General features: G+C 56.7%; 104 protein-coding genes, 4 tRNA genes and 2 pseudogenes (1 of these 110 running past the window's edge). 72 read left to right on the top strand and 38 right to left on the bottom strand.

The features are described from left to right. The 4 genes from orn to C3451_RS16250 all read left to right on the top strand — a co-directional run. Nucleotides 1–534, top strand: partial view of an oligoribonuclease gene (gene orn / locus C3451_RS16265; protein WP_003855965.1) — the 3' portion only. Its footprint begins 12 nt before the window's first position; the window shows 534 of its 546 coding nt (coding positions 13–546); its start codon lies off the left edge, out of view; the stop codon is at nt 532–534. Between the two features lie 196 nt (nt 535–730). Next, a tRNA-Gly gene (locus tag C3451_RS16260) sits at nt 731–806 on the top strand. Nucleotides 807–851: 45 nt separating this feature from the next. Beyond that, nucleotides 852–927 (top strand) — tRNA-Gly (locus C3451_RS16255). A 45-nt stretch (nt 928–972) separates the two neighbouring features. After that, nucleotides 973–1048 (top strand) — tRNA-Gly (locus C3451_RS16250). Between the two features lie 270 nt (nt 1049–1318). Here the strand turns inward: C3451_RS16250 and queG are convergent. Then, nucleotides 1319–2458, bottom strand: a complete 1140-nt coding sequence (queG, locus tag C3451_RS16245) for a tRNA epoxyqueuosine(34) reductase QueG (protein WP_015572463.1) — start codon at nt 2456–2458, stop codon at nt 1319–1321. Between queG and nnr the strand changes: the two genes are divergently transcribed. From nnr to rlmB, 14 genes are all read left to right on the top strand, one after another. Further along, nucleotides 2457–3980, top strand: coding sequence for a bifunctional ADP-dependent NAD(P)H-hydrate dehydratase/NAD(P)H-hydrate epimerase (gene nnr, locus C3451_RS16240; RefSeq protein ID WP_045621049.1), 1524 nt, complete (start codon nt 2457–2459; stop codon nt 3978–3980). The two genes, queG and nnr, sit on opposite strands and share 2 nt — an antisense overlap. Further along, nucleotides 3973–4434, top strand: a complete 462-nt coding sequence (gene tsaE / locus C3451_RS16235) for a tRNA (adenosine(37)-N6)-threonylcarbamoyltransferase complex ATPase subunit type 1 TsaE (protein WP_045621048.1) — start codon at nt 3973–3975, stop codon at nt 4432–4434. The genes nnr and tsaE overlap by 8 nt, the downstream gene beginning before the upstream one ends. Nucleotides 4435–4450: 16 nt before the next feature. Continuing rightward, on the top strand, nt 4451–5791 hold the full coding sequence (amiB, locus tag C3451_RS16230) for an N-acetylmuramoyl-L-alanine amidase AmiB (protein WP_045621047.1): 1341 nt from the start codon (nt 4451–4453) through the stop codon (nt 5789–5791). Between the two features lie 9 nt (nt 5792–5800). Further along, the gene (mutL, locus tag C3451_RS16225; RefSeq protein WP_045621046.1) at nt 5801–7645 is read left to right on the top strand and encodes a DNA mismatch repair endonuclease MutL; all 1845 of its coding nucleotides are present in this window, start codon (nt 5801–5803) and stop codon (nt 7643–7645) included. Continuing rightward, nucleotides 7638–8588 carry a tRNA (adenosine(37)-N6)-dimethylallyltransferase MiaA gene (gene miaA / locus C3451_RS16220; protein ID WP_023299133.1) on the top strand — a complete coding sequence of 317 codons (951 nt, stop codon included), beginning with the start codon at nt 7638–7640 and terminating at the stop codon, nt 8586–8588. The genes mutL and miaA overlap by 8 nt, the downstream gene beginning before the upstream one ends. An 85-nt stretch (nt 8589–8673) precedes the next feature. Further along, complete coding sequence (gene hfq, locus C3451_RS16215; RefSeq protein WP_006810391.1) at nt 8674–8985, top strand: RNA chaperone Hfq; 312 nt, start codon at nt 8674–8676, stop codon at nt 8983–8985. Between the two features lie 74 nt (nt 8986–9059). Further along, the gene (gene hflX, locus C3451_RS16210) at nt 9060–10340 is read left to right on the top strand and encodes a ribosome rescue GTPase HflX (protein ID WP_003855991.1); all 1281 of its coding nucleotides are present in this window, start codon (nt 9060–9062) and stop codon (nt 10338–10340) included. 56 nt (nt 10341–10396) lie between these two features. Further along, complete coding sequence (hflK, locus tag C3451_RS16205) at nt 10397–11656, top strand: FtsH protease activity modulator HflK (protein ID WP_022646820.1); 1260 nt, start codon at nt 10397–10399, stop codon at nt 11654–11656. A gap of 2 nt (nt 11657–11658) precedes the next feature. Then, nucleotides 11659–12663: a protease modulator HflC gene (gene hflC, locus C3451_RS16200; RefSeq protein WP_022646821.1), complete on the top strand. Its 1005-nt coding sequence runs from the start codon at nt 11659–11661 to the stop codon at nt 12661–12663. Between the two features lie 71 nt (nt 12664–12734). Next, entirely contained in the window at nt 12735–12932 is a 198-nt protein-coding gene (locus tag C3451_RS16195; protein WP_003855996.1) for a DUF2065 domain-containing protein, read from the top strand. Nucleotides 12933–13036: 104 nt separating this feature from the next. Next, nucleotides 13037–14335, top strand: a complete 1299-nt coding sequence (locus C3451_RS16190; RefSeq protein WP_032621775.1) for an adenylosuccinate synthase — start codon at nt 13037–13039, stop codon at nt 14333–14335. Nucleotides 14336–14527: 192 nt separating this feature from the next. Next, entirely contained in the window at nt 14528–14953 is a 426-nt protein-coding gene (gene nsrR / locus C3451_RS16185) for a nitric oxide-sensing transcriptional repressor NsrR (protein ID WP_003855998.1), read from the top strand. 38 nt (nt 14954–14991) lie between these two features. Continuing rightward, nucleotides 14992–17433: a ribonuclease R gene (gene rnr, locus C3451_RS16180; RefSeq protein ID WP_023299135.1), complete on the top strand. Its 2442-nt coding sequence runs from the start codon at nt 14992–14994 to the stop codon at nt 17431–17433. Between the two features lie 64 nt (nt 17434–17497). Beyond that, nucleotides 17498–18229 (top strand): 23S rRNA (guanosine(2251)-2'-O)-methyltransferase RlmB, encoded by a 732-nt coding sequence (rlmB, locus tag C3451_RS16175; protein WP_003856001.1) that lies wholly within the window; start codon nt 17498–17500, stop codon nt 18227–18229. A 91-nt stretch (nt 18230–18320) separates the two neighbouring features. On the opposite strand, the gene C3451_RS16170 is transcribed toward rlmB, so the two are convergent. Continuing rightward, a complete protein-coding gene (locus tag C3451_RS16170; RefSeq protein WP_015572471.1) occupies nt 18321–19595 on the bottom strand; it encodes an MFS transporter in 1275 nt (424 codons plus the stop codon). 195 nt (nt 19596–19790) lie between these two features. Here C3451_RS16170 and C3451_RS16165 point away from each other — a divergent pair, with 195 nt between their 5' ends. After that, nucleotides 19791–21413, top strand: coding sequence for an isovaleryl-CoA dehydrogenase (locus tag C3451_RS16165; protein WP_045621044.1), 1623 nt, complete (start codon nt 19791–19793; stop codon nt 21411–21413). Here the strand turns inward: C3451_RS16165 and C3451_RS16160 are convergent. The 3 genes from C3451_RS16160 to bsmA form a co-directional block, all read right to left on the bottom strand. Continuing rightward, complete coding sequence (locus C3451_RS16160) at nt 21410–23341, bottom strand: methyl-accepting chemotaxis protein (RefSeq protein ID WP_023299139.1); 1932 nt, start codon at nt 23339–23341, stop codon at nt 21410–21412. The genes C3451_RS16165 and C3451_RS16160 overlap by 4 nt on opposite strands. A gap of 170 nt (nt 23342–23511) precedes the next feature. Further along, nucleotides 23512–23787 carry a DUF1471 family protease activator YjfN gene (gene yjfN, locus C3451_RS16155; RefSeq protein ID WP_003856009.1) on the bottom strand — a complete coding sequence of 92 codons (276 nt, stop codon included), beginning with the start codon at nt 23785–23787 and terminating at the stop codon, nt 23512–23514. Nucleotides 23788–23935: 148 nt separating this feature from the next. Further along, nucleotides 23936–24265: a biofilm peroxide resistance protein BsmA gene (gene bsmA, locus C3451_RS16150; protein WP_003856011.1), complete on the bottom strand. Its 330-nt coding sequence runs from the start codon at nt 24263–24265 to the stop codon at nt 23936–23938. A gap of 137 nt (nt 24266–24402) precedes the next feature. Between bsmA and yjfP the strand changes: the two genes are divergently transcribed. Then, nucleotides 24403–25125 carry an esterase gene (yjfP, locus tag C3451_RS16145; protein WP_045621043.1) on the top strand — a complete coding sequence of 241 codons (723 nt, stop codon included), beginning with the start codon at nt 24403–24405 and terminating at the stop codon, nt 25123–25125. Here the strand turns inward: yjfP and ulaR are convergent. Further along, nucleotides 25122–25877: an HTH-type transcriptional regulator UlaR gene (gene ulaR, locus C3451_RS16140; RefSeq protein WP_003856014.1), complete on the bottom strand. Its 756-nt coding sequence runs from the start codon at nt 25875–25877 to the stop codon at nt 25122–25124. The two genes, yjfP and ulaR, sit on opposite strands and share 4 nt — an antisense overlap. A 109-nt stretch (nt 25878–25986) precedes the next feature. Then, nucleotides 25987–27051, bottom strand: coding sequence for an L-ascorbate 6-phosphate lactonase (gene ulaG, locus C3451_RS16135; RefSeq protein ID WP_023299142.1), 1065 nt, complete (start codon nt 27049–27051; stop codon nt 25987–25989). 359 nt (nt 27052–27410) lie between these two features. On the opposite strand from ulaG, the gene ulaA reads away from it, so the two are divergent. From ulaA to C3451_RS16105, 6 genes are read left to right on the top strand one after another with little or no spacing between them, the layout of a single operon-like run. Next, a complete protein-coding gene (ulaA, locus tag C3451_RS16130; protein ID WP_022646831.1) occupies nt 27411–28811 on the top strand; it encodes a PTS ascorbate transporter subunit IIC in 1401 nt (466 codons plus the stop codon). 12 nt (nt 28812–28823) lie between these two features. Next, nucleotides 28824–29129, top strand: coding sequence for a PTS ascorbate transporter subunit IIB (ulaB, locus tag C3451_RS16125; protein WP_003856022.1), 306 nt, complete (start codon nt 28824–28826; stop codon nt 29127–29129). Nucleotides 29130–29138: 9 nt separating this feature from the next. Next, nucleotides 29139–29606, top strand: a complete 468-nt coding sequence (ulaC, locus tag C3451_RS16120) for a PTS ascorbate transporter subunit IIA (RefSeq protein WP_003856024.1) — start codon at nt 29139–29141, stop codon at nt 29604–29606. A 12-nt stretch (nt 29607–29618) separates the two neighbouring features. Further along, on the top strand, nt 29619–30269 hold the full coding sequence (ulaD, locus tag C3451_RS16115; protein ID WP_045621041.1) for a 3-keto-L-gulonate-6-phosphate decarboxylase UlaD: 651 nt from the start codon (nt 29619–29621) through the stop codon (nt 30267–30269). A gap of 9 nt (nt 30270–30278) precedes the next feature. Then, nucleotides 30279–31139 carry an L-ribulose-5-phosphate 3-epimerase gene (locus C3451_RS16110; protein ID WP_022646833.1) on the top strand — a complete coding sequence of 287 codons (861 nt, stop codon included), beginning with the start codon at nt 30279–30281 and terminating at the stop codon, nt 31137–31139. Beyond that, nucleotides 31132–31818: an L-ribulose-5-phosphate 4-epimerase gene (locus C3451_RS16105; RefSeq protein WP_045621040.1), complete on the top strand. Its 687-nt coding sequence runs from the start codon at nt 31132–31134 to the stop codon at nt 31816–31818. Before C3451_RS16110 ends, C3451_RS16105 begins: the two co-directional genes overlap by 8 nt. Before the next feature lie 133 nt (nt 31819–31951). Here C3451_RS16105 and yjfY read toward each other — a convergent pair whose 3' ends face one another. Beyond that, complete coding sequence (yjfY, locus tag C3451_RS16100) at nt 31952–32227, bottom strand: DUF1471 family protein YjfY (RefSeq protein WP_023299144.1); 276 nt, start codon at nt 32225–32227, stop codon at nt 31952–31954. Between the two features lie 340 nt (nt 32228–32567). On the opposite strand from yjfY, the gene rpsF reads away from it, so the two are divergent. The 5 genes from rpsF (at nt 32568) to C3451_RS16075 (ending at nt 35089) form a co-directional block, all read left to right on the top strand. Then, nucleotides 32568–32963: a 30S ribosomal protein S6 gene (gene rpsF, locus C3451_RS16095; RefSeq protein WP_003856034.1), complete on the top strand. Its 396-nt coding sequence runs from the start codon at nt 32568–32570 to the stop codon at nt 32961–32963. 6 nt (nt 32964–32969) lie between these two features. Continuing rightward, the gene (gene priB, locus C3451_RS16090; RefSeq protein ID WP_022646836.1) at nt 32970–33284 is read left to right on the top strand and encodes a primosomal replication protein N; all 315 of its coding nucleotides are present in this window, start codon (nt 32970–32972) and stop codon (nt 33282–33284) included. Nucleotides 33285–33288: 4 nt separating this feature from the next. Next, on the top strand, nt 33289–33516 hold the full coding sequence (gene rpsR, locus C3451_RS16085) for a 30S ribosomal protein S18 (RefSeq protein ID WP_000135199.1): 228 nt from the start codon (nt 33289–33291) through the stop codon (nt 33514–33516). 41 nt (nt 33517–33557) lie between these two features. Next, nucleotides 33558–34007, top strand: coding sequence for a 50S ribosomal protein L9 (gene rplI / locus C3451_RS16080; RefSeq protein WP_006810372.1), 450 nt, complete (start codon nt 33558–33560; stop codon nt 34005–34007). Nucleotides 34008–34159: 152 nt separating this feature from the next. Further along, a complete protein-coding gene (locus C3451_RS16075; protein ID WP_022646837.1) occupies nt 34160–35089 on the top strand; it encodes a DMT family transporter in 930 nt (309 codons plus the stop codon). Nucleotides 35090–35135: 46 nt separating this feature from the next. On the opposite strand, the gene C3451_RS16070 is transcribed toward C3451_RS16075, so the two are convergent. Then, nucleotides 35136–35774: an OapA family protein gene (locus C3451_RS16070; RefSeq protein ID WP_015572481.1), complete on the bottom strand. Its 639-nt coding sequence runs from the start codon at nt 35772–35774 to the stop codon at nt 35136–35138. Nucleotides 35775–36005: 231 nt separating this feature from the next. On the opposite strand from C3451_RS16070, the gene fklB reads away from it, so the two are divergent. Both fklB and cycA read left to right on the top strand, forming a co-directional pair. Next, complete coding sequence (fklB, locus tag C3451_RS16065; RefSeq protein WP_022646839.1) at nt 36006–36626, top strand: FKBP-type peptidyl-prolyl cis-trans isomerase; 621 nt, start codon at nt 36006–36008, stop codon at nt 36624–36626. A gap of 314 nt (nt 36627–36940) precedes the next feature. Continuing rightward, entirely contained in the window at nt 36941–38350 is a 1410-nt protein-coding gene (gene cycA / locus C3451_RS16060; RefSeq protein WP_022646840.1) for a D-serine/D-alanine/glycine transporter, read from the top strand. An 86-nt stretch (nt 38351–38436) separates the two neighbouring features. Here the strand turns inward: cycA and ytfE are convergent, their stop codons facing one another. Continuing rightward, nucleotides 38437–39099, bottom strand: coding sequence for an iron-sulfur cluster repair protein YtfE (ytfE, locus tag C3451_RS16055; protein WP_022646841.1), 663 nt, complete (start codon nt 39097–39099; stop codon nt 38437–38439). A gap of 245 nt (nt 39100–39344) precedes the next feature. Here ytfE and C3451_RS16050 point away from each other — a divergent pair, with 245 nt between their 5' ends. Next, a complete protein-coding gene (locus C3451_RS16050) occupies nt 39345–40991 on the top strand; it encodes a methyl-accepting chemotaxis protein (RefSeq protein WP_023299149.1) in 1647 nt (548 codons plus the stop codon). Nucleotides 40992–41071: 80 nt separating this feature from the next. Here C3451_RS16050 and C3451_RS16045 read toward each other — a convergent pair whose 3' ends face one another. From C3451_RS16045 to C3451_RS16035, 3 genes are all read right to left on the bottom strand, one after another. Continuing rightward, nucleotides 41072–42037 carry a DMT family transporter gene (locus tag C3451_RS16045; RefSeq protein ID WP_023305304.1) on the bottom strand — a complete coding sequence of 322 codons (966 nt, stop codon included), beginning with the start codon at nt 42035–42037 and terminating at the stop codon, nt 41072–41074. A 75-nt stretch (nt 42038–42112) separates the two neighbouring features. After that, nucleotides 42113–42937: an AraC family transcriptional regulator gene (locus C3451_RS16040; RefSeq protein ID WP_045620975.1), complete on the bottom strand. Its 825-nt coding sequence runs from the start codon at nt 42935–42937 to the stop codon at nt 42113–42115. 81 nt (nt 42938–43018) lie between these two features. Further along, nucleotides 43019–43867: an SDR family oxidoreductase gene (locus tag C3451_RS16035; RefSeq protein ID WP_022646845.1), complete on the bottom strand. Its 849-nt coding sequence runs from the start codon at nt 43865–43867 to the stop codon at nt 43019–43021. 84 nt (nt 43868–43951) lie between these two features. Here C3451_RS16035 and C3451_RS16030 point away from each other — a divergent pair, with 84 nt between their 5' ends. Continuing rightward, on the top strand, nt 43952–44338 hold the full coding sequence (locus C3451_RS16030) for a helix-turn-helix domain-containing protein (protein WP_045620974.1): 387 nt from the start codon (nt 43952–43954) through the stop codon (nt 44336–44338). Between the two features lie 93 nt (nt 44339–44431). Here C3451_RS16030 and C3451_RS16025 read toward each other — a convergent pair whose 3' ends face one another. After that, a complete protein-coding gene (locus tag C3451_RS16025; protein ID WP_045620973.1) occupies nt 44432–46375 on the bottom strand; it encodes a bifunctional 2',3'-cyclic-nucleotide 2'-phosphodiesterase/3'-nucleotidase in 1944 nt (647 codons plus the stop codon). A 190-nt stretch (nt 46376–46565) separates the two neighbouring features. Here C3451_RS16025 and cysQ point away from each other — a divergent pair, with 190 nt between their 5' ends. After that, on the top strand, nt 46566–47306 hold the full coding sequence (gene cysQ, locus C3451_RS16020) for a 3'(2'),5'-bisphosphate nucleotidase CysQ (RefSeq protein WP_022646848.1): 741 nt from the start codon (nt 46566–46568) through the stop codon (nt 47304–47306). Here cysQ and C3451_RS16015 read toward each other — a convergent pair. Then, nucleotides 47300–47857 carry a YtfJ family protein gene (locus C3451_RS16015; protein ID WP_045620972.1) on the bottom strand — a complete coding sequence of 186 codons (558 nt, stop codon included), beginning with the start codon at nt 47855–47857 and terminating at the stop codon, nt 47300–47302. The two genes, cysQ and C3451_RS16015, sit on opposite strands and share 7 nt — an antisense overlap. A 324-nt stretch (nt 47858–48181) precedes the next feature. On the opposite strand from C3451_RS16015, the gene C3451_RS16010 reads away from it, so the two are divergent. Continuing rightward, nucleotides 48182–48388, top strand: coding sequence for a DUF1107 domain-containing protein (locus C3451_RS16010; protein ID WP_003856054.1), 207 nt, complete (start codon nt 48182–48184; stop codon nt 48386–48388). Nucleotides 48389–48464: 76 nt separating this feature from the next. On the opposite strand, the gene C3451_RS16005 is transcribed toward C3451_RS16010, so the two are convergent. Both C3451_RS16005 and msrA read right to left on the bottom strand, forming a co-directional pair. Beyond that, nucleotides 48465–49802: a hemolysin family protein gene (locus C3451_RS16005; protein WP_022646849.1), complete on the bottom strand. Its 1338-nt coding sequence runs from the start codon at nt 49800–49802 to the stop codon at nt 48465–48467. Between the two features lie 250 nt (nt 49803–50052). Further along, entirely contained in the window at nt 50053–50694 is a 642-nt protein-coding gene (msrA, locus tag C3451_RS16000; protein WP_003856057.1) for a peptide-methionine (S)-S-oxide reductase MsrA, read from the bottom strand. Between the two features lie 224 nt (nt 50695–50918). Here msrA and tamA point away from each other — a divergent pair, with 224 nt between their 5' ends. The 3 genes from tamA to C3451_RS15985 are packed head-to-tail and all read left to right on the top strand — an operon-like array spanning nt 50919 to nt 56772. Further along, nucleotides 50919–52652, top strand: coding sequence for an autotransporter assembly complex protein TamA (gene tamA / locus C3451_RS15995; RefSeq protein WP_022646850.1), 1734 nt, complete (start codon nt 50919–50921; stop codon nt 52650–52652). Next, on the top strand, nt 52649–56425 hold the full coding sequence (tamB, locus tag C3451_RS15990) for an autotransporter assembly complex protein TamB (protein ID WP_045620971.1): 3777 nt from the start codon (nt 52649–52651) through the stop codon (nt 56423–56425). The genes tamA and tamB overlap by 4 nt, the downstream gene beginning before the upstream one ends. Before the next feature lie 2 nt (nt 56426–56427). Further along, entirely contained in the window at nt 56428–56772 is a 345-nt protein-coding gene (locus C3451_RS15985; protein WP_022646852.1) for a gamma-glutamylcyclotransferase, read from the top strand. Between the two features lie 141 nt (nt 56773–56913). On the opposite strand, the gene ppa is transcribed toward C3451_RS15985, so the two are convergent. Next, entirely contained in the window at nt 56914–57444 is a 531-nt protein-coding gene (gene ppa, locus C3451_RS15980) for an inorganic diphosphatase (protein WP_006810347.1), read from the bottom strand. Nucleotides 57445–57752: 308 nt separating this feature from the next. Between ppa and ytfQ the strand changes: the two genes are divergently transcribed. From ytfQ to C3451_RS15955, 5 genes are all read left to right on the top strand, one after another. Further along, nucleotides 57753–58709: a galactofuranose ABC transporter substrate-binding protein YtfQ gene (gene ytfQ / locus C3451_RS15975; RefSeq protein ID WP_022646853.1), complete on the top strand. Its 957-nt coding sequence runs from the start codon at nt 57753–57755 to the stop codon at nt 58707–58709. Nucleotides 58710–58840: 131 nt separating this feature from the next. Further along, entirely contained in the window at nt 58841–60343 is a 1503-nt protein-coding gene (gene ytfR / locus C3451_RS15970; RefSeq protein ID WP_022646854.1) for a galactofuranose ABC transporter, ATP-binding protein YtfR, read from the top strand. Nucleotides 60344–60353: 10 nt separating this feature from the next. Further along, nucleotides 60354–61379, top strand: a complete 1026-nt coding sequence (gene ytfT, locus C3451_RS15965) for a galactofuranose ABC transporter, ATP-binding protein YtfT (RefSeq protein ID WP_161177600.1) — start codon at nt 60354–60356, stop codon at nt 61377–61379. Further along, nucleotides 61366–62367 (top strand): galactofuranose ABC transporter, permease protein YjfF, encoded by a 1002-nt coding sequence (gene yjfF / locus C3451_RS15960; RefSeq protein WP_124304345.1) that lies wholly within the window; start codon nt 61366–61368, stop codon nt 62365–62367. Before ytfT ends, yjfF begins: the two co-directional genes overlap by 14 nt. A 93-nt stretch (nt 62368–62460) precedes the next feature. Beyond that, complete coding sequence (locus C3451_RS15955; RefSeq protein WP_032676650.1) at nt 62461–64029, top strand: methyl-accepting chemotaxis protein; 1569 nt, start codon at nt 62461–62463, stop codon at nt 64027–64029. A gap of 39 nt (nt 64030–64068) precedes the next feature. On the opposite strand, the gene fbp is transcribed toward C3451_RS15955, so the two are convergent. Then, on the bottom strand, nt 64069–65067 hold the full coding sequence (gene fbp / locus C3451_RS15950) for a class 1 fructose-bisphosphatase (protein WP_022646858.1): 999 nt from the start codon (nt 65065–65067) through the stop codon (nt 64069–64071). Nucleotides 65068–65246: 179 nt separating this feature from the next. Here fbp and mpl point away from each other — a divergent pair, with 179 nt between their 5' ends. Continuing rightward, complete coding sequence (gene mpl / locus C3451_RS15945) at nt 65247–66620, top strand: UDP-N-acetylmuramate:L-alanyl-gamma-D-glutamyl-meso-diaminopimelate ligase (protein WP_022646859.1); 1374 nt, start codon at nt 65247–65249, stop codon at nt 66618–66620. A 105-nt stretch (nt 66621–66725) separates the two neighbouring features. On the opposite strand, the gene yjgA is transcribed toward mpl, so the two are convergent. Then, on the bottom strand, nt 66726–67277 hold the full coding sequence (gene yjgA, locus C3451_RS15940) for a ribosome biogenesis factor YjgA (protein WP_003856072.1): 552 nt from the start codon (nt 67275–67277) through the stop codon (nt 66726–66728). A 95-nt stretch (nt 67278–67372) separates the two neighbouring features. On the opposite strand from yjgA, the gene pmbA reads away from it, so the two are divergent. The 12 genes from pmbA to C3451_RS15880 all read left to right on the top strand — a co-directional run bounded on the left by pmbA (nt 67373) and on the right by C3451_RS15880 (nt 78133). Beyond that, the gene (gene pmbA / locus C3451_RS15935; RefSeq protein WP_023299182.1) at nt 67373–68725 is read left to right on the top strand and encodes a metalloprotease PmbA; all 1353 of its coding nucleotides are present in this window, start codon (nt 67373–67375) and stop codon (nt 68723–68725) included. 43 nt (nt 68726–68768) lie between these two features. Next, nucleotides 68769–69155, top strand: a complete 387-nt coding sequence (cybC, locus tag C3451_RS15930; RefSeq protein ID WP_022646861.1) for a cytochrome b562 — start codon at nt 68769–68771, stop codon at nt 69153–69155. Nucleotides 69156–69465: 310 nt separating this feature from the next. Further along, a complete protein-coding gene (locus tag C3451_RS15925) occupies nt 69466–69804 on the top strand; it encodes a PRD domain-containing protein (protein ID WP_026080657.1) in 339 nt (112 codons plus the stop codon). A gap of 10 nt (nt 69805–69814) precedes the next feature. Further along, nucleotides 69815–70177, top strand: coding sequence for an SFCGS family glycine-rich protein (locus tag C3451_RS15920; RefSeq protein WP_006810339.1), 363 nt, complete (start codon nt 69815–69817; stop codon nt 70175–70177). Between the two features lie 2 nt (nt 70178–70179). Further along, nucleotides 70180–70479: a DUF4312 family protein gene (locus C3451_RS15915; protein WP_006810338.1), complete on the top strand. Its 300-nt coding sequence runs from the start codon at nt 70180–70182 to the stop codon at nt 70477–70479. A 22-nt stretch (nt 70480–70501) separates the two neighbouring features. Next, nucleotides 70502–71278 (top strand): DUF4311 domain-containing protein, encoded by a 777-nt coding sequence (locus C3451_RS15910; RefSeq protein WP_006810337.1) that lies wholly within the window; start codon nt 70502–70504, stop codon nt 71276–71278. Between the two features lie 13 nt (nt 71279–71291). Beyond that, on the top strand, nt 71292–71933 hold the full coding sequence (locus C3451_RS15905) for a DUF4310 family protein (RefSeq protein ID WP_003856081.1): 642 nt from the start codon (nt 71292–71294) through the stop codon (nt 71931–71933). A 42-nt stretch (nt 71934–71975) separates the two neighbouring features. Beyond that, nucleotides 71976–73109, top strand: a complete 1134-nt coding sequence (locus C3451_RS15900; protein WP_032625226.1) for an amidohydrolase/deacetylase family metallohydrolase — start codon at nt 71976–71978, stop codon at nt 73107–73109. Next, the gene (locus C3451_RS15895; RefSeq protein WP_022646863.1) at nt 73093–74211 is read left to right on the top strand and encodes a DgaE family pyridoxal phosphate-dependent ammonia lyase; all 1119 of its coding nucleotides are present in this window, start codon (nt 73093–73095) and stop codon (nt 74209–74211) included. Before C3451_RS15900 ends, C3451_RS15895 begins: the two co-directional genes overlap by 17 nt. Next, nucleotides 74208–74948 (top strand): KDGP aldolase family protein, encoded by a 741-nt coding sequence (locus C3451_RS15890; RefSeq protein ID WP_045620970.1) that lies wholly within the window; start codon nt 74208–74210, stop codon nt 74946–74948. Before C3451_RS15895 ends, C3451_RS15890 begins: the two co-directional genes overlap by 4 nt. Nucleotides 74949–75066: 118 nt before the next feature. Then, entirely contained in the window at nt 75067–76203 is a 1137-nt protein-coding gene (locus C3451_RS15885) for a lactonase family protein (protein ID WP_032621403.1), read from the top strand. A gap of 19 nt (nt 76204–76222) precedes the next feature. After that, complete coding sequence (locus C3451_RS15880) at nt 76223–78133, top strand: PRD domain-containing protein (RefSeq protein ID WP_023299187.1); 1911 nt, start codon at nt 76223–76225, stop codon at nt 78131–78133. A 32-nt stretch (nt 78134–78165) separates the two neighbouring features. Here C3451_RS15880 and nrdG read toward each other — a convergent pair whose 3' ends face one another. The 5 genes from nrdG to treR form a co-directional block, all read right to left on the bottom strand. Next, nucleotides 78166–78630: an anaerobic ribonucleoside-triphosphate reductase-activating protein gene (nrdG, locus tag C3451_RS15875; RefSeq protein ID WP_022646867.1), complete on the bottom strand. Its 465-nt coding sequence runs from the start codon at nt 78628–78630 to the stop codon at nt 78166–78168. Nucleotides 78631–78735: 105 nt separating this feature from the next. Continuing rightward, a complete protein-coding gene (gene nrdD, locus C3451_RS15870; RefSeq protein WP_022646868.1) occupies nt 78736–80874 on the bottom strand; it encodes an anaerobic ribonucleoside-triphosphate reductase in 2139 nt (712 codons plus the stop codon). A gap of 373 nt (nt 80875–81247) precedes the next feature. Further along, nucleotides 81248–82891 carry an alpha,alpha-phosphotrehalase gene (gene treC, locus C3451_RS15865; RefSeq protein ID WP_045620969.1) on the bottom strand — a complete coding sequence of 548 codons (1644 nt, stop codon included), beginning with the start codon at nt 82889–82891 and terminating at the stop codon, nt 81248–81250. Between the two features lie 51 nt (nt 82892–82942). Next, nucleotides 82943–84361 carry a PTS trehalose transporter subunit IIBC gene (treB, locus tag C3451_RS15860; protein ID WP_022646875.1) on the bottom strand — a complete coding sequence of 473 codons (1419 nt, stop codon included), beginning with the start codon at nt 84359–84361 and terminating at the stop codon, nt 82943–82945. 127 nt (nt 84362–84488) lie between these two features. After that, on the bottom strand, nt 84489–85436 hold the full coding sequence (gene treR, locus C3451_RS15855; RefSeq protein ID WP_022646876.1) for a trehalose operon repressor TreR: 948 nt from the start codon (nt 85434–85436) through the stop codon (nt 84489–84491). A gap of 386 nt (nt 85437–85822) precedes the next feature. Here treR and mgtA point away from each other — a divergent pair, with 386 nt between their 5' ends. Together mgtA and C3451_RS15845 are read left to right on the top strand one after the other, a co-directional pair. Further along, nucleotides 85823–88531: a magnesium-translocating P-type ATPase gene (mgtA, locus tag C3451_RS15850; RefSeq protein ID WP_022646877.1), complete on the top strand. Its 2709-nt coding sequence runs from the start codon at nt 85823–85825 to the stop codon at nt 88529–88531. A 200-nt stretch (nt 88532–88731) separates the two neighbouring features. Continuing rightward, nucleotides 88732–91116, top strand: coding sequence for a family 20 glycosylhydrolase (locus C3451_RS15845; RefSeq protein WP_045620968.1), 2385 nt, complete (start codon nt 88732–88734; stop codon nt 91114–91116). 85 nt (nt 91117–91201) lie between these two features. Here the strand turns inward: C3451_RS15845 and gbpA are convergent, their stop codons facing one another. From gbpA to C3451_RS15820, 5 genes are all read right to left on the bottom strand, one after another. Beyond that, entirely contained in the window at nt 91202–92653 is a 1452-nt protein-coding gene (gbpA, locus tag C3451_RS15840; RefSeq protein WP_045620967.1) for an N-acetylglucosamine-binding protein GbpA, read from the bottom strand. A 136-nt stretch (nt 92654–92789) separates the two neighbouring features. Then, nucleotides 92790–93176 carry a 2-iminobutanoate/2-iminopropanoate deaminase gene (gene ridA, locus C3451_RS15835; protein ID WP_003863373.1) on the bottom strand — a complete coding sequence of 129 codons (387 nt, stop codon included), beginning with the start codon at nt 93174–93176 and terminating at the stop codon, nt 92790–92792. A 73-nt stretch (nt 93177–93249) separates the two neighbouring features. After that, nucleotides 93250–93711, bottom strand: coding sequence for an aspartate carbamoyltransferase regulatory subunit (pyrI, locus tag C3451_RS15830; protein WP_003863370.1), 462 nt, complete (start codon nt 93709–93711; stop codon nt 93250–93252). Between the two features lie 12 nt (nt 93712–93723). Next, the gene (gene pyrB, locus C3451_RS15825) at nt 93724–94656 is read right to left on the bottom strand and encodes an aspartate carbamoyltransferase (protein ID WP_003863368.1); all 933 of its coding nucleotides are present in this window, start codon (nt 94654–94656) and stop codon (nt 93724–93726) included. A 34-nt stretch (nt 94657–94690) separates the two neighbouring features. Then, nucleotides 94691–94795: a pyrBI operon leader peptide gene (locus C3451_RS15820; RefSeq protein ID WP_169806240.1), complete on the bottom strand. Its 105-nt coding sequence runs from the start codon at nt 94793–94795 to the stop codon at nt 94691–94693. On the opposite strand from C3451_RS15820, the pseudogene C3451_RS15815 reads away from it, so the two are divergent. Continuing rightward, nucleotides 94775–94892, top strand: a pseudogene (locus C3451_RS15815) (hypothetical protein). The gene C3451_RS15820 and the pseudogene C3451_RS15815 sit on opposite strands and share 21 nt — an antisense overlap. A 3-nt stretch (nt 94893–94895) precedes the next feature. On the opposite strand, the gene C3451_RS15810 reads toward C3451_RS15815, so the two are convergent. The 5 genes from C3451_RS15810 to arcA form a co-directional block, all read right to left on the bottom strand. Continuing rightward, on the bottom strand, nt 94896–95375 hold the full coding sequence (locus C3451_RS15810) for an ArgR family transcriptional regulator (protein WP_003863366.1): 480 nt from the start codon (nt 95373–95375) through the stop codon (nt 94896–94898). A gap of 80 nt (nt 95376–95455) precedes the next feature. Continuing rightward, nucleotides 95456–96859 (bottom strand): YfcC family protein, encoded by a 1404-nt coding sequence (locus C3451_RS15805; RefSeq protein WP_045620966.1) that lies wholly within the window; start codon nt 96857–96859, stop codon nt 95456–95458. 46 nt (nt 96860–96905) lie between these two features. Further along, nucleotides 96906–97910 carry an ornithine carbamoyltransferase gene (gene argF / locus C3451_RS15800; protein WP_038415176.1) on the bottom strand — a complete coding sequence of 335 codons (1005 nt, stop codon included), beginning with the start codon at nt 97908–97910 and terminating at the stop codon, nt 96906–96908. A 129-nt stretch (nt 97911–98039) separates the two neighbouring features. Further along, a complete protein-coding gene (gene arcC / locus C3451_RS15795) occupies nt 98040–98951 on the bottom strand; it encodes a carbamate kinase (protein WP_045620965.1) in 912 nt (303 codons plus the stop codon). A 10-nt stretch (nt 98952–98961) separates the two neighbouring features. Beyond that, nucleotides 98962–100182: an arginine deiminase gene (gene arcA / locus C3451_RS15790; RefSeq protein WP_045620964.1), complete on the bottom strand. Its 1221-nt coding sequence runs from the start codon at nt 100180–100182 to the stop codon at nt 98962–98964. A gap of 675 nt (nt 100183–100857) precedes the next feature. Between arcA and C3451_RS15785 the strand changes: the two genes are divergently transcribed. The 5 genes from C3451_RS15785 (at nt 100858) to C3451_RS15765 (ending at nt 107669) form a co-directional block, all read left to right on the top strand. Beyond that, on the top strand, nt 100858–101310 hold the full coding sequence (locus tag C3451_RS15785) for a YhcH/YjgK/YiaL family protein (protein ID WP_045620963.1): 453 nt from the start codon (nt 100858–100860) through the stop codon (nt 101308–101310). A gap of 237 nt (nt 101311–101547) precedes the next feature. Next, nucleotides 101548–102456, top strand: a complete 909-nt coding sequence (yagE, locus tag C3451_RS15780; protein WP_045620962.1) for a 2-keto-3-deoxygluconate aldolase — start codon at nt 101548–101550, stop codon at nt 102454–102456. A 14-nt stretch (nt 102457–102470) separates the two neighbouring features. Continuing rightward, nucleotides 102471–104438 carry a xylonate dehydratase YagF gene (gene yagF, locus C3451_RS15775; protein WP_045620961.1) on the top strand — a complete coding sequence of 656 codons (1968 nt, stop codon included), beginning with the start codon at nt 102471–102473 and terminating at the stop codon, nt 104436–104438. 226 nt (nt 104439–104664) lie between these two features. Further along, the gene (locus tag C3451_RS15770; RefSeq protein WP_045620960.1) at nt 104665–106047 is read left to right on the top strand and encodes an MFS transporter; all 1383 of its coding nucleotides are present in this window, start codon (nt 104665–104667) and stop codon (nt 106045–106047) included. Between the two features lie 11 nt (nt 106048–106058). Beyond that, complete coding sequence (locus C3451_RS15765; RefSeq protein WP_045620959.1) at nt 106059–107669, top strand: glycoside hydrolase family 43 protein; 1611 nt, start codon at nt 106059–106061, stop codon at nt 107667–107669. Here C3451_RS15765 and xynR read toward each other — a convergent pair. From xynR to C3451_RS24570, 3 genes are all read right to left on the bottom strand, one after another. Then, complete coding sequence (xynR, locus tag C3451_RS15760; protein ID WP_045620978.1) at nt 107654–108415, bottom strand: DNA-binding transcriptional repressor XynR; 762 nt, start codon at nt 108413–108415, stop codon at nt 107654–107656. The genes C3451_RS15765 and xynR overlap by 16 nt on opposite strands. Before the next feature lie 450 nt (nt 108416–108865). After that, entirely contained in the window at nt 108866–109870 is a 1005-nt protein-coding gene (gene argF / locus C3451_RS15755; RefSeq protein ID WP_032625248.1) for an ornithine carbamoyltransferase, read from the bottom strand. Beyond that, the gene (locus C3451_RS24570; RefSeq protein ID WP_213083700.1) at nt 109840–109935 is read right to left on the bottom strand and encodes a hypothetical protein; all 96 of its coding nucleotides are present in this window, start codon (nt 109933–109935) and stop codon (nt 109840–109842) included. The genes argF (C3451_RS15755) and C3451_RS24570 overlap by 31 nt, the downstream gene beginning before the upstream one ends. A 99-nt stretch (nt 109936–110034) precedes the next feature. Here C3451_RS24570 and rraB point away from each other — a divergent pair, with 99 nt between their 5' ends. The 6 genes and pseudogenes from rraB to C3451_RS24345 all read left to right on the top strand — a co-directional run bounded on the left by rraB (nt 110035) and on the right by C3451_RS24345 (nt 115219). After that, entirely contained in the window at nt 110035–110460 is a 426-nt protein-coding gene (rraB, locus tag C3451_RS15750) for a ribonuclease E inhibitor RraB (RefSeq protein WP_023299202.1), read from the top strand. 47 nt (nt 110461–110507) lie between these two features. Beyond that, nucleotides 110508–111266: a tRNA isopentenyl-2-thiomethyl-A-37 hydroxylase MiaE gene (gene miaE, locus C3451_RS15745; protein ID WP_124304344.1), complete on the top strand. Its 759-nt coding sequence runs from the start codon at nt 110508–110510 to the stop codon at nt 111264–111266. A 30-nt stretch (nt 111267–111296) separates the two neighbouring features. Continuing rightward, nucleotides 111297–112019 (top strand): annotated as a pseudogene (locus C3451_RS15740) (topoisomerase II). 105 nt (nt 112020–112124) lie between these two features. After that, nucleotides 112125–112209: transfer RNA gene (locus C3451_RS15735), tRNA-Leu, on the top strand. Nucleotides 112210–112431: 222 nt separating this feature from the next. After that, on the top strand, nt 112432–114108 hold the full coding sequence (locus C3451_RS15730) for an integrase arm-type DNA-binding domain-containing protein (RefSeq protein WP_074143872.1): 1677 nt from the start codon (nt 112432–112434) through the stop codon (nt 114106–114108). A 301-nt stretch (nt 114109–114409) separates the two neighbouring features. Continuing rightward, nucleotides 114410–115219 (top strand): hypothetical protein, encoded by an 810-nt coding sequence (locus C3451_RS24345; RefSeq protein WP_240034214.1) that lies wholly within the window; start codon nt 114410–114412, stop codon nt 115217–115219. Nucleotides 115220–115343 lie beyond the last annotated feature (124 nt).

Below are 115343 nucleotides of genomic sequence, written 5' to 3'. Positions count from 1 at the left end.
GAAAACAACCTGATTTGGATCGATCTGGAGATGACCGGCCTGGATCCCGAGCGCGATCGCATTATTGAGATCGCCACACTGGTCACCGATGCCAACCTCAATATTCTGGCGGAAGGCCCAACGATTGCCGTGCACCAGTCCGATGACCAGCTTGCGCTGATGGATGAGTGGAACGTGCGTACCCATACTGGCAGCGGGCTGGTGGAACGCGTGAAGGCCAGCACTCTGGGCGACCGCGAAGCGGAGCTGGCGACGCTTGAGTTTCTGAAGCAGTGGGTGCCGGCAGGAAAATCGCCTATCTGTGGCAACAGCATTGGGCAGGATCGTCGTTTCCTGTTTAAGTACATGCCGGAGCTGGAGTCCTACTTCCACTACCGCTATCTGGATGTGAGCACCTTAAAAGAGCTGGCCCGCCGCTGGAAACCGGAAATTCTCGACGGCTTCACAAAGCAGGGGACGCACCAGGCAATGGACGACATCCGTGAGTCTGTTGCGGAGCTGGCGTACTATCGCGAAAACTTTATTAAGCTTTAATTTTGCGATCCGGCGCCTTGCGTGGCCGGGTTTTTGTCGCTAAATTGTTCAGCTTGCCGATTAAATAAGCACTTGAACTGAATTTCAAAAAAATCGCTTTGAGGGGGGTTGCAGCTAAACGGATTTCTCGTATAATGCGCCTCCCGTAACGACAGAGAATTACACGTTACGACAGCAACAAAAGCAGTACAGATTTGCGGGAATAGCTCAGTTGGTAGAGCACGACCTTGCCAAGGTCGGGGTCGCGAGTTCGAGTCTCGTTTCCCGCTCCAAAATTTGAAAAGTATCGCAAGATACGCCAGCACCAGAACACCCAAGCGGGAATAGCTCAGTTGGTAGAGCACGACCTTGCCAAGGTCGGGGTCGCGAGTTCGAGTCTCGTTTCCCGCTCCAAAATTTGAAAGTATCGCAAGATACGCACAGCACCAGAATACCCAAGCGGGAATAGCTCAGTTGGTAGAGCACGACCTTGCCAAGGTCGGGGTCGCGAGTTCGAGTCTCGTTTCCCGCTCCAAATTCTTCTTCTTTCCTAAATTATCCACAGCGAAATGCTTCGTTGGGGACGTTTTCTATTGTATCTGAAACACTCTTGTAAACAGAGTTATCCACAGAAACTGTGATAAATCTCAGTTGTACAAAATGTTAGCAGGGTGAATAATATCTTAGTAATTAACTGTAATCTATGAAGAAAATTTGATTTCAAAATGTTATTGAGATCACTTGACCTGTTTGCTACACCTTATGGCGCCTGAATTCTTATTTTTATTCACAGCCTGTGAATATATCACACATCCCGTGGCAGCCCTTTTTCAATCACCCTGACCAGGCGCTGTTTCTTCGGTAACTGCACTTCAACCACGCCGGCATTTCGCTTCTCAATTTGCTGCGCAATCGCCCATTCTATGTGCTCATCAAGAAGTGGGTGCTCACCTCTGCGGCTTTCGAGCGCCTGAAGATTGGCTTCATCCCATGGGGCATTACCCAGCGCAACGGCCACATTACGCAGCCAGCGCAGGTGGCCGATACGACGTATGGCGGAACCTTCCGTCACCTTCAGGAACCAGGCTTCGCTCCAGGCGAACAGTTCGATCAGCTGCGGGGCATGTAACGCCTTGCGGGGACTGAAGTCTTCTTCGTCCGTCAACTGTGAATAGCGGTTCCACGGACAAATCAGCTGGCAGTCATCACAGCCGTAGATGCGGTTGCCAATAAGCGGACGAAATTCCTCTGGAATAGCACCTTCCAGCTCGATGGTGAGATAAGAGATACAGCGGCGCGCATCAACGGTATAGGGTTCAACGATAGCGCCCGTTGGGCAGATGGTCATACAGGCCACGCAGCGGCCACACCCTTCTTCCACCGGACCGTCTACCGGCAGGGGTAAATCAATCAACAATTCACCCAGGAAAAAGAATGAGCCCGCGTCGCGGCTTAAGATAAGTGAGTGCTTACCTGTCCAGCCAAGCCCGGCTTTTTCGGCGATCGGGCGCTCAAGAATAGGCGCAGAATCGACAAAGGGTCTAAAATTCAGCGAAACACAGTGCTGCTGAATGGTTTCCCCGAGCTTTTTTAGACGGTTGCGCAGAAGTTTATGGTAATCACGTCCCAGAGCGTATCGGCTGACGTAACCCAGCGAAGGATTTTTTAGCGTGCGCGCAAAGGCCGCGTTAGCGGGCAGATAGTTCATGCGTACGCTAATGACGCGCAGCGTACCCGGCAACAGCTCGTGGGGGCGGGCACGCATCATACCGTGACGCGCCATCCACTCCATCTCGCCGTGGTATTGTTTATCCAGCCATGCCTGTAGCTTAGGCTCGCTGGCAGAGAGGTCGGTATCGGTAATACCGACCTTCTGGAAGCCCAGTTCAGCACCCCACTGTTTTATTTTTTGCGCTAATTCATTGAGATCGAGGGGCTGTGACATGACGGACCATACTGTGAAGAAAAACCCCGCAAGTATACCACATTCCATCTGGCATGCGGATGACCTCCGTCGGGCCGAAAAAGAGGCCGCAGACAGCCTCGGCGTTACCCTTTATGAACTGATGCAGCGCGCGGGCGAGGCGGCGTTTAACGTGGCGCGCACGGCTTATCCGGATGCCTCGCACTACCTGATTCTGTGCGGGCACGGCAATAACGGTGGCGATGGCTATGTGGTGGCTCGTCTTGCGGTGGCGGCGGGGCTGCGCGTCACCCTGCTGGCGCTGGAGAGCGACAAGCCGCTACCGGAAGAGGCTGGCATGGCGAGAGAGGCCTGGCTGAATGCGGGGGGCATTATTCATGCGCCTGATATCGTCTGGCCCGAGGATGTCGACGTGATTGTTGATGGTCTGCTGGGGACGGGGCTGATGCGCGCGCCTCGCGATGACGTCGCCGCGCTGATTACCCACGCTAATGCGCACCCCGCCCCGGTGGTGGCGCTGGATATTCCCTCCGGCCTGATGGCGCAAACCGGCGCGACGCCGGGCGTGTCGATTGAGGCTGCGCACACCGTGACCTTTATCGCCCTGAAGCCGGGTTTGCTTACCGGTAAAGCGCGGGATGTCGTGGGGACGTTACATCACAACGCACTGGGGCTGGAAAACTGGCTGGCTGGACAGGATACCCACATCACCCGCTTTTATGCCTCCCTGCTTGCTCAGTGGCTGCCTCCGCGCCGCCCCACATCCCATAAGGGTGATCATGGCCGGCTGCTGATTATCGGTGGCGATCATGGCACGGCAGGTGCGATTCGCATGACAGGAGAGGCCGCGTTACGCAGCGGTGCCGGATTAGTACGCGTGCTGACCCGCAGCGAAAACATTCCGCCGATTATTACCGCGCGGCCGGAGCTGATGGTCCACGAGCTTGCCCCACAGGCGATTGAAGAGGGTCTTGAGTGGGCGGACGTGGTAGTCATTGGTCCGGGCCTGGGTCAGCAGGAGTGGGGTAAACAGGCCCTGCAAAAGGCCGAGAATTTTCGTAAGCCGATGCTCTGGGATGCCGACGCGCTTAACCTTCTGGCAATAAACCCGGATACGCGTCACAATCGCATTCTGACGCCACACCCCGGCGAAGCCGCACGGCTGCTTAACTGTAGCGTGGCAGAAATTGAAAGCGATCGCTTACTTTCAGCCCAACGTCTGGTAAAACGTTACGGAGGTGTTGTCGTTTTGAAAGGGGCGGGGACCGTTATTGCCAGCGATGATGCGATGGGCATCGTTGATGCCGGTAATGCAGGCATGGCGAGCGGCGGCATGGGTGATGTGCTCTCTGGCATCATTGGCGCATTGCTCGGACAGAAACTTCCCCTTTATGATGCAGCCTGTGCTGGCTGCGTGGCCCACGGTGCGGCGGCTGACAGGCTGGCTGCTCGTTACGGAACGCGCGGTATGCTGGCCACCGATCTTTTTTGCACGCTGCGGCGTGTTGTTAACCCGGATGTGATTGACGTAGAAAATGACTAATCGAGCGATTCCTTTACCTGATGAACAAGCCACTTTAGATCTCGGCAAGCGCGTGGCGCAGGCCTGTCAGGGGGCGACCGTCATTTATCTGTATGGTGATTTAGGCGCGGGTAAAACAACCTTCAGCCGTGGTTTTTTGCAGGCGTTAGGCCATAACGGGAACGTAAAAAGCCCGACTTATACGCTAGTAGAACCGTACACGCTTGAAAATATCATGGTGTACCACTTTGATTTATATCGTCTTGCGGATCCTGAGGAGCTGGAATTTATGGGGATCCGCGATTACTTTGCCAACGACGCCATTTGCCTGGTGGAGTGGCCGCAACAAGGTGCGGGTGTGCTGCCTGGCCCGGATGTCGAAATTCACTTGGATTATCAGGCACAAGGGCGTGAGGCGCGCATCAGTGCGGTTTCCTCATCAGGCTGTTCCTTACTGGCGCGTTTAGCCGGTTGAGCGTAGGGATAACGGGATGATTAATCGCGTTAAAGATTGGGTGCTGGCTGCCACGGTCCTGCTGTGCGCGCAGGCCGGGGCGGCCAGCCTCTCGGATATTCAGGTGTCGAATGGCGATAGCCAGGCCCGTATTACGTTCAGCTTTATGGGCGATCCTGAATATGCTTTCTCACAAATCGACAGCCGCAGCGTGGCGCTCGATATTAAACAGACCGGGGTGATCCAGGGGCTGCCGCTCCAGTTCAGCGGCAACAATCTGGTGAAAAGCATCCGTTCGGGGACGCCGAAGGATGCACAGTCTCTGCGTCTGGTGGTCGATCTCACCGAAAAGGGCAAGACGAAGGCGGTTAAGCAGCAAAACGGCGCCAATTATACGGTGGTCTTTACCATTAATGCTGATGTTCCGCCGCCGCCACCGCCTGCACCTGTTGTAGCAAAACGCGTGGAGGCGCCGGTTTATACCCCAAGGCCGTCTGAGCCAGCCCGTAATCCGTTTAAATCACAAAATGACCGACTTACCGCCGTGACCAGCAGCAACACGGTGACGCGTCCGGCGGTCAGCGCGCGGCGTACGCCGGTCAGTGGCGACAAAGTGATTATCGCCATCGACGCCGGACACGGCGGGCAAGATCCTGGCGCGATTGGCCCGGGCGGCACGCGGGAGAAAAACGTCACTATCGCCATTGCCCGTAAGCTGCGTGCGCTTCTGAATGACGATCCGATGTTCAAAGGGGTCATGACCCGCGACGGAGATTACTTTATTTCAGTGATGGGACGCTCGGATGTGGCGCGTAAGCAAAACGCCAACTTCCTGGTGTCGATTCACGCGGATGCTGCGCCGAACCGTAACGCCACCGGCGCGTCGGTATGGGTACTGTCGAACCGTCGTGCCAACAGTGAAATGGCGAACTGGCTTGAAGAGCACGAGAAGCAGTCTGAACTGTTAGGCGGGGCAGGCGATGTGCTGGCAAACAGCCAGGCCGATCCGTATCTCAGCCAGGCGGTGCTGGATTTACAGTTCGGTCATTCTCAGCGCGTCGGGTATGATGTCGCCACTAACGTACTCAACCAGCTGCAAAGCGTCGGATCGCTGCATAAGCGTCGTCCGGAACATGCGAGCCTCGGTGTCCTGCGTTCGCCGGATATTCCGTCGATTCTGGTAGAGACGGGTTTTATCAGTAATCACGGTGAAGAGCGTTTACTGGGAAGCGACAGCTATCAGCAGCAAATTGCTGAAGCGATTTATAACGGTCTGCGTAAATACTTTGACGCGCATCCGCTTCAGTCTGCGCCGCAGGGCGGGGCAGCCCAGACGGCAAGCGCCGCGCTGCCGGGTGAGATGACCGCGACTAATTAAGGAGAGTTCATGCCGATTCAGGTTCTACCGCCGCAGCTCGCGAACCAAATCGCCGCCGGTGAGGTGGTGGAACGCCCTGCATCGGTGGTGAAAGAGCTGGTGGAAAACAGCCTCGATGCAGGGGCGACCCGCATTGATATCGATATTGAACGCGGGGGCGCAAAGCTTATCCGCATTCGTGATAACGGCTGTGGCATCAAAAAGGACGAGCTGGCGCTGGCGCTGGCGCGTCATGCCACCAGTAAAATTGCGTCACTTGACGATCTGGAAGCGATTATCAGCCTGGGTTTTCGCGGCGAAGCGCTGGCCAGTATCAGCTCCGTTTCCCGCTTAACGTTGACCTCCCGCACGGCCGACCAGCAGGAAGCCTGGCAGGCCTACGCCGAAGGGCGCGATATGGACGTCACGGTTAAACCAGCGGCGCACCCGGTAGGCACCACGCTTGAAGTGCTGGATCTTTTCTATAACACGCCCGCCCGGCGCAAGTTTATGCGAACCGAGAAGACCGAATTCGGACATATCGACGAGATCATCCGCCGCATCGCGCTGGCACGCTTTGATGTCACTCTTAACCTCAGTCATAACGGTAAGGTGATGCGTCAGTACCGGGCAGTGGCGGAAGGCGGGCAAAAGGAGCGTCGGCTGGGCGCCATCTGCGGCACGCCGTTCCTGGAAAAAGCGCTGGCCATTGAGTGGCAGCATGGCGATTTGGCCCTGCGCGGCTGGGTTGCCGATCCGAACGCCAGTAGCGCCGCGTTTGCTGAGATTCAGTACTGCTACGTCAACGGTCGAATGATGCGCGACCGTCTGATTAACCACGCCATTCGCCAGGCCTGTGAAGATAAGCTCGGCGCCGATCAAAAGCCCGCCTTTGTGCTTTATCTGGAGATCGACCCGCACCAGGTGGATGTGAACGTCCATCCCGCCAAGCACGAGGTGCGTTTCCACCAGTCGCGTCTGGTGCATGATTTTATCTATCAGGGCGTCGTTAGCGTTTTGCAGAAGCAGGCTGAGCCAACGCTGCCGCTGGAAAACGACATTCCTGCACCGCGATCGCTGCCAGAAAATCGCGTGGCGGCCGGACGTAACCATTTCGCTGAACCCGCAGCCGCGCGCGAACCAGTGGCTCCGCGTTTTTCGTCAGCGGGAAGCGCACCGCGCCCGACGGGCGCCAACTACCCAAATGCCCAGCCGGGGTATCAAAAGCAGCAAGGGGCGTTGTACCGTAAATTGCTGGACACCCCAGCCGTGGAACGGAAAGAACATATTGAGGTATCGCCGTCTTCCCTTGACGGACATAGCCAGAGTTTTGGCCGGGTATTGACGATTGTCGCCCCGGACATGGCACTGCTTGAACGCGAGGGGAAATTGATGCTGCTGGCGTTGCCGGTAGCGGAACGCTGGCTTAAACAGGCGCAACTGACGCCAGGGGAAAACGCCGCCTGTGCTCAGCCGTTACTGATCCCGGTTCGGTTGAAAATAAACCATGAAGAAACAGGGGTTTTGCAGCGTGCCCAGGCGCTTCTTGCCGAAATGGGGATTGAAATCGTACTGGACGCGCAGCATGTGACAATTCGCGCAGTGCCTTTACCCTTACGCCAACAAAATTTACAAAACTTGATTCCTGAACTGATAGGCTACCTGGCGCAACAAACAACGTTTGATGCCGCCGATACCGCGCAGTGGATCGCCCGCCATCTGGCCAGCGAACATTCGCCGTGGAGTATGGCGCAGGCGATTAACGTTCTGGCAGAGGTGGAACGCCTCTGTCCACAACTGGTGAAAGCGCCGCCAGGTGGTTTGTTACAACCTGTTGATTTAAAAACGGCGATGACCGCCCTGAAACATGACTGATGTAAGTAAGGCGAGCCTGCCAAAGGCGATTTTTTTAATGGGGCCAACGGCCTCCGGTAAAACGGCGTTAGCCATTGAGTTACGTAAAGTTTTGCCAGTAGAGTTGATTAGCGTTGATTCAGCCCTCATTTACCGAGGAATGGACATCGGCACGGCGAAGCCCAACGCAGACGAACTGCGTGCGGCACCGCACCGTTTACTGGATATTCTCGACCCGGCACAGGCTTACTCCGCAGCAGATTTTCGCCGCGACGCCTTAGCTGAGATGGCCGAGATTACCGCCGCGGGACGCATACCGCTGTTAGTTGGCGGCACGATGCTCTACTTTAAGGCGCTGCTGGAGGGGTTATCGCCTCTGCCATCGGCCGATCCGGAAGTGAGAGCGAAGATTGAGCGGCAGGCGGCAGAGCAGGGGTGGGACGTTTTGCACAGGCAACTGGAAGAGATTGACCCGGTTGCCGCAGCGCGGATCCACCCAAACGATCCGCAAAGGCTTTCCCGGGCACTGGAAGTTTTTTTCATTTCGGGTAAAACTTTAACGGAACTGACGCAAACGTCAGGAGACGCTCTGCCGTATCAGGTGCATCAGTTCGCCATCGCCCCGGCGAGCCGTGAACTGCTCCATCAACGAATTGAGCAGCGTTTTCATCAGATGTTGGCTTCAGATTTTGAAGCAGAAGTGCGGGCGCTTTTTGCCCGTGGAGATTTGCATACGGACATGCCTTCCATTCGTTGTGTGGGATACCGCCAGATGTGGTCGTATCTTGAAGGCGAGATTTCATACGATGAAATGGTTTATCGAGGTGTTTGCGCCACGAGACAGTTAGCGAAGCGCCAGATCACCTGGTTGCGCGGTTGGGAGGGGGTTCACTGGTTAGACAGTGAAAAACCACAACAGGCGTTAAACGAAGTGATTGAGGTTATTGGTGATATCGCTGACTGAATGTGTACAATTAAGCCGTATCGTGCGCAATTTTTCAGAATCGCAAGGTTCTAAGTACAAAACAAGCATATAAGGAAAAGATAGAATGGCTAAGGGGCAATCTTTACAAGATCCGTTCCTGAACGCATTGCGTCGGGAGCGTGTTCCAGTTTCTATTTATTTGGTGAATGGTATTAAGCTGCAAGGTCAGATTGAGTCTTTCGATCAGTTCGTGATCCTGTTGAAAAACACGGTCAGCCAGATGGTCTATAAGCACGCGATTTCTACTGTTGTTCCGTCCCGTCCGGTATCTCATCACAGCAATAACGCTGGCGGCGGCACTGGCAGTAACTACCATCATGGCAGCAACGCGCAGGGTTCATCTGCTCCTGCGCAGGACAGCGAAGAAACCGAATAAGGTTTTGGGCTGTTTTCCACACGGGGAGCCAGGGATCCTGCGTTCCCCGCTGATCTTTTTAGAGAGGTTTACGCTTGTTTGACCGTTATGACGCCGGTGAGCAGGCGGTGCTGGTACACATCTATTTTTCGCAAGACAAAGATATGGAAGACCTCCAGGAGTTTGAATCTCTGGTCTCTTCCGCCGGTGTCGAAGCAATGCAGGTGATTACCGGTAGCCGTAAAGCGCCGCACCCGAAGTACTTTGTTGGTGAAGGTAAAGCAGTTGAAATTGCGGATGCCGTAAAAGCAACCGGCGCATCAGTCGTGCTGTTTGATCATGCGCTGTCTCCGGCTCAGGAACGTAACCTGGAAGCTCTCTGCGAATGTCGTGTTATCGATCGCACGGGGTTGATCTTAGATATTTTTGCTCAGCGTGCGCGTACCCACGAGGGTAAGTTGCAGGTTGAGCTGGCGCAGTTGCGCCATCTGGCGACGCGTCTGGTGCGTGGCTGGACACACCTTGAAAGACAAAAAGGCGGGATTGGTTTACGTGGCCCGGGTGAAACCCAGCTCGAAACCGACCGTCGTTTGCTGCGTGGCCGTATAACCCAGATCCTTTCTCGTCTGGAGCGTGTCGAGAAACAGCGCGAACAGGGGCGTCGGGCGCGAACCAAAGCCGACATCCCAACGGTGTCGCTGGTGGGCTATACCAACGCCGGTAAATCCACCCTGTTTAACCAGATAACCGAGGCCCAGGTGTATGCCGCAGACCAGCTGTTTGCGACCCTGGACCCTACGCTGCGCCGTATTGACGTCGCAGACGTCGGTGAAACGGTACTGGCGGATACCGTAGGGTTTATCCGCCATCTGCCGCACGATCTGGTGGCGGCGTTTAAAGCGACCTTGCAGGAGACGCGTCAGGCGACCCTGCTGCTGCACGTGATTGATGCGGCTGACGTACGCGTGCAGGAGAACATCGACGCGGTGAATGTGGTGCTCGAAGAGATTGACGCCCACGAAATTCCCACTTTGTTGGTGATGAACAAGATCGATATGCTGGACGATTTCGAACCGCGTATTGACCGAGATGAAGAGAACAAACCAATTCGGGTCTGGCTATCTGCTCAGGCCGGGATTGGTGTGCCACTGCTTTTCCAGGCTTTGACAGAACGTCTTTCCGGTGAGGTAGCTCAGCACACGCTGCGACTGCCGCCACAGGAAGGCAGGCTGCGTAGCCGGTTTTATCAGCTTCAGGCGATAGAAAAAGAGTGGATGGAGGATGACGGCAGCGTGGGGATGCAGGTGCGTATGCCGATCGTTGACTGGCGTCGCCTCTGTAAACAAGAACCTGCGCTGGCGGACTATATCGTCTGATCAGAAAGGGGAAGCCTGAAAAATTCGCCCTTGCATAACAAATATGGAGCATATACATGGCGTGGAATCAGCCCGGTAATAACGGACAGGACCGCGACCCGTGGGGAAGCAGCAATAATCAAGGCGGCAACTCTGGGGGAAATGGCAACAAAGGTGGTCGCGAGCAGGGGCCGCCGGATCTGGATGATATCTTCCGCAAACTGAGCAAAAAGCTTGGTGGCCTTGGCGGAGGAAAAGGTTCTGGCTCGGGTGGCAACTCCACTCAGAGTCCGCGCCCGCCTATGGGTGGCCGCGTAGTAAGCATTGTGGCCGCGGCGGTAGTCATCATCTGGGCAGCCAGCGGGTTCTACACCATTAAAGAAGCAGAGCGCGGCGTGGTAACCCGTTTCGGTAAGTTCAGCCATCTGGTTGAGCCGGGCCTGAACTGGAAACCGACCTTCATTGATAACGTGACCGCAGTGAACGTGGAGTCCGTCCGTGAACTGGCGGCGTCTGGCGTGATGTTGACCTCTGACGAAAACGTGGTGCGCGTTGAGATGAACGTCCAGTACCGCGTGACCGATCCTGAGCGTTATCTGTTTAGCGTGACCAGCGCGGATGACAGCCTGCGTCAGGCGACCGACAGCGCCCTGCGTGGCGTGATCGGTAAATACACCATGGACCGTATCCTGACCGAAGGTCGTACCGTTATTCGTAGCGATACCCAGCGCGAGCTGGAAGAGACCATCCGTCCGTACAACATGGGTATTACCCTGCTGGACGTCAACTTCCAGGCTGCACGTCCGCCGGAAGAGGTGAAAGCGGCGTTTGACGATGCGATTGCCGCGCGTGAAAACGAACAGCAGTACATCCGTGAAGCGGAAGCGTACACCAACGAAGTTCAGCCGCGTGCAAACGGTCAGGCGCAGCGTATTCTGGAAGAAGCGCGCGCGTATAAGACCCAGACCATCTTGGAAGCACAGGGTGAAGTGGCTCGCTTCGCGAAGATCCTGCCGGAATATAAAGCCGCGCCGGAAATTACCCGTGAGCGTCTCTATATCGAGACCATGGAAAAAGTGCTGAGCCATACGCGTAAAGTGCTGGTTAACGACAACAAAGGCGGAAACCTGATGGTCCTGCCGCTGGATCAGATGCTTAAAGGCGGTTCTGCACCGGCAGCAAAAGACAACAGCGGAGCCAACAACCTGCTGCGTCTGCCGCCAGCCTCGTCTGGTAGCTCCAGCGCGAACACAACGCCTTCTTCGAACGATGGTGACATTATGGACCAACGCCGTGCTAACGCGCAGCGTAACGACTACCAGCGTCAGGGGGAATAAGGATGCGTAAGTCAGTTATTGCGATCATCATCATCGCACTGGTCGTGCTCTACACCTCCATCTTTGTGGTGAAAGAGGGCGAACGTGGGATCAAGTTCCAGTTTAGCAGCGTCGTGCGTGACGGCGACAAGCGTCCGGTGATCTACGAGCCGGGTCTGCACTTCAAGGTGCCTTTCATTCAGTCAGTCAAAACGCTCGACGCACGTATCCAGACCATGGATAACCAGGCCGACCGTTTCGTGACTAAAGAGAAGAAAGACCTGATCGTTGATTCCTACATCAAATGGCGCATCAGCGACTTCAGCCGCTACTTCCTGGCAACCGGCGGTGGTGACGTTTCTCAGGCAGAAGTGCTGCTGAAACGTAAGTTCTCTGACCGTCTGCGTTCTGAAATTGGTCGTCTGGATGTAAAAGACATCGTGACCGACTCCCGAGGTCGTCTGACCCTGGAAGTGCGTGATGCGTTGAACTCAGGTACAGCGGGTACCGAAGACGAAGTGGAAACACCGGCAGCGGATGACGCGATTGCCAAAGCGGCTGAACGCGTTCAGGCTGAAACCAACGGTAAAGTACCGGTGATCAACCCGAACAGTATGGCTGCACTGGGTATCGAAGTGGTTGACGTGCGTATCAAGCAGATCAACCTGCCAGCGGAGGTGTCCGAGGCGATCTACAACCGTATGCGCGCCGAGCGTGAAGCGGTAGCCCGTCGTCACCGTTCACAGGGTCAGGAAGAGGCCGAGAAACTGCGTGCCGCAGCGGACTACGAAGTGACCAAGACGCTGGCGGAATCTGAGCGTCAGGGCCGTATCCTGCGTGGTGAAGGCGATGCCGAAGCCGCGAAGCTGTTTGCCGATGCCTTCAGCCAGGATCCCGACTTCTACGCCTTTATCCGTAGCCTGCGTGCTTACGAGAATAGCTTCCAGAGCAACCAGGATGTGATGGTACTCAGCCCGGACAGCGATTTCTTCCGTTATATGAAGACGCCGACTAACGCAACGCGATAAACTCAGGCTCGTTTGAGTATTCAAACCACCGCTCTTCACGGAGCGGTGGTTTTCTTTTATAAGGATGAAAAATGAATTCAACGATCTGGCTTGCACTGGCTTTGGTTTTGGTGCTGGAAGGCCTCGGCCCGATGCTCTATCCACGCGCATGGCGACGGATGATCGCGACAATGAGCCAACTTCCGGACAATATTTTGCGTCGTTTTGGTGGTGGACTTGTGGTTGCCGGTATCGTTATCTACTACATGTTGAGGAAAACGATTGGCTGATCAAAAACTAACCGCAATCGGCATATTTTAGGGTCAAAAAGTGCTGTATATCTGAAAAAGCGATGGTAGAATCCATTTTTAAGCAAACGGTGATTTTGAAAAAAATGGGTAACAACGTCGTCGTACTGGGCACCCAATGGGGTGACGAAGGTAAAGGGAAGATTGTCGATCTTCTGACTGAACGGGCTAAATATGTTGTACGCTACCAGGGCGGTCACAACGCAGGCCATACTCTCGTAATCAACGGTGAAAAAACCGTCCTCCATCTTATTCCATCAGGCATTCTTCGCGAAAACGTCACTAGCATCATCGGTAACGGCGTTGTGCTGTCTCCAGCTGCGCTGATGAAAGAGATGAAAGGTCTGGAAGACCGTGGTATCCCTGTTCGTGAGCGTCTGCTGCTCTCCGAAGCCTGCCCGCTGATCCTGGACTATCATGTGGCGCTGGACGTGGCGCGTGAAAAAGCGCGTGGCGCGAAAGCGATCGGCACTACCGGTCGTGGCATCGGCCCGGCATACGAAGATAAAGTGGCTCGTCGCGGTCTGCGTGTGGGCGACCTCTTCGACAAAGCGACCTTCGCTGAAAAACTGAAAGAAGTGATGGAATATCACAACTTCCAGCTGGTGAATTTCTATAAAGCCGAAGCCGTTGACTACCAGAAAGTGCTGGATGACGTCATGGCGATTGCTGACATTCTGACCGGCATGGTTGTTGATGTGTCCGATCTGCTGGACCAGGCGCGCAAGCGTGGCGATTTCGTCATGTTTGAAGGTGCGCAGGGTACCCTGCTGGACATCGACCACGGTACCTATCCGTATGTAACGTCCTCTAACACCACCGCGGGTGGCGTGGCAACCGGCTCCGGCCTGGGCCCACGTTATGTGGATTACGTTCTGGGCATCATCAAAGCATACTCCACTCGCGTGGGTGCGGGTCCATTCCCGACGGAGCTGTTTGATGAAACCGGCGAGTTCCTCTGCAAGCAGGGTAACGAGTTTGGCGCAACCACCGGTCGTCGTCGTCGTACCGGCTGGCTGGACGCCGTTGCCGTGCGTCGTGCTGTGCAGATCAACTCCCTGTCTGGCTTCTGCCTGACCAAGCTGGACGTACTGGACGGCCTGAAAGAAGTGAAAATCTGCGTGGGCTACCGTCTGCCAGATGGTCGCGAAGTGACTACCACTCCGCTGGCCGCTGACGACTGGGAAGGCATTGAGCCAATCTACGAAACCATGCCGGGCTGGTCTGAGACCACCTTCGGTGTGAAAGAACGTAGTGGCCTGCCAAAAGCTGCGCTGGACTACATTAAGCGTATTGAAGAACTGACCGAAGTGCCGATCGATATTATTTCTACCGGCCCGGATCGTACTGAAACGATGATCCTGCGCGACCCGTTCGACGCATAATCTTCGTGACTGCTGGCCTGCGGGGAAACCCGTAGGCCGGATAAGCGCAGCGCCATCCGGCGACCGCTCCTGGATCTCCGCTTTTTCGCCCCGTCTGTCAAATAAATTAGCCGCTAACTATCTGGCTGGTTTATCATCATTAATGAATATCTCTGCGGTTTGACCGCGTTTTCCCTTTTTCCTGAGGTTGATGTGCAGTTAACAAGTTTCACCGATTACGGCTTACGCGCGCTGATTTACATGGCGTCGTTACCCGATGGGAAGATGACCAGCATCTCTGAAGTCACAGAGGTGTACGGTGTGTCCCGTAATCATATGGTCAAAATAATCAATCAACTTAGTCGTGCCGGATACGTTGCTGCCGTCCGCGGGAAGAATGGAGGGATCCGTCTCGGTAAACCGGCACAGAGTATCCGTATCGGCGATGTGGTACGTGAACTGGAGCCGCTATCTCTGGTGAACTGTAGCAGCGCGTTTTGCCACATTACGCCCGCTTGCCGCCTGAAGCAGGCGCTTTCAAAGGCCGTGCAAAGTTTTCTCAAGGAACTGGATAACTACACGCTGGCCGATTTGGTTGAAGAGAATCAACCGCTTTATAAATTATTGCTGGTGGAATGAAGAAAATTTCCACCGGAGCTGACAACGGAGGAACCGACATGTCACAAGATCCTTTCCAGGAACGCGAAGCCGAAAAATACGCGAATCCTATCCCCAGCCGCGAGTTCATCATTGAACACTTAACAAAACGCGAAAAACCCGCCAATCGTGAAGAACTTGCCGTTGAATTAAACATTGAGGGTGAAGAGCAAATTGAAGCCCTTCGCCGCCGCCTGCGCGCCATGGAGCGCGACGGCCAGCTGGTCTTTACTCGTCGCCAGTGCTACGCGCTGCCAGAACGCCTCGATCTGCTGAAAGGCACCGTTATTGGTCATCGCGATGGCTTCGGCTTCCTGCGCGTGGAAGGCCGTAAAGACGACCTGTACCTCTCATCCGAACAGATGAAGATGTGTATTCACGGCGACCAGATCCTGGCGCAGCCGCTGGGTGCAGATCGTAAAGGCCGCCGCGAAGCGCGCGTGGTCCGCGTGCTGGTGCCGAAAACCAGCCAGATTGTAGGCCGTTACTTTACCGATGCGGGCGTAGGCTTTGTGGTGCCGGACGATAGCCGTCTGAGCTTCGACATTCTCATCCCGCCTGAAGAGGTGATGGGCGCACGCATGGGCTTTGTGGTAGTGGTTGAACTTACCCAGCGCCCGACCCGCCGTACCAAAGCGGTAGGTAAAATCGTCGAAGTGCTGGGCGATAACATGGGCACCGGCATGGCCGTTGATATGGCGCTGCGCACCCATGAAATTCCTTACGTCTGGCCGAAAGCGGTTGAAGACCAGATCGAAAACCTGCGTGAAGAAGTGCCGGAAGAGTCCAAAGCAGGCCGCGTGGATCTGCGCGATCTGCCGCTGGTCACCATTGATGGTGAAGACGCCCGCGACTTCGATGATGCCGTGTACTGTGAGAAAAAACGCGGTGGCGGCTGGCGTCTGTGGGTGGCTATCGCGGATGTGAGTTATTACGTACGTCCACACACGCCGCTGGATAACGAAGCGCGCAGCCGCGGTACGTCAGTATACTTCCCGTCGCAGGTTGTACCGATGCTGCCAGAAGTGCTCTCTAACGGCCTGTGTTCCCTCAACCCGCAGGTGGACCGCCTGTGTATGGTCTGCGAAATGACCATCTCCAGCAAGGGACGTCTGACGGGCTATAAGTTCTACGAAGCGGTGATGAGTTCTCATGCGCGCCTGACCTATACCAAGGTCTGGCATATGTTGCAGGGCGATCAGGATCTTCGCGAACAGTACGCGCCGCTGGTCAAACACATCGAAGAGCTGCACAACCTCTACAAAACGCTGGATCAGGCGCGCGAAGAGCGCGGTGGGATCTCGTTTGAGAGTGAAGAAGCGAAATTCATCTTTAACGCTGAGCGTCGTATCGAGCGAATCGAGCAGACTCAGCGTAACGATGCGCACAAGCTGATTGAAGAGTGTATGATCCTGGCGAACATCTCGGCGGCACGTTTCGTTGAGAAAGCCAAAGAGCCTGCGCTGTTCCGTATTCACGATAAGCCAACCACGGAAGCCGTAACCTCGTTCCGTTCCGTGCTGGCCGAACTCGGCCTGGAACTGCCTGGCGGCAATAAGCCTGAGCCACGCGATTATGCCGAGCTGCTGGAATCCATCAGCGATCGTCCTGACGCGGAAATGCTGCAAACCATGCTGCTGCGTTCCATGAAGCAGGCGATTTACGATCCGGAAAACCGGGGCCACTTTGGTCTGGCGTTACAGTCGTATGCGCACTTTACCTCGCCGATTCGCCGTTATCCGGATCTGTCCCTGCACCGTGCGATCAAGTATCTGCTGGCGCACGAGCAAGGTCACAAAGGCAATACGACCGAAACCGGTGGGTATCACTACTCCATGGAAGAGATGCTGCAACTGGGCCAGCACTGTTCCATGACCGAGCGTCGTGCGGATGAAGCAACGCGCGACGTGGCGGACTGGCTGAAGTGTGACTTTATGCTGGATCAGGTGGGTAACGTCTTTAAAGGTGTGATTGCCAGCGTCACCGGCTTTGGCTTCTTCGTACGTCTGGATGAGCTGTTTATCGACGGTCTGGTGCACGTTTCCAGCCTTGATAACGATTACTACCGCTTCGACCAGGTCGGACAACGTCTGATCGGTGAATCCGGCGGTCAGACCTACCGTCTGGGCGATCGGGTGGAAGTGAAGGTAGAAGCCGTGAATATGGACGACCGTAAAATCGACTTCAGCCTCATCTCCAGCGAACGGGCTCCGCGTAACGTCGGGAAAACCGAGCGTGAGAAAGCGAAAAAAGGCGGCAACGGTAAAGCGGGCGGCAAGCGACGTCAGGCAGGTAAAAGAGTAAACTTTGAGCCAGACAGCGCCTTCCGTGGCGAGAAGCAGCAGAAGCCCAAGGCGGCGAAAAAAGACGCTCGTAAAGCGAAAAAACCGTCGACCAAGACCCAAAAAATAGCGGCCGCAACCAAAGCGAAGCGCGCGGCGAAGAAACAGCAGGCGGAGTAATTTCCCCTCACCCTGACCCTCTCCCCAACGGGGAGAGGGAAAATATTTATTACGAGAACCATCAATGAGTGAAATGATTTACGGCATCCACGCGGTGCAGGCCCTGCTGGAGCGCGCGCCGGAGCGTTTTCAGGAAGTTTTTATTCTGAAAGGGCGTGAAGACAAACGTCTGATGCCGCTGATCCACGCGCTGGAAGCGCAGGGCGTCGTGATCCAGCTGGCGAACCGCCAGTATCTGGATGAGAAAAGCGAAGGTGCTGTACACCAGGGCATTATCGCGCGCGTGAAGCCGGGCCGTCAGTATCAGGAGAACGATCTGCCGGATCTGATCGCTGAGCTGGATAACCCGTTTTTCCTGATCCTCGATGGCGTAACCGACCCGCACAACCTGGGCGCGTGCCTGCGTAGCGCCGATGCAGCAGGCGTGCATGCGGTGATTGTGCCAAGAGATCGTTCCGCGCAGCTTAACGCTACCGCTAAAAAAGTGGCCTGCGGCGCGGCGGAAAACGTTCCGCTGATCCGCGTGACTAACCTGGCGCGCACCATGCGTCTGTTGCAGGAAGAGAATATCTGGATCGTCGGCACGGCCGGTGAAGCGGATCACACTCTGTATCAGAGCAAAATGACCGGCCGTATGGCGCTGGTGATGGGGGCAGAAGGTGAAGGCATGCGTCGCCTGACCCGCGAGCACTGCGATGAGCTGATCAGCATTCCGATGGCGGGCAGCGTATCGTCCCTGAACGTTTCTGTTGCGACGGGTATCTGCCTGTTTGAAGCGGTGCGTCAGCGCGGGTAGCCTGTTGTGCCGGGTGGCGGCTTCGCCTTACCCGGCCTACAAAAGCATGGTACCGTAGGCCCGGTAAGCGCAGCGCCACCGGGCAACAATCTCACTCCTCTAACGACCGCAAATGGTCATCCTTTCTCAGCGTCATCAGCGCGAAAATACTCACCACCGCCGTTGCCATCACGTAGTACGCCGGAATATCCAGATTGCCCGTCTCTTTAATCAGCCCGGTAATGATCAGCCCCGCACAGCCCGAGAAGATCGCATTCGACAGAGAATAGGCCAGCCCCAGCCCGGTATAACGCACGCGCGTCGGGAACATCTCAGACAGCATTGCCGGCCCCGGCCCTGCCAGCATCCCAACCAGACCTCCAGCAATCAGCACCACAATCGCTTTGACAGCCAGCGTGCTGGACTCCGCCTGCAAAATTTTCAGCAGCGGCAGGGCGAGGATCAGCAGGAGCACGGTGGCGATAATCATCACCGTCCGCCGCCCGATCCTGTCGCTCAGCATGCCCGACGGAATGATCGTGAGCGCAAACCCAATGTTAGAAATCACCGCAATCAGCAGCGCCTGGTTAAAACCGGTGTGCAGCGCAGATTGCAGATAGGTCGGCATAATCACCAGATAAGTATAACCCGCCGCAGACCAGACCATCACGCGACCAATGCCCATCAGAATGGTTTTGAACGTGGCGGCGGTGCTGGCCTGAGTAACAACCGGTTTTTCCCGTTGCTGCACAAAGCTCGGTGTCTCTTCCATGCTTACCCGCAGCCATAGCGCGACCGCACCCATCGGCAACGCCAGGAAGAACGGAATGCGCCAGCCCCAGTCGTGCAAGGCTTCAGGGGAGAGAAGGGCAGAGAGCAACGCGACAATGCCTGCGCCTGCTAACAGCCCGAGCGCCACGGTGAAGGACTGCCATGCCCCGTAAAGACCGCGCTTGCCGCGCGGGGCGAACTCCGTCATCAACGAGACCGCGCCGCCATACTCACCGCCCGCAAACAGTCCTTGCAGAATACGCAGGAGTGTAACGATCAGCGGCGCGGCAATCCCGATACTGGCGTAGACCGGCACAATACCGATGGCAGCGGTGGCGAGCGTCATCAATACCAGCACAATAATCAGCGTCGGTTTACGGCCAATCCTGTCGCCAATGCGGCCAAAGACCACCGCACCCAGCGGGCGGAAGAAGAAAGCGATGGCGAATGAGGCCCAGGTGAGGATCAGGCTGGTGAGCTCCGCTTCCCCCTCAAGCTGGAAGAAGTTTCTGGCAATCACCGTTGCCAGAAAACCATAGACCGCAAATTCATACCACTCGATGAAATTACCGATGGAGCCTGCAATTAATGCACGCTTGTGCGCATCCTGTTGCATAACGATCCTCACAAAAACGGGGTAAGAATAAATTATTCAGCATTAGTGAGGTAAGGAAATAGTTTATTCTTATGTTCTGTGAGCTATTTCACGAATGATATCAACACGATCGTCATCGTGTGACCCCCCTCCCATGCAGCGTGCATGCCCTCTGTCCATACTTATCTTTATTGCCAATGAAAGGAGGGAGACAGCATGCACTGGCAGACACATACCGTTTTTAATCAACCTGCACCGCTATCGAACAGCAACCTTTTTCTCTCTGATTGCGCCCTGCGCGATGCGGTAGCGCGCGAAGGGGCTGAGTGGGATGTGGATCTTCTTGCCAGCATCGGCCAGCAGTTGGGTACGGCAGAGTCGCTGGAGCTGGGCAGACTGGCGAACGTTAATCCGCCGGAGCTGCTGCGTTATGACGCCACGGGAGCGAGGCTGGATGACGTCCGCTTTCATCCGGCATGGCATCTTCTGATGCAGGGGCTTTGCGCCAACCGGGTGCACAACCTGGCGTGGGAGGAGGAGGCGCGGAAAGGATCGTTCGTCGCCAGGGCCGCGCGTTTCGTACTTCATGCTCAGGTGGAGGCGGGAACGCTTTGCCCGGTGACCATGACCTTTGCGGCCACGCCGCTGTTGCAACGGTCGCTGCCCAAACCGTTTCATGAGTGGTTAACGCCGCTGATGAGCGATCGCTACGACCCCCATCTTGCGCCGGGGGCGCAAAAGCGCGGCCTGCTGATCGGCATGGGGATGACGGAAAAGCAGGGCGGTTCGGACGTACTCAGTAATACTACCAAAGCAGAGAAATGCAGCGATGGCAGTTACCGGCTGGTGGGGCACAAATGGTTTTTCTCCGTGCCGCAGAGCGATGCGCATCTGGTGCTGGCGCAGGCGAAGGGCGGGTTGTCCTGCTTTTTTGTCCCGCGTTTCTTACCCGACGGGCAACGTAATGCCGTGCACCTTGAGCGTCTGAAGGACAAGCTCGGCAACCGCTCAAATGCCAGCAGTGAGGCTGAATTTCTTGATGCTTCCGGCTGGCTGCTGGGCGAAGAGGGGGAAGGCGTCCGGCAAATTCTGAAGATGGGCGGGCTGACGCGCTTTGACTGCGCGCTGGGCAGCCACGGACTGATGCGCCGTGCGCTCTCTGTGGCGCTTTATCATGCCCATCAGCGGCAGACCTTCGGCAAAAATCTGATCGACCAGCCGTTAATGCGCGACGTGCTAAGCCGTATGGCGCTGGTGCTGGAGGGACACACGGCACTGCTGTTCCGACTCGCCCGGGCGTGGGACAACCGCAACGACCCACAGGAAGCCGCATGGGCGCGGCTTTTCACTCCGGCGGCAAAATACAGCGTCTGCAAAGCGGGTATACCGTTTGTGGCAGAGGCAATGGAGGTGCTGGGCGGTGCAGGCTATTGCGAAGAGAGTGAGCTTCCGCGGTTGTACCGTGAAATGCCCGTCAACAGCATCTGGGAAGGCTCTGGCAATATTATGTGCCTGGATGTACTGCGCGTGCTGGCGAAGCAGCCGGGCATTCTCGACCTGCTCGCCGATGATTTCGCGCAGGTCAAAGGTCAGGACAGGCACTTCGATCGCAGCTGGCGTCAGCTACAGCAGAAGCTGCGGAAACCGCAGGAAGCGCAGGGCAGGGAGATCGCGCAGCAGCTCTTTTTACTCGGGGCCGGAAGTCAAATGCTGCGGCACGCATCGCCGCCCGTGGCGCAGGCGTGGTGCCGCATGATGCTGGATACCCGGGGCGGCACGCTGATGAGCGAGCAGGTGCAAAACGACCTGCTGCTGCGCGCCACGGGCCGGGTCGGTTAAGCCTTCAGCTGGAACAGGCTCACCAGCCGGGTGAGATGTGAACCCTTCTCGCGCAGCGTCTGTGCTGTCTGCTCGCTGCGTGAGATGCGATCGGCATTGATGTGCGATGCCTCACCGATGTGCGTCATCGCCAGATTCACCTGGCCAATTCCCGCCGACTGCTCGCGGGAGGCGTGGTTGATCTCGGTGACAAGCTGGCTGATGTTATCGATATGAACAATGATGGCATCCATTGCCAGACGCGTCTGCTCAGACAACGCATGGCCTTCGCTCACCTTGTTCAGCGTGTCGCCAATCAGCTGTTCAATCTCTTTTACCGCGTTGGCGCTGCGTGCGGCCAGGGCGCGTACCTCTTGCGCCACCACTGCGAAACCTTTCCCGTGCTCGCCCGCCCGAGCCGCCTCAACCGCCGCATTGAGCGCCAGGATATTGGTCTGGAAAGCGATGGACTCAATCACGCGGGTGATGTCTTCAATGCGTTTCGATGCATCGCGAATATCATCCATGGTGGAGACTGCGTGGGTCACCGTCTCTCCACCCTGATGCACCGCGCGCGAGGTTTCACCCACCAGCTGCTGCGTTTGCTCCATGTTGGCGGCATTTTGCTGCACGGTGGCGGCTAATTGCTCCATGCTGGCGGAGGTCTCCTCAACGCTGCTGGCCTGCTTGTTGATCTGTTCAGATATCTCGCCGGTGTCTGAAGCCAGCGCGTTAGTCCCCAGATGGATCTCGCTTGCGGCCTCGCGGACCTGCAACACAATTTTTTGCAGGCCTTCCCCGATCCCGTTGATGGCGTCAATCAGCTGGCCGACTTCATCCTGGCGGGTAACCGGCAGGCTGGCGCGCAGATCGCCTGCGGCATACTGCCGGGCAAGCGCGATCACCTCGCGCAGTGGGCGGGTTAGCATCCGGCGAATGAGGATAACGAACAGGCCCGCGAAGAGAGCGGATAGCACCACGCCCGCCATCAGGAAGCGATCGCGCAGTGTGGTGACGCTTGAAAGCAGTACGGCTTTATCCACTTCACCCACGATGGTCCAGTTCCAGCCCGGCAGCGGCGTGTAGGCAACTTTGAGCGTACGGCCATCCGCGCTCACGCGTTCCAGCGTGCCGGCTTTATCACTCAGAAGCTGCTGCTGTGTCGCCGTGTCCCAGTTAGGCAGTTTGCCCTCTTCGCTGGCATGGAACAGATACTGTCCGCGCGTTTTGCCGCTACTGCGATCCAGTACAAAGAAGTGACCGCTCTCGCCCAGACGACGGTTAAGGATTTTCTCGCGCATGACGTTCCACGAATGGGTGATGTCCACGCCGACAAAGATAATCCCGATAACCTGGCCTTCCGCATTCTTAACAGGCTGGTACTGCGTGATATAGCGCTTGCCGAACAGCAGCGCGAGGCCACGATAGACCTCCCCTTTAGTGACGGCGGCAAATGCCGGGCTGGTGGTATCAAGAACGGTTCCGATCGCGCGGTCACCATTCTCTTTGCGCAGCGACGTCGCCACGCGGACAAAATCGTTACCGCTGCGGACAAACAGCGTCGAGATGGCTCCCGTTCGGCTCAGGAAGTCATCAGAAAGCGTATTGTTTTCATGCAACTCCGTTTCGCCGCCTTTCAGCAAAGGAACGGTAAGCCCATTTATGGTCCGGCTCTGGCTACTGTCGCTGTTCAATGGCTGTGGCAAAAAGGTGGTGAACAGACGGGTATAGCTTTCAACTTCTTCGCTCAGGCTGGTGTTGAACATCTCTACCATATCCACCATGCCGGTGGACTGGTTATGCAGGTCTTCAACCGCAAGATCTTCAAGCTGCTGGCTGGCGTTGTGGCTCAACAGGAAAGTGAACAGCAAAAAAAGCGTAGCGACACTTACACCTGTTAGCAGCGATAGCTTCGTGCCCAGTCCTGCCCGGCGGAAAAAGGTGATCATATATTGCTCATTATTGAAAAGTGATGGCTGTTCAACGGCAGAGCGGAGAGAACGTTTATCTGTTTAATGTAACTGAATGTTACGCGTTTGTTTTTATTGAGTTTCGGGAGAGATAAAAAATTTGCAAAAGTGAAAAGCCACTAAAATTAAGTGGCTTTTATCGGAGGGGATTATGCATAAAGAATGGCCTGCACGCGCCAGTGATTAACATGGTGATCTTCCTGCATCTGGACGATACGATACCAGGATGCGCCCTGTTCATCCGCCTTCAGGGCGACGACACGTTCAACGTCTTGCGGACTCCCCGTGATATTATTGACGGAGATCTGACCAATCTCATTCAGGCCCGTGACGCAATCCGCGCTGGCAAATTCAGCCGACTGCGCCGTGGTGCTCAGCAGGCCCGCTGAAAGCAATAGCGTCGTTAAAGCAAGGGTTCGTTTCATCGTCAGCTCCTTTTCACGTGTCTCCGGTATCCGCCGGGCAATCCTTCGCGAATAAACTCATTTCCATTGTTGCTGGCATGGAGTTTATTGTGGACAGGAAAATGTCTACGGACGCAAAGCAGTGTAAAGGTCGTTCAAATGATGATGCTCACTTACGGTACAAAATGCCTTGTGCATACCACTGTCCCGTAATAATGGTTTCATCAATCATCGTGATGACGTAATAATCTGCTTTTGCGGCAACGGCCTGTGCTTCAATTGCGTCTTCTGCATCATCCGGTGAACCGCGAACCATCGCGGATACGGTTCCCAGGCGTTGTAATCCTTCCGTCTGATTACGACGAATTTCCTGAGGATGATCGGTAACCGGCGGTGCCGGTTCTGGCGTACCCTGCAATACGGAACATCCGCTGAGCAGTGAGACCAGCAATAAAGCGGTAAGCCTGCGCATAAACCTGTCTCTTTTCCTGATAGCCATAGTGTAGTGGTCTGCGAATTTAGTTTTGGGGGAATGTTCCCGAAGTGTTATCTGGGACGTAGATTTCGAATGAAAATATCGTGAAACCGTAATCCAGCTCTCAACATTATGAATCATTCATCAGCACAGGATCGACAATGATTGAAATTGAAACTCGCCTGCTTAGTGAGCATGAAATCATCCATGCTTTTCCGGCTGGTAAAGGTGAACAGCCGCTGCCGACGGTAGTTTTCTATCATGGTTTTCTCTCCTCTAAGCTGGTCTACAGCTATTTTGCCGTCGCGCTGGCGCAGGCCGGTTTCCGGGTGGTCATGCCTGATGCGCCGAATCATGGGGCACGCTTTACGGGCGATGAACAGGCGCGGCTGGGGCTGTTCTGGCAAACGCTGCACGGCAATCTGACCGAGTTCGCCGGGCTGCGTGACGCGCTTTTACAGGCCGGGCTGGTGGAGGAGAAACGGCTGGCGGTCGCAGGCGCATCAATGGGCGGAATGACGGCGCTGGGGATCATGGCCAGGCATCCGGAGGTGACGTCCGTGGCTTGCCTGATGGGATCGGGCTACTTTATGTCACTGGCAAAGACGCTGTTCCCGCCGCAGGCACCTCAGGAGATTGAAGCCCTGTTGTCTGAATGGGACGTCAGCCATGCGCTTTCGCAGCTGGCCGATCGTCCCCTGCTGCTGTGGCATGGGGATGCCGACGATGTCGTACCGCCCGGTGAAACGTTCCGTCTGCAACAGGCGCTACAGCGTGAAGGGCTGGACAGCAATCTGACCTGCCTGTGGGGTGCCGGTGTCCGGCACCGTATTACTCCGGCTGCGCTGGAAGCCACCGTGGAGTTTTTCCGTCAGCACCTTTAAACGCGCAGCACCGTGACACCCTGATCCTCGAGCTTGCTGAGGATCTCGGGGTTGGCGTTTTTGCCGGTGATCACCATGCTGATTTGCTCGGCGCGGCTGAAAAGCATGCCGGCGCGTTCACCGACCTTGCTGCTGTCGACCAGCACCACCAGTTTACCCACCACGTTGAGCATGTTCTGCTCTGCCATTGCGGTGAGCATATCGGTTTTATACAGGCCATCCGCCGTCAGGCCTTTGCCGCTGGTAAACATCCAGTGCCCGGCGTAGAGGCTGTTTTCACTGTCCTGCGGGCTCAGGGTTATGGACTGGCTCTTGTTATACTGGCCGCCCATGATCACCACGCTTTCATGTTCCTGGTCAATGAGATAGTTGGCCAGCGGCAGATAGTTGGTAATGATTTGCACCGGCTTGCCGCACATCTCTCGGCCCAGTAAAAACGCTGTCGAGCCGCAGTTAATCACCACGCTTTCCCCGGGATTCACCAGCTGTGATGCCGCTCTGGCAATCCGCACCTTTTCATCGTGATTCTGCGCCTGGTGAATATTCATCGGCGTCCAGCGTGGACGCTGCTGGCTGATGGCCTCTGCGCCGTTGCGGACTTTTTTCAGCTTGCCGCTTTCATCCAGCTTGTTAATGTCCCGCCGCGCGGTAGCAGGGGAGATCCCTAAACGTTCGATCACTTTCTCGACGGTGATAAACCCTGTTTGCGCCAGGAGTTCCAGTAAAATTTGATGCCGTTGCGCTTCCGTCATGAGCTATTCCGAAAAGAATTGATTTGAAAAGATGATATTTGAAATAGCATGAAATTACTAAATTAAATATGACATCGCCAGACACGGTGTCTGGCGATTGGCTGCACAATCAGAGGAAGGACTTGAACGGCAGGTCTGGCTCAATGGTGAAGCAATCATCAAAACCACGCGGGTAGTGGTACTCGAGATTGTCTTTATCCAGCGGCCAGGTGAACTTGCCGCCAACCTGCCAGATGAACGGCTTGAAACCATACTTGAGTCGGTCTTTTTTCATCTCCCACAGGACGCGGATCTCTTGCGGATCGGCCTGGAAGTTTGACCAGATATCGTGGTGGAAGGGGATCACCACTTTGGTGTTCAGCGCTTCGGCCATGCGCAGCATGTCCGCGCTGGTCATTTTGTCGGTAATCCCTCGCGGGTTTTCACCGTAAGAGCCAAGCGCCACGTCAATCTGGTGCTCGTTACCGTGCTTCGCGTAGTAGTTGGAGTAGTGAGAGTCACCGCTGTGATACAGGGAACCGCCAGGCGTTTTGAACAGGTAGTTCACTGCGCGCTCGTCCATCCCGTCAGGCAGTACGCCTGCGGCTTTCTGGTCGGCAGGCAGGGTGATCAGCGCGGTGCGATCAAAGGCATCCAGCGCGTGAATTTCAACGTCTTTGATTTTCACCACGTCGCCCGGCTTCATCACAATGCAGCGCTCTTTTGGCACGCCCCAGCCAATCCACAAATCCACGCAGGTCTGCGGCCCGATAAAGGGTACGTCGTCCGCGCAGTTTTGCATTACCGCTGCCGCCACGTTCACGTCGATATGATCGTTGTGATCGTGGGTAGAGAGAACGGCGTCGATCTGGCGAATGGCGAAAGGATCAAGCACAAAAGGCGTGGTGCGCAGGTTCGGCTGGAGCTTTTCAACGCCGGCCATACGCTGCATCTGGTGGCCTTTTTTCATCAGTGGATTGCCGTGGCTCTGTTTGCCGGTGCCGCACCAGAAATCAACACAAATGTTGGCGCCGCCTTCTGATTTCAGCCAGATCCCGGTGCATCCAAGCCACCACATCGCAAATGTGCCAGGAGCAACCTGTTCCTGCTCGATCTCTTCGTTCAGCCAGCTACCCCACTCCGGAAAGGTACTCAAAATCCATGATTCACGGGTGATGGTTTTCACTTTACTCATCGTTTGACTCCTGGTTTTAATCAAAAGTAATCATACTGTGACTTGTTGTGATTAATGCTGGCACTGTTTGAATCGATTTGCAATGGCTGATTTGCGGAAAATTCCCCTCGCCACATCACAGAAAATACACCTCGGCGTTGTTAAGATAACCGCTGCATATAATTAATATATTGAAAATTAAGAATTTATTTATCTTTCTGGATCGGTAGTGAAAATCATTACTAACTCCATGGAAATAAATTGCGTGATCCGTCACAAATAATCAAATGCAATCTTGTGGTGATTATTTGTGATTAATAGAGTGATGACACCAACCACACAGGGATTGCCCCTCGTGTTCTCATTTTCTGGAGAGAGTTATGGAGATCCTCTACAACGTCTTTACCGTTTTCTTTAATCAGGTAATGACCAACGCCCCGCTGTTGCTGGGTATCGTGACGTGCCTGGGGTACATCCTGCTGCGCAAAAGCGTCAGCGTGATTATCAAAGGCACCATCAAAACCATCATTGGTTTTATGCTGTTGCAGGCGGGGTCTGGCATTCTGACCAGCACGTTTAAGCCGGTCGTTGCCAAAATGTCTGAGGTATATGGCATTAACGGCGCCATCTCTGACACTTACGCGTCCATGATGGCCACCATCGATCGCATGGGGGATGCGTACAGCTGGGTTGGGTATGCGGTACTGCTCGCGCTGGCGCTGAACATCATTTACGTGCTCCTGCGCCGCATCACCGGTATTCGCACCATCATGCTCACCGGGCACATCATGTTCCAGCAGGCGGGGCTGATTGCCGTTTCTCTCTATATCTTCGGCTACCCAATGTGGACCACGGTCATCTGCACGGCAGTGCTGGTCTCGCTTTACTGGGGCATCACCTCCAACATGATGTATAAGCCAACGCAGGACGTTACTGACGGCTGCGGCTTCTCCATCGGTCACCAACAGCAGTTCGCCTCCTGGATTGCGTACAAAGTTGCACCGTACCTGGGTAAAAAAGAGGAGAGTGTTGAAGACCTCAAATTGCCTGGCTGGTTGAATATCTTCCACGACAACATCGTCTCCACGGCGATTGTGATGACCCTTTTCTTCGGTGCCATCCTGCTCTCCTTTGGCATTGACGTGGTGCAGGCGATGGCGGGTAAAACCCACTGGACGGTCTATATCCTGCAAACCGGTTTCTCCTTTGCCGTGGCCATTTTCATCATCACTCAGGGCGTGCGTATGTTCGTCGCCGAGCTGTCGGAAGCGTTCAACGGTATCTCTCAGCGCCTGATCCCTGGCGCGGTGCTGGCGATTGACTGTGCGGCTATCTATAGCTTTGCGCCAAACGCCGTCGTCTGGGGCTTTATGTGGGGCACCATCGGCCAGCTGATTGCGGTCGGCATCCTGGTGGGCTGTGGCTCCTCAATCCTGATTATTCCTGGCTTTATCCCGATGTTCTTCTCCAACGCCACTATCGGCGTGTTTGCTAACCACTTCGGCGGATGGCGCGCCGCGCTCAAGATCTGCCTGGTGATGGGCATGGTTGAAATCTTCGGGTGCGTGTGGGCGGTCAAGCTCACCGGCATGAGCGCCTGGATGGGCATGGCGGACTGGTCAATTCTGGCGCCGCCGATGATGCAGGGCTTTGCGTCCGTCGGGCTGGTCTTTATGGCCGTCATCATCCTGATTGCACTGACTTATATGTTCTTCGCTGGCCGTTCGCTGCGAGCTGAAGAAGATGCGGAAAAACAAACAGCAGAAGTTTCTGCTCACTAAGGAGTTTCGATTATGACCGTACGTATCCTGGCTGTGTGTGGCAATGGGCAAGGAAGCTCCATGATCATGAAAATGAAAGTGGACCAGTTTTTAACCCAGTCAAACATTGACCACACGGTGAACAGCTGCGCAGTGGGTGAATACAAAAGTGAACTGAACGGCGCGGACATCATCATCGCTTCAACGCACATTGCCGGCGAGATTAGCGTGTCGGGCAACAAATACGTGGTAGGCGTGCGCAACATGCTGTCGCCTGCGGATTTTGGGCCAAAACTGCTGGAAGTGATCAAAGAGCACTTCCCACAAGACGTGAAGTAAGGATGCCACATGAAACTACGTGATTCGCTGGCTGAGAATAACTCCATCCTTTTACAGGCCGAAGCCAGTACCTGGCAGGAAGCGGTGAAGCTGAGCGTGGACCTGCTGGTTAAGGCGGACGTTGTCGAGCCGCGTTATTACCAGGCCATCCTGGATGGCGTGGCGCAGCACGGCCCCTATTTTGTGATTGCCCCGGGGCTGGCAATGCCGCATGGCCGCCCGGAAGAGGGTGTCAAGAAAACCGGTTTTGCGCTGGTGACGCTGAAAACCCCGCTGGTGTTCAACCACGAAGATAACGACCCGGTCGACATTCTGATCACCATGGCAGCTGTCGATGCCAACACCCACCAGGAGGTGGGCATCATGCAGATCGTTAACCTGTTTGATGACGAAGCTAATTTTGACCGTTTACGTGCCTGCCGTACCGCGCAGGACGTGCTGGATTTAATTGATAACGCCACTGCGGCGGCCGTTTAAGAGGAATTGAAAATGTCATTACCAATGTTGCAGGTCGCGCTGGATAACCAGACGCTGTCTCACGCTTACGAAACCACCCGTCTGATTGCGGAAGAGGTGGACATCATCGAAGTCGGCACCATTCTGTGCGTGGGCGAAGGCGTTCATGCGGTTCGTGACCTGAAGGCGCTCTATCCGCATAAAATCGTGCTGGCGGATGCCAAAATTGCCGATGCGGGCAAAATTCTCTCTCGCATGTGCTTTGAAGCCAACGCCGACTGGGTCACCGTGATCTGCTGTGCAGATATCAACACTGCGAAAGGCGCGCTGGACGTGGCGAAAGAGTTCAACGGCGACGTGCAGATTGAACTGACCGGCTTCTGGACCTGGGAGCAGGCACAGGAGTGGCGCGAAGCGGGTATCCAGCAGGTGGTTTATCACCGCAGCCGTGATGCGCAGGCCGCAGGTGTGGCGTGGGGCGAAGCCGATATCAACGCGATCAAACGCCTGGCCGATATGGGCTTCAAAGTGACCGTGACCGGTGGTCTGGCGCTGGAAGATCTGCCGCTGTTCAAGGGTATTCCAATCCACGTCTTTATTGCCGGTCGTAGCATTCGCGATGCGGAATCTCCGGTGGAAGCTGCGCGTCAGTTTAAACGCTCAATCGCTCAGCTTTGGGGTTAAGGAGCGGGTATGTTGTCAAAACAGGTCCCGCTTGGCATCTATGAAAAGGCACTCCCTGCGGGGGAGTGCTGGCTGGAGCGGTTACAGCTGGCGAAGCAGCTGGGTTTCGATTTTGTCGAAATGTCGGTGGATGAGACGGACGAGCGTCTTTCTCGCCTGGACTGGCGCCGCGACCAGCGTCTGGCGCTGGTGAGCGCCATTGCCGAAACCGGCGTGCGCGTGCCGTCCATGTGCCTGAGCGCTCACCGTCGTTTTCCGCTTGGCAGCGAAGATGATGCCGTACGCGCCGAAGGGCTGGAGATCATGCGTAAAGCCATTCGCTTTGCACAGGATGTTGGCATCCGCGTGATCCAACTGGCGGGTTACGATGTTTACTATCAGGAAGCCAACGATGAGACGCGCCGTCGTTTCCGTGACGGCCTGAAAGAGAGCGTTGAGATGGCAAGCCGTGCGCAGGTGACGCTGGCGATGGAGATCATGGATTATCCATTGATGAACTCCATCAGCAAGGCGCTGGGCTACGCGCACTATCTGAACAATCCGTGGTTCCAGCTTTATCCGGATATCGGCAACCTGTCGGCATGGGATAACGACGTACAGATGGAGCTTCAGGCGGGCATCGGGCATATCGTGGCGGTGCACGTAAAAGATACCCGTCCCGGCGTGTTTAAAAACGTACCGTTCGGCACCGGGGTGGTGGATTTCGAACGGTGCTTCCAGACGCTTAAACAGACAGGTTATTGCGGACCTTACCTGATTGAGATGTGGAGCGAAACCGCGGACGACCCGGCGGCAGAAGTGGCGAAAGCCCGGGACTGGGTGCGCGAGCGCATGGCGCGGGCAGGCTTACTGGAGGCGGAACATGCTTAAGCTGAAACAGCAGGTCTTTGAGGCCAATATGGATCTCCCGTGCTATGGACTGGTGACGTTTACCTGGGGCAACGTAAGCGCCATCGATCGCGATCGGGGGCTGGTGGTGATTAAGCCGAGCGGCGTGGCCTATGACGCCATGAAAGTGGACGATATGGTGGTGGTTGACCTGGAAGGACACGTTGTTGAAGGCAAATGGCGTCCTTCTTCAGATACGGCAACCCATCTGGCGCTGTACCAGCGTTACCCGTCCCTGGGTGGTGTTGTGCATACCCATTCCACGCACGCCACCGCCTGGGCACAGGCCGGGCTGGCGATCCCTGCTTTGGGTACGACGCACGCGGACTACTTCTTCGGCGATATTCCCTGCACGCGGGCGTTAACGCAGGCTGAGGTCGAAGGCGAGTACGAACTTAACACCGGCAGGGTCATTATCGAAACGCTGGGTGAGACGGAACCACTGCATACGCCGGGTATTGTGGTGTTCCAGCATGGTCCATTCTCCTGGGGTAAAGATGCGCATGACGCCGTGCATAACGCGGTGGTGATGGAAGAGGTGGCTCGGATGGCGTGGATTGCGCGCGGCATTAACCCACAGCTTCAGGGCATTGATGATTATCTGATGAACAAGCATTTCATGCGTAAGCACGGCCCGAATGCTTATTACGGGCAGAAGTGAATAAGTGCTCTGGAATACCGAAACAGTTGTAACCGGTGGTATTCCGGAGCCATTCATAAAAAAAGCCCCCGGCAGGGGGCAATCATATATAGCTATGATTTTCGTTGGCTTTCCTGGTGCTGGCGATAAAGCGTTACTGGTAAATATCTGCACTGGCGCGCATATTGCCGTTGCTGCCGGGCTCACGTGTCAGTATGACGTGATAGTATTTTGCGCCCTGCGCATCGGTTTCTTCATTAAGCGCCTGATCTGCTTCACTTTCAGTGGCGAAGTTATGATTGATGTAAATAACGCCTAAGCTCTGCACATCATCCATGTTTCTGGCCTGTCGGCTGTCTATCTTGATGGCTGCCATCGCGTTTGCACTGAGCAAAAGCGCAGCCAAAATGGCGAATGCGATTCTTTTCATGATATGCGCTCCACGACTGCGTGCTGTGATATGGGGTAATGCTCTCCTTCTCTGCTTAAGGCTTCTGATTAAAGTGTAATCGCTACTCGGGTTGCGATGGGTGACCATTTCTGATGGTGTTGTTCAAAAAAACAGCGTTTCTGATAAGTGAGATTTTAAATCACCCACTTAGAACAGCTTTACCCTTTGTGCGAATTATTTGTGCAATCACCTTGTGTTTAGCGGGGCGCGCAAGTATTATGACGCGTCAATTTTTCAGCCGACCTTTAACACGTTCCTTGCCTCCCCGGGCCTCGGCTGACCCAGACAGGAGGCTGAATAATCCGTAAGGAGCAATTCGATGCGTCATTACGAAATCGTTTTTATGGTCCATCCTGACCAGAGCGAACAGGTTCCGGGTATGATCGAGCGTTACTCTGCTGCCATCACTGGTGCAGAAGGCACGATCCACCGTCTGGAAGACTGGGGCCGCCGTCAGCTGGCTTACCCAATCAACAAACTGCACAAAGCTCACTACGTTCTGATGAACGTTGAAGCGCCGCAGGAAGTGATTGATGAGCTGGAAACTACCTTCCGCTTCAACGATGCCGTTATCCGCAGCATGGTTATGCGTACCAAACACGCAGTGACCGAAGCATCTCCGATGGTTAAAGCGAAAGACGAGCGCCGTGAGCGTCGCGATGATTTCGCAAACGAAACCGCAGATGATTCTGATGCTGGGGATTCTGAAGAGTAATTTCTGATGACCAACCGTCTGGTGTTGTCCGGCACCGTGTGCAGGACCCCCCTTCGAAAGGTCAGCCCATCAGGAATTCCGCATTGCCAGTTCGTGCTTGAGCATCGTTCTGTGCAAGAGGAAGCCGGGTTTCACCGGCAGGCGTGGTGCCAAATGCCCGTTATCATTAGCGGACACGAAAACCAGGCCATTACTCACAGTTTAACGGTCGGTAGTGCAGTAATCGTTCAGGGGTTCATCTCTTGCCACAAGGCAAAGAACGGCCTGAGCAAAATGGTTCTGCATGCCGAGCAGATTGATTTGATAGATACTGGAGACTAGCCAAATGGCACGTTATTTCCGTCGTCGCAAGTTCTGCCGTTTCACCGCGGAAGGCGTTCAAGAGATCGACTATAAAGATATCGCAACGCTGAAAAACTACATCACCGAAAGCGGTAAGATTGTCCCAAGCCGTATCACCGGTACTCGTGCAAAATATCAGCGTCAGCTGGCTCGCGCTATCAAACGCGCTCGCTACCTGTCTCTGCTGCCGTACACTGATCGTCATCAGTAATCGGGCACGGTCCATTAATACGACTTTAAGAGGATAAGGTAATGCAAGTTATTCTGCTTGATAAAGTAGCAAACCTGGGCAGCCTGGGTGATCAGGTAAACGTTAAAGCGGGTTACGCTCGTAACTTCCTGGTACCACAGGGTAAAGCTGTTCCAGCTACTAAGAAAAACGTAGAGTTTTTCGAAGCACGTCGTGCTGAACTGGAAGCCAAACTGGCTGACGTTCTGGCGGCTGCTAACGCTCGCGCTGAAGCAATCAACGCACTGGGCACCGTTACCATCGCGTCTAAAGCTGGCGACGAAGGTAAACTGTTCGGTTCCATCGGTACCCGCGATATCGCTGATGCAGTCACTGCAGCAGGCGTTAAAGTGGCTAAGAGCGAAGTTCGCATGCCGAACGGCGTTCTGCGTACCACTGGTGAGCACGAAGTTGACTTCCAGGTTCACAGCGAAGTGTTCGCTAAACTGGTTGTTAACGTAGTAGCTGAGTAATTTTTTACTCTGCTCACGTCGAAGCGCCGGCCTTGTGCCGGCGTTTTGCTTTTTAGCGTGACCCTACGTCATGTTTTGCGATTGTAAGGTCGCTATTCCTGATGCATTCTCTGATAATAAATTGAAACGCAATTTTATTTATGAGATTTGTCATGGATACCGCTCTGCCCACGCCCGTCTTTGCCCGTCGAAATGTGGCCTATGCCTGCGCCACGCTCTGCTGTCTGCTTTGGGGAAGCTCATACCCGGCCATTAAAAGCGGCTACGAACTCTTCCAGATCGCGACCGATGATATTCCGTCCAAAGTCGTCTTTGCCGGATACCGTTTTCTGTTTGCCGGTGCGTTGCTGCTGCTCTTTGCCCTGGCCCAGCGTAAACCGATTGCCAGGCTCACACCCACGCAGTTTGGTCAGCTCACGATCCTCGGGCTGACCCAGACCACCATCCAGTACACCTTCTTTTATATCGGCCTTGCTTACACCACCGGGGTGAACGGTTCGATCATGAATGCCACCGGGACCTTCTTCAGCGTGCTGCTGGCGCACTTTATCTACCACAACGACAAACTCAGCTATAACAAAACGCTGGGCTGTGTTCTGGGCTTTACCGGCGTGATGCTGGTGAACTTCCACGGCGGGTTAAGTGATTTCCAGTTTGTCTGGCAAGGTGACGGATTTGTGGTGCTGGCGGCCTTTATTCTCTCTGCGGCTACGCTTTACGGGAAACGCATTTCCCAGACCGTTGACCCGACGGTGATGACGGGATGGCAGCTGGCGATAGGCGGGGCGGCACTGGTTGTGGGAGGCTATGCCACAGGCGGGGCGCTGGAGGTGCACAGCATGAAGGCCGTCGCCGTGCTGGGGTATCTGACGCTGCTCTCATCCGTGGCGTTCGCCCTGTGGAGCGCGCTGCTGAAAGTGAACCGCGTGAGTATGATTGCCCCGTTCAACTTTGTCATACCTGTAGCAGGAACAGTGCTCTCCGCCATATTCCTCGGCGAAGACATTCTGGACATCAAATACGCGATTGCGCTGGTGCTGGTCTGCTCGGGGATCTGGTGGGTGAATAAACGTCGTGCCTGAGAACAAAAGTGCCGGGTGGCGGCATCGCCTTACCCGGCCTGGGCCATTAACGTGCTCTGATGAAACTGCCGTCCGGCTGGCGGGTAAACAGTACCTGCTGCCCGTTTCCGGTATCGATCGTTAACCCGGTTACCACCCCGCTGGCATTCTGGCGGATCTGCACCATCTGACCATTTTGCAGGTTGCTGAGCGGTTTGCCTGCCCCCTCGACTTGCGCCATGGCATACACATCCGTTGCTGGCAGATTGTGGTCGCGGAACAGCTGGGCAAGAGTTTTCCCAGGCTCTACGCGATACGAACGCCACTGCTGCTCAATGCCGGTGGGCTGTTGCGCCTGTGGCTCTGAAGGGGCGGCGGCCTGCTCCTGATCTTCCTGAACCGGTTCAGGTTCAACCGGCGCAACCTGGCCCGGATCGTTAGACGGTGTGACCAGCTGCGTCTGCATCGGCTGTGAATCAGGCTGCGGCTGGCTTTGCGACTGGATATCCAGCTCAGCATTCCGGCTGACCGGCGCGGTATCAACGTTGTCACTGCCGGAAGGAAGCAGGAAGCCGATGACGATCAGCAACGCGCCGATAATAATGCCTCTGCGGTGCAAAGGCGGCAGCGGGTCCATGATGCGAAAGTTATCCGGCGCATGCCAGATTTTCGCCAGGGTAGGTTTCAGTTCAAATCGCCCGGGCATGGCTCTCCTCCTGCTCCGCGTCTTTTTATCCTGTCCTGAGAAGTGTAGTTTGCTAACTGCCTGATGGGCGTAACAAAGCCAGCTTTCGTGACATATATTAGGGAAAATCCTGACGGCTACTATTGTTTCCGTTTCGTCGCAGTTTGTCACCTTTACTTAAGACAAAGTTTTACCCATAAGGGCATGGCTGATATGCTGCCCGCTACTTTAAATGTGATGGAAGGAAAACCCATGACCACCCCGACTTTTGACACTATCGAAGCGCAGGCAAGCTACGGCATCGGCTTGCAGGTAGGACAGCAGCTGAGCGAATCCGGCCTGGAAGGTCTGTTACCGGAAGCGCTGGTGGCGGGTATCGCTGACGCGCTGGAAGGCAAGCAGCCCGCTGTGCCGGTTGACGTTGTGCACCGTGCGCTGCGTGAAATCCACGAACGTGCTGACACTGTACGTCGCGCGCGTTTCGAAGAGATGGCGGCAGAAGGCGTGAAATATCTGGAAGAGAACCGTGAGCGTGAAGGCGTGAACAGCACCGAGTCCGGCTTGCAGTTCCGCGTAATCAATCAGGGTGATGGCGCAATCCCGGCGCGTACCGACCACGTTCGCGTACACTACACCGGTAAGCTGATCGACGGCACCGTGTTCGACAGCTCCGTCGCGCGTGGCGAACCGGCTGAATTCCCGGTCAACGGCGTGATTGCAGGCTGGATCGAAGCCCTGACCCTGATGCCAGTAGGTTCAAAATGGGAACTGACTATCCCGCACAACCTGGCATACGGCGAGCGTGGCGCTGGCGCGTCCATTCCGCCATTCAGCACCCTGGTGTTTGAAGTCGAACTGCTGGAAATCCTGTAATCGGTTTTTCTTATTTTCCTCTCTCCGATCGGGGAGAGGAAAATAGCGAAAAAACCTGGAGTTACGACGGAATCAACATTTTGTATTGCAAACGAAACTGTTACGTGTATTTTTGTGAGCTGTTTCGCGCTGTATGAGTGATATGACACTCACTTTCAACATATTATTAACATAATATTCAAATCATAGTATTCATCCCGCCGATTCTTACCTACTATCGATAAGCCCTTACAAAGGGACCGTCATTTATTTGGCGTATTTAAAGGCCAGAAGAGCCTTAACAACACAGACAGGCATAAACAGGAAAATATCACATGGTAGATCAGGTCAAAGTCGCCGCCGCAGAAGAGGCGACGTCTGAACAGTCGCTACGGCGAAATCTCACGAACCGTCACATTCAGCTCATTGCCATTGGCGGCGCCATCGGCACAGGGCTGTTTATGGGCTCGGGCAAAACTATCAGTCTTGCAGGCCCGTCGATCATCTTCGTTTATATGATCATCGGTTTTATGCTCTTTTTCGTGATGCGTGCAATGGGTGAATTGCTGCTCTCGAACCTCGAATACAAATCCTTCAGCGACTTCGCGTCAGACCTGCTTGGCCCGTGGGCGGGCTATTTTACCGGCTGGACCTACTGGTTCTGCTGGGTGGTTACCGGCATGGCGGATGTTGTCGCTATTACGGCCTACGCCCAATTCTGGTTCCCCGGCCTGTCGGACTGGGTGGCCTCGCTGGCGGTGATTGTCCTGCTGCTGAGCCTCAACCTCGCGACCGTTAAAATGTTCGGTGAGATGGAGTTCTGGTTCGCGATGATCAAAATCGTCGCCATCATCGCGCTGATTGTCGTCGGGCTGGTAATGGTGCTGACGCACTTCCAGTCGCCAACTGGCGTTCAGGCCTCGTTTGCCCATCTGTGGAATGATGGCGGCTGGTTCCCGAAAGGCATCAGCGGCTTCTTCGCCGGTTTCCAGATTGCGGTGTTCGCGTTTGTCGGGATTGAGCTGGTGGGAACTACGGCGGCGGAAACTAAAGATCCGGAGAAATCCCTGCCGCGCGCGATCAACTCCATTCCGCTGCGTATCATCATGTTCTACGTGTTCGCGCTGATCATCATTATGTCCGTGACGCCATGGAGCTCAGTAGTGCCAACCAAGAGCCCGTTCGTCGAGCTGTTCGTTCTGGTGGGGCTGCCTGCTGCCGCGAGCCTGATTAACTTCGTGGTGCTGACCTCTGCGGCCTCTTCCGCGAACAGCGGCGTCTTCTCCACCAGCCGTATGCTGTTTGGTCTGGCGCAGGAGGGCGTTGCCCCGAGCGCGTTCGCCAAACTGTCTAAACGTGCGGTACCGGCGAAAGGGCTGACCTTCTCCTGCATCTGTCTGCTGGGCGGTGTGGTGATGCTCTACGTTAACCCGAGCGTAATCGGCGCGTTCACCATGATCACCACGGTGTCGGCGATCCTGTTTATGTTCGTCTGGACCATCATCCTCTGCTCATACCTGGTGTACCGCAAACAGCGTCCACATCTGCATGAGAAGTCGATCTACAAGATGCCACTGGGCAAGCTGATGTGCTGGGTGTGCATGGCGTTCTTCGTCTTCGTGCTGGTGCTACTGACGCTGGAAGAAGATACCCGTCAGGCGCTCATCGTCACGCCGCTGTGGTTTATCGCGCTGGGGCTGGGCTGGCTGTTTATCGGTAAGAAACGGATGGCAGGCATGCGTTAAGCATGTTGCCGGGTGGCGCTGACGCTTACCCGGCCTACGTTCGAGGACGTTGTAGGCCCGGTAAGCGCTAGCGCCACCGGGCTTTTTTATCTACCCGATAATGCACGCGGGAACAGAACGTTATTCTCAAGACTGATGTGTTCCATCAGATCGTCGATCATCTCGTTGATGCCGTTGTACATCGCTTTCCAGGTGGTGCACGCCTCTGGTGGTGGTGTGACATTGTGGGTGGTGTGTTTGATCACTTCCAGCAGTTCGCCGGCGTCATCATGTTCGCTTTCCATCACGCTGATTGGCCCCATTGCCTGGCTGCCCATGCCCTGTTTGATCATCGGGAAGAGGATCTGCTCCTCTTTCATCATGTGGCTGGATAGTTCTTCGTGCAGCATGGTCAGGTATTTCGCCAGGCCGCGCGGTACGGAAGGTTTATCGGCGTGAACGCGCTCAACTTTGGTGGCCTGTAAAATCAGCTCCGGCAGCTGTTCGCGGTGACGGTCGTGATAACGCACAATGATATGGTCGATGATTTCAGCCAGCGGCGCGGTGCGCCAGTCTTTGTCGACAGGCTGTTCTGCCAGCTTAGCCAGCTCCGCTTCGATAGCTTCTACATCCAGCTCTTTACGCGACGCTGCGCGCGCCAGCGTTTGCTTACCGCCGCAGCAGTAATCCATATCGTATTTACGGAACAGCGCTGAAGCGCGAGGGATGGAGAGCGCCAGCTCGCCTAAGGGTTGGTCGCGGAAGGCCATAGCAGTTACCTCATCATCAGGAATATAAGATGCATTTTAAATGCATCTTTATGTGGATACTATAACCCTTTAGAGGCAAGGGTAAAAATGAGAAGGGGATCACAAAAAAAACGTGCTTTTAACTTGCTGATTGAATGCAGAAAAGGGCTTTCGAAAGTTTTTAAAGGTGGAGAAACAGTAAACAACCTGCCGCGCGTGCCGATAGATACAGGTCAGACAATACCTGTATATAAAAAAGGCAACGCATGTTTAAACGTATAAAAGTCATTACTCTTTTGATTTCGGTGCTGCTTGTGCTCGGCATCATGCAACTGATCTCCGCCGGCATTTTCATTAATGCGCTCAATAACGACAAAGAGAACTTCACCGTTTCTCAGCTTTCCAGCCAGAACGTCGCGGAGTTTACCGACGCCTGGATCAGCCTGAATCAGGCGCGTGTCACCCTTAACCGCGGCATGCTGCGTCTGCAAAGCAGCATGGCGTCGCAGATTAATGGCGGGCAGCTGAACGAGCTGGTCAATACCGCGAAAAACCTGCTGGCTGATGCCCAGACACATTACGATAAATATTACGCGCTGCCGGAAACGCCGGGTATGGACGAGCACCTGGCCGACAGGCTGGAAGAGCACTACCGCATCTACTCCGCCACGCTGACGCAAATGAACGTTCTGCTGGGGCAGGGCAATCTGGAAGATATGTTCAAACAAAATGCCGAACAGAAGCAGACCGCGATGCAAAAGGTCTATCGCGAATGGCGCGAGGCGCAGGCCGCGCTCACCGACAAAGGCATCAAAGACAATGAAAGCGACTACAAACGCATTCTGTGGATCCTCTCTGCGGTGATGCTGCTGGTGATCGCGGTGATTATTTCCAGCTGGATTGCGATGCGCCGCGTGCTGCTGCTGCCGCTGGAAGAGGTGATCAGCCATATCCGCGCCATTGCGGCAGGGGATTTAACCCAGCCGATTCAGGCTGAGGGTAAAAATGAAATGGCGATCCTGGCGCGCAACGTTCAGGAGATGCAGACTGCGCTGGCCAACACGGTGGGCGTGGTGCGTGAAGGCGCAGATACCATCTACACCGGCGCGGGTGAAATCTCGGCGGGCAGCAACGATCTCTCGTCTCGCACAGAGCAGCAGGCCGCTTCTCTGGAAGAGACGGCAGCCAGCATGGAACAGTTAACCGCCACCGTGAAGCAAAACGCCGATAACGCGCGTCAGGCTTCTCGTCTGGCGCTGGACGCCTCCTCCACCGCGAAGAAGGGCGGAAATGTGGTAGAAGGCGTGGTGCGCACCATGGACGAAATCGCCACCAGTTCCAGCAAAATTGCGCAAATTACCAACGTAATCGATGGCATTGCCTTCCAGACCAATATTCTGGCGCTGAACGCGGCGGTAGAAGCGGCGCGTGCGGGCGAGCAGGGGCGTGGCTTCGCGGTTGTCGCGGGTGAGGTGCGTACCCTTGCCCAGCGCAGCGCTCAGGCGGCGAAAGAGATCAAAGCCCTGATCGATGATTCCGGCGAGCGCGTTAACGCGGGCTCTCAGCTGGTAAATGAAGCGGGCGCGACGATGGCAGAGATCGTTAATGCAGTTACGCGCGTGACGGACATCATGGGTGAGATTGCGTCGGCCTCCGACGAACAGAGCCGCGGTATCGACCAGGTGGGCCAGGCGGTGGCGGAGATGGATCGCGTTACCCAGCAGAACGCCTCGCTGGTGGAGGAGTCTGCGGCGGCGGCGGCGGCGCTGGAAGATCAGGCCGCGCGCCTGAACGACGCGGTGGCGGTGTTTAAGATCACCCGTAACCAGGCGGTGAAAGCCGCGCCGGTAAAGACCTATGCACCTAAAGCGCAGCCCGTAGCGGCGTCTGAAGCGAACTGGGAAACGTTCTGATACTGTGCCGGGTGGCGCTGACGCTTATCCGGCCTACGGTTTTGTAGGCCCTGCAAGCTAAGCGCCGCTGGTCGAAAAGCTCACCCCTCCGACGCCGGAACGACCATCGGTTTTTCCGGCTTCGCTCTCACCGCAATCACCACCCCAACGACCAGCAGCGCGATCCCGCAGGCCGTTAGCAGCGGCGGCACGCTCTGGCGCATCAGGAAGGTATAGAGCAGCCCGGCCAGCGTTTCAAAGACAATCAGCGGCCCCAGTATCACCGTCGGCAGCTTCTGGCTGGCAATGTTCCAGCACAGCGCGCCAACCCACGAACAGAGCACGGCAATGGCGACCATTAACCCGACGAATACCCACGGGCGCGGTCCGAAGGGCAGGGCGAAATCCGGATGCTGGCTACCCAGCCAGATACATGCACCCACATAGCCCAGCAACGAGACAGGAAGCGTGACCAGCGCCTGCGCCGTCGCCCACATCATCGGATGCTTATCCGGGTTTTCCCGCAGCCAGCGTGCGTTGCGCAGGGCATACCAGGCCCAGCAGACAACCGAAATAACCGCCAGAAAGATCCCAGAACCGTAACGCCACAAGCTGAAGTTTTCGAGGCCGTGGCGTAGCTCGGCAATATTCACGCACACCAGCCCCACGGCGATGCATACCAGCGCAGGCACCATCTTTGACCACGCCAGTTTCCCGTCTCGCTGGCTATAAAGCAGGTTTGCGAAAACCGGAATGACCACCGGCAGCGTGCCGATAATCATGGTCGACACCGGCGCACCGGTACGCTGAATGGCGCTCGCCAGGCAGACGTAGTAGATAAGATTACCCATCATGGTCAGCCACAGCGCGGTGAGCCAGTCCTGGCGACTCAGCTGGCGCAGACGCGCACGCCCCAGCCATGCCAGCGGCACGGCAATAAGCCCCAGCGCCAGATAGCGTCCGGTCGACTGCAATATTGCCGGGTACTCCGGCACAATCAGCGGGCCGACGAAAATCAGCCCCCACATCAACCCTGCAAGCAGGGCATACAACACGCCGCTAATCATCTTTTCGTCCACAGTAATACATGTTGTAGCCAGTGTAGGAGGCACAGATGCACGCGTATTGTATGAGGTTGCGCATTAGCGCGGCGAAACCTGCTTCTGGTAGCGCACGGGCGTAATGCCGTAGCGGCGGGTAAAGGCGCGGGTCAGGTGAGACTGATCGGTCAGCCCCGTTGCGGCGGCCACCTCGGCGGCAGGCATGCCGTGGGTGAGGAATGCTTTGGCGCGCCACAGCCGGATGGCCATCAGCATCTGGTGTGGGGTGACGTAAAAATGGGCCTTAAACTGGCGCTGGAAATGGTACGGGCTGAGCGACACGACGCTCGCCAGTTCGTCCAGGGTGAGCGCGCGCATATAGTTGTCGTGCAGATAGTCGCGAACGCGCTCGAAGCGGTGCGCGCCCTCCCGGGCTACCGGCGCGTGACGGGCCAGCGGCTGGAACGTCTCAATCAGATCCAGCAGCAACCCTTTTTGTGCCAGCGCATCGTTCGTATGCCAAAGGCCGTAAATCAGCTGGCCAATTTGCTGCGAGCGCAGCGGGTCGTGGCGGGTCACGTCGCTAAACCACCAGTGGCGAAGGCCGGTGACTTCTTCCAGCAGGTCGGGTTCGATATAGACCATCCGGTAGCGCCAGCCGCCTTCGGTGGCGGATTCGCCGGTGTGGATCTCGTCCGGGTTCATGGTCACGACCGATTTTTCAGCGGCTAAGTGTTGGGTTCCGCGGTAACGGAAGCGTTCGGCGCCGGTTTCAATGGTGCCGATACCGAAGGCTTCATGCGTGTGAGGCTCAAAGGCGTAGTCAGCAATATGCGCGTGATATAGCTCCAGACCCGGCAACTGCGCCAGATGGCGAAAGCGCGCGCTGTCTCTCTCATCAGTAAACTGTTCCGGTACGCCTTGCACGGTGAGCCTCCTTGTGGGTCATCGCTTCATTATCCGAGATGACCCGAAGGGATGCCACAAAAAATAACCAATTCTTAACAATTACAGAATGGCTTTGATGCTCTCCGCCAGCGGCGTGGTCGGACGGCCAATCAGTTTGCTCAGGGTACGGCTGTCGTCAAACAGGCCGCCTTTGGACGCGCCGGTATCGGAATCCGCCAGCATCTCCGCCAGCCCGGCAGGCAGACCAACGCCTTTCAGTGCAGCGGCATAATCGGCTTCGCTGAGGTTCTGATACGTTACCGGCTTACCGCTCTGCTTGCTCAGCTCCGCAGCCAGTTCGCTCAGCGTCCAGGCATTGTCACCTGCCAGTTCATACACCTTGCCGGCGTGACCCTCTTCAGAAATCACTTTTGCCGCAGCTGCCGCGTAATCCGCACGGGTCGCAGAGGCAATTTTGCCTTCGCCTGCGGCACCTATAAATACGCCGTGTTCCAGCGCTGGCGGCGCGCTTGCCAGATAGTTTTCGGTGTACCAGCCGTTGCGCAGCAGGGCGTAAGGCACGCCTGAAGCCGCCAGTGCATTTTCGGTTTCGACGTGCTCAACGTGCAGACCCAGCGGGGAGGTATCCGCATGCAGCAGGCTGGTGTAGGCGATAAGTTTCACCCCGGCGGCTTTGGCGGCGTTAATCACGTTCTGATGCTGTGCGGCGCGCTGGCCCACTTCGCTGGAGGAGATAAGCAGCAGCTTATCCACGCCGTTCAGGGCGGTGGTGAACGCGGCCTGGTCGGTATAGTCCGCCTGACGTACCACAATTCCCCGCTGGCTTAAGGCGTCGGCTTTTGCCGGGTTACGCACAATAGCCACGATCTGGCTGGCCGGAACGGTTTTCAGCAGTTCTTCAATAACGTGTTGGCCAAGCTGGCCGGTTGCGCCGGTAATCGCGATCATGATGAATCTCCTTCGTGTTTGTCTGGTGTTGTGGCACACTATCACCATAACTAACTTTTAGTAAGTACGCACAAAAAGGTAAGTATGAAAACACCGATACCGACGCTCAGCGAGCAAATGCGCGATGGCAATCTCTTCGCAGAACAGTGCCCGTCACGGGATGTGCTCAAACATGTTACCAGCCGCTGGGGCGTGCTGATCCTGGTGGCGTTACGTCAGGGGACGCATCGTTTTAGCGATCTGCGCCGCAAGCTGGGCGGTGTGAGCGAGAAGATGCTGGCCCAATCGCTTCAGGCGCTGGAGCAGGACGGGTTTGTCGATCGCGTTTCTTATCCGGTTGTGCCGCCGCACGTGGAATACAGCCTGACGCCGATGGGGCTGGAGGTGAGCGAGAAGGTGGCCGCGCTGGCTGACTGGATTGAGGTGAATACGCCGAAGGTGATGGCGAATCGGGACGATCGTGCGGCATGAAATGCCGGGTGGCGGCTTCGCCTTACCCGGCCTACCCGCAATCCTCGATCCCGTAGGCCGGGTAAGCGCAAGCGCCACCCGGCACAATCATCGCTACCTGCTCAAATCCACCTGATAAATCGCGAACCCAATATCATCCGTAGCGACCTGTTTCATCGGATACTGCGCCTTATCCTTGATAAACGCGGCTGCTTTATCGGACGGTGATGTCTCAAAGCGAATATCCAGCGTCGTGTCGCTGTGGATCGGCGCCAGACGCCAGTTGTTATCCACCGCCGGATGAATTTCACCCGCTTTTTTCGACTCCGCGCTAATCCACGCCGCCAGCACCGAACGGTTCTCATCCGGCGAGGCAAAGGCGATGTGGCTGTCACCCGTACCGGCAAACTTACCGCCATAGGCGCGGTAGTTGTTGGTCACCACCAGGAAAGAGGCATTCGGATCAATCACTTTGCCGTTGAAGGTCAGGTGTTTGATGCGTTCTGCCTGCGGATTAATGGCCTGACATTCGCCGTCATATTTCGCGGGCTGGGTTACATCAATCTGATATTCCACGCCGTCGATCACGTCGAAGTTGTAGGTGCGGAAACCGTCCCAGTTTATCAGCGACTGCGGTTTGCTGCTGTGCGGATCGATCTGGTTGAACTGTCCGGCAGAGCACTCCAGCCACTCCTTCACCTCTTTCCCGGTGGCTTTCACCACCACGAGGGTGTTGGGATAGAGGTAGAGATCGGCGGCATTACGGAAGGTCAGCTGGCCTTTTTCCACCTCAACGTAGCTGGCCGGATCGTTCTTACGCCCGCCCACTTTGAATGGCGCCGCGGCAGACAGTACCGGCAGATTGGCCAGATCCGGATCGCCCTGAATATAGTGCTCGGCATAGGCTTTCTGCGCCATGTTGACTACCTGCACGGTCGGGTCATCCTGTACCAGCGCGAGGAAGCTGTACATGTTATCAGCCGATTTACCGATCGGCTTGCTGACAAATTCACGCGTTGCGTCGTGGTCATGCTTCAGGACATCGACCAGCTTTTTATCTTCTTCGGCCAGGGATTTTTTTGCAGCGGCATCATAAATCGGACGCGCTTCCGCTTTCGACTGCGTGACTTTCCAGCTCCCGCTGTCGTTATTCAGCACCAGATCTACCACGCCAAGGTGGTCGCCCCACATGCCCGGCATCACCGATGGCACACCGTTGAGCGTCCCTTTTTCGATGTCCGCGCCTTTGATACTGGCGAAATCTTTGCCCGGGAAGACGGCGTGGGCGTGACCAAACAGGATCGCATCGACGCCCGGTACCTGGCTGAGGTAATACACGGAGTTCTCAGCCATCGCCTGATACGGGTCGGCCGAGAGGCCAGAGTGGGCCACAACGACCACCACATCTGCGCCTTTCGCCCGCATCTCCGGCACGTATTTGCGCGCCGTTTCGGTAATGTCGTTGACGGTTACTTTCCCGTCGAGGTTGGCTTTATCCCACGTCATGATCTGCGGCGGCACAAAGCCGATATAGCCGATTTTCAGCGTCTGTTTTTTACCGTCCTGGTCGACAACCTCGGTCTCTTTAATCAGGTAAGGGGTAAAGAGCGGCTTTTTCGTCTTAACGTCGATGATATTGGCATTAACGTACGGGAATTTTGCCCCTGCCAGCGCATCGTGCAGGTATTTCAGGCCGTAGTTAAATTCGTGGTTGCCCAGGTTGCCGACGGCATAGTCCAGCGTATTCATTGCCTTATAAACAGGATGGATCTCGCCTTTCTTCAGCCCCTTCGCCGCCATGTAGTCGCTGAGCGGGCTGCCCTGAATTAAGTCCCCGTTATCGACCAGCACGCTGTTTTTCACTTCACTGCGGGCGGCGTTGATCAAACTTGCCGTACGTACCAGTCCGAATTTTTCGACAGGCGTATCTTTGTAGTAATCGAAGTCCATCATGTTGCCGTGCAGATCGGTGGTTTCCAGAATGCGGAGATCCACCGTCGCTGCCTGAACGCTTGCCGCAATCAGCGTTGCCAGGAGCGTTGCGCTAAACTTAATCATCTGAGGAGTCCTTTTTTTGATCCAAGCCACAAAAGAGTATGTATGTAGTATTTGTTGCTTACAGAAGTGTGAATGCTGCCAGAAAAAAGAACGCTGAAACCAGAATTGCTTCACAGATAGCGGAATTGTTCACATTACGATATAACTAAAACAATAAGTTATGCCCACTGCGTTAACGAAGAGGTGGAGAATGTTAGATCAAATTTGTCAGCTCGCACGGGATGCGGGTGATGCCATTATGCAGGTGTACGACGGTGCGAAACCGATGGATGTTGTCAGCAAAGCGGACGACTCCCCGGTGACGGCGGCGGATATCGCGGCGCATACGGTGATCCTGAAAGGTTTGCAGACCCTGACGCCGGATATTCCGGTCCTTTCTGAAGAAGCGCCCCAGGGCTGGGACGAACGTCAGCACTGGCAGCGTTACTGGCTGGTGGACCCGCTGGACGGCACGAAAGAGTTCATCAAGCGTAACGGTGAATTTACCGTGAATATCGCCCTGATTGAAAAAGGAAAGGCGGTGCTTGGCGTGGTTTATGCCCCGGTGATGAAGGTGATGTACAGCGCGGCGGAAGGTAAAGCCTGGAAGGAAGAGTGCGGCGTGCGTAAGCAGATCCAGGTGCGAGATGCCCGTCCTCCGCTGGTGGTGATCAGCCGCTCGCACAGCGACAGCGAGCTGGAGGAGTACCTGCAACAGCTGGGGGAACACCAGACGACGTCGATCGGCTCGTCGCTGAAGTTCTGTCTGGTGGCGGAAGGGCAGGCGCAGTTGTACCCCCGTTTCGGGCCGACGAACGTCTGGGATACGGCGGCAGGGCATGCGGTGGCTGCGGCCGCTGGCGCGCATGTGCATGACTGGCAGGGTAAGCCACTGGACTACACCCCGCGCGAGTCATTCCTCAACCCTGGCTTCAGGGTGTCACTTTACTGAGCCAGTAGCTTATGCAGCAGGGCTACTACCTGCTGCACCTCATCCTGCGTCAGCGCGCCGTCCTTAACCCACTGTACGCGACCGTTTTTGTCCAGCACAACAATCGCTGAACTCTCTTCTTCCAGCTGCCACGCTTTACGCGTCACGCCGTTGCTGTCGACAATAAACTGCGACCAGGGATAGAGCTTCTTATTGCTCTCAAGGCTTGAGCGCACAAACATCCCGGAGCCGGGAATCGCGTCGTCGGTATTCACGATGGTGGTGGTCTGGTAGCGATCGTGCGGGAGTTTTGCGGCCTTGATCGCTTCCACGAGGGTGGCGTTTTTCTCTTTAGCGGATGTACGTCCGGCAATATGCTGTACAACTCTCACTTTGCCCGCAAGCTGCGCGCTATTCCAGGCTTTATAGCTAAACTTATCATTGTCGAGAATCAATTCTCCCCGGTCAGCAATGCCGACCGGCGGGACACGTTGTCCTTTTTCAATGTTGTGTGCGGAAGCCATCAGCGGCAGCAACAGGCAAGCTGCTGCCAGGAGGTTACGTAGGGTCATGGTGTTTCCTTATTGTGAGCAGGTGATCCGACCACTTGGTCATGCGCTTTTAATCATAAGTGCGATCAATGGGCTTTTCCCGCAATCCCGATGCCAGTTTGCGGGCGAACGCACATATCCACGCAAAAACGACGGCATATACTGCTCTGTATCACGCTTTGCAAAGATTATTCTGAATAATTGTAATCAAACGGTAAATAAACTTATGCACACTGGGTAAGTACGAGGTTCTGGTCTATAGTCATTGGGCATCAAAATTTGCGCTCAGGACAGTCGGGCCGATTGTGGCACCGCAAGGGCGTATGATTCGCAGGAGATACAAGAATGAAAATTTTCCAACGCTACAACCCGCTTCAGGTGGCGAAGTACGTGAAGATCCTGTTCCGTGGACGGTTGTATATCAAGGATGTTGGCGCTTTTGAGTTCGATAAGGGCAAAATCCTTATCCCGAAAGTGAAGGACAAACAGCACTTGTCTGTGATGTCCGAAGTCAACCGTCAGGTTATGCGTCTGCAAACTGAGATGGCTTAACCAACGTGCTATGCAGTAGTAGTTAAAAAGACGGCTCCCAATGGGAGCCGTTGATGTTTGTGGGACATACAAAGGGTTACGCCGACACCTTATCTTCCGCATCTGGCAGCTTCGGTACCAGCACGGTCGGTTTACTATCAATGCGCGTTACCAGCAGTTGGTCGATGCGGTAGTTATCAATATCCACCACTTCAAACTTGAAGCCAGAGAATTTCACCGAGTCGGTACGTTTCGGGATCTTACGCAGCATAAACATCATAAAGCCGCCGATGGTCTCGTAGTTTCCGGACTGCGGGAACTCGTCGATGTCGAGCACGCGCATGACGTCTTCAATTGGCGTACCACCATCGATCAGCCATGAGTTCTCATCACGCTGCACAATTTGTTCTTCCAGCCCCTGGCCGACCAGGTCGCCCATCAGCGTCGTCATGACGTCGTTGAGGGTGATAATGCCCACCACCAGCGCATATTCGTTCATGATCACCGCGAAGTCTTCACCGGCGGTTTTGAAACTTTCCAGCGCTTCGGAGAGCGTCAGGGTGTCCGGCACAATCAGGGTGTTACGGATCTGCACGCCGCTGTTCAGTGCCAGGCTCTGGTTTGCCAGTACGCGGTTCAGCAGGTCTTTGGAGTCCACATAGCCGATGATATGGTCGATATCTTCGTTACAGACCAGGAACTTGGAGTGCGGATGCTGCGCCACTTTGGTCTTCAGGCTCTGCTCGTCTTCATGCAGATCGAACCAGATGATGTTCTCACGGCCGGTCATGGAGGACGGCACGGTACGGGATTCCAGTTCGAAAACGTTCTCGATCAGCTCGTGCTCCTGCTTGCGCAGCACGCCTGCCAGCGCCCCGGCTTCCACCACCGCATAAATATCGTCGGAGGTGATGTCGTCTTTACGCACCATCGGCAGCTTGAAGATGCGGAAAATGACGTTCGCCAGGCCGTTGAAGAACCACACCAGCGGACGGAAGACATACAGGCAGAAGCGCATCGGGTTGATGATACGCAAAGCCACAGCTTCTGGCGCAATCATACCGATGCGTTTCGGGGTCAGGTCCGCGAATAGAATGAACAAACCGGTGACCAGCGAGAAGGAGAGGATGAAGCTCAACTGCTCGGCCAGCTCTGCGGACATGTACTTTACAAAGAGGCTATAAAACGCCGGAGAAAATGCTGCATCGCCCACGATACCGCCAAGAATGGCGACCGCGTTCAGGCCAATCTGCACCACGGTAAAGAACATGCCTGGGTTTTCCTGCATTTTCAGAATGCGTGATGCGTTGATGTTGCCCTCGTCGGCAAGCAGCTTCAGTTTGATTTTACGGGAGGCAGCCAGCGAGATCTCCGATATCGAGAAAAATGCACTGACGGCAATAAGACAAAGTATTACTAAAATACTGTTTAACATAGTTTATCCGGCTTCTCGCCAGATCCTCAGAAGGGGAGTTGATACCATTCGTGTGAAGACACATTGAACTCAGCTCGTAGCGTTGAGCCGATTATTTCAGCGGTAGTATAGCGTAAAGGCGTGTAAATCTGCCAGAGGTCACGTTTTCGGCAAAAAGTGGCCGGATGAAAAGGCAGTGAGTGGTTAAGTAATGAACTGACACTTTTGCTTACAGGCGCGCCACGCGGCTCGCGTGGCGCTGATGCAGTAATCAGTCCTGCTGTGGAGGCAGACAGACGCCGATGCCGCCAATGCCGCAGTAGCCGTACGGATTTTTATGCAGGTACTGCTGGTGGTCGTCTTCGGCATAGTAGAACGGTTTCGCAGTAGCGATTTCCGTCGTGACCTGACGTTTATCACCGGCTGCCTGCATCGCTTCCTGGAAACGCGTCAGGCTGGCGTGGGCCGCAGCCTCCTGCTCAGGGGTGAGCGGATAGATGGCCGAGCGGTATTGGGTGCCGTGATCGTTACCCTGACGCATGCCCTGCGCCGGGTCATGGTTTTCCCAGAACACCTGGAGCAACTGTTCATAGCTGATGACGCTCGGGTCATACACCACACGCACCGCTTCAGCATGACCGGTCTCACCGGAACAGACTTCGCGGTAGGTTGGGTTAGGCGTATATCCTCCGGTGTAGCCCGCAGCGGTGCTGTACACGCCCGGCAGTTGCCAGAACAGGCGTTCTACGCCCCAGAAGCAGCCCATGGCAAACAGGGCGATCTCCATTCCATCAGGAACGTTTGTCATTGAATGGTTGTTTACGGCGTGTAATGTCGCCACTGGCATAGGGGTGTTGCGTCCCGGTAACGCATCGGCTTGTGATACCAGATGCTTTTTATCAAATAAACTCACGGTGGGGCCTCCGGGGTAGCGTTGTTTCGGTTAAGGTTGTCACGAAGCGTTTAATTGAACACAATAAATGCGATGAATGAGTCTAGATTTAATCATAAGAAATATTTGGGTGTTAGGCCCTTTTTCAACCCGTAATTTGGGTTTTTGGCTTTCAGGCCGTATTTTGCCGCGGAGCGGCACTGCATTTGCTTCCAGGGTGGAAACAGGGATATTCAGGAGAAAACGTGACAAAGATCCGCCAGTTATGTTTAGTCAGTTTAATGCTGACAAGCGGGATTGCCAGCGCGGCGAATGTCCGTTTGCAGGTTGAGGGGTTATCCGGGGCGCTGGAAAAAAACGTGCGTGCGCAGCTTTCCACCATCCAGAGCGATGAAGTCACGCCGGATCGGCGTTTTCGCGCGCGCGTGGATGACGCCATTCGCGAAGGCTTAAAGGCGTTGGGGTACTACGAACCCACCATTGATTTCGATTTACGGCCGCCGCCGGCTAAAGGACGTCAGGTATTGATTGCCCGCGTCTCGCCGGGAGAACCCGTCCTGATTGGCGGCACGAACGTGGTGCTGCGCGGCGGTGCACGCACGGATCGTGACTACCTGGATCTGCTCAGCAACCGCCCGAAAGTGGGCACCGTGCTTAATCACGGGGATTACGATCGCTTTAAAAAATCCTTAACCAGCGTTTCGCTGCGCAAAGGCTACTTTGACAGCCAGTTCAACAAAAGCCAGCTGGGCGTTGCGCTTGAACGACGTCAGGCATTCTGGGATATCGATTACGACAGCGGCGAGCGCTATCGGTTTGGCGATGTAACCTTTGAAGGATCGCAAATCCGTGATGAGTATCTGCAAAACCTGGTGCCGTTTAAAAAGGGCGACTACTACCAGTCTAGCGACCTGGGCGAGCTGAACCGTCGTTTATCTGCCACCGGCTGGTTTAACTCCGTGGTGGTGGCACCGCAATTTGATAAATCCCGTAAAACGAAAGTGTTACCGCTGCATGGCGTGGTCTCACCGCGCACCGAGAACACCATTGAGACCGGTGTCGGCTACTCCACGGACGTCGGCCCGCGCGTGAAAGCCTCGTGGAAAAAACCGTGGATGAACTCCTACGGTCACAGCCTGACCACCAGCCTCAGCCTGTCTGCGCCTGAACAGCAGCTGGACTTCAGCTATAAAATGCCGCTGCTGAAAAATCCGCTTGAGCAATACTACCTCGTGCAGGGCGGCTTTAAACGTACCGATTTGAACGATACCGAGCAGGATTCGACGACGCTTGCGGTATCACGCTTCTGGGATCTCTCCAGCGGCTGGCAGCGCGCCATTAACCTGCGCTGGAGCCTTGACCACTTTACTCAGGCAAACGTCACCAACACCACCATGCTGCTCTATCCGGGCGTGATGATCAGCCGTACCCGCTCGCGCGGTGGCCTGATGCCGACCTGGGGCGATTCACAGCGCTACTCCATCGATTATTCCAACTCCGCCTGGGGCTCAGACGTGGATTTCTCCGTCGTGCAGGCGCAAAACGTCTGGATCCGTACCCTCTACGACAAGCACCGCTTTGTGGTTCGCGGCAACCTGGGCTGGATCGAAACCGGTGACTTCGAACGCGTTCCGCCAGATCTGCGTTTCTTCGCCGGGGGCGACCGCAGCATTCGCGGCTATAAGTACAAATCGATCTCACCTGAAAACGAGAAAGGCCAATTGACCGGGGCCTCTAAACTGGCGACCGGCTCGCTGGAGTATCAGTACAACGTCAGCGGCAAATGGTGGGGCGCCATGTTTGTCGACAGCGGCGAGGCGGTGAACGACATCCGCCGCAGCGATTTCAAAACCGGCGCGGGTGTGGGCGTGCGCTGGCAGTCACCGGTCGGGCCGATCAAGCTCGATTTCGCCGTTCCGGTGGGCGACAAAGAAGAACACGGTTTACAGTTTTACATCGGTCTGGGGCCTGAATTATGAGTTTATGGAAGAAGATAAGCCTCGGGGTGCTGATTTTTATCGTATTACTGCTCGGTACGGTGGCATTTCTGGTGGGTACCACCACGGGTCTGCATCTGCTGTTTAACGCCGCGAACCGCTGGGTGCCAGGGCTGGAAATCGGCCAGGTGATGGGCGGCTGGCGCGATCTGCGCCTGAAGAATATTCGTTATGAACAGCCCGGCGTGGCGGTGAACGCGGGCGAATTTCATCTGGCGGTAAAGCTCGGCTGCCTGCGGGACAGCCAGCTTTGCGTAAACGATCTGTCGCTAAAAGATGTGAACGTGGCGATAGACTCCAAAAAAATGCCGAAGTCTGAGCCTGTCGAGGAAGAGGACAGCGGCCCGCTGAATCTCTCCACGCCGTACCCGATTGCGCTCTACCGGGTCGCGCTGGATAACGTCAATATCAAAATCGACGACACGACGGTATCGGTGATGGATTTCACCTCCGGTCTGCGCTGGCAGGAGAAAAACCTCACCCTGACCCCAACCTCCCTGCAAGGGCTGCTGATTGCGCTGCCGAAGGTGGCCGACGTGGCGCAGGAAGAGATCGTCGAGCCGAAGATCCAGAACCCGCAGCCGGAAGAAAAACCGCTGGGTGAAACGCTGAAAGATCTCTTCTCGAAACCGGTTCTGCCGGAGATGACCGACGTGCATCTGCCGCTGAACCTCAATATCGAAGAGTTTAAAGGCGAGCAGTTGCGTCTGACCGGCGATACCGATCTGACGGTCTTCAACATGCTGCTTAAAGTCAGCAGTATCGACGGCAACATGAAGCTCGACGCGCTGGATATCGATACCAACCAGGGGTCGGTAAACGCCTCAGGCAATGCGCTGCTGCGCGATAACTGGCCGGTAGATATTACCCTTAACAGCGCCCTGAACATCGATCCGCTGAAAGGCGAGAAGGTGAAGGTGAAAGTCGGCGGCGCGCTGCGCGAGAAGCTGGAGTTCGGCGTGAACCTCTCCGGCCCTGTGGATATGGTACTGCGCGGGCAAACCCAGCTGGCAGAGGCCGGTCTACCGCTCAACCTTGAGATTGTCAGCAAGCAGCTTTACTGGCCGTTCACCGGTGAAAAGCAGTTCCAGGCCGACGATCTAAAGCTGAAGCTGAGTGGCAAAATGACCGACTACACGCTGTCGTTCCGTACGGCAGTGAAGGGGCAGGGAGTACCGCCCGCCGATATTACTCTGGATGCGAAGGGTAACGAGTTGCAGGTTAACCTCGACAAGCTGACCGTGGCGGCGCTGGAAGGGAAAACCGAGCTGACCGCGCTGCTCGACTGGCAGCAGGCGATCAGCTGGCGCGGCGAGCTGAAGCTGACCGGGATCAACACCGCTAAAGAGGTCCCGGACTGGCCGTCAAAACTGGATGGCCTGATCAAAACCCGCGGTAGCCTGTACGGTGGCACCTGGCAGATGGACGTGCCGGAACTCAAGCTCACCGGCAACGTGAAGCAGAACAAAGTCAACGTAGAGGGCTCGCTTAAGGGCAACAGCTATCTCCAGTGGGTGATCCCGGGCCTGCACGTGGCGCTGGGCCGCAACACGGCAGATATCAAAGGCGAGCTGGGGGTGAAAGATCTCGATCTGGATGCCACCATCGACGCGCCAAATCTCGATAACGCCCTGCCGGGTCTTGGTGGGACGGCGAAGGGGTTAGTGAAGGTTCGCGGTACAGTGGAGGCGCCGCAGCTGCTGGCGGACATCACCGCCAATAACCTGCGCTGGCAGGAACTTTCCATTGCCCGCGTGCGCGTCGAAGGGGACGTGAAATCCACCGATCAGATCGGCGGAAACCTGGACCTGCGCGTGGAGCGTATCTCCCAGCCGGACGTGAACATCAGTCTGGTCACGCTGGCGGCAAAAGGTAACGAAAAGCAGCACGATCTCCAGCTGCGCGTGCAGGGCGAGCCGGTCTCCGGGCAGCTGCACCTGACGGGCAGTTTTGACCGCCAGGCAACGCGCTGGAAGGGCGTGCTGGATAACACCCGCTTCAGCACGCCGGTCGGCCCGCTGGTGCTGTCCCGATCCATCGCGCTGGACTACCGCAATGCGGAGCAAAAGATCAGCATTGGGCCACACTGCTGGACCAACCCGAATGCTGAGCTGTGCGTGCCGCAGACCATTGATGCGGGCGCGGAAGGACGCGCGCAGATCAACCTCAACCGTTTTGACCTGGCGATGCTGAAACCGTTTATGCCGGAAACCACCCAGGCCAGCGGGGTCTTCAGCGGTAAAGCGGACGTCGCGTGGGACACCACTAAAGAGGGACTGCCGCAGGGCAGCGTTACCCTCTCCGGGCGTAACGTGAAGGTGACGCAGGAGGTCAATGACGCGCCGCTGCCGGTGGCGTTCGACACCCTGAATGTGAACGCTGACCTGCGTAACAATCGTGCGGAACTGGGATGGCTTATTCGTCTGACCAACAACGGTCAGCTTGACGGACAGGTGCAAATTACCGATCCGCAAGGGCGGCGCAATCTCGGCGGCAACGTCAATATTCGCAACTTCAACCTGGCGATGGTGAATCCGATTTTCTCGCGGGGAGAAAAGGCGGCGGGGATGCTCAGCGCCAACCTGCGTCTGGCGGGGGATGCGCAAAGCCCGCAGCTGTTTGGCCAGATGCGGTTAAACGGCGTGGACATTGACGGTAACTTTATGCCGTTCGATATGCAGCCAAGCCAGCTGACGATGAACTTTAACGGCCAAAGCTCAACCCTCAGTGGCTCAGTGCTGACACAGCAGGGACAAATCAACCTGACTGGTGACGCAGACTGGAGCCAGCTCGACAACTGGCGCGCCCGTATTGCGGCCAAGGGCAGCAGGGTGCGTATCACGGTACCGCCGATGGTGCGCCTGGACGTGTCGCCAGACGTGGTCTTTGAGGCAACGCCGAGTCTCTTCACCCTGGACGGCCGCGTCGACGTGCCCTGGGCGCGCATCGTGGTTCACGAAGTGCCGGAAAGCGCGGTTGGCGTCTCCAGTGATGAAGTTATGCTCAATGAAAATCTGAAACCTGTTGAACAGAAGAGCGCTGGCATACCGATCAATAGTAATCTTATTGTGCACGTGGGGAATAACGTGCGTTTGGACGCGTTTGGGCTGAAGGCGAGACTCACGGGTGACCTGAAGGTGGCGCAGGATCAACAGGGGCTTGGCCTCAATGGACAAATCAATATTCCTGAAGGGCGCTTCCATGCCTACGGTCAGGATTTGATTGTGCGTAAAGGTGAGCTGCTGTTCTCCGGCCCACCGGATCAGCCGGTACTCAATATCGAAGCGATCCGTAACCCGGAAGCCACCGAAGATGATGTGATTGCGGGCGTGCGCGTGACGGGCTCCGCCGATGAACCTAAGGCAGAGATCTTCTCTGACCCGGCCATGTCGCAACAGGAAGCGCTTTCCTACCTGCTGCGCGGCCAGGGTCTGGATAGCCAACAGGGCGATGGTGCGGCAATGACATCGATGTTAGTCGGTCTGGGGGTTGCACAAAGTGGTCAGGTTGTGGGTAAAATCGGCGAGACGTTTGGCGTAAGCAATCTGGCGCTGGACACTCAGGGCGTGGGTGACTCTTCGCAGGTAGTGGTCAGCGGCTATGTACTGCCGGGTCTACAGGTAAAATATGGCGTGGGGATCTTTGACTCACTGGCTACACTCACGTTACGTTATCGCCTGATGCCTAAGCTATATCTGGAAGCAGTGTCCGGCGTAGACCAGGCACTTGATCTGCTCTATCAGTTTGAGTTTTAGCAATGCGAATATTTGTTTATGGCAGTTTACGAACCAAGCAAGGCAACAGCCACTGGATGACCAACGCCCAGTTGCTGGGAAATTACACAATCGAAAACTACCAGTTGTACAGTCTGGGCCACTATCCAGGCGCGGTTCCGGGGAACGGAACGGTACAGGGTGAGGTTTATCGTATTGATAATGCTACGCTGGCCGAACTTGATGCCTTGCGCACCAGGGGCGGTGAATACGCTCGCCAGTTGATCCAGACGCCTTACGGCAGTGCATGGATGTATGTGTACCAACGTTCGGTCAACGGGTTAACGCTGATTGAAAGCGGTAACTGGTTAGACAGAGACCAGTTCTGAAAAACGACAGCGCCACCGTAAGGTGGCGTTATCGTTTTGCGTCTCTTGCTGATTGTTGGCCCGTGCAAGCGTAGCGCCGCCGGGCGCATCGAAAGGCACAAAAAAGCCCCGACGCGCGGGGCTTAGTATCAGCAGTAAGAATTACTTCTTAGCAGCACGCTCGAAAGAGGCGATGATTTCTGCTTTCGCCGCTTCTGCGTTATCCCAGCCTTCAACTTTAACCCATTTGCCTTTTTCGAGATCTTTGTAGTGCTCGAAGAAGTGGGCGATCTGCGCTTTCAGCAGCTCTGGCAGGTCGTTCACATCTTTAATGTGATCGTACTCTTTGCTCAGCTTGGTGTGCGGTACGGCTACCAGTTTCGCATCTTCACCCGCTTCGTCAGTCATTTTCAGCACGCCAACAGGACGGCAGCGAATGACGGAGCCTGGCTGCAATGGGTATGGCGTTGGGACCAGTACGTCAACCGGATCACCGTCCAAAGACAGAGTGTGGTTGATGTAGCCGTAGTTGCACGGATAGAACATGGCGGTAGACATGAAACGGTCAACGAACAGCGCACCGGTGTCTTTGTCGATTTCGTATTTGATTGGATCTGCGTTAGCCGGGATTTCGATCACAACGTAGATGTCTTCTGGCAGTTCTTTACCCGCAGGGACGTTGAGTAAGCTCATGTCGGTGTCCTTTAAAATGGATGGTAACAAGTGGCAGGTATTATAGCCAACTGGCGCTGAAAGTCTTCGCCTGTTTTCGTCTTATCTCCCTCGCGCTTTCACTTTTCAGACCGTTTCCATGACAGGATAATCCATAAACTCAGCCGCATTTTAAATGTGGAAATGAAAGCGATTACAAACTTGTGATTAACGTTTTATTCACTTTTCTGAAGTGTGATGTAACGCAATCCGTAACATATTCCATTGGCTATAGTTCATCCGCAGAACATCTTTTAACCAACAATAACCTACCCTACGAGGACGTTCATATGTGGAAGCGCTTACTTCTTGTTACAGCAGTTTCGGCAGCCATGTCGTCTATGGCGATGGCCGCACCGTTAACCGTTGGATTTTCGCAGGTCGGATCTGAATCCGGCTGGCGCGCCGCTGAAACGAACGTGGCGAAAAGTGAGGCCGAAAAGCGCGGTATTACCCTGAAAATCGCCGATGGTCAGCAAAAGCAAGAGAATCAGATTAAAGCGGTGCGCTCTTTTATCGCTCAGGGCGTGGATGCCATCTTTATCGCCCCGGTTGTTGCCACGGGCTGGGAACCGGTGCTGAAGGAAGCTAAAGAGGCTGAAATTCCTGTGTTCCTGCTCGACCGTTCCATCGACGTAAAAGACAAATCTCTCTATATGACCACCGTCACCGCCGATAACGTGCTGGAAGGCAAACTGATTGGTGACTGGCTGGTGAAGCAGGTGGATGGCAAGCCGTGTAACGTGGTTGAGTTGCAGGGCACCGTCGGGGCGAGCGTGGCTATCGACCGTAAGAAAGGTTTCGCGGAGGCCATCGCCAAAGCACCAAACATCAAGATCATCCGTTCTCAGTCCGGCGACTTCACCCGCAGCAAAGGTAAAGAGGTCATGGAAAGCTTCATCAAGGCAGAAAATAACGGCAAAAATATCTGCATGGTTTACGCCCACAACGACGACATGGTGATCGGCGCCATCCAGGCCATCAAAGAAGCGGGCCTGAAGCCGGGCAAAGATATTCTCACCGGCTCGATCGACGGCGTACCGGACATCTACAAAGCGATGATTGACGGCGAAGCGAACGCCAGCGTGGAGCTGACGCCGAACATGGCGGGCCCGGCATTCGATGCGCTGGAGAAATTCAAGAAAGACGGCACCCAGCCTGAGAAGTTGACCATCACCAAATCCACGCTCTACCTGCCGGACACGGCGAAAGAAGAGTTAGAGAAGAAGAAAAATATGGGCTACTAAGCTCAGCCCCTCCTCACCCTAGCCCTCTCCCCGGAGGGGAGAGGGAAAAGGGCAGTTTGGGCAGAAAATTAAAGACTGGCACGAATAATCCCCTCTCCCCTCCGGGGAGAGGGTCAGGGTGAGGGGAAACCATGACCACCGAACAACACCAGGAAATCCTCCGCACAGAGGGCCTGAGTAAATTTTTCCCTGGCGTTAAGGCGCTGGATAACGTTGATTTCAGCCTGCGGCGTGGGGAGATCATGGCGTTGCTCGGCGAAAACGGGGCGGGGAAGTCGACGCTGATTAAAACCCTGACCGGGGTCTATCACGCCGATCGCGGCGCTATCTGGCTGGAAGGTAATGCTATTTCGCCCAAAAACACCGCGCATGCGCAGCAACTGGGGATCGGCACGGTCTACCAGGAAGTGAACCTGCTGCCAAACATGTCGGTAGCGGATAACCTGTTTATTGGCCGCGAGCCCAGACGTTTTGGCCTGCTGCGCCGTAAAGAGATGGAAGCGCGCGCCGCGAAGCTGATGGAATCGTATGGCTTCTCTCTCGACGTGCGCGAACCGCTGAACCGTTTTTCCGTGGCGATGCAGCAGATCGTGGCGATCTGTCGCGCTATCGATCTCTCGGCGAAAGTGCTGATCCTCGATGAACCCACCGCCAGCCTCGATACCCAGGAAGTGGAGATGCTTTTTACCCTGATGCGCCAGCTGCGCGATCAGGGCGTGAGCCTGATCTTTGTTACGCACTTCCTCGATCAGGTTTACGAGGTAAGCGACCGTATTACGGTGCTGCGCAACGGCGGCTTTGTCGGCTGCCGGGAAACCCGCGAGCTGCCGCAGATTGAGCTGGTCAAAATGATGCTGGGCCGCGAGCTGGAGACCAACGCACTCCAGCGTGCGGGCCGCACGCTGCTGAGCGAAAAACCGATCGCCGCGTTTCACGATTACGGCAAAAAAGGGACCATCGCGCCGTTTAACCTCGAGGTACGCCCCGGTGAAATTGTGGGTCTGGCAGGGCTGTTAGGCTCCGGGCGCACCGAAACCGCCGAAGTGATCTTCGGGATCAAACCTGCCGACAGCGGAACGGCGCTGATCAAAGGCAAACCGCAAACGCTACGTTCACCGCATCAGGCGTCGTGCCTCGGCGTGGGCTTCTGCCCGGAGGACAGAAAAACGGACGGGATTATTGCCGCCGCCTCGGTGCGGGAAAACATCATTCTGGCGCTACAGGCCCAGCGCGGCTGGCTGCGTCCGATCCCTAAGCGCGAGCAGAACGCGATTGCCGAGCGCTTCATCCGCCAGCTCGGTATCCGTACCCCGAGCGCGGAACAGCCCATCGAGTTCCTCTCGGGCGGTAATCAGCAGAAGGTGTTGCTCTCGCGCTGGCTGCTGACCAAACCGCAGTTCCTGATCCTCGACGAGCCCACGCGCGGTATCGACGTGGGCGCGCATGCCGAAATCATCCGGCTTATCGAAACGCTGTGCGCCGACGGTCTGGCGCTGCTGGTGATCTCGTCTGAGCTGGAGGAGCTGGTTGGCTATGCCGATCGCGTCATCATCATGCGCGATCGCAGGCAGGTGGCAGAGATCCCGCTGGATAAACTGTCGGTTCCGGCGATCATGAATGCCATCGCGGCGTAAGGAGTCATATGTGATGTCCCGTTCTCTTTCGCAAACTGGCGAAGCGAAGCGCCGCTTCAGCTGGCCGACCGGCACGCCGCAAATCGTGGCGCTGCTGCTGGTGCTGCTGGTGGATAGCCTGGTGGCTCCGCATTTCTTCCAGATCGTCGTGCAGGATGGCCGCCTGTTTGGTAGCCCGATCGACATCTTAAACCGTGCCGCGCCCGTGGCACTGCTGGCGATGGGTATGACGCTGGTCATTGCCACCGGCGGGATCGACCTCTCCGTCGGTGCGGTAATGGCGATTGCGGGCGCCACCGCCGCCTCGATGACCGTTGCCGGGCACAGCCTGCCGGTGGTTCTGCTGGCCGCGCTGGGCTCCGGTGTATTAGCCGGGCTGTGGAACGGCATTCTGGTCGCGGTGCTCAAGATCCAGCCGTTTGTCGCGACGTTGATTTTGATGGTGGCCGGGCGCGGTGTGGCGCAGCTTATCACCTCCGGTCAAATCGTCACCTTTACCTCCCCGAATCTTGCGTGGATCGGCAGCGGTAATTTTCTGTTCTTCCCGACCCCGGTGATCGTCGCGCTGGTGACGCTGGTGGTGTTCTGGCTTTTCACCCGCAAAACGGCGCTCGGGATGTTCATCGAAGCGGTGGGGATTAACATTCGGGCCGCGAAAAACGCCGGGGTAAATACACGGCTGATGGTGATGCTGACCTATGTGCTGAGCGGCGTCTGTGCTGCGATTGCCGGGGTGATTGTGGCGGCCGACATTCGCGGGGCGGATGCCAACAACGCCGGACTCTGGCTGGAGCTTGATGCGATCCTCGCGGTGGTTATCGGCGGTGGGTCGCTGATGGGCGGACGTTTTAATCTGCTGCTCTCGGTGGTGGGGGCGTTAATTATTCAGGGTATGAATACCGGTATTTTGCTCTCCGGGTTCCAGCCGGAACTTAATCAGGTCGTCAAAGCGGTCGTGGTGCTTATCGTACTTATCGTGCAGTCGCCGCGCTTTATCACTCTCATTAAGGGGTTCCGCGGTCATGATAAAACGTAATTTGCCGTTAATGATCACGCTGGGCGTGTTCGTGCTGGGATACCTTTATTGCCTGACCCAGTTCCCGGGCTTCGCCTCCACGCGGGTGATTTGCAACATCCTGACCGACAACGCCTTTTTAGGCATTATCGCCGTCGGCATGACGTTTGTGATCCTCTCCGGCGGGATCGATCTCTCCGTTGGGTCGGTGATCGCCTTTACCGGCGTTTTCCTTGCCAAGGCGATTGGCTTTTGGGGCATTTCGCCGCTGCTGGCGTTTCCGCTGGTGCTGGTCATGGGCTGCGCATTCGGCGCCTTTATGGGGCTTTTGATCGACGCGCTGAAAATACCGGCGTTTATCATCACCCTCGCCGGGATGTTCTTCCTGCGCGGCGTGAGCTATCTGGTGTCGGAGGAGTCAATTCCGATTAACCATCCGATCTACGACACGCTCTCCAGCCTTGCGTGGAAAATTCCCGGTGGAGGGCGCCTGAGCGCAATGGGGCTGCTGATGCTGGGCGTGGTGGTGATCGGGATCTTCCTCGCTCACCGTACCCGGTTTGGTAACCAGGTTTATGCCATTGGCGGCAGCGCCACGTCCGCGAACCTGATGGGGATTTCCACGCGCAGCACCACCATCCGCATCTATATGCTTTCGACCGGCCTTGCCACGCTCGCGGGGATTGTGTTTTCGGTATACACCCAGGCAGGCTATGCCCTGGCGGGGGTGGGCGTTGAGCTTGACGCCATTGCCTCGGTGGTGATTGGCGGTACGCTGCTCAGCGGCGGGGTAGGGACGGTGCTCGGTACGCTGTTTGGCGTGGCGATCCAGGGGCTGATTCAGACCTATATCAACTTCGACGGCAAACTCAGCTCCTGGTGGACCAAAATCGCCATCGGTATTCTGCTGTTTATTTTTATCGCGCTCCAGCGCGGCCTGACGGTGCTGTGGGAGAACCGCCAGAGCTCGCCTGTTACCCGTGTGAATACATCTTTAACAGGGCGATAACATGCTGAAATTGCTTAAACTCTAAACATTTTCCGGTAGCGGTCGATACTCTTTTTTTATGCCCAGAAATATCTCGCTACCGGAAATAACATCATGCTTAAAACGCTATCGATTCGTACCGGCTTGCTCTCTTTACTGGCCGTTATGACCCTTCTGCTGCTGATTGTCAGCGGCATTGGCATTTATGCCCTTACGCAAAGTTCTGCTTCTCTCCAGCGCATCAATCATCTTCAGGGTGAACAGATGGTGCAGCTAAATGCCGGCTATACGCTGATCCTGCGCGCGCGTAACGAAGCGGGACAGGCCGTCCGCATGATGGAGGTCGGCCTGCTGGACGATGCGGCCAGGGCGGTCAAAACCATTAACCAGGAAGTGGCGCTGGCACAGAAAACGCTGAAGGGCGTGATCGGCGGCGGCGTGGCGGATGAGCAGGGGCAAAAGCTGCTGGATAACGTCGCCTCGAGCCTGGCGGTGTACAACCAGCAGGGTATCAGCCCGATGCTGAAAGCCCTGAACGAGCAAAGCGCGGACGGCTATTACGATCTGCTGGAAAGCAAGCTGGTCCCGGTGGCGAAGCAGTTTGATAACGATATGCAGGCGTTCCAGACGTGGAGCGAGGCGCGCGGCAAAGCGGAGGTGAGCGCCGTGCAGGCGAGTAAAACCCGTGTGCTGATCCTGATTATCGTCGCGGCGCTGCTGACGGCAGGCATTATCGTGCTGGCCTGGCTGGTGCTGCGCCATATGCTCCTCAAGCCGCTTTCAGCCTCAATTGTCCAGCTGGAGCACGTAGCGGCCGGGGATTTAACCCACACCCTGAACGCGCCCGCGAGCCAGGAATTTAATCGCCTCAACGCGGTCATCGAAGAGATGCGCCAGTCGCTGATGAATTCCGTTCTGCGGGTGCGTGACGCCAGCTCGCAGATTGATACCGGCAGCCGCGAGCTGACGGCAGGGAACCTGAACCTGGCCCAGCGCACGGAATCCACCGCCACCTCGCTGGAGCAGACGGCCGCCAGCATGGAAGAGATCACCGCCACGGTGAAACTTAACGCCGATAACGCCGGGCAGGCGCACCAGCTGGCGCAGTCGGTCTCCGATACCGCCGATCATGGCAGCGAAATGGTCTGCTACGTCATTGAGAAGATGCGCGACATCGCCGGCAGCTCGGCGCGCATCGCCGATATCCTGAGCGTCATCGACGGCATTGCCTTCCAGACCAATATTCTGGCGCTGAACGCCTCCGTGGAAGCGGCGCGCGCGGGCGAGCAGGGACGGGGTTTTGCGGTCGTGGCGGGTGAGGTGCGCAATCTCGCCAGCCGCAGTGCCGATGCGGCGAAAGAGATCCGCTCGCTTATCAGCGATTCGCAAACCCACGTGAACGAGGGCAGCGAGCTGGCGCAACAGGCCGGTGAGACGATGGACGAGATCGCCACTGAAGTGCTGCGTATGACCAAACTGATGCGAGAAATTGCGACGGCGTCTCAGGAGCAGAGCCGCGGTATTGAGCAGGTTAACATTGCCGTCAATCAGATGGATGAAACGGCGCAACAAAATGCGGCGCTGGTTCAGCAGTCCTCTGTGGCAACGCGTTCCCTGGAGGAACAATCGCGCGAGCTGATGGAGGCGATGGCATCCTTCAAACTGACGGCGCAAACGGCATGATAAAAATAGGGGAGCCTGTCGGGCTCCCCTATTTACGCGTTACGCGTCCGGGAATTCGCGGATCATGCGTTCAACGTCTTCCACCATGTGGTCGTTGCCGACAAAGAACGAACGGCGCTGGTGCAGGCTTTCCGGCACGATATCCAGAATACGCTCTTTACCGTCACTCGCTTTGCCGCCTGCCTGTTCGGCCAGGAATGCCATCGGGTTGCACTCGTACAGCAGACGCAGTTTTCCGTCCGGGTGGCTGGCGGTGCTTGGGTAGAGGTAAATACCACCCTTCAGCAGGTTACGGTGGAAATCCGCCACCAGCGAGCCGATATAGCGCGAGGTGTACGGGCGCTGGGTGGCTTTATCCTCTTCCTGGCAGAATTTGATGTACTTCTTCACGCCATTCGGGAATCGGATGTAGTTGCCTTCGTTGATGGAGTAGGTATTGCCCTTCTCCGGGAAGCGCATGCGCTCCTGGCTCAGACAGAAAACGCCCAGCGACGGATCGTAGGTAAAGGCGTGCACGCCGCAGCCGGTGGTGTACACCAGCATGGTGGATGAGCCATACACCACGTAACCGGCAGCAACCTGCTTGCTGCCCGGCTGCAGGAAGTCTTCTTCCGTCACCGGTGTGCCAACCGGGGTGACGCGACGGTAGATGGAGAAAATGGTACCGACAGAAACGTTAACGTCGATGTTGGAGGAGCCGTCCAGCGGATCCATCAGAACAACGTATTTTGCGTGTTCACACCCTTCGAATACGACGATCTCATCTTCTTCTTCAGAGGCGATACCCGCAACGATGTCGCGCGCGCGCAGTGCTGCTTTCAGTTTTTCATTGGCGAACAGGTCGAGTTTCTGCTGAACCTCACCCTGAACGTTCTCGGCACCGCTGGCACCCAGGATATCGACCAGACCGGCCTTGTTGATATCGCGGTGGATGATCTTAGCGCCCAGCTTTATTGCCGACAGCAAAGCAGTGAGCTCACCCGTAGCATGAGAGAACTCGTGCTGCTTTTCGACAATAAATTCACCTAACGTTTTCATAACACTTTCCCTGCATCTTATGTTGAGTAAAGCGGTTGATGTCCAACAATCTTAACAAACATTCAAATATTAGCGCAGAGGTGAATCGCGCCAGCAAAATACGGATTTACCTGAAATGCGTTTCACAGCCGCTGACATGTGAGTAAAATGTGCGCCACATTGAAGAAGGATAGTGACGTATGCGCATTCATATATTGGGGATTTGTGGCACTTTCATGGGCGGACTGGCAATGCTGGCGCGCTCGCTGGGCCATGAAGTGACAGGTTCGGACGCCAATGTGTATCCGCCAATGAGCACGCTGCTGGAGAAGCAGGGGATTTCTCTGATTCAGGGATATGACGCCAGCCAGCTCGAGCCGCAGCCGGATCTGGTGATCGTTGGTAACGCCATGACCCGTGGGAATCCATGCGTTGAAGCGGTGCTGGAACGCAATATCCCGTACATGTCTGGCCCGCAGTGGCTGCATGACTTTGTCCTGCGCGACCGCTGGGTTGTCGCCGTTGCCGGGACGCACGGCAAAACCACCACCGCCGGTATGGCGACCTGGATCCTCGAAGCCTGCGGCTACAAGCCGGGGTTCGTGATCGGCGGCGTGCCGGGGAATTTCGACGTCTCCGCGCGTCTGGGCGACAGCCCGTTCTTTGTGATTGAAGCGGATGAATACGACTGCGCGTTCTTCGACAAGCGCTCCAAGTTCGTGCATTACTGCCCACGCACGCTGATCCTCAACAACCTTGAGTTCGATCACGCGGATATCTTTGACGACCTGAAAGCGATTCAGAAACAGTTCCACCATCTGGTGCGCATTGTTCCGGGTCAGGGCCGCATTATCCTGCCGGAGAACGACATCAACCTGAAGCAGACTATGGCGATGGGGTGCTGGAGCGAGCAGGAGCTGGTTGGCGAGCAGGGGCACTGGCAGGCGAAAAAGCTCAACGCGGATGCTTCCGAATGGGAAGTGCTGCTCGACGGCGAAAAAGTGGGCGAAGTGAAGTGGGGCCTGGTGGGTGAGCACAATATGCACAACGGCCTGATGGCGATCGCCGCGGCGCGTCACGTGGGCGTACTGCCTGCGGATGCCGCCAATGCGCTGGGTTCATTCATTAACGCCCGCCGCCGTCTGGAGCTGCGTGGTGAAGCGAATGGCGTGACGGTGTACGACGATTTCGCGCACCACCCAACCGCCATTCTGGCGACGCTTGCCGCATTGCGTGGCAAAGTTGGCGGCACCGCGCGTATTCTGGCCGTGCTGGAACCGCGTTCGAACACCATGAAAATGGGGATATGCAAAGACGATCTCGCGCCGTCCTTAGGGCGTGCCGACGAGGTCTTCCTCCTGCAACCGCAGCATATTCCGTGGCAGGTGGCCGAAGTGGCCGACGCCTGCATTCAGCCAGCGCACTGGAGTGCGGACGTGGATGTCTTAGCGGATATGGTGGTGAAAGCCGCACAGCCTGGCGATCACATTCTGGTGATGAGCAACGGCGGGTTTGGTGGGATCCATCAGAAGCTGCTGGACGGTCTGGCGAAGAAAGCCGCGGCCGCAGAGTAAAAAAAGGCCCGGTGGCGCTAGCGCTTACCGGGCCTACATTTTTTCGCACGACCTTGTAGGCCGGATAAGGCGTTTACGCCGCCATCCGGCGCAAACCCGCACAGATTACTCTTCGTTCTCAGACAGCTCGCGCAGATACTGGAAAATCAGACGCGCAGACTTCGGCGGCTTATTCCCTTCTTTCTCTTTCTTCGCGTTACGGATCAAAGAACGCAGCTGCTGGCGGTCGGCATTCGGCCACAGGTTCAGCACTTCAGGTACCGCGTCATCACCTTGCTCGATCAGACGGTCGCGGATCTGCTCCAGCTTATGGAACAGCGCAACCTGCTGGTTGTGGCGGTTCTTAAGTTTATCCAGCGCCTGACGGATCGGCTCAACATCGCGCTGACGCAGCAGTTTCCCGATAAGCTGAAGCTGGCGGCGACGCCCTTCTTTCTTGATTTTCTGTGCCAGTTCAATGGCATCACGCAGATCCTGGTCGAGCGGGATCTTATCCAGCGCGTTCTTACCCAGTTCTACCATTTCTGCGCCAAGCTGTTTTAACTCTTCGGCGTCACGTTTAATTTCACTTTTACTGACCCAGATGATCTCATCATCTTCGTCTTCGATGTCATCACCGGGAACGTCGTCGAGCCAGTCTTCGGGCTGCTTAGTCATGTCAGGCTCCTTAAAAAAAGAGGCTAATGTTACCAGTTAAGACGCGCACTGAAAAACGGTTCTCTGTTAGACTTCACTTAACTCTCTCTTACAGTATGGCATTTGCGATGAAAGTAACCTCACAAGTTGAAGCGCAGCGTAAGATCCTGGAAGAAGCCGTCTCCACCGCGCTGATGCTCGCTTCAGGTAAATCAGATGGCGCCGAAGTGGCGGTCAGCAAAACCACCGGCATTAGCGTGAGCACCCGCTATGGCGAAGTGGAGAATGTAGAATTTAACAGCGATGGCGCGCTGGGGATCACGGTGTATCACCAGAATCGCAAAGGCAGCGCGTCGTCTACCGATCTCAGCCCGGATGCCATCGCCCGTACAGTGCAGGCGGCGCTGGATATCGCGCGGTACACCTCCCCGGATCCTTACGCTGGCGTGGCTGATAAAGAGCTGCTGGCGTTTGACGCGCCGGATCTCGATCTGTTCCATCCGGCGGAAGTGACCCCGGATGAAGCCATTGAGCTGGCCTCGCGCGCCGAGCAGGCGTCTTTGCAGGCTGACAAACGCATCACCAATACCGAAGGCGGCAGCTTTAACAGCCACTACGGCATCAAAGTGTTTGGTAACTCCCATGGCATGTTGCAGGGGTACTGCTCAACCCGCCACTCGCTTTCCAGCTGCGTGATCGCCGAAGAGAACGGCGATATGGAGCGTGATTACGCGTATACCATTGGCCGCGCGCTGGGGGATTTGCAGTCTCCGGAGTGGGTGGGAAAAGAGTGCGCCGAACGTACGCTGTCACGCCTCTCGCCGCGTAAACTCTCCACCATGAAAGCCCCGGTCATTTTTGCCAACGAAGTGGCAACCGGTCTGTTTGGTCATCTGGTGGGGGCGATTGCGGGTGGTTCGGTGTACCGTAAATCGACCTTCCTGCTCGACTCGCTGGGCAAGCAGATCCTGCCGGAATGGCTGACCATCGAAGAGCACCCGCACCTGCTGAAAGGGCTGGCCTCCACGCCGTTCGACAGCGAAGGCGTGCGCACGGAGCGCCGGGATATCGTTAAAGACGGCATTCTGACCCAGTGGCTGCTGACCAACTACTCCGCGCGTAAGCTGGGGCTGAAAAGCACCGGGCACGCGGGCGGCATTCATAACTGGCGCATTGCCGGGCAGGGCCTGAATTTTGAACAGATGCTGAAAGAGATGGGCACCGGTCTGGTGGTCACCGAGCTGATGGGGCAGGGCGTGAGCGGTATCACCGGCGACTACTCTCGCGGCGCAGCGGGCTTCTGGGTGGAAAACGGTGAAATTCAGTATCCGGTGAGCGAAATCACCATCGCCGGCAACCTCAAGGACATGTGGCGCAATATTGTTACGGTCGGTAACGATATTGAAACACGCAGCAATATTCAGTGTGGTTCTGTATTACTGCCGGAGATGAAAATCGCCGGGCAATAATCCCCGTAAAAGCCTGATTTATAATAAAAAAAGGAAGTTAGCAATGCGTAAACACCTGTTAGCGATCGTCGCGGCTTCAACGCTGGTTCTTGGTTCATCTGCGTTTGCTGCCGATCTTGAAGACAACATGGACATCCTCAGTCAAAACCTGAAGGTGGTGCAGAAAACCGACGATGCGGCGGAGATGAAAGACGCACTGACCAAAATGCGTGAAGCGGCGCTGGATGCGCAAAAAGCGACGCCGCCGAAGCTGGAAAGCAAAGCGGCGGACAGCGCCGAGATGAAAGACTACCGCCACGGTTTTGACGTGCTGGTCGGCCAGATCGACGGCGCGCTGAAGCTGGCGAACGAAGGCAAAGTGAAGGAAGCCCAGGCGGCAGCCGACCAGTTTGCGGCGACCCGCAACGCGTATCACAAAAAGTATCGTTGATAGTCTGGATGAGCGGGGCGCGTTAAGCATCCCCGCTCACACTCTTCTCCCTCCCCATAAGAAAACCTTATCCACGTCACATTTCTACGAGCCTGCTCGTAATCTTTTCCACTCCGCTTACCTGTTTAGTGCCGCGTAATAGCGTGATATTCATCACGTAAATCCAGCGATTAATCCAGATTCACCGCATTTATGTGGCACAGATCACTGCCGCGGCTCGCCTTTCCACTTCGAAGTGGAAAACAACTCGCTACAAACAACGCCCCCTCGACGTTAGTTTTATTCCAGAGCCATTAACGGGGTAAGACGAGTGATTAACGGAGCGGTAATGAACGACGTTGGGGAACAGGCGGTGCAAACAGAACAGCTCGCGAACACCATGCTTCAGCAGGTCTACGCCCTGCTGGCCCGGCACAACATCATCCCCAACGCGGTACAGGAGCAGATGCTGACCTCCCACGTTCGCGCAATGGCGCACCGGTCTGTGACCGGCGAGCCGCTGCCGGAGGTTGAAGCAGAGCTGTTCGACGAAATTTCACCAGATTCAATGCAACTTGCCCGTGAAGTGGTAGCGCAGTTTGGCAATCTTCCTGATGAAGAAGCCTGGCTGCTCTCCGTTCACTTCGAAGTCGCGAAAGACAACCTTTAAGGAGCAACACATGGAACAGATTACAGTCGTGATTGGCGATCGCCTGGGTAAAGGTCAGAAAGTGGCTGCGGGTGTGGAAAAAGCCGGCGGACGCGCGGTTGTCGTACCGGGCATGGCAGCGGATATGAAGCTCGGTGACGTGATGAAAGCAGAAAACGCCACCTTCGGGATCTCGTTCTGCGGCAGCGGCGGCGCGGGTGCCATCACCGCCCAGACCAAATACGGCTACAAGGCCAAATACGGCATGCGCTCCGTGGATGAGGGGGTGACCGCTATCAACGAAGGCTGCAACGTGCTGGGCTTTGGCTTTATGGATAAAGAAGAGCTGGGCGAGCGTCTGGTACAGGCGTGGCAGAAGAAATACGGCGCGTAAGCATGAAAGAACAGTTCACGACCACGGTGAGAGTGAAGGGGAAGGGCGATGCCAAAGCGCGCGCCTTTGCCGACGCCCTCAACCACGTACAGGCCGCGGTGATGAAAGCCTCACCGCATATCTTACTGCGTATTGAGCCACAGGATGTGCAGGTTGTTCAGGCGCAAGAAGCGGTGCGAAAAGAAGCGTTTTTGTTCTTCTTTCTGCGTCGGGAAAGACGCACCTACAGCGTGGAGCTGGATGTGACCGTCAACGTGACCGCCATCAATCTCGACCAGGTGGATTTCGTCACGCAACGCTGATTATTCATAAAAGGGCAGACTGATGTTCTTAATTATATTAATAAAATCGCTCATCATTGGCGGCCTGGTTGGCGTCGGTGTTGGAGCCGGGGCTGCACGCATGTTTCATGCGCCTACCACTCAGGGTATGGGCGCGTTTCGTACATTGGGGGAACTGAACTCCTGTGAAGGGGATCCGGCGTCCCACTTCTCCTTTGGGTTAGGTTTCTTCTTTAACGCCTGGGCCTCTTCCGTGGCCGCAGGTGCCTTCACACAGGACGTTGACCACCGCATCATCCCGAACTGGGGTGCTGCTGCACTGATGATCAAAAACCGTAACGTCGGTGAAACGCTGCATGACCCGCGCAAAATGGCGATTGCCTGCGGCATTATCGGCATGATTGTCGTGACCTTCCTTAACCTGACCGCCTCCTCCGTTCCGGCTGCGCTTCAGGTCACCGCCGTGAAGGTGCTGGTGCCTGCCGCGAACCTGCTGGTCAACACCGTGATGCCGGTGATCTTCTGGCTGGCAGCCATCGACGCGGGTAAAAAATCGGGCTTCTGGGCCACCATCTTTGGCGGCGCAGCGCAGCTGATCATGGGTAACGCCGTGCCGGGCCTGGTGCTGGGGATCCTGATCGGTAAAGGCGTGGAAGAGAGCGGCTGGAACCACGTCACCAAAGTGATGATGGCGGCGATCGTCCTGCTGTTTGTGCTGAGCGGCTTCTTCCGCGGCTTCGACATGAAGATGATCGAATCCTTCCATCTGACCGTGCCGAACTGGCTCGATATGATCCACAACTCGCTCAGCGGTAAATAACAGGAGCCTCGACATGGAACAGAATAAAGGTTTTTGGTATGCCGACTGGTCGTTCCCGATCTTCGTTGGCCTGCTCTCCTCCGGCGTCTTCGCCGGGACGCACATGTACTACCTCTACGGTATCGGCGCGTTTAACGAAGTGGCCTTCGTGGCGATGCTGAAAGCGGGAATCGATACCGGCGTTTACGGCGCGGTGGCGGCGTTCGGCGCAAGCTTCCTGTTCGCCCGTATCATCGAAGGGTCGCTGGTCGGGATTCTCGACATCGGCGGGGCGATCCAGACCGGCGTGGGCCTCGGCGTACCGGCGCTGCTGCTGGGCGCGGGGATCATGTTCCCGGTGACCAACTTTATTGCCTCGCTGATTACCGGCCTGGTGATTGGTCTGGCGATTGGCTACGTCATCATCCTGGCGCGTAAGTTCACCATCAACCAGAGTAACTCCACCTACGGTGCAGACGTGATGATGGGCGCGGGTAACGCCTCCGGCCGCTTCCTCGGGCCGTTGATTATCCTCAGCGCCATGACCGCCTCCATTCCAATCGGCGTCGGTTCCCTGGTGGGCGCGCTGCTGTTCTACATCTGGCAGAAGCCGATTACCGGTGGCGCCATCCTCGGCGCAATGATTTTGGGCTGGCTGTTCCCGGTCGCCCTTTAATACCTGCGGGCGCTTCGGTGCCCGCCTTATCAGGAGAACCCCATGTTTGATCTACTCCTGCGCCGTGCGCGCCTCGCCGACGATACCCTGACCGATATCGCCATTCAGGACGGGAAGATCGCCGCGACAGGCCAAATTGACGCTCCCGCTCGTAAAACGGTTGAGCTTAACGGTGACGTGTTCGTCAGCGCGGGCTGGATTGACTCCCACGTCCACTGCTACCCGAACTCCCCGATCTACCACGACGAGCCGGACAGCGTGGGCATTGCCACCGGCGTCACCACCGTGGTGGACGCGGGCAGTACCGGGGCCGACGACGTGGATGATTTTTACGCCATCACCCGCAAAGCATCCACCGAGGTGTTTGCCCTGCTGAACATCTCCCGCGTGGGGCTGATTGCCCAGAACGAGCTGGCCAATATGGCCAATATTGATGCTGATGCGGTGAAGCAGGCGGTGACGCGCTACCCGGATTTTATCGTCGGCCTGAAGGCGCGCATGAGCAGCAGCGTGGTCGGTGAAAACGGCATTACCCCGCTGGAGCGTGCGAAAGCGATTCAAAAAGAGAATGGCGACCTGCCGCTGATGGTGCACATCGGCAACAACCCGCCGAACCTTGATGAGATTGCCGAGCTGTTAAGCTCCGGCGACATCATTACCCACTGCTACAACGGCAAGCCCAACCGCATTCTGACGCCCTCCGGCGAGCTGCGCGCCTCCATTACGTCTGCGCTGAAGCGCGGCGTGCGTCTGGACGTCGGCCACGGCACGGCGAGCTTCAGCTTTGAGGTGGCGAAACGCGCCATCGCGATGGGCATTCTGCCGCACACCATCAGCTCGGATATCTACTGCCGCAACCGCATCAACGGCCCGGTCGGCTCGCTGGCAAGCGTGATGTCGAAATTCCTCGCCATCGGCATGTCATTGCCGCAGGTGATTGACTGCGTCACCGCCAACGCCGCAGACGGCCTGCGCCTGACGCGCAAAGGCCGCATTCAGCCTGGTCTCGACGCTGATCTGACGCTGTTCACCCTCAAACGCCAGCCGACGGTGCTGACGGATGCTGAAAACGACAGCCTGCAGGCTGAACACATTCTGGTGCCGCTTGCCGCGATCCGCGCGGGCAAGGGCTACATGACCGAACAAGGGAGCACGGAACATGCCTTCGATTTATGAGAAGTACAACTTAAAGCAGGTTATCAACACCTCTGGCCGCATGACGGCGCTGGGTGTCTCCACGCCGCGCCCGGAAGTGGTGCAGGCGGCGATGGACGGCATGAATCACTATTTCGAGATAAAGGATCTGGTCAATAAAACCGGCGAATACATCGCGAAGTTGCTGGAGGTGGAAGGCGCAACGGTGGTCTCCTGCGCGTCAGCGGGCATTGCCCAGTCCGTGGCGGCGGTACTGGTGAAAGACAGCGACTGGCTGCTGGAAAACCTGCACGTCACACCGATTGAGAACAACGAGATCGTCCTGCCGAAAGGCCACAACGTTAACTTTGGCGCGCCGGTAGGCACCATGGTAGCGCTGGGTGGCGGCAGGCTGGTGGAAGCGGGCTACGCCAACGAATGCTCTGCCGATCAGCTGGCGGCGGCGATCACCCCGCGTACAGCGGCTATCCTCTACATTAAATCGCACCACTGCGTACAGAAAAGCATGCTCAGCGTCGAGCAGGCGGCGGTGGTGGCGCGTAAACACGACCTGCCGCTGATCGTTGATGCCGCGGCGGAAGAAGATCTGCATACCTATTACCGCTCCGGCGCGGACCTGGTGATCTACAGCGGCGCGAAGGCGATTGAAGGCCCAACCAGCGGCCTGGTGATCGGCAAAACCCAGTACGTTGAGTGGGTGAAGCGCCAGACGGCGGGCATTGGCCGCGCGATGAAGGTGGGCAAAGAGGGGATCCTCGGCCTGACCTGCGCCATCGAACACTACCTGACGGCCACCAGGGAGAGCGGGGCCGAGATGGTGGCGAAGATGACGCCGTTTATTGACGCGCTCAACACCCTGAATGGCGTCACCGCCCGCGTGGTCTGGGACAGCGCGGGTCGCGATATCGCGCGCACCGAGATTAAGTTTGACGAAGCGACCACCGGCGTCGGCACCGGTGACCTGGTGAACGCGCTCAAGCAGGGCGAATACGCCATTTACTTCCGTGGCTATAAAGCTAACGAAGGGATTATCGAAGCGGATGTGCGCAGCGTGAATGCTGATCAGCTGAACATCGTGTACCGCCGTATTAGCGAAGTATTAGGACAGGAGAAAAAAGCATGAAACTGACCCCTAACTTTTACCGTGATCGCGTCTGCCTGAACGTGCTGGCAGGATCGAAAGCCAACGCCAGCGCCATTTACGAGGCGGCGGAAGGTCATGTGCTGGTGGGCGTGCTCTCCAAAAATTACCCCGACGTGGCGAGCGCCGTCGCGGATATGCGTGAGTATGCGGCCCTGATTGATAACGCGCTCTCCGTGGGGCTGGGCGCAGGCGATCCGAACCAGTCGGCGATGGTGAGTGAAATCTCCCGCCAGGTACAGCCGCAGCACGTCAATCAGGTCTTCACCGGCGTGGCCACCAGCCGCGCGCTGCTGGGGCAGAATGAGTCCGTGGTCAACGGCCTGGTCTCCCCGACCGGCACCGTCGGCATGGTGAAAATTTCCACCGGCCCGCTGAGCAGCAACGCGCCGGACGGCATTGTGCCGGTTGAAACCGCTATCGCCCTGCTGAAGGATTTCGGCGGAAGCTCAATCAAGTACTTCCCGATGGGCGGCCTCAAGTGCCGTGACGAGTATAAAGCGGTGGCGGAAGCCTGCGCCCGTCACGACTTCTGGCTGGAGCCGACCGGGGGAATCGATCTGGAGAACTTTGAGGAGATCCTGCAGATCGCCCTGGACGCGGGCGTGAGCAAAATCATCCCGCATATCTACAGCTCGATTATCGACAAAGCCAGCGGCGACACGCGTCCGGAAGATGTGCGTACGCTGCTGGAGATGACGAAGAAGCTGGTGAAGTAGAACCTGCCCTTCCCCTAACCCTCTCCCCAAAGGGGAGAGGGTGTAATCGTCCCCTCTCCCCTTTGGGGAGAGGGTTAGGGTGAGGGGAAACACACCGCACACACCCGAAGGAGCCACCATGCACACCCGTACCCTGCTTGTCGCTTCACTCTCAATGCTCGCCACCGCCGCTGCCGCCCAGACGCAATACGCCTGGGTGGGCACCTATAATCCCAACGGCGAAGGGCTGTACCGTTTTACCGTCGACCCGCAAACCGGCGCGCTCGATAACAAAACGCTGGTGAGCCAACTCCCGAACGCTGCGCAGCTTACCGTCTCGCACGACGGCAAAACGCTCTACCTGGCAAGCGAGGTGGAGCAGGGCGTGGTGCAGGCGTTGCGAATAGGCGATAACGGCGCGCTGAGCGAGCTGAATCAGGTGGCCTCCGGCGGCGCGGGGCCGGTGTATCTTTCCCTGACGCCGAACGGCAAACATTTGCTGGTGGCGAACTACGTCAGCGGATCGATCGCGGTGCTGCCCGTTAACGCAGACGGCAGCCTGGGCGATGCTACGGACACCCATCAGGACAAAGGCGAACCGGGCGCGGCGAAGCCGGAAGCTGCCGTCGAGGGCAGTTTCGCCATCAGCGATCATAACGGCCCTCACGCGCACATGATCGCCGCCGATCCGAGCGGGAAATACGTTTTTTCCACCGATCTGGGGCTGGATCGCATCTATCAGTACCGTTTTGACGATCGAACCGGAAAGCTGACCCCGAACGATCCGCCGTTTATCAGCGCCTCCTCAAAAGGGGCCGGGCCGCGCCATTTCGTCTTTACGCCGAAGGGGGATGCCCTGTGGCTGATTAACGAAGAAGCCTCTACGCTCACCCATTATGCGCTGGACAGCAACGGCAGGCTGAAAGAGGGTAAAACGGTTTCAGCCTTGCCGGACGGTTATAAAGGCACCAGTTTTGCCGCCGGGCTGGCGCTAAGCGCCGACGGGAAACAGCTGTATGTCGCTAACCGTTTGCATAACAGCATCGGGCACTTTACCGTAACGGCGGAGGGCACGCTGACGCATCAGGACGATGTCTGGACGCGAGGCGACTATCCGCGCACCCTGACGCTTGATAAGCAGGGGCGCTGGCTGTACGTCATGAACCAGCGCAGCGACAACATTACCCGTTTCCGCGTGGCGCCGGACGGCAAGCTGAGCGCCGAGTCAGACTATACCCCGGTCGGCAGCCCATCCCAGATGGTCATTTCACCCTGAGCAGTAAGAGGACAACGACGTGCGATTTCCGAACCAACGTTTAGCGCAACTTTTCGATCTGTTGCAAAACGAGACGCTGCCGCAGGACGAGCTGGCGCAGCGGCTGTCGGTCTCCACGCGAACCGTCCGGGCGGATATCACCGCCCTGAACGCGCTGCTGGCCAGCCACGGCGCGCAGTTCATTTTGAGCCGGGGCAACGGCTATCAGCTCAAAATTAGTGATGTGGTGCGCTATCAACAATTGCAGTCGTCCCACCCGCGCGCGCTGCGCATTCCGCGAACCGGACCGGAGCGCGTGCACTATCTGGTGGTGCGTTTTCTGACGTCAGCCTTTTCCCTTAAGCTGGAGGATCTGGCCGATGAGTGGTTCGTCAGCCGGGCCACGCTGCAAAGCGACATGGTGGAAGTACGCGAGTGGTTCCACCGTTACAACCTGACGCTGGAAACCCGCCCGCGCCACGGCATGAAGCTGTTTGGCAGCGAGATGGCGATCCGCGCCTGCCTGACCGACCTCCTGTGGGAGCTGGCGCAGCAGGATAGCCTTAACCCGCTGGTGACCGACGTGGCGCTCAACGCGGGCGTGGCGGAAAAGATGGTCCCTGTCCTGCACGACGCGCTGACGCGCCATCACATTCGCCTGACCGATGAAGGCGAGCTGTTCCTGCGCCTGTACTGCGCGGTGTCGGTGCGGCGCATCAGCGAGGGGTATCCGCTGCCGGAATTCCACGCTGAAGACGTGGAAGAGAACGTACGCGAGGCGGCGAAAGATATCGCCGTGGCTATCCAGGAGCTGGCGGGCAAGGCGCTTTCACCATCGGAAGAGAGCTGGCTGTGCGTGCACATTGCGGCGCGGCAGATCCAGGAGATCGCCCCCAGCGCCATTAATGCTGACGACGACGAAGCCCTGGTCAACTATATCCTGCGCTACATCAACACCCACTATAACTACAACCTGTTGAGCGACGAGCAACTGCATGCAGATCTGCTCACGCACATCAAAACCATGATTACCCGCGTGCGGTATCAAATCATGATCCCCAATCCGCTGCTGGATAACATCAAGCAGCACTACCCGATGGCGTGGGATATGACCCTCGCGGCGGTGTCGAGCTGGGGCAAATACACGCCGTATGTGATCAGCGAAAACGAAATTGGTTTTCTGGTGCTGCATATCGGTGTCGGTCTGGAGCGCCACTACAACATCGGCTACCAGCGTCAGCCGCGCGTGCTGCTGGTATGTGACGCCGGTAACGCGATGGTGCGCATGATCGAGGCGGTGCTTCAGCGCAAATACCCGCAGATTGAGGTGACGCGCACGCTCACCCTGCGCGAGTACGAACTTGCCGATGCCATCGGCGAAGACTTCGTGATCTCCACCGCTCGCGTGAGCGAAAAATCCAAACCGGTGGTGATAATCGCCCCGTTCCCGACCGATTATCAGTTAGAGCAGATCGGCAAGCTGGTGCTGGTGGACCGCACCCGCCCGTGGATGCTGGAGAAATACTTCGACGCGGCCCATTTCCGCATTCTCGACAAGCCTGTCGACCAGCAAACGCTGTTCCGCGAACTGTGTGGGCAGCTTGAAAGCGAAGGCTTTGTCGGCGCGGAATTTCTGGAATCGGTTATCGAGCGTGAAGCTATCGTCAGCACTATGCTCGGCGACGGCATCGCGCTGCCGCACTCCCTCGGCCTGCTGGCGCAAAAAACGGTGGTCTACACCGTGCTGGCGCCGCAGGGCATTCAGTGGGGAGATGAAACCGCCCATGTCATTTTTCTGCTCGCCATCAGCAAAAGCGAGTACGAAGAGGCAATGGCGATTTACGATATTTTTGTCACTTTCCTGCGTGAACGCGCGATGGCGCGCCTGTGCCAGTGCGAGGATTTTGCGGCGTTTAAGGCTGAGGCAATGGAGAGTGTGAGTCGGTTTTGACGTTCAGGCGGACAGAGGATATCCGCCTTCATTCAACGCAGATGATGCACAACCTGGTTGCTGCTGCCGCGCCAGATAAGCATAGGATCTTTTAGATCCTGCACGAACTTGCCGTCGACCAGGACGTTAATCAGATCCACCACTTCCTTCTGCTGCGCATTCAGTTCATCCAGCTTATAACCCGTCCAGACCCAGATGTCTTTTCCCGCGCACTCGCGGCGGATGCGTTTTACCAGCTTCAGGATCGCCGGCACGTTTTGCGGATGGAGCGGGTCGCCGCCGGAGAGCGAGATCCCCTGGCGTTTAATGCGCGTGTCGTTCAGGTCGTTGATGATGCGGTCTTCCATCTCAGCGGTAAACGGCATACCCGAGTTCAGGCGCCAGGTGCTTTTGTTATAGCAGCCGGGGCACTCGTGAACGCAGCCTGATACAAAGAGGGTGCAGCGGGTGCCGGGGCCGTTGACGATGTCGACGGGGTAGTACTGGTGATAGTTCATCGCGAATAACCACGCCGGGTGGCGCTGCGCTTACCCGGCCTACAAAAGAGAGCGGTCCGTAGGCCCGGTAAGCGCAGCGCCACCGGGCATTAACGTGGCAGTGGATTACCCGATCTGCCCATTTCCCAGATGTTTCACCCTGCGCTTCACCTCTTCCTGCTTACCGGCGTTAAACGGACGGGCGTCCGGGCTGCCGAGGTAGCCGCACACGCGGCGGGTCACGGAGACGCGGGCTGCATCGTGGTTACCGCATTTAGGGCAGGTGAAGCCTTTGCTGGTGCACTCGAACTCACCGGTAAAGCCGCACTCGTAGCACTCGTCGATTGGCGTGTTGGTTCCGTAGTACGGAACGTGCTGATAGCTGTAATCCCACACGTCTTCCAGCGCCTTCAGGTTATGCTGGATGTTCGGGTACTCGCCGTAGCAGATAAAACCGCCGTTCGCGATGGGCGGATAGGCCGCTTCGAAGTCGATCTTGTCGTACGGGTTCACCTTCTTCTCCACATCGAGGTGGAAGCTGTTGGTGTAGTAACCTTTGTCGGTCACCCCTTCCACGATGCCGAACTCGGCGGTATCCAGACGGCAGAAGCGATCGCAGAGGTTTTCGCTCGGCGTGCTGTACAGGCTGAAACCGTAGCCGGTTTCCTCTTTCCACTGGTCTACCGCATCGCGCAGGCGCTGCACAATCGCGATACCTTTCTCACGCAGGGCGTCGTTGTCATAGATGTGCTTGTCGCCAAACAGCGCGTTAATGGTTTCGTGAATGCCGATATAGCCGAGAGAGATCGACGCGCGACCGTTTTTGAAGATCTCCGACACATCATCATCCGCCTTCAGGCGCACGCCGCAGGCCCCTTCCATATAGAGAATTGGCGCGACGCGGGCTTTCACCCCTTCAAGGCGGGCGATGCGGGTCATCAGCGCCTTACGTGCCAGCTGTAAACGTTCATCCAGCAGCGCCCAGAAGGCCGCTTCATTACCTTTGGCTTCCAGCGCGATGCGCGGCAGGTTCAGGCTGATGACGCCCAGGTTGTTGCGCCCGTCGTGGATCTGCTCGCCGTTCTCATCTTCGTACACGCCGAGGAAGCTGCGACAGCCCATTGGCGTTTTAAACGAACCGGTGACTTTTACCACCTGGTCGTAGTTCAGAATGTCCGGGTACATACGCTTGCTCGCGCACTCCAGCGCCAGCTGTTTGATGTCGTAGTTCGGATCGCCAAACTTGTGGTTCAGGCCGTCGCGAATGGCGAACACCAGTTTCGGGAACACCGCCGTTTTACGGTTTTTACCGAGGCCGGAGATACGGTTACGCAGAATAGACTGCTGGATCAGGCGTGATTCCCAGCTGGTTCCGAGGCCAAACCCGAAGGTCACAAACGGCGTCTGGCCGTTGGCGGTGTGCAGCGTGTTTACTTCATATTCCAGCGACTGGAACGCGTCGTAGCACTCTTTCTCGGTGCGGGAACGGGCATAACCGTCGGCGTCTGGGATCTGCCACTCTTCCGCCGTTTTACGGTGTTTGTTGAAGCTTTCGGTCACGAACGGGGCCAGCACTTCATCGATGCGGTTAATGGTGGTGCCGCCATAGATGTGGCTCGCCACCTGGGCGATGATCTGCGCCGTGACCGCCGTCGCGGTGGAGATGGATTTCGGCGGCTCAATCTCGGCGTTACCCATTTTAAAACCCTGGGTCAGCATGCCTTTCAGGTCGATCAGCATGCAGTTAAACATCGGGAAGAACGGCGAGTAGTCGAGATCGTGGTAGTGGATCTCACCGCGCTCGTGCGCCGAGACTACATCGCGCGGCAGCAGGTGCTGGCGGGCATAGTGCTTAGCGACGATACCAGCCAGCAGGTCGCGCTGGGTCGGGATCACTTTGCTGTCTTTATTGGCATTTTCATTGAGCAGCGACGAGTTGGTTTGCTCTACCAGGCCGCGGATCTCCTGGTTCAGGCGACCGCGTTTCTCACGCTGGACGTCACGGTCGTGACGATACTCAATGTAGGCGCGCGCCAGCTGCTTGTACGGACCAGACATCAGCTGGTTTTCAACCGCGGTCTGGATCTCGTTGATATCCACCTGGCTGCGTTCGTGCATCTGGCTGCTAACGACTTCTGCGACGGTGGCGCAGTAATCTGCGTCATCGACTCCCGCTGCTTTAGCTGCACGCAGAATGGCTTCTTTGATGCGCTCTGATTTAAACGGCACTTTACAGCCATCACGTTTCATCACATGCGGTGTCATGATCACTCCATTTTAAAAACAGGTTATCCACAGAGGTGGAGAAGTATTCACCGGGCGTATTCCTCGCCGAGGCAAAGACTTCCCGCGTGCCCAGCTCGTGTTATCCACAATTCCGGCCAGCGTTCGCGCCGTCTTGTTGTTGGAATAGTAGACGATAAATACAAGATGTTGGGTCGGCGTGCATTTTAAGTGCTACATATAGTGATTTGCATCAAACATGTTTGCGATTTTTTTGATGCAGGACAAAGTAAAAAGACGAGAGTACAAACGGCGGGCGCTGAGGCAATTGTAAAGACATGAAGGAAAAATCTGATTAATTATTCAACAAAAACAGTAAAGTAAGCCGGACACGGCATCGTGCCCGGCGGAGGAATTACTGCTTTAACCACCACACGGCTTCAAACGGACGAAGCATTGAGGTTTGAGGGCCGGGGTAGTTGCTTATCACCACCTGCGACTCGCCGCTGAGAGCGTCCGCTTGCCATTCCTGAGGCAAATGGCTCAGGTTCGCCACCACCATCAGCGTTTGTGCCTGCCACTGACGGCGATAGCACCACAGGGAAGGGTGGTCAGGCAGGAGATCCTCATAATCCCCCCACGTCAGCACCGGCAGGGTTTTGCGCAGGCGAATCAGCGACTGATAGGTGTAAAACACCGAGTCGGGGTCGTCCAGCGCCGCGCGGGCGTTCACGGTTTCGTAGTTGTCGCAGACACCAATCCACGGTTCGCCCCCGGTAAAGCCCGCATTGTGCGAGGCGTCCCACTGCATCGGCGTGCGCCCATTATCACGTGACTTACTCGCCAGAATTGCCAGCAGTTCATCCGTATCGCGGCCGTTCGCCCGCTGTTCGGCGAACATGTTCAGGCTTTCTACGTCGCGGTAGTCGGTGATACGGCTGAAATGCGGGTTGGTCATGCCCAGCTCTTCACCCTGATAAATATACGGCGTGCCCTGCATCCCGTGCAGCACCATACCGAGCATTTTCGCCGCCGCCACGCGGTGTTCCCCTTCGTCACCAAAGCGTGACACGATGCGCGGCTGGTCATGGTTACACCAGAACAGCGCGTTCCAGGCTTTGTTGTGCATCCCCTGCTGCCAGTGGCGGAAAAGGGTTTTCAGCGCCACAAAATCCGGCTTCGCAAGCGTCCACTTTTCGCCGCCGGGGTAATCCACCTTAAGATGATGGAAGTTAAAGGTCATCGACAGCTCGCGCCCGTCGAGCGACGCATACTGCTGACAGTTCTCCAGCGAGGTGGAGGACATCTCGCCCACCGTCATCAGGTTGCGCGGCGTAAAGACATCCCGGCTCATCTCCTGGAGATATTCGTGGATGCGCGGCCCGTCAGTGTAGAAACGGCGACCGTCGCCGATGGTGTCGTCCGGGAAATCCTGATCTTTTGAAATCAGGTTAATGACGTCCAGACGCAAGCCGTCCACGCCGCGATCGGCCCAGAACTCGCACACTTTTTTCAGCTCGGCGCGCACCGCCGGGTTTTCCCAGTTGAGATCCGCCTGCTCCGGCGCGAACAGATGCAGATAATACTGCTCGCTTTCGGCATGCCAGCGCCAGGCGTTGCCGCCAAATTTGGAGCGCCAGTTGTTGGGAAGCGCGTCCGGCGTACCGTCGCGCCAGATATAGAACTCACGGTACGGACTCGCTTTATCCAGCGACTCACGGAACCAGGCGTGCTGCGTGGACGTGTGGTTAAAGACCATATCCAGCACAATGCGGATGCCACGTTCATGCGCCCGGGCAACCAGCTCGTCAAAGTCGTCCAGCGTGCCGTAGGTCGGGTCGATGGCAGTGTAGTTCGCCACGTCGTAACCGTTATCCACCTGCGGCGAGATATAAAACGGCGTCAGCCAGATGGCGTCAATGCCAAGGGTTTTCAGGTAGTCAAGGCGCTGCGTTACGCCACGCAGATCGCCGGTGCCGCTGCCGGTGGTATCCTGAAAACTCTTTGGGTAAATCTGATAGATAACGCCGTTCTGCCACCAGTGAGGAAGGGTATTCATAGTACGTTCCTGCAAATGCGAAGGGGCGCAACTGCGCCCCGAAAAAGGGAATTAAACAATCTGCAACGTGCCCTGACGGAACTTACGCTGGTAAACCACGGTAGTCAGCGCCATTGGGATGATAATCGCCACCGCCATCGCCAGCGCAAATACCTGCCAGAATGAAGGCTGAATGGAGAGGATACCCGGCAGGCCGCCGACGCCAATCCCGTTTGCCATTACGCCGTTCAGGCCGCACAGCAAGCCCGCCAGACCGGAGCCGATCATCGCGCAGAGCATCGGGAAGCGATATTTCAGGTTGATACCGTACATCGCCGGTTCAGTGACGCCGAGGTAGGCGGAGATAGCAGCCGGAACGGAGATCTCACGCTCGTTGTGCTTACGGCTGACGATGATAATGCCGGTTACAGCGGAGGCCTGCGCAATGTTAGACAGGGCGATAATCGGCCAGACCGGCGTGCCGCCGAGGCTCTGGATCATCTGCATATCGATCGCCAGCGTGGTCTGGTGCACGCCGGTGATCACCAGCGGAGCGTACAGGAAGCCGAACAGTGCGGCGCCAATCGGTGCGAAGCTGCCGGTCATCAGGTGACGGACCGCGAAGGCCACGCCGTCGCCAATCATGCGGCCAAACGGACCGATAAAGGCATGCGCCAGGAACACCGCCAGGATCAGCGAGCAGACCGGGACCACCACCAGATAGAGATAGTCCGGCACGATGCGCTTCAGACGCGTCTCAATAAAGCCCAGCGCCAGACCCGCCAGCAATGCCGGGATAACCTGCGCCTGGTAGCCCACTTTGGCGATGGTAAACAAGCCGAAGTTCCACACCTCTGGCGTTTGCTGACCAAGTAAGTAAGCGTTCATTAACTGCGGAGAGACCAGCGTCACGCCGAGTACGATTCCGAGAATGGGCGTTCCGCCCATCTTGCGCACCGCTGACCAGCAGATCCCGACCGGCAGATAGAAGAAGATGGCTTCGCCAATCAGCCACAGGAAGTCATAGATGCTTTGCAGCGCCGGGTACATCTGCGCCAGGGTTTTGCCGTCGCTCATTGGCACATCGCCGATGACGTTACGGAAGCCCAGAATTAAGCCCCCGCTGATCAGCGCCGGCAGCAGTGGGAAGAAGATCTCCGCAAAATGGGAAATCAGCTGCTCATGCCATTTCATATTCTGGCGCGCTGCCTTCTTCGCCTGCTCTTTATCGGCGGAAGAGTGCCCGGTAGTCGCCAGCAGAGCCTGATAGTAATCGCCCACTTCGGTACCAATCACCACCTGGAACTGCCCGGCGTTGGTGAAGCAGCCTTTAACCATTTTCAACTCTTCAATGGCTTTCGGATTGGCTTTGGCCGGATCGTTCAGCACGAAGCGCAGGCGGGTAATGCAATGGCTGACGGTGGCGATGTTCTCGCGTCCGCCGACCAGGACGATCAGCTGATCGATATCGGCTTGTTTGACTTTACTCATCATGAAACCTCATGACAGATGGTGAAAGGGGTTATGACCTGTGCGCAAGCCTACTCCTTCAACGTGACGGCGAAAATGGGAACGTTCCCGAAATCGGGCGAAGATCACAATAATCCATTCAAAAAAATTATGAGAGGCGGGCTGGAATAACGATCTGACGGGGCTCGGTACGCCCGGTAATTTGCTCGATCAGCTGCGCGGCAGCCTGCCGGCCAGACTCGGCATAACCCGGGTCAACGCTGATAATCTCCGGGTGTAAGAACTTCATCAGCGGCGTGCTTCCCACGCTCGCTAACTGCAGCTCCCCGATGCGTTGTTCCTGCAAATATTTGCTCGCACCCAATGCAAGGGTATCCGTGGCGCACACCAGGGCGGTGGTTTGTGCAGTCAGCACGCTGGCGACCTGCTCATATCCCTGTTTCATACCCAGTCCAGGCAGCGCGGCCACGGCGGGGAGATTGTTTTTTTTACAAAACGCCAGGTACGCTTCATGGCGACGCTTGCCGGTGGTGATGTCGGCATGCGGCACGCCGAGATAGCTGATATGCCGATGGCCCTGCTCATACAGGCGCTGCATCAGGATCACGATTGCCCCTTCGTCATCGTAACAGACAGAGGCAAACCCGCTGGCGTCGCGCGCCAGCAGCACCAGAGACGGCTGCCAGGGTTTAAGCATGTCCTCTTTAAGGCCGGTAAACCCGAACAGCACTACGCCATCAATGTTGCGGCGCTGAAGCATACCGAGATGCTCCTCCACCATTTGCGCCGAGAACTTGCTCTCCATCATGATCGGATCGTAGCCCTGCTCGTAGAACGCGGGCAGCATCGTCTGTACGGCGAGGTTTTCGGAGAGGGAATCCAGACGCGAGACAATAATGGCGACCACTTTATCGCTCTGCCCGCGCATGGCGCGCGCGGAGCGGGAAGGGGAAAAACCGTGCTGATTCATCACCGCCTCGACGCGCTCGCGTGTGCGCTCGCTGACACCGCTTTCGTTGTTAAGCACGCGTGAGACGGTCGATTTCCCCACGCCGCTTAAACGCGCGATGTCTTTAATCGTAAGGCGGTTCTGCATGCTGTATTCCCTGTAACAACGATAAAATAATCAGTTGAGCCTAATGCTATCCTGCGAATTCGCTATGGGCAAAGTCTGGTTTACGTGCGGTTTATTTACGAGGGGGTATCATACCGCCCGAATAGTCACAAAAGGTATGGTTAAATCCTTATACTGCGCGACGACATCCCATTTTTAACTTACCGGAGGCCACATGGATCCCGATCCCACACCTCTCCTGACCAGGAGAAAACCTTCTTTCCGGTAAGCCAGCCTTTTGCTGTCTCACCGGCGTGAGGCAGCAACGTTCATACGTTCCTGCTTGATAAATTAAGTGCCTGACAGGTACGGCTCTGCCACGCCTGCGGGAAAACTGCGTCCGCCTTTGCGGATGCGGGGGAATGACTATGCTGAAAAATATCACCCGGCAGCTGTTCGCGCAGCTGAGCCGCCACCTGCCACATCGCCTGATTGCGCGCGATCCGCTGCCAAATGCCAACACCCTGGCGGGCGCGGAAATCCCCGCTTCCCTGACCGAGCGCTGCCTGAACGTGGCGGCGATGGATGAAAACGAAGTCTGGCGCGCCTTTGGCGGCCACCCGGAAGGGCTGAACGCGCAAGAAGTGTCAAAAATCCGCGAGGAACATGGCGATAACCAGATCCCGGCGCAAAAACCCTCTCCATGGTGGGTCCACCTGTGGCTCTGCTACCGCAATCCGTTCAACCTGCTGCTGACGGTGCTCGGGATTATCTCTTACGCTACTGAAGATCTGTTTGCCGCAGGCGTAATTGCCCTGATGGTGGGGATCTCCACGCTGCTTAACTTTATTCAGGAAGCGCGCTCCACCAAAGCGGCGGATGCGCTGAAAGCGATGGTCAGCAATACTGCCACCGTGTCGCGTGTGATTAACGACCTCGGCGAAAACGCCTGGATTGAACTGCCCATTGACCAGCTGGTGCCGGGCGATCTGGTGAAGCTGGCGGCGGGGGACATGATCCCGGCGGATTTACGCATCATCCAGGCGCGGGATCTGTTCGTCGCGCAGGCGTCACTCACCGGTGAATCCCTGCCCGTAGAGAAGGTGGCGAGGACCCGCGATCCGCAGCAGATGAACCCGCTGGAATGCGACACCCTGTGCTTTATGGGCACCACGGTGGTCAGCGGCACGGCGCAGGCCATTGTCACCGCTACCGGCGGCAACACCTGGTTTGGGCAGCTTGCCGGACGCGTCAGCGAGCAGGAGAGCGAGCCGAACGCATTCCAGAAAGGCATTGGCCGCGTCAGCATGCTGCTGATCCGCTTTATGATGGTCATGACGCCGATTGTCCTGCTGATCAACGGCTACACCAAAGGTGACTGGTGGGAAGCGGCGCTGTTCGCCCTCTCCGTGGCTGTCGGCTTAACGCCGGAAATGCTGCCGATGATTGTCACCTCCACGCTGGCGCGCGGGGCGGTCAAACTCTCTAAACAAAAGGTGATCGTCAAACACCTCGATGCCATCCAGAACTTTGGCGCGATGGATATTCTTTGCACCGATAAAACCGGCACCCTGACCCAGGACAAAATCGTGCTGGAGAACCACACCGATATCGCCGGAAAGACCAGCGAACGGGTGCTGTACAGCGCGTGGCTGAACAGTCACTACCAGACAGGGCTGAAAAACCTGCTCGACGTGGCGGTGCTGGAAGGTGTGGATGAAGAGTCTGCCCGCATGCTCTCCGGCCGCTGGCAGAAGGTGGACGAAATTCCGTTCGACTTTGAACGGCGCCGCATGTCGGTGGTGGTCAGCGAGCAGCCGGACGTACATCAGCTGATCTGCAAAGGGGCATTGCAGGAGATCCTGAATGTTTCCACGCAGGTGCGTCATAACGGCGAGATCGTGCCGCTGGATGAGACCATGCTGCGCCGCATCAAACGCGTCACCGATAACCTGAACCGTCAGGGGCTGCGCGTGGTGGCGGTAGCAAGCAAGTTCCTGCCCGCGCGGGAAGGGGACTACCAGCGTATCGATGAATCCGATTTGATCCTCGAGGGTTACATCGCATTCCTCGATCCGCCGAAAGAGACCACCGCGCCGGCGCTGAAAGCACTGAAAGCGAGCGGGATCACCGTCAAAATCCTGACCGGCGACAGCGAGCTGGTGGCGGCCAAAGTGTGCCACGAAGTGGGCCTGGACGCGGGCGACGTCGTGGTGGGGAGCGACATTGAGCACCTGTCCGACGATGAGCTGGCCGAGCTTGCCCTGCGCACCACGCTGTTTGCCCGCCTGACGCCGATGCATAAAGAACGCATCGTCACTCTGCTGCGTCGTGAAGGGCACGTGGTGGGCTTTATGGGCGACGGCATCAACGATGCGCCAGCCCTGCGTGCGGCGGATATCGGTATCTCCGTGGACGGCGCGGTGGATATCGCCCGTGAGGCGGCAGATATTATTCTGCTGGAAAAGAGCCTGATGGTGCTGGAGGAGGGCGTCATCGAAGGGCGTCGCACCTTCGCCAATATGCTCAAATACATCAAAATGACCGCCAGCTCCAACTTCGGTAACGTCTTCAGCGTGCTGGTGGCGAGCGCCTTCCTGCCGTTCCTGCCGATGCTGCCGCTGCACCTGCTGATCCAGAACCTGATGTACGATGTCTCTCAGGTCGCCATCCCGTTTGATAACGTGGACGACGAGCAGATCCAGAAGCCGCAGCGCTGGAACCCCGCCGATCTGGGGCGCTTTATGCTGTTCTTTGGGCCGATCAGCTCCATCTTTGACATTCTGACCTTCTGCCTGATGTGGTTTGTGTTCCACGCCAACACCCCGGAACACCAGACGCTGTTCCAGTCCGGCTGGTTCGTGGTGGGGCTGCTGTCCCAGACCCTGATTGTGCATATGATCCGCACCCGCCGCATTCCGTTTATCCAGAGCCGTGCCGCATGGCCGCTGATCGTGATGACGGGCATTGTGATGGCGCTCGGGATCGCGCTGCCGTTCTCGCCGCTTGCAAGTTACCTGCAACTTCAGGCGCTGCCGCTGAGCTACTTCCCGTGGCTGGTGGCGATCCTCGCGGGTTACATGGTGCTGACGCAGATGGTCAAAGGGTTCTATAGCCGTCGGTATGGATGGCAGTAACGGCAAGCCCGGTGGCGCTGCGCTTACCGGGCCTACGATCCGAACGTAGGCCGGGTAAGGCGAAGCCGCCACCCGGCAGCTGGCTTTCCTCCCAAATTCAACAACCTGTGATCTCCGTCGGCGCATTCGCTTGACGACAATTTGAGCGCATGTTAACAGAATGTTTTGCCTTTATTTGGCCCGTCAGATAAGGAACATTCATGTTACGGTACAGTCTCTTAACCGCCGGGCTTATGCTCGGCGCCTCCGCCTTTGCCGCCCCGGCAGGCGACCTTCCCTTAATGCCCTGGCCTGCGAAGGTTGAACGTCCGACCACGCAGGGTGCGCTGGTGCTTAACAATCAACTCACCGTGAGCGTCATCGGCGACGATCTGGGGGATGCGGTCAACCGCCTGCGCCAGCGCATCGCCCTGCAAACTGGCTGGACGCTACAGCCGCAGGCCGAAAAACCTGATAAGCCAACCATCCGTATTTCCATCGCTGAAAAGGTGAAGCCGCAGCCGCTGCCGGACAGCGATGAGAGCTATAAACTCACGGTGGACGCCAACGGCGTAAATATCTCCGCCAACACCCGCTTCGGCGCGCTGCGCGCCATGGAAACCTTGCTCCAGCTGATGCAGAACGGTGCCGAAAACACCTCGATTCCGTGGGTTACCATTGAAGATTCGCCGCGCTTCCCGTGGCGCGGGCTGCTGCTCGATTCAGCGCGCCATTTCATCCCGTTACCCGATATCAAACGCCAGATCGACGGCATGGCCGCGGCTAAGCTCAACGTCCTGCACTGGCATTTGACGGACGATCAGGGCTGGCGCTTTACCTCGAAGCGTTATCCAAAATTAACCCAGCTTGCCAGCGATGGGCTGTTCTACACCCCGGAGCAGATGCGCGAGATTGTGCGTTACGCTGCCGAGCGCGGCATACGCGTGGTGCCGGAAATTGATATGCCGGGCCACGCCTCGGCGATTGCCGTCGCCTACCCGGAGCTGATGAGCGCGCCGGGGCCGTACGCCATGGAGCGCCACTGGGGCGTGCTTAAGCCAGTGCTGGATCTTACCAAAGAGCCGACCTATACCTTTGCCGACGCGATGGTCAGCGAACTGGCGGCGATCTTCCCGGATCCGTATCTGCATATTGGCGGCGATGAGGTTGACGACAGCCAGTGGAAAGCGAACGCTGCGATCCAGAGATTCATGCGCGACAACAAACTGGCGGACAGCCATGCGTTGCAGGCGTATTTCAACCGCAAGCTGGAGACGATCCTTGAGAAGCACCACCGGCAGATGGTTGGCTGGGATGAGATCTACCATCCCGATCTGCCGAAAAGCATTCTGATCCATTCCTGGCAGGGACAGGACGCGCTGGGGCAGGTGGCGCAGAACGGCTATAAGGGCATTCTCTCTACCGGTTTCTACCTCGATCAGCCGCAATCCACCGCCTACCACTACCGCAATGAAATTGTGCCGCAGGGGTTGAACGGCGTGGATGTGATAGCAGACACCGACAGCGTCCAGAGCTGGGCTTTCTCGATGCCGCGTCTGAAAGGCAAGCCGGTGGAAGGCAGCTTTACGCTGGTGAAAGGCGATGCTGGCTGGCGCGGATTCATTGATTTTGCCGGGAAATCGCGTCGGGCGGTGGATAACATTCAGTGGCGGGACGACAATCAGGTAACGTTTACCGTTGATACCTGGATGGGTGAAACGCGTCCGGTCGTTTCTGTTGAGAACGATAAGCTCAGCGGCTATTTCCTGGTGGGTAACGCCCGCTACCCGATTAGCGGCACGCGTCTGGACGAGGTGCCGAAAGGCGTTCCGCCGGTGGTGCCGGACCCGGCGAACGAGGCCAATCTGCTCGGCGGTGAAGCCGCGCTGTGGGCGGAAAACGTAGTCGCGCCAGTGCTGGATATCCGTCTGTGGCCGCGCGCCTTTGCGGTGGCGGAGCGGCTTTGGTCGGCGAAGGACGTCAACGACATCGACAACATGTATACCCGGCTCCAGGCGATGGACAGTTGGTCCACGGTATCGGTTGGGCTACAGCAGCATACCCAGCAGCAGGTACAGTTCACGCGCCTCGCTAATAATGCGGATACCTTGCCGCTGCAAATCCTCGCCCAGGCGCTTGAACCGGCGCAGTATTACACCCGCCAGCATCTTAAGTTCCAGGCCGGAAACTATCATCAGTTTGAGCCGCTCAACCGGCTCGCTGACGCGCTAAACGCGGAAAGTGCGACCGTGCGTCAGATGAATAAATGGGCTGACCGTCTGGTGAGCGATGCGGAAGACACGGAGAGCGCCGACGCGCTGCGCCACGTCTTTAACCGCTGGCAGAACAACACCAGCGACGTGCTGGCCTTGAGCGAAAACAGCTATCAGTTGAAGGCCATCAAACCGGTAATTCAGGAGGTGGACAAGCTGGCCTCGATTGGCCTGCGGCTGACGGATCTGGTGGCGCGCCAGGGAACGCTGGATGATAAAGAGATCGCGTCGATCCAGAGCGAACTGGATAACGCGGCGAAAATCCAGGACGAGGTGGTGATTGCGGCGGTCTATCCGCTGGAGACGCTGCTACGCGCCACGCGGAATCAGTAACACACATGCCCGGTGGCGCTGCGCTTACCGGGCCTACGTGGTGTGTAGGCCCGGCAAACGAAGTGCCGCCGGGCGTAAAGGCCACTCAGTTCTTCATAACCCACGCCTCTTTCCAGTGTGCGCCAACGCCTGGCTCATACTGGTTTGCGGTTGGGCTGTACTGCACGCAGAAGCCGCTGTACGGGAAAGGCTTACATTCGTAGGTCTTACCGTCTTTAGGCTGAAGCACCACGGTACCTGCCTTGTACGACGCGATATTGTCCGGGAAGGTAAAGTCGTGGTGGCCGGTGCTGTCCGCGGCTGCATCGCTTTCCAGCATCAGGTTCAGCACGTCCTGGGCGAACATCGTGCCGTCTTTATTGGTCGCGTAGTATTTCAGCATATGGTGTCCCGCCGTCACGTCAGTCAACGTCATGGTCACGTCCTGATTGACGTTGTTCATGTCCTGCTTCAGGTAACCTTTTTCCGCACCGTGGTGGTTCATCACGTGCGCTTCAAAATTAACGTCACCCTGCGTGTTGACGTGGAAGGTGACGGTCGCGTTGCCATGTTCGATTTTGCTGTATTGCAGATCGGAAACGGCGATGGTCTCGCTCACCTGCGCTTTTTGCTCTTCATAGGAGATGGCAACGGATTTCAGCGTGCTGCCCTCTTTCACGAATACGCTGTTGGCGCCGTGAACCGGGCTGATGTCACCGGCTTCATCTTTAACACCGACGCGGACATCGCTCTGAGCGGTGTTGATCTTCTGCGCCAGATCGTAAGACCACTGGTTAGCGTCGCCTTGTTCAGCAGAGCCGATGGTCATTTCGGTACGCATGGCGGTCACTTCACCGTTGGCGTCGAAGAAGCGTGCGATAACCTTATCGCCCACGTTCAGGTTATTACCGGCAATCTGGCCGCTCAGGGTATTGCTCCATTCGGAAACGATCGCAGGCGTTTCGTCCGGGGTTACGTTGCCACCATTCCCGAAATCAACGTCAATGGCCTGATAAAAGCTATTTGAGGTGTCCGCAATTTCCCACACGCCGTAAATAACCTGGTACCCCGTACGCGCAGGAACATTGCAAGTCATGGATTTTGTTACGGCTGGTGCCTGACTATTTCCGTTGATCGTACAGAATGGAGTTAATTCAAATTGATCGCGAGTCAGCGGCTTATTTGGATCCCAGTTTTGTTTGGTGATGTAATAGCGCCAGTTAGTGGTTTTATGCGGTGCAGTATGATGCCAGACGAACTCATGCGGGCCTGCCGTTATTGGGTTTTTGGTCCAGGCATTCAGGCTTTGCTTATCCAGCTGAGAATACTGGGAAATACCTGCACTGGCGAGCTGGCCGTCCGGCGGCATAGCGCCGGTCGGGAAACCGGAAGTTTTTTCCACGCTCTGCGGTTCATACTGTACAGCGCCGCAATCAATATTTTGGCCAAGCTTACACATATAGGCGCGGCTGGCTGGAGATTCAATATAGCCGTGAGCAAATGCCGACGATGCAACGGTCACTGTCGCGAGGGCAAGTGCAATTTTTGAAAGTTTCATTACTCATCCATTATTAGAGAATATTACCGGGTGGAGAAGCTTAATAATGGACGGTGCGATTTGTCATTTTATATGGAGAGTAAAAATAGTCGAAATAAAAAGGACAGCTAAGCTGCCCTTTCTTAATTGAATTGAATTAGCGACGTACGGCAATCGCTTCAATTTCAATTTTCACGTCTTTTGGCAGACGCGCCACTTCCACGCAAGAGCGAGCCGGGAAGGTCGCGTTGTGCTCGGTGAAGAACGCTTCGTAAGTGGCGTTAACGGTCGCGAAATCATTCAGATCTTTCACGAACACGGTGGTTTTGACGATATCGCCCACTTTCAGACCGGCAGATTCCACGATCGCCTGCACGTTTTCCAGCGACTGACGCGCCTGCGCCGCTACGTCGGCGGGCACTTCACCGGTTTTTGGGTTCACCGGGATCTGACCAGAAGTGATGATCATGCTGCCCAGATCAACGCCCTGAACGTATGGGCCGATAGCCGCTGGTGCATTTTCCGTCGCGAGTACTTTGCTCATTTTTTCTCCAGAATTACAGCGTTAAGAATGTTCCCGGCCATTATAACAGCCGGGATTTCATTACCAACCTCAATTAGTTGGCCAGCACCACATAATGAGAAAACTCTTTTTCGCAGTATTTGCATTTGAGTGCGATGTCATTGGCGCGTTTTTTCACTGCGAAACTGGAGGAAACCGGCTCAGCATGACTGATGCAGTTGCTGTTCGGGCAGACCAGCACGCTTTCGATGCGATCCGGCAGGCTTGGGCGGGATTTGCCCACCACGTCGTAATCGTCGATGCGGTTAACCGTGGCGTCCGGCGCGTACAGCGACAGCTGGTTAACCTGCTCGTCGGTCAGGAAGGTGTTCTCGATTTTGATCAGGTCTTTACGGCCCATTTCGCCCGACGGCAGGTTCAGGCCGATGGTGATGCGCTGGTCCGTTTCGGTCAGTTTGAACAGCGTCAGCAGCTTAAAGCCCACCTGCGCAGGGATGTGGTCAATCACGGTGCCACGCTTGATGGCTTCAACCTGGAGTTTGTTATCGTGTGTCATGGTCGTCTCCCCTTACAGAGCTAATTCGCGATTCAGAACCAGTGCCAGTAACGCCTGGCGAGCGAAGATGCCGTTTCCGGCCTGCTGGAAGTACCAGGCGTGCGGCGTTTTGTCCACGTCTGTGGTGATCTCATCGATGCGCGGCAGCGGGTGCAGCACCTTCATATTGTCACGCGCGCCTTCAAGGTCGCTGGCGCGCAGCACGAACTGCGCCTTCACGTTGGCGTACTCGGACGGATCCAGACGCTCTTTCTGCACGCGGGTCATGTAGAGAATATCCACGTTGCCCATCACCTCTTCGATACTGGCGTGCAGGCTCCACGCGATGCCTTTCTCGTCCAGCATGTCGAGAATGTACTGCGGCATCGCCAGCGCGTCCGGCGCGATAAAGAAGAAGCGGTTGCCGTTAAATTTCGCCAGCGCCTGGGTCAGGGAGTGGACGGTGCGGCCATATTTCAGGTCGCCGACCATGGCGATGTTCAGGTTCTCAAGCGTGCCCTGCGTCTCCTGAATGGTGAACAGATCCAGCAGGGTCTGCGTCGGATGCTGGTTAGCACCGTCACCGGCGTTCAGTACCGGAATGCCGCCGGAAAACTCGGTCGCCAGACGCGCCGCGCCCTCCTGCGGGTGGCGCATCACAATCGCGTCAACGTAGGTACTGATAACCGAAATGGTATCCGCCAGGGTTTCGCCTTTTTTGCCCAGCGACGTGTTGCTGCTGTCCGAGAAGCCCACCACGCTCGCGCCCAGACGGTGCATGGAGGTTTCGAAGGAGAGGCGGGTGCGGGTCGAGGCTTCGAAGAAGCAGCTCGCAATCACCTTGTGCTTCAACAGCTCCGGTTGCGGATTGGCCTTCAGTTTTGCCGCGGTTTCCAGAACCAGTTCCAGCTCTTCGCGGCTGAGGTCGTTTATGGAAATGATGTGTTTTTGATAAAGCGGATTCATGTTTATCTCCTGACGCCGGGCAAAAAAAAGCCCCTCAAATGAGGGGCTCTGGGAATAGGTTTAGCAACGGGAAGAAAAACGGCAGGCCAGCGTCTGATTTCAGACGCGGTAAGACGTTATGTCGTACACGATTGACCATGCTTCCTCCCGGCAAATTGTCGGGCATTATACGCAGCTCGCTTTTGGGATCAAGCGATTTAATGCACGCTTTACTCAATGCAAACGGTTCTTTGTGAATATTAATGCGTTCTGAGTAAATAATTAATTTGCTTATGTACCAGCGCGGTGCGCTTCACTACGCGGGGCGCGACCCAGACAATACTGCTCCCGGCCACTACACCTAAAATTTCCGGTAACTGGTGATAATCCAGAATACGCGCCACCGCGCGGCCATATCCGGCGACGGTATGGATAAGGATAAATTCGCTGTTGTGCTCCACGCTCACCACCATTTCAGAGACCGTACGCGCCGCGTCGGGGGCCGGGCGCAGCTGGGGATTCAGCGAATAAATCTTTAGCCCTTTGGCATTGCGAATTTTTATGACACCAAGCAACTTGAGCAGACGTGAAACGGTGGACTGGCTGATGGTCTCAAAACCACGCTCCTGTAAGTCACGGCGGATCTCTTCCTGGGAGAGATAGCTCTTTTCCGCGATCAGACGCTGGCAGACCGTTAGCTGTAGTTGCTCTTTGGGAGAGTACTCTTCGTAATCCATCATAGTTCCCATATCAGTTCCCGAAATAACCGGTCGCACCGCACCGATCCGTAGGCCGGATAAGCGCAGCGCCATCCGGCAAATCACAACAAAGCGCCCAGGCTTAACGCCACCATAATCACCACCGTTAAAATCCCCAGCAGCGGCGCGACCCATTTCAGATAACGCACGTAGGGCACGCGGGCGATAGCCAGCCCGCCCATCACGACGGCAGAGGTGGGAGTGATCAGGTTGACGATGCCGGACGCCGACTGGTAAGCCGTAACCACCAGGTCGCGGTTGACGTTAGCGAAATCGGCAAGGGGCGCCATGATCGGCATCGTCAGAACGGCCAGGCCGGACGAAGAAGGCACAAGAAACGACAGCACCACTTCCAGCCAGTACATCACGTTGATGAACGCCACCGTCGACAATCCGGTGACCATTCCCTCGGCGCTGTGCAAAATGGTGTGGGTAATCATGCCCTTATCCATGATCACTACGATACCGCGCGCGATGCCGATTATCAGCGCGACGCCCAGCAAATCTCGCGCGCCGTTGATAAAGGTTGAGGTCAGCTCCTCTTCGCTCATGCGGGCGATCAGCCCGACGATAATGGCACTGGCGAGGAACACCGCCGAAATCTCCGCCATCCACCAGCCCAGCACCGCCACGCCGTAGATCATCACCGCGAAGGCGAGGGCGAAGATCACCAGGATGAGTTTGCGCACCGGGGTAAATTCCAGCGACTGCTCGCCCTTGTTACCGAGAAAGTGGGCGAGATTTTCTTCCTGCTTATCCGCCACGATCGACAGCGACGGATCCTTGCGCACCTTGCGGGCGTAGCGCATTACCCACGCCACGCAGATGATCCAGCCGATCACCAGCAGCGCGATGCGTAGCATGATGCCGTTGGTGAAGGGGATCCCGGCGGCGTTGGCGGCGATCACCGTGGCGAACGGGTTGATGGTGGATCCGAGCGTGCCGATCCCCGCGCCGAGCAGCACGGTAGAAGCCGCAACCACCGGATCGAACCGCGCTGCCAGCATCACCGGCACAAGTAAGGTATAGAAGGGTAGCGACTCTTCGGCCATGCCGTAAATCGTGCCGCCGGCGGCAAACAGCGCCATCAGGATCGGGATCATCCACTCTTCGCGGCCGCGTAGTCGGGTGGTGACGCGCTCGATCCCGGCGTCTATCGCCCCGGTTTTAGTGACGATCCCGAGGAATCCCCCGATGATCAGAATAAACAGCGCCACGTCGATCGCCCCGGCCTGGCCGGACTCCGGATCGTACAGCCCGGCAATCGGCGCCATCAGCACGGAGACGAGCCCCTGCGGGTGCGCTGCCACGTGCGCGTAAGTGCCCGCAACCGGCACTTCTTTGCCGAGCGCCTCGTTCATCGTCATATGGTACTGCCCGGCCGGAACAATCCACGTCAGCACGGCAACCACGGCAATCAGAAAAAAGAGAATGGTATAAGCGGAGGGAAATTTGAACTTGCCCATGATGTTCTCCTGAACCCGGCGCACCCCGCGGCGCGCCGGGCGGTGATTAGTCGCCGAGTGTCGCCACCATGACCGCTTTAATGGTGTGCATGCGGTTCTCTGCTTCGTCGAAGACGATGGAGTTCGGGGATTCAAAGACCTCTTCCGTCACCTCCAGCCCCTTCAGGCCGTACGCCATCTCGATTTCGCGGCCCACTTTGGTATGTTCGTTGTGGAACGCCGGCAGGCAGTGCATGAACTTGACGTTCGGGTTACCGGTGGCCTTCATCACGTCCGCATTAATCTGATACGGCTTCATCAGGCTAACGCGCTCGGCCCACGCCTCCTTCGGCTCGCCCATGGAAACCCAGACGTCGGTGTAGAGGAAATCGGTGCCCTGCACGCCTTCTCCCACATCGTCGGTGAGGGTGATGCGCGCGCCGGTCTCTTTGGCGATGGCGCGGCACTGCTCAACCAGCCCGGCCTCCGGCCAGAAGGATTTCGGCGCCACAAGGCGGATATCCATCCCCATTTTGGCCGCGCCGACCATCAGCGAATTACCCATGTTGTTGCGCGCGTCGCCGAGATAAGCAAAGCTCAGCTCCGGCAGGGTTTTGCCCGGAGAGTGCTCCAGCATGGTCATCAGGTCGGCAAGGATTTGCGTGGGGTGGAACTCGTCGGTCAGGCCGTTCCACACCGGCACTCCCGCGTATTCGCCCAGCTCCTCAACGATGGCCTGGCCGTAGCCGCGGTACTCGATGCCGTCATACATGCGGCCCAGCACGCGCGCGGTGTCCTTCATCGACTCTTTGTGGCCAATCTGCGAGCCGCTTGGGCCGAGGTAGGTGACCTGCGCGCCCTGGTCGAACGCGCCCACTTCAAAGGCGCAGCGGGTGCGGGTGGATGTTTTTTCAAAGATCAGGGCGATGTTTTTCCCGACCAGGGTTTGTTTTTCGCGACCGGCTTTTTTAGCGGCCTTCAGCTCGATGGCGAGGTCGATCAGGTACTGGATCTCCGCCGGGGTGTAGTCCAGCAGTTTCAGGAAGTTGCGGTTTTTCAGGTTGATGGTCATGGGTAAATCCTTTTTAAAATTAATGTCTAAGACCTTACCCCTCACCCCAGCCCTCTCCCCAAAGGGGAGAGGGTGTAATCGTCCCCTCTCCCCTTTGGGGAGAGGGTTAGGGTGAGGGGAAATGGGTGCTCAGTTACGAATCAACGTGCCTTTCTCGCCCGCCAGGATCTCCGCGCCGTCGGCCAGCGCGCCGATCCCGGCAATGCCGTTGCAGGCTTCAACAAACTCGCGGCAGGCGGCCACTTTTGGCCCCATCGATCCGGCGTCGAACTGCATGCCTCTGAGCAGTTCCGGCGTGACCTGCGCCAGCGGGCGCTGGGTCGGCTTGCCCCAGTCGAGGTACACTGCGTCGGCATCGGTGAGGATCAGCAGGGCATCGGCCTCGATCTGCCGCGCCAGCAGAGCGGCGGAGAGGTCTTTGTCTATCACCGCCTCAATGCCGCGATAACCGTTGGCGTTTTCCACCACCGGCACGCCGCCGCCGCCGTTGCAGATGACCAGGTGGTCGCGCTGAATAAGCGCCGTAATGGCGTCGCTCTCCACGATGCGCTTCGGCTGCGGAGAGGGCACAACGCGGCGGAAATAGGCCCCGTCGACCTTGAACACCCAGCCTTTTTCCGCGGCCAGCGCTTTCGCCTGGGCTTCGCTGTAGACCGGGCCGATGTACTTGGTCGGGTTGCTGAACGCCGGGTCGGCGGCGTCCACTTCCACCTGCGTGAGCAGGACGCTGACCTCGCGCTGGGGCAGATTGTTTTTCAGCGCCTGCTGGAGCATGTAGCCGATCATTCCCTGGCTTTCGGCGCCAAGAACGTCCAGCGGGTAGGGAGTGACTTTGTCGTAGGCGCTGTTTTGCAGCGCCAGCAGTCCGACCTGCGGGCCGTTGCCGTGCACCAGCACCACGCGCCACTGTTCCGTTAAGCCGGCGATGGTGCGGGCGGCCTGCTCGATGTTCTGGCGCTGGATCTCCGCTTCCAGCGGCTCGCCGCGCTTGAGCAGCGCGTTGCCGCCAAGGGCCACAACCAGAGTGGGTTTTCGTTCCATGATGGCTCCTTTAAATTCCGTCGCGTTCCAGTGGGCAGCTCATGCAGCGCGCGCCGCCGCGACCGCGTCCCAGCTCGTCGCCCGGGATCGGCAGCACGGTGATGCCCGCTTTGTCGTATTTCTCGTTGGTCCAGACGTTGCGCTCGTAGCCGATCACCACGCCCGGACGGATGGTCAGGACGTTGTTGGCGTCGTTCCACTGCTCGCGTTCGGCTTCAAAGGCATCGCCGCCGGTGGTGATCAGGCGCACCTGGTTAATGCCGAGGGCTTTCTCGATGGCGTGCAGCAGGTCGGTTTCCTGGGTACGCAGCAGGCCGCCGCGTCCGTCCGGGGTGAGCGTCCAGCACTGGGCGTCCTTGCGCACCACTTCCGGGTAAACGGAGAAGGTGTCCACGTCGATGTGGGTCATCACGGTGTCGAGGTGCATGCAGGAGCGATGTTTCGGCAGCTCAACGGCGATCACGCGCTCGGCCTGACGATGTTTAAACAAGCTGTTGGCGAGGAACTCCACGCCCTGCGGCGTCGTGCGCTCTGACATGCCGATCAATACCGCCCCGCGGCCAATCACTAATACGTCGCCGCCTTCCAGGGTGGCGTGGTCGTAATTAATATTCTCGTCGCCGAAATACTTAATAAACTCGCCATCGGCAAATGCGGGGTGCCAGCGATATATTGCGCGCAGATTATTGGTTTCGCGCTGACGGGCCGGTTTCGCCATCGGATTAATGGACACGCCGTTATAAATCCAGCAGGAGGTATCGCGGGTAAATAAGTGGTTCGGCAGCGGTTTCATAATAAAATCATTCGCCGTGTGGGTATCGACCACCATATTTTTAATAGCCGCCGGAATTTCACCGTAGGTTAATCCGCCGCTTAATCGGCGCGCCAGTTCCCGGTGCGGCATATCCGCCAGCCAGCCGCGGACGTCGCCGGCAAAGGCTGGGCCGAGGCGGTAGTCGGAGATTTGTGTTTCAAGAAGCCAGGCTTTTGCTTCGGCAATATCAAGCGTTTGCGTAAGAAGGTCGGTCAATAGCAGGACTTCCACACCCTGCTCGCGCAGCGTGTTTGCGAAGATATCATGCTCCTCTCCCGCCCGCTCAACCGAGAGCACGTCATCAAATAACAACTCCTGACAATTCGATGGCGTTAAACGTTTAAGACTTAAATTAGGACGGTGCAGCATAACGCTACGCAATTGACCAATTTCAGAACCGACGTAATGCTTTTCCATAATTATTCCTTTAACTGTTTTTCAGAATAAAAAGGGCATGCGCCATTTGATGTATTTAATTTCATGGCGGCTAAGCTCAATTGATTTCGTGATTCATAGTAGGCGCTTAAATAATGGTTATTGTGACGCTGCTCACGCGAAAACCGATATTGAGCAGTTTATTTTCAATTGCATGATTCGTATCAGATAATGATTAATTTCATATTATTACGGGATGAATAGCTAAGCAGGAACGGGTGGCAATATTTGAGGTTGTTATTGTTTTGTAGAATTACATGCTTTGAAATATTTAGTTATGCTGTTGATTTTAATGAATAAAATTTTGCCTCGAGAATAGCTATGCAATAATGACAGTTAACTATTTTTCACTTAAGAGAAATCGATAAATAATTATGGATTTTTAAAGGAAATAACCGAAGTGATAAAGTGTGATGCAACAACAGGTTTTGTGAGTTACGTTTTAAATTCAGCGAGTTAGATAAGTTGCGTAAAGCTTTTGAAATGAGGTTATGCATAACGACTGCATAAATGCCTTTATGTAATTAACAGTGAATTAACACATTTTCCGATAAACATGCGCTGGCGCAAATCTTGTCTAAAAAGGGCTGGTATGGGAGAGGCGATTCTCGTATAAAAGATAAAAATGAAACAATGTTTTAATTTGAGGGTTGTATCATGATTATTGGCAATATTCATCATCTCCAGTCCTGGCTACCAGAAGAGCTGCGCCAGGCCATTGAGCACGTCAAGGCCCACGTCACCGACGCGACGCCGACCGGCAAGCACGACATCAGCGGCAACAGCCTGTTTTATCTGGTATCGGAGGAGATGACCCAGCCGTTCGCTGAGCGTCGCGCTGAATACCATGCACGCTACCTGGATATTCAGATTGTGCTGAAGGGGCAGGAAGGGATGACCTTCAGCACCCTGCCGCACGGCACGCCGGACACCGACTGGCTGGCGGACAAAGACATCGCGTTCCTGCCGGAAGGCGAGCAGGAGAAAACCGTGGTGCTGAGCGAAGGGGATTTCGTGGTGTTTTACCCGGGCGAAGTGCATAAGCCGCTGTGCGCGGTGGGTGCACCTGCTAAGGTCAGGAAAGTGGTTGTTAAGATGCTGGTGGAGTAACCCTTACCCCTCACCCTAACCCTCTCCCCAAAGGGGAGAGGGGACTTTACCACCCTCGCCCCTTTGGGGAGAGGGCCGGGGTGAGGGGTTAGCGGACATTATGTGATCCAGCTTAAACTTCCCGCACTCCCTCCTCATCTCCCATTTACCTGTGCTTTTTCTCCGTCATAGTATGATCGTTAAATTAATGAACACTGTTCTATAATGTAGAACAAAATGATTCAGCAAGGAGATCACATGCCGCAGTCCGCGTTGTTCACGGGTATCATTCCCCCTGTCTCCACCATTTTTACCGCCGATGGCCAGCTCGATAAACCGGGCACCGCCGCGCTGATCGACGATCTGATCGCGGCAGGCGTTGACGGCCTGTTCTTCCTGGGCAGCGGCGGCGAGTTCTCCCAGCTCAGCGCCGAAGAGCGTAAAACCATTGCCCGCTTTGCTATCGATCATGTCGATCGTCGTGTGCCGGTCCTGATCGGCACCGGCGGCACCAACGCCCGGGAAACCATTGAGCTGAGCCAGCACGCGCAGTTGGCGGGCGCGGACGGCATCGTGGTGATCAACCCTTACTACTGGAAAGTGTCGGAAGCGAACCTGATCCGCTATTTCGAACAGGTGGCCGACAGCGTCACGCTGCCGGTGATGCTCTATAACTTCCCGGCGCTGACCGGGCAGGATCTGACCCCGGCGCTGGTGAAAACCCTCGCCGACTCGCGCAGTAACATCGTCGGCATCAAAGACACCATCGACTCCGTCGCCCACCTGCGCAGCATGATCCACACCGTTAAAGCGGCCCATCCACACTTCACCGTGCTCTGCGGCTACGACGATCATCTGTTCAATACCCTGCTGCTCGGCGGTGACGGGGCGATCTCGGCCAGCGGTAACTTTGCTCCGCAGATGTCGGTAAATCTTCTGAAAGCCTGGCGGGATAAAGACGTGGCGAAAGCGGCTGAGTATCATCAGACCCTGCTGCAAATCCCGCAGATGTATCAGCTGGATACGCCGTTTGTGAACGTCATTAAAGAGGCGATCGTGCTCTGCGGTCGTCCAATTTCTACGCACGTCCTGCCACCAGCCTCGCCGCTGGACGAGCCGCGTAAGGCGCAGCTGAAAACCCTGCTACAACAGCTCAAGCTCTGCTGAGCCGGACGATAACGATGACCATTGAGAAAATTTTCACCCCACAGGACGACGCGTTTTATGCGGTGATCACCCACGCGGCGGGTCCGCAGGGCGCGCTGCCGCTGACTCCGCAGATGCTGATGGAATCCCCCAGCGGCAACCTGTTCGGCATGACGCAGAACGCCGGGATGGGCTGGGACGCCAACAAGCTCACCGGCAAAGAGGTGCTGATTATCGGTACTCAGGGCGGCATCCGCGCCGGAGACGGACGCCCGGTTGCGCTGGGCTACCACACCGGACACTGGGAAATCGGCATGCAGATGCAGGCGGCAGCGAAGGAGATCACACGCAACGGGGGGATCCCGTTCGCGGCCTTCGTCAGCGATCCGTGTGACGGGCGCTCGCAGGGCACGCACGGCATGTTCGACTCCCTGCCGTATCGTAACGACGCGGCGATCGTGTTTCGTCGTCTTATCCGCTCTCTTCCGACGCGGCGGTCGGTGATCGGCGTGGCAACCTGCGATAAAGGGCTGCCCGCCACCATGATTGCGCTGGCCGCGATGCACGACCTGCCGACCATTCTGGTGCCAGGCGGAGCGACGCTGCCGCCGACCGTGGGGGAAGATGCGGGCAAGGTGCAGACCATCGGCGCGCGCTTCGCCAACCATGAACTCTCCTTGCAGGAGGCCGCCGAGCTGGGCTGCCGCGCCTGCGCGTCGCCGGGCGGCGGGTGTCAGTTCCTCGGCACGGCGGGCACCTCGCAGGTGGTCGCGGAAGCGCTGGGTCTGGCGTTGCCGCACTCCGCGCTGGCGCCGTCCGGACAGGCGGTGTGGCTGGAGATCGCCCGCCAGTCAGCGCGGGCGGTGAGCGAGCTGGATAACCGCGGCATCGCCACGCGCGATATCCTTACCGATAAAGCCATCGAAAACGCGATGGTGATCCACGCGGCGTTCGGCGGCTCCACTAATTTACTGCTGCACATTCCGGCCATTGCCCACGCGGCGGGCTGCACGATCCCGGACGTTGAACACTGGACGCGCGTCAACCGCAGGGTGCCGCGCCTGGTGAGCGTGCTGCCCAACGGCCCGGACTATCACCCGACCGTGCGTGCGTTCCTCGCGGGCGGCGTGCCGGAAGTCATGCTCCACCTGCGCGATCTCGGCTTGCTGCACCTGGATGCCATGACCGTCACCGGCCAGACGGTGGGCGAGAACCTCGACTGGTGGCAGAGCTCGGAGCGCCGTAAGCGCTTCCGCCAGTGCCTGCGCGAGCAGGACGGCGTGGAGCCGGATGACGTGATCCTGCCGCCGGAGAAAGCAAAAGCGAAAGGGCTGACCTCGACGGTTTGCTTCCCGACGGGCAACATTGCGCCGGAAGGATCGGTGATCAAGGCCACGGCGATCGACCCGTCGGTCGTCGGTGAAGATGGCGTTTACCGCCACACCGGCCGGGTGCGGGTGTTTGTCTCGGAGGCGCAGGCGATCAGGGCCATCAAGCGGGAAGAGATTGAGCAGGGCGATATCATGGTGGTGATCGGCGGTGGACCGTCCGGCACCGGCATGGAGGAGACCTACCAGCTCACCTCCGCGCTGAAGCACATCTCGTGGGGCAAAACGGTGTCGTTAATCACCGATGCGCGCTTCTCGGGCGTGTCGACGGGCGCCTGTTTCGGCCACGTGTCGCCGGAGGCGCTGGCGGGCGGGCCGATAGGCAAGCTGCGCGATAACGACATCATTGAGATTGCGGTGGACCGCCTGACATTAACAGGCAGCGTAAACTTTATCGGTACCGCGGACAACCCGCTGACGCCGGAAGAGGGCGCGCGCGAGCTGGCACGGCGGCAGGTGCATCCGGACCTGCACGCTCACGACTTTTTGCCGGACGATACCCGGCTGTGGGCGGCATTACAGTCCGTGAGCGGCGGCACCTGGAAAGGCTGTATTTATGACACCGATAAAATCATTGAGGTAATTAACGCCGGTAAAAAAGCGCTCGGTATTTAATTATTTTGTGAGAGAAAATCGTCTGCGGAAAATAGTCCGCGGGCGGTTTTTACGTGCCTGCAATTTACTAATTTAAACAATAAGTTGCGATATATCGTTGACGTCACAAAAGCGAAATAACGTAATTCAGAAATAAGATATGAGCATTGCTGGTTAATTGAACAGCTCATTACACTCCATTAACACGATGTTGTAATTCAGCACACTACATAAGGGTGTAATTCTGATGACGCAATTAACCATGAAAGACAAAATTGGCTACGGGCTGGGTGACACCGCCTGCGGCTTCGTCTGGCAGGCCACGATGTTCCTGCTGGCCTATTTCTACACCGACGTCTTCGGCCTCTCCGCGGGCATTATGGGGACGCTGTTTTTAGTCTCCCGCGTGCTCGACGCCGTGACCGACCCGCTGATGGGGCTGCTGGTAGACCGCACCCGCACGCGGCATGGCCAGTTTCGCCCGTTCCTGCTGTGGGGCGCCATCCCGTTCGGCATCGTCTGCATGCTGACCTTCTACACGCCGGACTTCTCCGCGCAGGGCAAAATCATCTACGCCTGCGTGACCTATATTCTGCTGACTCTGGTCTACACCTTCGTTAACGTCCCGTACTGCGCCATGCCGGGCGTCATTACCGCCGACCCGAAAGAGCGTCACGCCCTGCAGTCCTGGCGTTTCTTCCTCGCCGCCGCGGGGTCGCTCGCCATCAGCGGCATCGCGCTGCCGCTGGTCAGCATCATTGGCAAAGGCAACGAGCAGGTGGGTTATTTCGGCGCCATGTGCGTACTGGGCCTGAGCGGCGTGGTGCTGCTCTACGTCTGCTTCTTTACCACCAAAGAGCGCTACACCTTTGAGGTGCAGCCGGGTTCGTCGGTGGCGAAAGACCTTAAGCTGCTGCTGGGCAACAGCCAGTGGCGCATCATGTGTGCCTTCAAGATGATGGCGACCTGCTCCAACGTGGTGCGCGGCGGGGCGACGCTCTACTTCGTGAAATACGTGATGGATCACCCGGAGATGGCGACCCAGTTTTTACTCTACGGCAGCCTCGCCACCATGTTCGGCTCGCTCTGCTCCTCCCGCCTGCTGGGCCGCTTCGACCGCGTTACCGCCTTCAAGTGGATCATCGTCGCTTACTCGCTGATTAGCCTGCTGATTTTCGTCACCCCGGCGGAGCACATCGCGCTGATTTTTGCCCTCAACATTCTGTTCCTGTTCGTCTTTAACACCACCACGCCGCTGCAGTGGCTGATGGCCTCTGACGTGGTGGATTACGAGGAGAGCCGTAGCGGTCGCCGCCTCGACGGGCTGGTGTTCTCCACCTACCTGTTCAGCCTGAAGATTGGCCTGGCAATTGGCGGGGCGGTGGTGGGCTGGATCCTGGCGTACGTCAACTACTCCGCCAGCAGCAGCGTGCAGCCGGTCGAGGTGCTGACCACCATCAAAATTCTGTTCTGCGTGGTGCCGGTGGTGCTCTACGCGGGCATGTTCATCATGCTTTCGTTCTACAAGCTCACCGACGCCCGCGTGGAGGCCATCAGCCAGCAGCTGATCAAGCACTGCGCGTCGCAGGGCGAGGCCGTTCCCGACGCTGCGACAGCCGCATCCCATTAACCGGAGGCAACATGGAAATTACTAACCCGATACTCACCGGCTTCAACCCGGACCCGTCCCTGTGCCGTCAGGGCGAGGACTACTACATCGCCACCTCGACCTTCGAGTGGTTCCCGGGCGTGCGCATCTACCACTCCCGCGATCTGAAAAACTGGTCGCTGGTCAGCACCCCGCTGAACCGCGTGTCGATGCTGGACATGAAGGGCAACCCGGACTCCGGCGGCATCTGGGCACCGTGCCTGAGCTACGCCGACGGGAGGTTCTGGCTGCTCTACACCGACGTGAAGATTGTCGACTCGCCGTGGAAAAACGGCCGCAATTTTCTCGTCACCGCGCCGTCCATCGAGGGGCCGTGGAGCGAGCGGATCCCGATGGGCAACGGCGGGTTCGATCCCTCCCTGTTCCACGACGACGATGGCCGCAAATACTACCTCTACCGCCCGTGGGGGCCGCGCCACCACAGCAACCCGCACAACACCATCGTGATGCAGGAGTTTGATTCGCAGACTGGCACGCTCTCGCCCGAGCGCAAAACGCTGTTTACCGGCACGCCGCTCTGCTACACCGAAGGGGCGCATCTTTATCGCCAGGCGGGATGGTACTACCTGATGGTTGCCGAGGGCGGCACCAGCTACGAGCACGCCGTCGTGGTGCTGCGCGCAAAAACCATCGACGGGCCGTACGAGCTGCACCCGGACGTGACGATGATGACCAGCTGGCACCTGCCGGAGAACCCGCTGCAAAAGAGCGGTCACGGCTCGCTGCTGCAAACCCACACCGGGGAGTGGTATATGGCCTACCTCACCAGCCGCCCGCTGCGCCTGCCCGGCGTGCCGCTGCTGGCCTCCGGCGGGCGCGGCTACTGCCCGCTGGGGCGCGAGACCGGCATCGCCCGCATTGAATGGCGCGACGGCTGGCCGTACGTGGAAGGCGGCAGGCACGCGCAGCTGACCGTGCCCGGCCCGCAGGTGGCGGAGCAGCCCGCAGCCGCTCAGGGTAACTGGCGGGATGATTTCGACGACAGCACGCTTGACCCTGAATTGCAGATTCTGCGCATTCCGTTCGACGATACCCTCGGCTCGCTTACCGCCCGCCCGGGCTACTTACGGCTCTACGGCAACGACTCGCTCAACTCAACCTTTACCCAGTCGACCGTGGCGCGCCGCTGGCAGCATTTCACCTTCCGGGCCGAGACGCGGATGCAGTTCTCGCCGGTCCACTTCCAGCAGAGCGCGGGGCTGACCTGCTACTACAACAGCAAAAACTGGAGCTACTGCTTTGTGGACTACGAGGAGGGGCAGGGCAGAACGATTAAGGTTATTCAGCTCGACCACAACGTGCCGTCATGGCCGCTGCACGAGCAGCCGATTCCGGTGCCGGAACAGGCCGAGAGCGTCTGGCTGCGGGTGGACGTGGATAAACTGGTCTACCGCTACAGCTACTCGTTCGACGGCGAGACATGGCACGCCGTGCCGGTCACCTATGAGGCGTGGAAATTGTCGGACGACTACATCGGCGGGCGCGGTTTCTTCACTGGTGCGTTTGTGGGACTGCACTGCGAGGACATCAGCGGCGACGGCTGCCACGCGGACTTCGACTACTTCACCTACGAGCCGGTATAGCCCAGTGCGCGTGAGAGCTCGAGCCCGGCCTGCTGAAGCTCCTCGCGGAAATTAGCCAGCTCGGCGTCGTCCACGCGCGAGGTCAAGGTCGACAGGCTCAGGGCGGCAATCACGCGGGATTGGTGGTTCCACACCGGCACCGCCACGCAGCGCACGCCCTGCTCGTTCTCTTCGCTGTCCAGGGCGTAGCCTTGTTCGCGGGTCTGCGTCAGGGCAGTCATTAACGCTTCCCGGGAGGCGAGGGTGGAAGGGGTATAGGTGGTGTATTGATAGCCCTCCAGCAGGGCGTTCAGCTCGGCCTCGCCCAGCCAGGCAATCAACACCTTGCCGATGGCGGTGGCGTGAACCGGCAGGCGGCGGCCGATGCGCGAATAGGCGATGGCGGCCAGCTTGCCTTCAATCTTCTCGATATAGACCCCTTCACGACCGTCCAGGATCCCCAGATGGGTGGTCTGCCCGGTCCGCTGGGACAGCTCCGTCAGCCAGCCTTTCGCCTTCTGGCGAATATCGATGGAGCCCACGACGAAATGACCGCGCTCAACCAGCTTCATGCCGAGGCGATACTTACCGTTCTCCGGGTTCTGATCGATATAGCCGTGAAGCTGGAGGGTTTTCAGCAGCGAGTGGAGGGTACTCTTGCTCAGCCCCATCAGTTTGCTGATGTCGGTGATCTTAAGCTCGGTGGCCTGCTCGTTGAACAGGTCGAGGATCTGCAACGCACGTTCAACAGACTGAATAATCGGCATAATGCTGGCATGTCCACGCTGGAATGAAGGCGAAAACGTACCTTTTTCAGGGTGAAAAATCAATGAAATGGCGCCGGTTTGCTCCCTCTCCCCGTGGGAGAGGGCCGGGGTGAGGGCATAAGGCCGCAGCGTTGCCTGATTCGCCCGGCGGCGCTACGCTTGCACGGGCCTACGGGTTGTGTTTTCTCCCTCTCCCTGTGGGAGAGGGCCGGGGTGAGGGCACCAGGCCGCATCGTCGCCTGATTCGCCCGGCGGCGCTGCGCTTGCACGGGCCTACGGGCTGGGTGTTCTCCCTCTCCCTGTGGGAGAGGGCCGGGGTGAGGGCACCAGGCCGCATCGTCGCCTGATTCGCCCGGCGGCGCTGCGCTTGCACGGGCCTACGGGCTGGGTGTTCTCCCTCTCCCCGTGGGAGAGGGCCGGGGTGAGGGCACCAGACCGCAGAGGAGTCAATCACTCCCCAAGCGTCGCCACCATCACCGCCTTAATCGTATGCATCCGGTTTTCCGCCTGGTCGAAGACGATACTCGCCGCCGACTCAAACACCTCGTCCGTCACTTCCATCCCGCCGTGCAGATCGAACTCCTTCGCCATCTGCTTGCCGAGCGTAGTCTGGTCGTCATGGAACGCGGGCAGACAGTGCAGGAACTTCACGTTCGGGTTGCCGGTCAGCGCCATCATTTGCGCGTTCACCTGATACCCCCTCAGCAGCGCAATCCGCTCCGCCCACTTCTCTTTGGCTTCGCCCATCGACACCCACACGTCGGTATAGATAAAGTCCGCGCCCTTCACGCCCGCCGCCACGTCTTCCGTCAGGGTGATTTTCCCGCCGTGCTTTTCCGCTAGCGCACTGCACTCCGCCACCAGGCTCTCTTCCGGCCAGCAGGCTTTCGGGGCCACCAGGCGTAGATCCAGCCCGGTCAGCGCCGCCGCTTCCAGCATCGAGTTGCCCATGTTGTTGCGCGCGTCGCCCGCGTAGACCAGCGTCATCTCGTTAAACGCCTTGCCCGGCAGGTGCTCCTGCATGGTCAGCAGATCCGCCAGCAGCTGCGTCGGGTGGAACTCGTTGGTCAGCCCGTTCCACACCGGCACGCCCGCATACTGCGCCAGCGTTTCGACGACTTCCTGGCCGTGACCGCGATACTGAATGCCATCGTACATCCGCCCGAGCACGCGTGCGGTATCCTTAATTGACTCTTTATGCCCAATCTGGCTGCCGCTCGGCCCTAACCAGGTAACGCGCGCGCCCTGATCAAATGCGGCAACTTCGAAAGAGCAACGTGTACGGGTTGAGTCTTTTTCGAAGATGAGCGCGATGTTTTTGCCAGTAAGCTTTTGTACTTCCTTGCCATTTTTTTTATCGGCTTTGAGCTGTGCGGCAAGAGTCAGCAGAGAAGTGAACTGTGCAGGGGTAAAGTCGAGCAATTTCAGAAAGTGTTTCTTGTACAGATCAGACATTTTATCCTCGCATGGCGAACGCCACTTATTGAATTAAAATTCACTTTATATGTGTAATTATTCATTTGCAACCCCGTTTCACAAATCTTTCCAACAAAGGTGGAGGCAAACCCGTCCGTGTGTGAAAATAGAAGTATCTGCCGCACTTTAAAGAGGATTGACCCATGGCAAACCCGGAATTACTGGAAGAGCAACGCGAAGAGACGCGTCTGATTATTGAAGAACTGCTGGAAGACGGTAGCGATCCGGACGCGCTGTACACCATCGAACACCATTTCTCTGCGGACGACTTTGAAGCGCTGGAAAAAATGGCCGTGGAAGCCTTCAAGCTGGGTTACGAAGTGACCGAGCCGGAAGAGCTGGAAGTGGAAGAGGGCGACACCGTCATCTGCTGCGATATCCTGAGCGAAGGCGCGCTGAAGGCGGAGCTGATCGACGCGCAGGTAGAACAGCTGATGAACCTGGCCGAGAAGTTTGAAGTGGAATACGACGGCTGGGGAACCTACTTCGAAGATCCGAACGGTGAAGATGGCGAAGAAGGCGACGACGAAGATTACATCGACGAAGACGACGACGGCGTGCGTCACTAAGCGTTTCAGGCGGTGGCGCGCGCCACCGCTTTTTTCAAGGCAGAACCATGGATTACCCGCAGATACTCGCCCCCGTACTCAACTTCCTTCAGTGCCCGACCCCGCAAGCATGGATTGATAAAGCCCGCGACCCGGCGAACCTGCCGCTGCTGCTCACCGACCACATGGTGTGCGAACTCAAGGCCGCCCAGACTGCGCTATTACTCGTGCGTAAATACATCGCCGACGAAAGCGGTGCCGATGCGCTGCTCGACTGGCTCAAGCCCTACGAACTGTTCACCTTCCGCGACGGCCCGGAGCCGGACTTCATCGCCCTGCACAAGCAGATTGGCAAAAGCGTGATGCCCAAAACCGACGACCCGTGGGGCCAGGCGCTCATCGACAGCATGGTGCTGCTGATTAAAGAGGAGCTGCACCACTTCTGGCAGGTGCGCGAGGCGATGCTGGCCCGCGACATTCCCTACGTCAAAATCACCGCCAGCCGCTATGCCAAAGGGATGCTGAAGGAAGTGCGCACCCACGAACCGCTGACGCTGATCGACAAGCTCATCTGCGGCGCCTACATCGAAGCCCGCTCCTGCGCACGCTTCGCCGCGCTGGCCCCGTTCCTCGACGACGACCTGCAGAAGTTCTATCTCTCGCTGCTGCGCTCGGAAGCGCGCCATTATCAGGACTACCTGACGCTGGCTCAGCAGTTGAGCGACGACGATATCTCACCGCGCATAAAGCTTTTTGGCGAAATTGAAGCCACACTTATCTCGACACCGGACCACGAGTTTCGCTTCCACAGCGGCGTGCCGGTGTAAACCGGCATAACTCAAGGATAAGGATGCGAGATGAATAAAAAGTGGACCCGTATTGTGATTATCGTCATTGCGGCTGCCGCCGTGGCGTTCTGGGTGTTTTTCGACAGGCAGCGCGCCCCGGAACGGTAGATGGATAACGCCCTCAACGCGATGCCCGCCTGGCAGGTGATTAAGGAGCAGGAGCCCGCGCTGCATCAGCGCATCCTCGACCAGATGGCCGCCCTGCAAAAAGCGGGCGAGCCGGAGCAGCAGATTATCGACACCATCCAGCCGCAGATCCTGCATCTGCAGATGACGCGCCTGCAAAACGCCCCGGACGCCAACGTGGTGAACTACATGACCATCAACATGGAGCAGACCGCCGCCATCCAGAAGGTGAGCGACGACGCCTGCTTCCGCTTCCTCTATCCGATGGTGAAGGGCGGCATCAACCCGATGCGCATGCTGGATAAAGACCTGATGGCGCGGCGCATGCAGGCCGATGCGGACATGATGCGCGCGGCCTACGGCAAAAACCGCCACACCGTGACCCAGGCCGAGCGTGAGGCGGCCGTCGAGGATGTCCGACCGATTATGAAGCAACTTGCCGATCAGTACGGCGAGGACATCCAGCTGCTGCAGATGCCGGAGAAGGCGGCGGGCAAAGAGAAGCTCTCCTGCGATATGGTGCAGGACATGTGGGCGAAGGTGCTGGCGCTGCCGGAGCAGAAGGCGGCAGGGGTGATTCGGCTGGCGGTGTCTGAGCTGGACTGACGGTAGCGCTGGTTTTTTGGGCACTTAGCGCAGGTTTAGCGCGTCGTCGCTTGCATGGCGGCGCGCGACAGGTATAATCCACAACGTTTCCGCATCCCCTTCAGTGCCGAAGTGGCGAAATCGGTAGACGCAGTTGATTCAAAATCAACCGTAGAAATACGTGCCGGTTCGAGTCCGGCCTTCGGCACCAAGTGATGCAATAATTAGCTACCTAAGGGTGGCTTTTTTTGTGTCCATTTCCGTCCAAATTCGTCCATATCCGTCTGTAATTCAAAGATAATTTATTTTCCGGTAATAACCATATTTGTTTTGTGGTATTTCCGTGTTGGTCATTTTTCATTCATTGACATCCACACGATTTGGGGGCCAAATTGGGGGCTTAGACGTAGTTCGATAATAGTGAGGCCCCCAAATGGCACTAACAGATCGCGCTATAGTCCACGCCAAGCCTTGTGGCAAGCCGTATAAGCTCAGTGACTCGCATGGACTTTACCTGCTGGTTAATCCTAACGGTTCAAAACGCTGGTACATCAAGTACCGCTTTGTAAACAAAGAGAAAAAGCTCGCTTTAGGGCCTTATCCGCTTTTGACGCTTGCACAGGCAAGACGCATGCGTGAAGAGGCCCAATTACTGCTGATTTCCGGCATCGATCCGAGTGCACACCGAAAAGCAGAACGCCTTGCGATAACGCCGGAACATACGTTTGAGTCTGTGGCACGCGAATGGGTCACCAGTAACGTGAACTGGTCGGCGGAACATAAGAAGCGGGTGCTGCGTTATTTCGAGCTTTATGTGTTCCCCACGAACGGCAGCTGTGACATCACCAAAATGAAGGTCAAAGATCTGCTGGTGCCCATCAAGGAGGTGGAGAAAGCGGGCAAACTGGATGTTGCTTCCCGGCTTCAGCAGCGCACTGCCTGCGTGATGCGCTATGCCGTCCAGAACGGCATTATCGATCATAACCCTGCATCAGATTTAACCGGCGCGGTTTCCACGCCCAAAGTTCGTCACCACCCGGCGTTGGATCTGAATCTTATCCCTGATTTCCTGGAAAGAATCGACGATTACAAAGGCCGTCATCTGACTCAACTGGCGGTAAAGCTGGCGCTGCTGCTGTTTATCCGCTCCAGCGAACTGCGCTTCGCCCGCTGGGATGAAATTGACCTGCGTAACGCCATGTGGACCATCCCTGCCGAGCGTGAGCCGATCCCCGGCGTTAAATATTCAGCGCGTGGGGCGAAGATGCACTCCCCACACTTGGTCCCATTGTCACGTCAGGCCATCGAACTGCTGCACGAGGTGCGGCAGCATTGCCGACCGGGAACTGAACTGGTGTTCCCCGGCGATCATAACTACCGCAAACCGATGAGTGAAAACACCATCAACAAAGCGCTGCGGGTGATGGGCTACGACACCCAGAAAGACGTCTGCGGCCACGGTTTTCGCACTATGGCCTGTAGCGCGCTGGTGGAGTCGGGTCTGTGGTCAAGTGACGCGGTCGAACGCCAGATGAGCCATCAGGAGCGCAAGCGCGTACGTGCCGCGTATATCCATAAGGCGCAGCACCTAGAAGAGCGCCGGGAAATGATGCAGTGGTGGGCGGATTATCTGGATGCAAACCGGTTCAGGCATGTTGTACCGTATGGCTTCAAAAAGTCGCCGGGAGGCGCACTCGACCATATGAGTTTCCAGGAGCGCAATGACCGGCAGCTAGAGGAGCTGAAAGCCAGAATACTGGCTGACTCGGAATGGCTGACGGCGTCTGAATTATCCGCAAAAGCGGGCTTTCGTTCCGCCGATCCTGATGCTGGCCCGAAAGGCTGGAAAGCCGCTGGGAAGATATTCTCGCTGAAGGTCGATGGTGAAGATTTGTACCCGGATTATGTTCTGGATGAGAAAATGAGGCCCCTCAAGGTTGTCAGGCTGATTCTCTCGCTGTTTAAAGAACGTAAGACCCCATGGGGGCTAGCAATCTGGTTCGGCTCGGCAAATCGCAGGTTGAGAGGAGGGAAGCCGAAAGATTTGTTGGTGTCAAAGTCAGAGTTAGTACTGATGGCGGCGCAGGATGAGGTTGAGTCGGGGGAGTAGGTTGCGGGATAAGGTAGAGATTAAGTGGGGGGATGATGCTCCAGTGGCATTACGAACAAGGTTCTTTAGCAGCATTTACGAAGCAAAAGGTATTGATGTCCATATACTTTTAGGGCATTAATCGCCTAGTTAGACGGCTCTGCACTGTGATGGCAATGCTAAAAACTGAGTGAAAATCAAAGTTTGAATTTTATCCCATTCAGTGATACTGTGTATTTATACAGTAGTGAAAAAATTTAACCTCTTGTAGGTCCTTGGTTTTATGGAATAATAAAATCAATTAATTTACAGGAGTTTTCTTATGCAATTGTTCGCCTTACGTGTGTTAATGAGACCACGCGACCCTGATCTTTTTTCAAAGGGATCTGTTCAAAAAGACATTGTGCATTTTGAAAATGCCATAGTATTCAGCGCGCAAAAGTTACATCTGACATCATCAACACCATCCGTTCATAAGAAAACCAGCTACACCCTGAAGCTGAGTATAAAACCCACTGAAGGTGTCATGGCTGGGGTCATATCAAAACAGCAAAAAATTAAAGGACATGATAAGGATTTTCGCGAATTCGATGTAGACAATTATCCACCTATCGTATGGATCTGGGATAGAGAAGAGCAAGTGTTATTGGTCGAGAAGAAAACAGCGGTATTCAAGGATGCGCATCAAGTTGCTAAGGCATTTGAAGATCTTGCCAACAACGACTATTTGGCCCAATTGGGGCTAAGAGTATTTATCGAAGCTTGCCTTGAAATGGAAGATTTTTGGTCTGAATATCATAGACTTCAGTTTATTGATAAAGTTAGTTTTACGTTGATTACTCCGAATATTTTCGGAAGTAGCAAGCAGGCCTTAACTGACGATTTGCGAAAGCTTGAGGCAGATACTAATGCAAACGCTGTAACCACAACATTTGAAAACACAGATGGTAATTTAAAGCTTAAAGGTTCTCATTGGGCATCTGTTTTTGTTGATTGGGTAAAAGATGGTGGTGGTTCTTGGTTAATTAAAGGTCGAAAAACACTCAAATCAAAACCTACAACTGTATCCAGTAATCAAACGGCCAAGATAGTCCTTATCGAAGGTGAGATTTCAGAAATTCAGTTAGATTGAATCGCCACGGGTTTAACAGACACCTCAGAGTCATTTAAGATGGCTTAAAGAGAGGTGCCCATGAGCGGTAAGCGTTATCCCGAAGAGTTTAAAACTGAAGCAGTCAAACAGGTTGTTGATCGCG

It is taken from the genome of Enterobacter sp. 301B (genome assembly GCF_003850715.1).
GTDB lineage: Bacteria > Pseudomonadota > Gammaproteobacteria > Enterobacterales > Enterobacteriaceae > Enterobacter > Enterobacter intestinihominis.
Note: the sequence above shows the minus strand (reverse complement) of the source record. Positions and strands in the feature narration are given on the sequence as shown.

Excerpts from the sequence above, each read along its gene's own strand:
- arcA (WP_045620964.1), bottom strand. The coding sequence starts at position 100,182 with ATGGAAAAGCATTACGTCGGTTCTGAAATTGGTCAATTGCGTAGCGTT.
- rplI (WP_006810372.1), top strand. The coding sequence starts at position 33,558 with ATGCAAGTTATTCTGCTTGATAAAGTAGCAAACCTGGGCAGCCTGGGT.
- C3451_RS16075 (WP_022646837.1), top strand. The coding sequence starts at position 34,160 with ATGGATACCGCTCTGCCCACGCCCGTCTTTGCCCGTCGAAATGTGGCC.
- C3451_RS16105 (WP_045621040.1), top strand. The coding sequence starts at position 31,132 with ATGCTTAAGCTGAAACAGCAGGTCTTTGAGGCCAATATGGATCTCCCG.
- C3451_RS16160 (WP_023299139.1), bottom strand. The coding sequence starts at position 23,341 with ATGATCACCTTTTTCCGCCGGGCAGGACTGGGCACGAAGCTATCGCTG.
- xynR (WP_045620978.1), bottom strand. The coding sequence starts at position 108,415 with ATGCCGATTATTCAGTCTGTTGAACGTGCGTTGCAGATCCTCGACCTG.
- pmbA (WP_023299182.1), top strand. The coding sequence starts at position 67,373 with ATGGCATTTGCGATGAAAGTAACCTCACAAGTTGAAGCGCAGCGTAAG.
- gbpA (WP_045620967.1), bottom strand. The coding sequence starts at position 92,653 with ATGAAACTTTCAAAAATTGCACTTGCCCTCGCGACAGTGACCGTTGCA.
- ulaB (WP_003856022.1), top strand. The coding sequence starts at position 28,824 with ATGACCGTACGTATCCTGGCTGTGTGTGGCAATGGGCAAGGAAGCTCC.
- fklB (WP_022646839.1), top strand. The coding sequence starts at position 36,006 with ATGACCACCCCGACTTTTGACACTATCGAAGCGCAGGCAAGCTACGGC.
- C3451_RS15785 (WP_045620963.1), top strand. The coding sequence starts at position 100,858 with ATGATTATTGGCAATATTCATCATCTCCAGTCCTGGCTACCAGAAGAG.
- C3451_RS15770 (WP_045620960.1), top strand. The coding sequence starts at position 104,665 with ATGACGCAATTAACCATGAAAGACAAAATTGGCTACGGGCTGGGTGAC.
- treB (WP_022646875.1), bottom strand. The coding sequence starts at position 84,361 with ATGAGTAAAGTCAAACAAGCCGATATCGATCAGCTGATCGTCCTGGTC.
- queG (WP_015572463.1), bottom strand. The coding sequence starts at position 2,458 with ATGTCACAGCCCCTCGATCTCAATGAATTAGCGCAAAAAATAAAACAG.
- ytfE (WP_022646841.1), bottom strand. The coding sequence starts at position 39,099 with ATGGCCTTCCGCGACCAACCCTTAGGCGAGCTGGCGCTCTCCATCCCT.
- rpsR (WP_000135199.1), top strand. The coding sequence starts at position 33,289 with ATGGCACGTTATTTCCGTCGTCGCAAGTTCTGCCGTTTCACCGCGGAA.
- cysQ (WP_022646848.1), top strand. The coding sequence starts at position 46,566 with ATGTTAGATCAAATTTGTCAGCTCGCACGGGATGCGGGTGATGCCATT.
- rlmB (WP_003856001.1), top strand. The coding sequence starts at position 17,498 with ATGAGTGAAATGATTTACGGCATCCACGCGGTGCAGGCCCTGCTGGAG.
- rraB (WP_023299202.1), top strand. The coding sequence starts at position 110,035 with ATGGCAAACCCGGAATTACTGGAAGAGCAACGCGAAGAGACGCGTCTG.
- miaE (WP_124304344.1), top strand. The coding sequence starts at position 110,508 with ATGGATTACCCGCAGATACTCGCCCCCGTACTCAACTTCCTTCAGTGC.
- yagF (WP_045620961.1), top strand. The coding sequence starts at position 102,471 with ATGACCATTGAGAAAATTTTCACCCCACAGGACGACGCGTTTTATGCG.
- C3451_RS15915 (WP_006810338.1), top strand. The coding sequence starts at position 70,180 with ATGAAAGAACAGTTCACGACCACGGTGAGAGTGAAGGGGAAGGGCGAT.
- C3451_RS16070 (WP_015572481.1), bottom strand. The coding sequence starts at position 35,774 with ATGCCCGGGCGATTTGAACTGAAACCTACCCTGGCGAAAATCTGGCAT.
- nrdG (WP_022646867.1), bottom strand. The coding sequence starts at position 78,630 with ATGAACTATCACCAGTACTACCCCGTCGACATCGTCAACGGCCCCGGC.
- C3451_RS24345 (WP_240034214.1), top strand. The coding sequence starts at position 114,410 with ATGCAATTGTTCGCCTTACGTGTGTTAATGAGACCACGCGACCCTGAT.
- ytfQ (WP_022646853.1), top strand. The coding sequence starts at position 57,753 with ATGTGGAAGCGCTTACTTCTTGTTACAGCAGTTTCGGCAGCCATGTCG.
- C3451_RS16045 (WP_023305304.1), bottom strand. The coding sequence starts at position 42,037 with ATGATTAGCGGCGTGTTGTATGCCCTGCTTGCAGGGTTGATGTGGGGG.
- C3451_RS16025 (WP_045620973.1), bottom strand. The coding sequence starts at position 46,375 with ATGATTAAGTTTAGCGCAACGCTCCTGGCAACGCTGATTGCGGCAAGC.
- treC (WP_045620969.1), bottom strand. The coding sequence starts at position 82,891 with ATGAATACCCTTCCTCACTGGTGGCAGAACGGCGTTATCTATCAGATT.
- C3451_RS16015 (WP_045620972.1), bottom strand. The coding sequence starts at position 47,857 with ATGACCCTACGTAACCTCCTGGCAGCAGCTTGCCTGTTGCTGCCGCTG.
- C3451_RS15895 (WP_022646863.1), top strand. The coding sequence starts at position 73,093 with ATGCCTTCGATTTATGAGAAGTACAACTTAAAGCAGGTTATCAACACC.
- tamB (WP_045620971.1), top strand. The coding sequence starts at position 52,649 with ATGAGTTTATGGAAGAAGATAAGCCTCGGGGTGCTGATTTTTATCGTA.
- C3451_RS24570 (WP_213083700.1), bottom strand. The coding sequence starts at position 109,935 with ATGAATAATTACACATATAAAGTGAATTTTAATTCAATAAGTGGCGTT.
- C3451_RS16195 (WP_003855996.1), top strand. The coding sequence starts at position 12,735 with ATGAATTCAACGATCTGGCTTGCACTGGCTTTGGTTTTGGTGCTGGAA.
- C3451_RS16190 (WP_032621775.1), top strand. The coding sequence starts at position 13,037 with ATGGGTAACAACGTCGTCGTACTGGGCACCCAATGGGGTGACGAAGGT.
- C3451_RS15910 (WP_006810337.1), top strand. The coding sequence starts at position 70,502 with ATGTTCTTAATTATATTAATAAAATCGCTCATCATTGGCGGCCTGGTT.
- mpl (WP_022646859.1), top strand. The coding sequence starts at position 65,247 with ATGCGCATTCATATATTGGGGATTTGTGGCACTTTCATGGGCGGACTG.
- ytfR (WP_022646854.1), top strand. The coding sequence starts at position 58,841 with ATGACCACCGAACAACACCAGGAAATCCTCCGCACAGAGGGCCTGAGT.
- priB (WP_022646836.1), top strand. The coding sequence starts at position 32,970 with ATGACCAACCGTCTGGTGTTGTCCGGCACCGTGTGCAGGACCCCCCTT.
- C3451_RS15955 (WP_032676650.1), top strand. The coding sequence starts at position 62,461 with ATGCTTAAAACGCTATCGATTCGTACCGGCTTGCTCTCTTTACTGGCC.
- C3451_RS15920 (WP_006810339.1), top strand. The coding sequence starts at position 69,815 with ATGGAACAGATTACAGTCGTGATTGGCGATCGCCTGGGTAAAGGTCAG.
- miaA (WP_023299133.1), top strand. The coding sequence starts at position 7,638 with ATGACTGATGTAAGTAAGGCGAGCCTGCCAAAGGCGATTTTTTTAATG.
- rpsF (WP_003856034.1), top strand. The coding sequence starts at position 32,568 with ATGCGTCATTACGAAATCGTTTTTATGGTCCATCCTGACCAGAGCGAA.
- C3451_RS16005 (WP_022646849.1), bottom strand. The coding sequence starts at position 49,802 with ATGTTAAACAGTATTTTAGTAATACTTTGTCTTATTGCCGTCAGTGCA.
- yagE (WP_045620962.1), top strand. The coding sequence starts at position 101,548 with ATGCCGCAGTCCGCGTTGTTCACGGGTATCATTCCCCCTGTCTCCACC.
- ulaA (WP_022646831.1), top strand. The coding sequence starts at position 27,411 with ATGGAGATCCTCTACAACGTCTTTACCGTTTTCTTTAATCAGGTAATG.
- hflK (WP_022646820.1), top strand. The coding sequence starts at position 10,397 with ATGGCGTGGAATCAGCCCGGTAATAACGGACAGGACCGCGACCCGTGG.
- C3451_RS15730 (WP_074143872.1), top strand. The coding sequence starts at position 112,432 with ATGGCACTAACAGATCGCGCTATAGTCCACGCCAAGCCTTGTGGCAAG.
- C3451_RS15845 (WP_045620968.1), top strand. The coding sequence starts at position 88,732 with ATGTTACGGTACAGTCTCTTAACCGCCGGGCTTATGCTCGGCGCCTCC.
- hflC (WP_022646821.1), top strand. The coding sequence starts at position 11,659 with ATGCGTAAGTCAGTTATTGCGATCATCATCATCGCACTGGTCGTGCTC.
- argF (WP_038415176.1), bottom strand. The coding sequence starts at position 97,910 with ATGACCATCAACCTGAAAAACCGCAACTTCCTGAAACTGCTGGACTAC.
- nnr (WP_045621049.1), top strand. The coding sequence starts at position 2,457 with ATGACGGACCATACTGTGAAGAAAAACCCCGCAAGTATACCACATTCC.
- C3451_RS16170 (WP_015572471.1), bottom strand. The coding sequence starts at position 19,595 with ATGCAACAGGATGCGCACAAGCGTGCATTAATTGCAGGCTCCATCGGT.
- C3451_RS15765 (WP_045620959.1), top strand. The coding sequence starts at position 106,059 with ATGGAAATTACTAACCCGATACTCACCGGCTTCAACCCGGACCCGTCC.
- yjgA (WP_003856072.1), bottom strand. The coding sequence starts at position 67,277 with ATGACTAAGCAGCCCGAAGACTGGCTCGACGACGTTCCCGGTGATGAC.
- C3451_RS16050 (WP_023299149.1), top strand. The coding sequence starts at position 39,345 with ATGTTTAAACGTATAAAAGTCATTACTCTTTTGATTTCGGTGCTGCTT.
- cycA (WP_022646840.1), top strand. The coding sequence starts at position 36,941 with ATGGTAGATCAGGTCAAAGTCGCCGCCGCAGAAGAGGCGACGTCTGAA.
- yjfY (WP_023299144.1), bottom strand. The coding sequence starts at position 32,227 with ATGAAAAGAATCGCATTCGCCATTTTGGCTGCGCTTTTGCTCAGTGCA.
- cybC (WP_022646861.1), top strand. The coding sequence starts at position 68,769 with ATGCGTAAACACCTGTTAGCGATCGTCGCGGCTTCAACGCTGGTTCTT.
- pyrI (WP_003863370.1), bottom strand. The coding sequence starts at position 93,711 with ATGACACACGATAACAAACTCCAGGTTGAAGCCATCAAGCGTGGCACC.
- C3451_RS16035 (WP_022646845.1), bottom strand. The coding sequence starts at position 43,867 with ATGATCGCGATTACCGGCGCAACCGGCCAGCTTGGCCAACACGTTATT.
- yjfP (WP_045621043.1), top strand. The coding sequence starts at position 24,403 with ATGATTGAAATTGAAACTCGCCTGCTTAGTGAGCATGAAATCATCCAT.
- ulaC (WP_003856024.1), top strand. The coding sequence starts at position 29,139 with ATGAAACTACGTGATTCGCTGGCTGAGAATAACTCCATCCTTTTACAG.
- mutL (WP_045621046.1), top strand. The coding sequence starts at position 5,801 with ATGCCGATTCAGGTTCTACCGCCGCAGCTCGCGAACCAAATCGCCGCC.
- hfq (WP_006810391.1), top strand. The coding sequence starts at position 8,674 with ATGGCTAAGGGGCAATCTTTACAAGATCCGTTCCTGAACGCATTGCGT.
- ulaR (WP_003856014.1), bottom strand. The coding sequence starts at position 25,877 with ATGACGGAAGCGCAACGGCATCAAATTTTACTGGAACTCCTGGCGCAA.
- C3451_RS15905 (WP_003856081.1), top strand. The coding sequence starts at position 71,292 with ATGGAACAGAATAAAGGTTTTTGGTATGCCGACTGGTCGTTCCCGATC.
- C3451_RS15810 (WP_003863366.1), bottom strand. The coding sequence starts at position 95,375 with ATGATGGATTACGAAGAGTACTCTCCCAAAGAGCAACTACAGCTAACG.
- fbp (WP_022646858.1), bottom strand. The coding sequence starts at position 65,067 with ATGAAAACGTTAGGTGAATTTATTGTCGAAAAGCAGCACGAGTTCTCT.
- arcC (WP_045620965.1), bottom strand. The coding sequence starts at position 98,951 with ATGGAACGAAAACCCACTCTGGTTGTGGCCCTTGGCGGCAACGCGCTG.
- C3451_RS16010 (WP_003856054.1), top strand. The coding sequence starts at position 48,182 with ATGAAAATTTTCCAACGCTACAACCCGCTTCAGGTGGCGAAGTACGTG.
- tsaE (WP_045621048.1), top strand. The coding sequence starts at position 3,973 with ATGACTAATCGAGCGATTCCTTTACCTGATGAACAAGCCACTTTAGAT.
- amiB (WP_045621047.1), top strand. The coding sequence starts at position 4,451 with ATGATTAATCGCGTTAAAGATTGGGTGCTGGCTGCCACGGTCCTGCTG.
- treR (WP_022646876.1), bottom strand. The coding sequence starts at position 85,436 with ATGCAGAACCGCCTTACGATTAAAGACATCGCGCGTTTAAGCGGCGTG.
- yjfF (WP_124304345.1), top strand. The coding sequence starts at position 61,366 with ATGATAAAACGTAATTTGCCGTTAATGATCACGCTGGGCGTGTTCGTG.
- C3451_RS15985 (WP_022646852.1), top strand. The coding sequence starts at position 56,428 with ATGCGAATATTTGTTTATGGCAGTTTACGAACCAAGCAAGGCAACAGC.
- pyrB (WP_003863368.1), bottom strand. The coding sequence starts at position 94,656 with ATGAATCCGCTTTATCAAAAACACATCATTTCCATAAACGACCTCAGC.
- nrdD (WP_022646868.1), bottom strand. The coding sequence starts at position 80,874 with ATGACACCGCATGTGATGAAACGTGATGGCTGTAAAGTGCCGTTTAAA.
- C3451_RS15900 (WP_032625226.1), top strand. The coding sequence starts at position 71,976 with ATGTTTGATCTACTCCTGCGCCGTGCGCGCCTCGCCGACGATACCCTG.
- bsmA (WP_003856011.1), bottom strand. The coding sequence starts at position 24,265 with ATGGCTATCAGGAAAAGAGACAGGTTTATGCGCAGGCTTACCGCTTTA.
- yjfN (WP_003856009.1), bottom strand. The coding sequence starts at position 23,787 with ATGAAACGAACCCTTGCTTTAACGACGCTATTGCTTTCAGCGGGCCTG.
- C3451_RS16165 (WP_045621044.1), top strand. The coding sequence starts at position 19,791 with ATGCACTGGCAGACACATACCGTTTTTAATCAACCTGCACCGCTATCG.
- mgtA (WP_022646877.1), top strand. The coding sequence starts at position 85,823 with ATGCTGAAAAATATCACCCGGCAGCTGTTCGCGCAGCTGAGCCGCCAC.
- argF (WP_032625248.1), bottom strand. The coding sequence starts at position 109,870 with ATGTCTGATCTGTACAAGAAACACTTTCTGAAATTGCTCGACTTTACC.
- rnr (WP_023299135.1), top strand. The coding sequence starts at position 14,992 with ATGTCACAAGATCCTTTCCAGGAACGCGAAGCCGAAAAATACGCGAAT.
- C3451_RS15890 (WP_045620970.1), top strand. The coding sequence starts at position 74,208 with ATGAAACTGACCCCTAACTTTTACCGTGATCGCGTCTGCCTGAACGTG.
- C3451_RS16030 (WP_045620974.1), top strand. The coding sequence starts at position 43,952 with ATGAAAACACCGATACCGACGCTCAGCGAGCAAATGCGCGATGGCAAT.
- ulaD (WP_045621041.1), top strand. The coding sequence starts at position 29,619 with ATGTCATTACCAATGTTGCAGGTCGCGCTGGATAACCAGACGCTGTCT.
- C3451_RS15805 (WP_045620966.1), bottom strand. The coding sequence starts at position 96,859 with ATGGGCAAGTTCAAATTTCCCTCCGCTTATACCATTCTCTTTTTTCTG.
- ridA (WP_003863373.1), bottom strand. The coding sequence starts at position 93,176 with ATGAGCAAAGTACTCGCGACGGAAAATGCACCAGCGGCTATCGGCCCA.
- C3451_RS16110 (WP_022646833.1), top strand. The coding sequence starts at position 30,279 with ATGTTGTCAAAACAGGTCCCGCTTGGCATCTATGAAAAGGCACTCCCT.
- ulaG (WP_023299142.1), bottom strand. The coding sequence starts at position 27,051 with ATGAGTAAAGTGAAAACCATCACCCGTGAATCATGGATTTTGAGTACC.
- C3451_RS15820 (WP_169806240.1), bottom strand. The coding sequence starts at position 94,795 with ATGGTCAATCGTGTACGACATAACGTCTTACCGCGTCTGAAATCAGAC.
- ppa (WP_006810347.1), bottom strand. The coding sequence starts at position 57,444 with ATGAGCTTACTCAACGTCCCTGCGGGTAAAGAACTGCCAGAAGACATC.
- C3451_RS15885 (WP_032621403.1), top strand. The coding sequence starts at position 75,067 with ATGCACACCCGTACCCTGCTTGTCGCTTCACTCTCAATGCTCGCCACC.